The organism is Flavobacterium sp. GQ95 (assembly GCF_059758655.1).
In genome coordinates this window covers 1-115,343 of sequence record NZ_JCAXEB010000005.1, presented here as the reverse complement: position 1 = coordinate 115,343, position 115,343 = coordinate 1, and the positions used below count along the sequence as shown (strand labels likewise).

Below are 115,343 nucleotides of genomic sequence, written 5' to 3'. Positions count from 1 at the left end.
AGGTGATTATAATAAAGCTCTGGATCTCTTCAAAAAATGTCTTGATTACAAAGGAGATCCGGAAATTATTTTAGGAAGTTACATCAATATGGGTGAAATATATTCTGAAATGAAAGACTATGATAATGGAAATTATTACTATAAAAAAGGAAAAATACTTTGCGATAAAACCAATAATAACCAAGGACGAACTGTTATTTTACTTGGTTTGGGTTCCAATTATCAATTACAACATAAATCTGGTGAGGCTTTAAAAATGTATCAGGAAGCGGCATTGATAGCCGAAAAAAACGAATTGAATCAGCTTGAAATAATAGCACGTGGTAATATTGGTGATATTTATATCAATCAAAAAAAATATCCTGAAGCAAAACTTATTTTTTCTGAAGCATTACAAAAGGCGATTCGGTATGGCCTTCTTCAAAATCAAATCTCTTTTTATGATGAACTCAAAAAAATAGCAATTGCTCAGGAAGACTATAAAAATGCTTATGCCTGGTTAGGAAAATCAAACCAAATTAAGGATTCCATTAACAAACTTCAGCAGTCAAAAGAAATTCATGAACTAGAGATAAAATACCAGACATCTCAAAAAGAAAAAGCTATTAAATTCCTGGAATTTGAAAATGAAACCAAAAAACTAGCACTCGAAAATCAGGCTGAAGCCATAAAAAACATGAGCCTTCAGAAAGAAATAACGGAAAAAATAAATGAAAATGCGATTTTGTTTTTCCAGAATTCATCGGATAAAAAACGAAACGAAATCTCACTTCTTAAAAAAGAAAAACAGCTAAAAACACTTGAAATTTCTCAGCAAAAAAGAGCTAAAATATTTATACTAATTGCTTTCTTGTTGATATTATTTCCGACTTCCGGTCTTTTATTTCAATATCGAAAGCGTTTAAAAAGTCAGCGTTTATTAAATCTAAAACAGATAGAAATAAGTACCCAAAAAATAAATGGTATTTTAAAAGAGCAGGAACTCCAACTGATCAAAGCGGCAATAAGCGGCCAGGATAAAGAACGGGAACGTATTTCGCAAGAACTTCATGATAGTATTGGCGGAAATCTGGCAGCGATAAAATTACAACTCAACAGTTTAAATGCATCAAATTTAAACCGAATTAAAAACCTTAACGCACAATTGGATGAAACCTATCAACAGGTTCGGAATTTATCCCATAATCTGATTCCTAAAAAATTTAGCGATCATAAATTCTGTGAAGTTTTAGAATCTTACCTGAATAATATAAGTGATGCCAGCAAATTAGAAATCTCATTTACAACTTATCCTAAAACCAGTATTAATGAGATGAATGAACTGGTGCAAATAGAAACATTTAAAATTGTTCAGGAACTTTTGACCAATACCATCAAACATGCAAAAGCTTCTAAGGCAGAGCTACAATTAAACCTCATCGAAAACTGCTTAAATATTTTATTTGAAGATAACGGAATTGGTTTTGACACCGAAAATTATACCCGTGGAATTGGTTTTATCAATTTAGAAGCCAGAGTAAAAAAATTAAACGGAACATTCTCTTTAGATTCAAAATTAGAAAGAGGTACTATTGCCAATATAGAAGTTCCAACCGTTGTAGTTTCAATTAAAAAAAATACTGTAAAAGGAATTTCGGTAAAAAATCAAATCGATCAGTTGAATAAAAACTTTTAATAAAAAAGTATATTTAAGAAAAATGAAAAGAATTAACCTGCTTATTGCCGATGACCACACGATGTTTTTGCAGGGAATTGTATCGTTACTGGAACAAGAACCTGAAATAAACATTGTTGGAAAAGCAAACAATGGCATCGAGGCACTGAACATCATAAAGACAGAAGTTATCGATTTGATCATCCTTGACATTAGTATGCCGGAAATGGATGGAATTGAACTAAGCAAAATTCTCAAAAAAGAATATCCGGAAATAAAAATTCTTGTCGTAAGTACACACAGTAATGTGAAGATTATCTCGAGATTAATCAGAATTGGTGTGAATGGTTATCTTTTGAAAAATGCTGAAAAATCAGAGTTGCTGCAAGCTATTCATTCTATTATTCAGGGTGATACTTATTTCTCAGAAGAAACAGAAGAAAAATTTTTAGCGAATCGGTTTAAAATTGAAAAACAGGTTTCGACTTTAACCGAATTGAGTTCACGCGAAAAAGAGATATTAGTTTTAATAGCACATGAATACAACACAGCCGAAATTGCCGAAAAAACCTTTATTAGTCTTAATACGGTAAATACACATCGTCGTAATTTATTATCAAAATTGAATGCTAAAAATACAGCGGGGCTGGTAAAGTACGCTGTTGAAAATGGCTTAGTAGATTGATTTTGTTTTGTAAGAAGTCTCTAAATCACCCGTTACAGTGCCGCTTACTGTTTCCCCAAAAACATATGCGGCACCATTATGAGCTTTTTTACTCAGTGGCTCAGAGCTATCCTACTTTCACTTTTGCCATGTTGAGTACATAATTCAAAATTTATATTGAAGTTGGTGTTTGATTACCTTTTTTCAGTATAATGCAAAATTACAATCCTACTTAATATTGCACATCACTATAATTAGTGATTTTTAATTTTGAGCCATTATTTTTTTGTTTCTTCCAAAATCAAATCGGCTATAGCAGCTGTTGCCTGATCAAGAATTTCTTCAGGTGATCCGGTAAATAAAAGTCGTGTAGCAATTTCTTTATCAGGAAATACAATATGAATAAAAATAGTCCCGACAGGTTTTGTCGGGCTTTCACTTCCCCCAGGAGTTGTCAGTCCTGTTAAAGCAACACAAACATCTGATTTAACATGGCGATGAAAATTTTGTGCCATTAATTTGGTTACTATGGCTGATTCTGCAGTGTACTTTTTAATCGTCCCGTGTGGGATGTGCAGCAAATCTTCTTTCATTGAAGAATGATAACAGACCATTCCTCCAATTAAAATTTTTCCTGAATCAATAACGGTAGAAAACTCATAATTAAGTTTTCCTGCTGAAGCACTTTCTACAAAAGTTATAGTCCATTTTTTTTCTATAAGGGCTTTGCAACAACTAGTTACTTTTTTAGAAGCCATAGTATTTCAAAATTTAAATGATACATTTTTTATAAGAACAAATGAGGTTTTCCATCCTCACATTTCACAAACAAATATAAATAGTCATTTTAGTACGCGTTTACATGATTTTTATTGAAAATTATATGATTTGAACTATTAATCAATTCCTTGTTTTTCGCTTCAACTGATAATTATAGAAATAGAATCCAATTTTCTGTAACAATTTCAAACGAACCAAAAGCTAATTTTGTAAAATACAAGCCTTTAAGTAAAAAGCGGAAAATTTATTCCAGGAAAACAATTAAAATTAAAACGTCATGGAAAAGTATAACAACGAAAATTATGGTCCGAAAGACCCGGATTTTATCGATCAGGAAACACTTATTGATACTGATAATTATAAAAAAGAAGAAGATCCATATGAGCAACAGTATCGTGGAGAATTTATAGGAGATGTTAATCATGAGACAAATGATTTTAACCGTAATGAAAACATTCCCAATGAAGAAAGAATCATTAATGAAGATGGTTTAATTACCAATGATGAAGAAAAGGATAATGAGTACATTCCGGACGATGTCGATGATCATAGCCAGCCCGAAGACGAGGAAGAGCATATAGATGACGACACCAAGGATATGGACGATTTCGAGGCAGAACATTTTCCTGAAACGCATCCGAGAGAATAAAAAAACATCTGTTTATGGATCTTTTAACCCAAATTATTTGGCTTTTTGTTTTAGCAGTTCCAATTGCGTGTATCAGTTGGACAGTAACACATGAAGAAATATTTCGGGAACCTCGCGAATGGTGTGTCAGACATTCTAAAAATGACAGGACATTATTGTCAAGAAAGGTGTTTTATCTTTTTACGTGTGAATATTGTTTTAGCCATTATGTCACAATTGCCTGTTTATTCTTTACAGACTATAAACTTTTGTTAAATGACTGGCGTGGCTACATTTTGGCAGGATTCTCGCTGGTTTTTGTAGCAAATGTCTATATGAGTCTTTTAGCTTTATTAAGACAAGCCATTAAAAAAGAAAAAGTAGAGATTGAAAAAATCGAGATTGAAACAGACAATGAAAAAATCTCATCATAAAATACAAAAAAGTTCAAACAAATAAATTAGTATAATCATGGAAAATTTAAATTTTATAGACCCTCTATTGCACGGAATCACACCAAATCCAGCATCGAAACTTTCAGTTAAGAATTTAGTTTGTGCCGGAATCAGTTCACTTGTTATTGGTGCTGTACTAAAAAAAGTGGGTCACAATAAAACTGCAGCAATTGTTGGAGGTCTTGCTCTGCCATTATTAGCTTCTGCCTGCTACAAACATCTGGAAAAATCTTCAAAAGCAAAAAGAGAAGCTACTGAAAGTAGTGGTATCGAGTATAATCATTAAAATTTTGTTTCGGGCTTCAGGTTTTAATACTGGACGTGATTCTAAAAACGAAAAAACTAAATAAAAAATTAGCCACGAAAATTCATGAGTTTCTACAGTTCTGTAGAAGATTCCTGAAGGCGTGGCTATTTTTTTGTTTCAAGTTTCAAGTTATTCGAACCGAATATTAGCAGACTAAAAAAATGGCCGCAAATTCGTGAATTCGTGGCCATTTTTTTTTACGTTCGCAAAGAACCTGAAACCTAGAAACAAAATTCTACGCTATATTAATATTTCCCTCAACCCAGTTTAAGGCTTTATTAAATTCTAATTTTTTGAATCCGTGAAATTCTCCCGGAACGACATAACTAAATCCGTTGGTAAAAGAAATAATATCTTCTGAATCGGTAATTATAGCGGCTCTGTTCCATTTTCCAAGATGTTTTAATCCAAGTAATGCATCTTCAAGCCAGGCACCAGCTGTGAAATTTTCTATGTCTGTATCTAAAACTAATAAAAAATTAATTTCGTTTATCTGCTTAACTAAATGTTCAACTGCCGGAACAACTACACTTAAAAAATCTTCTTTTGTTACTTCTGCCAATGCTCTAAAAGCCACTATATTATCTGTTGTGTCTATTTGATGTATCATGATGTTATATTTTGAATTATTATTAATTTATCAGTAGTTTTTTAATGCTTTTCACAGTCTATGCAAAATGTTATCAAAAATACCACTAGTATACTATTCAAATATTATATCATTGCATTCCATTTTTATAAAATAACTATCTTTTTAGAGTTGCTAAGTTGCTAAGATTCTGAGTGGCTAAGATTAAAAATTAAACAAAAACTTAGAAACTCAGAATCTTAGCAACTTAGCAACTCTAAATAAAAGACAAATGCAACTCTTAAGAGTTGCATTTGTCTTTTATTTAGAAATTTTTGACTTATCAATTTCATCAATAAATGGAATTGAATCCTGAATTTCACCTCTTATGGTTACTTGCAGATATTGCTCTAACTGAACAAATTTGGCAGCATTTCGTCCGCCAACTGCTTTTTTGACCTTGCTGAATGTTTTAGATAATAGTTTATCCGTATCAGCAATATTTTTCAAATTAGTTTCAGTTAATTCTGCTGCTTTTGCATCATCAAGATTTTCGTAATTATCTGCATAATCTTTTATTAATTGCATTTTCTTTTGTCCCAATGCCTTACGTTGGGTTTCATATTCATCATAAATGGTTTGAAACGCTGATGCCTGAGGTTCAGTTAAGTTCATGTATTGTTTTACTAAATCTGCTTTAGATTTACCATAAATACTTTGAATGACAGCGACATCATCAGCAAGACTGGAATCAGTTTGTGCATATCCGCCCGCAGTAAAGCTTAAGATTAGCAATAAAAATATTTTTTTCATAATTTTATTTTTAAGATTGAAATTCTATTTAAGATCTACTTTTTTTATTTACTGAAGTCGTAGCTTAAAGAAGCTCCAAGTCCAAACTGAAATGTTGATGCATAATCAGTAACTCCTACAGGGCCCCAATAATAGTCCCAATAATAATCATATCCCACAGCTGCCGACATAGATTGCAAATAAGCATGGAAATTAATTGATAATGGTGAATTGGTTTTAACTTTCACACCAGCTTTAATTTCCCAGGCAAAATAAGTTCCGCTTCCACTTTGAGGTGTTTCAAGAATAGCAATACCCGCTCCAGCACCTAAAAATGGCAGTGCTTTCGAAGCACTTGAACCGAAATAATACGTATAATCTGCTAATATATAATTGATAGCACCTTTATCATTTCCGGCATTAACCTGAGTTCCAGGAGGATAATTACCATTAACAGTTAAGGGAATAGTTGTGTATAACGGCATATGCGTATCAAATCTGTTATATTTTAATTCAATTGATTGGTTGTCGATGAAGAAATACTCCAATCCTGCACCATATTCAAAACCATCTTCCACGCGTGCGTATGAAGAATCAAATTCTACTTTGTCCGAAAAGGTATAACCTCCGTACAAGTTAAGCAAAAATGCTCCTGAACTTTGTGCCGACATTGCCAGCGAAAAGAAAAAAACAACGAATAATAAATGATACTTTTTCATGATTTCTAATTTTTATTTGATTAATAATTGACTTAATTTTTTAATTCTATTTTTTTGTTTCTATTGTTACTTTATCCAATTTTCCGTTAAAATGTGCTGATGTTCCATAATCGACAACAGGAGTTCCATCATCTGTGCCTACGTCAGCAAGATCATCCACAGAGAAAATTCCGGGCTGTGTTTTTGCCAATTTTCCTTCAGCTACTTTACTTCCGTCAACAGTAATAGTTCCCGTTCCTCCTTTCCCCGGACCTCCACCATTATATTTAAAATCGTAAACGATAGTATGTTTTCCTGGTTTTAAGGCTTTTTCTGACTGAACATTATACGATTCTAATCCAAGATAATTATAAGCGAATGCAGGTTTTCCTTCTTTTAGATAAAATGAAAATCCGCCAAATCTTCCTCCCTGACAAACCATTACGCCGTTTGCCTTTTCTTTAATTTCAACTTCGCTGGTAATAGTGTAGGAAGTATTTCGGGTACTAATAAAAACATCGACTCCCATACCTTTCATTCCTTCGCCATAAGTCACTTTGGTTCTCTCTCCCATTACATCGGGACGCCCTACAGATTTTGCATCAGTTCGTTCAAGCAAACGGTCATCAATTGGCAAAACATGATATTTTTCGGCATCTTTCATAAATAGGGACTGAAGTTCTTTGAGTTTTTCAGGATTTTTTGAAGCAAGATTGTTACTCAAAGAAAAATCATCATTAGAGTTGTATAAATCCCAGATATCCTCTTTTAGAGAAGTGGTTGGTTTTTGTTTCCACGCTGGTCTGTGAATTGTTCTGGCATACCAACCGTCATGATAAATTGCTCTGTTTCCAAACATCTCAAAGTATTGAGTCGTATGGCGTTCTTTTACTTTGGCATCATTAAAAGAATATATCATACTAGTACCTTCAATCGGATCTTGTTTGATGCCGTTAACCTCATTTGGTGCCGGAATTTTACAGGCTTCAAAAACTGTTGGAGCAATATCAATGACGTGTGTGAACTGAGAACGGATTTCTCCTTTAGCTTTTATTCCTGCTGGCCATCTGATAATCATTCCGTTTCGTGTTCCCCCAAAATCTGATGCCACTTGTTTGGTATAAGAAAATGGTGAATCCATAGCTACAGCCCAACCTGCGGCGTAGTGCGGATAAGTTTTGGGGCTACCCCACTCGTCATAATGTTTGATCATATCCTGAACTGTTTCAGGAACTCCGTTAAAATAGGTCATTTCATTAAACAAGCCGTTCATCGTCCCTTCAGCGCTGGCTCCATTATCACCAACGATGTAAATAAAGATGGTATTATCCAGTACGCCAAGATCTGCAATAGCATCATAAAGACGGCCAATTTCATGATCTGTATGTTCCCCAAATCCAGCATAAGTTTCCATTTGATGTGCAAACATTTTTTTTTCATCTCCGGAAAGTGTGCTCCAGTCTTTTATGTCGGTTGGTTTTGGACCCAATTTGGTATCTTGAGGTACAATTCCAAGTTTCTTTTGACGTTCCAATGTTTCTTCACGAACTTTATCCCATCCCTGATCAAATTTCCCTTTGTATTTATCGATATATTCCTTTGGTGCGTGATGTGGTGCGTGCGTAGCACCAGTAGCAAAATAAATCATGAAAGGTTTATCAGGAGTCAAAGCCTGTTGAAAACGTACCCAGCTTATCGCCTGGTTGGTCATATCAGTAGTAAAATGGTAATTAGGATCTTTTGGAATTTCAACCTGAGCAGTTCCATCATAAACTAATGGTGCCCATTGATTGGTTTCTCCTCCAATAAATCCATAAAATTTATCAAATCCGGAATGTGTTGGCCAGCGATCTAAGGAGCCTGAAACAGAGATTTCCCAAGGCGGTGTTTCATGATATTTTCCGAATGCTCCGGTACTATAACCATTTTGTCTTAGTACTTCTGCCATTGGTGTTATACTTTGCGGCCTCACACCATTATTTCCGGGAAAAGCAGTAGCTGTTTCCATAATCGAACCAGCATTATTACTATGATGATTATAACCTGTCAGTAAAGCAACGCGTGTAGGCGAGCAAAGCGCCGTGGTATGAAAACGATTGTAACTCAATCCTTCCTTTCCTACTTTATCTAAAACTGGCATATTTACAGGACCTCCAAAACGGCTTGATGCTCCAAAACCCATATCGTCAATTAAAATAATAACGACATTTGGTGCTCCTTTTGGTGCTTTTACTTCCCAGCGTGCAGGTGCTTTAGCATCTCTTGCATCAAGCTCCTTATAGTTTTGTCTAGACGGTTCTTTTATAGGCAGTGATGTCCTGTCAAGATTTTGAGCAAAAATTTTCTGCGAAAAAATACTGGTTGCCAGTAAAACAACCAATATAAAAAGTAGTCTTATTTTCATGTTTTTCTTTTGTTTTTTTTGCAAATTAGATCTGGAGAAATGGGGAGCAAATTATCCTGAATTGCGATACGCAGGCTGTTTTTTTTTCCTTATATACGGATGATTAGTCAGTATACATAAAACAACAACATGTTATAATCTTTCGAATGTCAAATAAATATTGCATTTTCTTAAAATTACCCCAAAGCTAAATAGAATTAAAAATAAATATCTGAAGTATTGGGCTTTAATGGTTTCATTTTATAATTTGAAACCAATAAATTGAATAAAAACTTCGCAAGAAATTTCCTTTAGTAATCCTGATTTTTTATAAAAAAACAAAAGCCTGTCTTTCTGGGACAGGCTTTTTGTAAAAAAATAAATAAAAATAAACTAACACAAAACTAATTGTATCCTTGATTTTGTTTGAATTCTTTAGTCACATCAATTGTTGATTGTGGAATTGGGAATACTCTTCTGAAAGGCTGTGAAGCCGTTTTTGCAGTCCCTGGTAAATCAAATTTTCCAAAACGGATCATTTGTGGTCTTCTGTACAATTCCCAGTACAATTCGAAACCTATTTCATTATACAATTGTATTGCATCTAAAGATGTTAAAGCTTTTCCGGGAGCACTTGCATATAAAGACTCTCTTTTTCTACTGGTACGCAATTTATTCAAATCATCCATCGCTAATCCTGTACTTCCTTTTCTGAAATAAGCTTCTGCTCTCATCGTATAAATTCCACCTAAACGAAACAACGGAATATCAACATTACTGTTGCCATTTCCTCCTTCCGGATCAAATTCATATTTAAAAACACGAGCTCCCTGATTGATTTCGTTTTGAGCAAAAACAGCCTGAGCAGGATTTTTGAAAGTTAATGATGGCGTAAAATCCATTCTGGTAGTCGTACTTTTCTCCATATATAAAGGAGAAACTTTAATACGGTTCCCAACCATTTCTAAAGATCCTGAAGGCAATAATATTGGACCATATTGAAGTCCGGCCTGAATTCCTCTATTAAAATGGAACCAAGGTAAATTAGCACTTTTAGGTACGATATCTGTTGCAGGAACACTTACATCGGTACCATCATTCATAAACCATGTACCATCTGCGTATTGGTAATGTTGTTGAAATCTCGGGTCATCGTGATTTCCATCCCAGGTAGCATAAAATTCAGGAGTAATACAAGATGCGTTTGTTCCTCTGTTTGCTGCAGATGTTCTCTGGTTACGCTCCATAGACATATAAGCGAAACTGTTAGAACCATTACGGATGTAATCTATCTTTTGAGAAATAGCAAAAATAAGTTCCTTTCCGTTCTCGTTGTCTCTTGCAAAGTTTTTGAAATAATCGCTTTCTAAACTGTATTTCCCGGAATTGATTAACAATGAAGTGTAATAAATAACACGATCCATATCAGTTCCTCCTCCGCTTACCGCAGGTTCACTAAAATTAAAGCTTGAATTTGCATTAAAACGATCTTTAAAAACGGCACGGTTCAAATACATAGTAGCTAAAAAACCATATGCTGCTTCTTTTGTAAAACGCCCATGATGTGTTTGTTGTTCTCCCATAGAAGCCAAATCAGGAATCAAAGCTTCAACATCTGTAATTAACTGATCGATTTGAGTATCGGCTTTTAAAATTTGCAAAGGCGCATTCGGGTTCATTGGATCTCTGTATGGCGTTTGTCCGTACAAATCTAAAGTTGTGTACAAATAATACGCTAAAAGTGCTTTGGCTTCAGCTGAAAACAATTTTTTCTCCGGAATAGAACTTTCTTCAATCGACTGAATTGCTGTTAAAGAACGTGTAATTCCGTTAGTCAGTTTGTTCCAGTTATCACCTACAACGGCATTATCAGATTTCCATGTAAATTCATGCATGTCTCTCCATTTTCCACCATCTCCCCAGTCACTTCCACGAGTTGGCAAAATAGCCTCATCTGTAGTGTATTCCTGTAAAGAAAAAATGCATCCGTGATCTGTAAAAGTTCCGTCTCCCAGTCTATCGTAAGCGGCAGCAAGTGCACCAGCAGGATTAGAAGCATTATTTCCTAAAACCTCATCCAAAACAACTTCGTTAAGATCAGTACAGCTGGCAAACAACCAGATGAAAGAGAACAATGCGATTAATTTTATATTAAAAATTTTATTTGTCTTCATAATAATTATAATTTTAAAGTTGCTCCAAAACTGAACGTTCTGGAAGTTGGATAACTAGCGTAATCAATACCAATAGACTGATTTCCTCCGTTTGATTTTGGACTGTTGATTAAAGGATCATAACCAGAATAATTCGTAATCGTGATTAAGTTTTGTCCTGTAACATAAAGTGTCAATCCGTTGATCCAGTTCATTCCTTTTAAATCAAAATTGTAACCAACGCGAGCCGTATTCAATCTGATAAAATCTGATTTTTCTAAGAAAAGTGTAGATAAAATTGGAGAGTTTGTAGCATTTGCACCCGACTCATAATAACCTGTAGCAACGTTTCTGTCAGAAGCTAAGTTGTTTATGTTCAAAGCGTTTAATCCTGTGTTATTCAACAAATAACCTCCGGTTTGACCAATGATTGAGAACGAGAACGTAAAGTTTTTGTATCTCATATCACTATTAAATCCGTAGTAGAAAGTTGGTAATGCTCCTTCGATGATTACTCTGTCGCTGTTATCAATTTTTCCGTCTCCGTTTTGATCTTTAAAAACATTAGCTCCGTTTGCATCAAAACCAGTATGTTGTAACAAATAGAAAGATCCTGCAGCATAACCGCTTTTGTAAATATTAGCATTAACTCCGGATTGTCCTGGTCCTGAAATAGTTCCTGAATAGATTTCTGAAACTGGCAGATCTTCAATTTTATTATTTAAAGTTGCTCCGTTCATATCGATATTCCATGAGAAGTCTTTTTTATCAATTAGTTTAGATCCTAACATAAACTCAAAACCTTTATTGATGATTTTTCCATCGATATTCGTCCAGATTGTAGTTGTTGGACTCAATGCCTGAGAAGGAATATTCAAAATGGCATCTGTTGTAGTTTTGTTGAAATAATCTAAAGTTCCGTAGAATTTATCATTCCAAAAACTAAAATCTAAACCAGCATTATATTGCGTTACAACTTCCCATTTTAAATCTGGGTTTGGTGTTCTGTTTACAGAAACTCCGTTTACCAAATTCAAATCGTTGTACAAATAATATCCGTCAGCACCTGCCAATGAATAACTTGCCTGAGTGATTTTATTCTCTACTTCCTGATTTCCAGTTTGTCCCCAGCTTAATCTTAATTTTAAGTTGCTAACAGCCGAAGCATTTTCTAAGAATTTTTCTTTAGAGATATTCCACCCCAAAGCAGCTGAAGGAAAATAGCCGTATTTATTATTATCACCAAAACGAGTCGAACCGTCTGCTCTCATCGAAGCTGTTAAAAGATATTTTTCGTTGAAAGTATAATTCACCCTTCCAAAATAAGACTGTAACTCATTTTCCTGTGCATAACCAGAAACTCCTGATTGTGTTCCTGCAAAACCAGGATTAATAGCTGGTGGTACACCAACTCCCTGATTTGTAATTCCGTCAATGCTGAAACTTGTTCCTGATCTTTCAAACTTCTGATAAGAAAATCCGCCTAAAGCTTCTAATTTATGTTTGTCTGACAATAAATTGTATGTCAAATAATGCTCGATCAAAGAGTTCTTTGAATCTAAATTGTTCTGAACATATTTCCCTTTAGGGTTCAAATCCGTTAAGTTTGGGAAAATTGTTGTGTTTCTTTCCGCTGCAGAACGATCAAAACCAATGTTTACTTTATATTCCAATCCGTCTACAATTCGCAATGACGCTTCAAAATTGGCCAAAACTCTTAATGTACGCGTTTGGTCATCATAAATACTTAATAAATAAGCTGGATTATAATGTGCATTCATGTTAAAGTTGGTATACTTTCCGTTGGCATCAAAAACAGATCTTGTTGGATTTGCCATTAAAGTATGAACGATTAACTGTCCGTTTGAACCTCCGTCATCACTTGTCGGAACTCCATCATCTTTGGTTTCACTCGCTGTAAGATTCATTTTTACCTTCAAGCGTTTGTTATCCAAAAATGATTCAGCAGCGTTGATTCTACCTGACATACGTTTAAAATTACTATTTCTGATAATTCCTTCCTGATTCATTTGCGCTACAGAAGCATAATAATTTCCTGTTTCTGTTTGTTTAGAAAAAGCCAATGAATTGTTTGTTGTAACAGCTGTTCTGAAAATTACATCCTGCCAGTCTGTATTTCCTCCATGGTCAAAAGCCGGGTCTTTAATCGCTTTTCTGTATTGATCAGCATTCAAAACATCCAATTTATTAGCCATAGTCGCAATTCCTGTATAAGAATCAAAAGTTAAAGTTCCTTCTCCTTTTGATCCTTTTTTAGTTGTAACCAAAACAACTCCGTTAGATCCTCTTGCTCCGTAAATTGCTGAAGCCGATGCATCTTTTAAAACTGTAATCGATTCGATATCACTATTGTTCAAAAAGTTCAATGGATTTTTAGCCTGTGAGCTTCCAAAACCAACATTACTTGCACCAGGGCTAACATCATCATTTGATAATGGTATACCATCAACTACAAACAAAGGTGTACTTCCGCTTCTGATAGAACCAACTCCACGAATCGTAACATTTACTCCCGCTCCCGGCTCACCGCTTGTGCTTACCACACGAACACCGGCTACTTTTCCTTGTAATAATTGGTCTGGAGAAATAGCGATACCTTGTTTAAAGTTGGCAGCTTCTAATTGTGTAACGGCTCCGGTAACATCTTTTTTAGATTGTTTTCCGTAACCCACAATTAAAACCTCGTTTAACTCAGCAGCATTTGGTTCCAATTGAATCGTCATAAAACCATTTTGTGCAGCTACGGTTTTTGTTTTATAACCTAAATAAGAGATTTCGATTGTTTTTCCTTCTCCAACCGTGATTTCAAATTCACCATCAAAGTTTGAAACTGTTGAATTTGATGAACTCGTTTCCATAATAGTTGCACCAGGAATTGGCACTTTGTTTTCATCAACAATTTTTCCTTTTACTTTAATTCTGTCAACCGCTTTGTGTGTTGTCGTTTTTGGAGCTTCTGTTTTCTGAATTAAAACTAATTTTCCATTAATGTTATAATTGAAATTAGCTTTTTTAGAAAGGTCACTTAAAATTAAAGAAACAGATTCGTTTGTATAATTTACTGTATAAACCGTATTATCAGAGATAATAGCTTGTCCGTAACTAAATTTATAATCCGTTTGCTGGCTTAATTTTGAAAAAATAGAAACTAGTGTAGCTTTTTCTATTTTATTTTTTATATTTGATTTTTCAGGAAAATTAGTTGTACTGTAACCATTTTGAATGGCCAGTAACGCCATTACTAAAAAGACAATTCTCTTTAGATTTAAATAGGAAAGTTTAAAATACATGATTTAAGTTATTGGTTTTTTATCGATACTTACTTATTAATCGCAGTTGTTCTCAGCAACTGCTTTTTTGTTTTTTAATCCACTTTTACTATTTCGTCATAAACTTTAAATTTTAGGTTTGTGATATAATTTATTTGTTCTAAAACATTCTCTAATGATGCGTCCTTCTTAATGAACACCGTCAACGGCGTTGCTAATACTTTTTCATTATCATATTGAAATGAAACTCCGTACTTATATTGTAAAATCGTGATAACATGCTTAAGAGTTGTCTGATTTAGCGTAACATCAGTGTTATACCAATTAACCAAAAATGATTTGTTAGCCAGTTGTTTGGTCAGTTTTTGAGATTCAAACAAAGCTTCTTCATTCGGAACCAAATCAACACTGTGCCCTTTTGAAGTAACATTTACTTTTCCGGTTACGACAATCACTTCGCATTTTGATTTTGATAACTGAATGTGGAAAGAAGTCCCAACCACTCTTGTTTTAATTTCGCCTGAAGTAATGATAAAAGGATGTTTTTTGTCTTTGGCCACTTCAAAAAATGCATTTCCTTTTAATAGCGAAACCTGTCTTTCATTTCCCTGAAATTTTTCAGGATATTGAAATATAGAATTTGCTGCCAGATAAATTTTCGAGCCATCATTTAATTGGATAGATTTGGGGGTATCTAAAGTTTTAAATGTTAAGCGCTTTTCAACTGAAAAACCTGGTTTGAAAAAGAATCCCAAACCAACAAGAAAAAGAATACTGGCAGCGGCCATGTATTTTAAATAAGGATTGAAGCTTCTCTTCTTTCCTATTCTAAGTTGAATTCCTTCATATATATGTTGCGAAACTTCAGCGGGATTTCCCATTTCAACTTCATTCCATTTTGAATTTTGATATTGGTCAAAAGCAAAATCATTTAATAGATTTTCTTCTGCTATTGAAGTTTTATTTCGTGAACTTTTATCTATAAGATGTTCTAAACTATGTTTAATTCTTTTTATCATACTACTTATTATTACAAGTAAGTACCAGAATCATAAAATCGTACTATTGAGAAATATTATGAAAACATCAACTGAAAGTTATCTTAAAACTTTTGATGCAAAATAACGTATGGAGCCAGCCAGGCCAAGTCTTTTAAGCCTTCACGAAGTTGTTTTAACGCAGATGAAATTTGATTTTTAACCGTTTGTTTCGAAATACCAAGCTCATCAGCAATCATATCGATTGACATATCCTGAAATTTATACATCAACAAAACTTCTTTACGCTTCTCCGGAAGTTTATCTAATAAAGAATAAAGTGAATCCATTAATTCAGGATCGATTGAAGCGAAATTATCAATAATATAATCTTCAAACTGATCTTCCAGAATGGTCTTGTCAAACCTGTTATTTTGATAATGTTTGAAAACCTGATTTTTTACAGCGCGAAATAAATAAGGTTCAATCGCATTAATATTCAGATCATCTTTTCGTTCCCACAAATCAATAAAAACATCCTGAACGATGTTCTGCGCCAAGTCTTTATCCTGAGTCATCGTATACGAAAACGCGTTGAGCTTTTTCCAGTATTCGGTATACGTTTGTTCAAAAATTTCAGGAGTATTCATAGCTGCATTTGGTAGTATTTGTTGATGTAAATTAATAAAATCTTATACCAAAGTTTTTTGTCTGAAGGTTAACTTTAAATTAAATAATGAATTCTTTTGCTGTATAAATACTACTATTTTAAAGCAAAAATGACAATCGGTTTGCTATTTCTTTTTCTTAATCTAACATGAAATTCAAAATTTTCTATTAATTTAGTTATGGATAAAAAAGTATTCTCTTTTGATGCGTCCCCTAATCTGGAAACACTTTTTATACCTTACATCATGAAACAAATTCTCTTCACCTTATTTCTTGCCGGCGCTATAAACAACAGCGTTCAGGCACAAAATGACAATCTAAAAATCAATCAAATTCAGGTAATTGGTTCTCATAACAGTTACCGTCAGGCGATTGAAACTGATCTATACAATATCATTCAGGCCAAAGACACAAGCCGTTCCTTAAAAGGTCTGCAATACACTCATATTTCCATTACCGACCAGTTAAATAAAGGTTTAAGAAATCTTGAAATTGATGTTCAGGGTGATGCTAAAGGCGGAAAATATGCACATCCAAAAGGTTTAGACATCACAAAATCTGAAAAACCTTATGACCCGAATGGAGAAATGAAAAAACCGGGTTTTAAAGTTTTTCATATGATCGATATCGATTTTAGAACATCCTGTTATACGCTTCAAAATTGCCTTGCAGAATTAAAAAAATGGTCTGATGCCAATCCCGATCACGTTCCGGTTTTTATTACTTTGGAGCCAAAAGATGACGATAGCCACTTAGGTACAAAAGCAGAGAAATTTACACCTGAATTATTTGACGCTTTAGACAAGGAACTTAGAAAAGGTTTAGGAGATAAAGTAATCACGCCAGACATGGTTCGTGGAAAATATAAAACACTTGAAGAAGCAGTTTTGAACAACAATTGGCCAACACTGAAAAAAGCAAAAGGTAAATTCTTGTTTATTTTGGATAACAACGGAGCAAAAAGAGATTTGTATGCTTTGAATCATCCTTCACTTAAAGGGCGTGCCGTTTTCATCAATGCTGAACCTGGAAAACCGGAAGCAGCAACTTTATTCAGAAATAATTCTGAAGATCCTCAAATTGCAGATTTAGTTAAAAAAGGCTATATCATCAGAACCAGAGCTGATTCAGATACTAAGGAAGCTCGTAAAAATGATTATTCACACTTCGAAGCTGCTAAAAAATCAGGCGCACAAATTATAACGACCGATTATTATTTGCCAAGTACGTTTTTTAATTCTCCTTATCAGGTTAAATATGATGATGGGACTTATGTGAGAGTTGATCCGGTTAATGGAACAAACTAAAGTATTGTGGATAATGGCCCGCGGATGACACGGATTTAGGCGGATTTTTTTTAATCATAACAAACACAAAGTATGTCATTGCGAGGAACGAAGCAACCGCACTAACAAGAATACGCAAAGTTTGACATAACAAATGAAATGTGGTTGCTTCGTTCCTCGCAATGACATAAAATGAGAATAAAAAAACCAGCGCAAATTCGCCTAAATCCGTGTCATCCGTGTGCCATTCTCATTTCTATTTAGCAATAATCTCCCCAGTTTTCAAATCAACAGTAAAATGATCTGCCGGGACTTCGTGCATGAATTTATTGAAGATGATCAAAAACAATCGCATCTGGTTTTGCAGCGGTTTTTCTTTTAAAGTATCGGCTGCATGATTTTCAAAAAACAACTGAGACAAGATTTTATACTGTTTCGCTCTTGCAGTTCCAACATCGGCTAAAGCCAATTCATCGGCACTTCTAAAACGATAAAAATCAACCAGTAAATCATAGCCAGTCCAGTTAAAATCTTCTTTTTTGAGTTTGTTTTCCTTTAAATATTGAGCCGATTTTACTTTTGCTTCCTCCCATTCTTTCTGAAATCTTTCTTTGTTTTTCAAAACTTTATCAAAATCACTATCCGATTGGACGCTTGCTAAAACCAATAAATCCTGCGCAGAAAGTTTCAGGAAAAAATCTTTAAAATTGGATGGCCAATCGTCTGATAAAAAACGCAAACGAACTAGTTCCTTCAAATGGAAATCGGTAAAATCATGATAGTTTTTGGTTTTCAGAATATTGATATTCCAAATATCTTTTGTCTGCTGAGTTTGCAGAAACTGATATTCCATTTTATACAAATCAAAAAGTTCATCGTAACGCGGAACATTATCAATTGTGATGGTTTGAATATCAACTACATTCTCTTTTTTAATCGTCAATAATTTATAAGCGGGAATGTAAGCAGCCAAAGACGGCGTTTGAATATTCACCAAAGTATTGCCTTTTTCCGTTGTGCGAATTCCGGTATCATTGATGTGCATATGTCCTCCAAAGTGAATTTTCAATCCGGCATCAGCAAAAGTCTTGGCAACTTCTTCCACCGGAACTCTGTTCAACTGCCATTTGTTTGGTCCAAGCAGTGCTTTTATTTCCGCGGAAGCGTCATCATTAAAATCAATCATCGGAAAATGACTGAAAGCGATTAAAGTTTTGCCTTGTTTTTTGGCTTCCGCTGAAATATCCTGAACCCATTTTATAAGATGTTTTTTATTCGACAGCACATTATTATAACCTGTACTCGCTTCTGAATAATTCTTAGGATCTTTTGGATCGCCATCATTTTTCTTCGGGATATAAACGTTCCCATCAATCGCCATTAACCAAAGTCCATCGATTGGTTCAACGACATAACTCACATCCGGAACTTCATAACCCGGCGTTACATTATAAACTCGGTTTGGCAATAAAGCAGCTTCAGAAGCTTTTTCAAAACTATAATTTTGGCTGTTATAAGTAGAAAACGGTGTTGCCCAGAATTTGTATTTTTTATTCGGATAAAAACCAAAATCTTTTAATCCGTCTGTGATTCCTAAATAACCCATTTTGGCAATATCGGCTGTTACAATTACAGGCTGTTCGGTACTTAAATTGGGCTTATAAAGGCCGTCTTTGCTATAAATGGGCTGGCTTTTTCCGTCTTTTCCAAGAAAATCTTCCTTACCGGAATCTTGTGCAAAAGGTCCAACGGGATCGTGATTTCCTGTTGTAATAAAAAACTCTATATTATATTTTTTGCTGTATTGCTCTAAAATTTTTTCTAAACCACGAACGTGAATAGGCTGACCGTCATCAGTATAATCTCCGGGAAGTGCTACGTATTTTATTTTTCGTTTTGCGATATCTTCCAAAGCGGCTATAAACGCGAAATAATTTTCATTGAAAATTCGGGTCGAATGCAATTGCGAGGCCATCGTTCGCAGTAAAACATATTGACCGGTTTTCGGATTTAAAACTCCTTTATAATCATTATCTGAAAAGCTTCCGAATAAATCCTGTAGATGCACATCAGATAAAAAAGCGATTTGAGTGCCGTTAAGATTCTTAGGGTTTTGGGCTGAAATAGTAACATTGAAAAAAATAAAAAACAATATGAAAAATCTGTTTTTATTTAGAATAATATATTTAAAATTCATCGATTAAGTTTTATAAATGGGGATCTGCAATTTTATAGATTAATAGGTGAAAAGTCTTTAACTTATTGTTATCGAATAATAATTTTTAGTGCTTAATTATTTAACCGCAGGGTTCGCTAAGATTTTACGCAATGTTCGCAAAGCTTTGTCAATCCCAGCTTTGCGAACTTTTGCGTTTGTAAACACAATCAAAATAAAATCCTTGCCCCCTTTGCAGTAAAAAAACTTAGCGGCTAAATTTTATTGACAAAGCTTTGCGAACTTTTGACATTTGTAAGCACAATCAAAATCAAATCCTCGCGAACTTTGCGGTAAAAAACCTCTGCGGTTAAATTTTTCATTAAATTTATATCAGTAATTCGGATAAATTATGGAAACAAAAGACGGAAAATTAGCTATCTACGCCCAAACCAGAAAAGAATGGCGCAACTGGCTGCAGCAAAATTCTCAAACAGAGAAATCAGTCTGGTTGATTTTATACCACAAAAAAAGTAAAGTCGAAAGCATCAATTTAAATGATGCAACTGAAGAAGCTTTGTGTTTTGGCTGGATCGATAGTTTGTGTAAAAAACGGGATTTTGAAAGTTTCTATCTGACTTTTACACCCAGAAATCCGAAGAAAAGTAAATGGAGCCAGCCTAATAAAGACCGAGTAGCAAAAATGATCGAACAGGGTTTAATGACCGAACATGGACAGCTTATGATTGATCTGGCAAAAGAAAATGGAAAATGGGAATCAATATAAAAACGCAATTCTATGCGCATTCAAACCAGACAGGTTTTAAAAGCCTGTCGGATTTACAAACGCAAAAGCAACTATTTGATCAATTACGTCATGAAAAAATTATACCATAATAAAAAGGCTGTCATTTCTGACAGCCTTCACTACATTAAAACCTTAAAATTAATGTATCTAAATCATTATGGCGAATGATTAGGATTATTTTTTAATGAAACGCTTAATCGTCTTCTCTCCATCCTTCTCAAAAACAACTAAATAAATTCCCTGTCTCAAATTCGAAACATTCAAACTATTGTCATTTATTTTTTGAGATAAAACTATATTTCCTGTTTGAGAATCAACAACATTCAGATTTCCTCCCGAAACATCTTTTGTAAAGAATAACGTTTCTGAAACCGGATTTGGGTATACATTAAATACAACATCAGTTGGCTTTTCTTCTTCAATAATAGATGAAGTTTCGCGGGTTATGGCAGCTGCACCAATTTTGGTAATTTTAATCCAGTTGATGTTCATACCCGTATTTTGAATGTAGATTCCAAAATTGTACGTTCCGGCATTCACACTTACAGTTTGCGAAACCGTTTGCCAGTTTTGCCAGCCTCCTGTATTAGGTATATCAACATTTCCTAAAATAATAGTTCCTCCATTTAAATCAGATGATAATCTGCCACCCGTTACTTCACTTGCTACTCTGTATTCAATTAAATAAGAACCAGTCGTTGGAAAATTGATGTTATTGTACGCAATCCAATCGCCTGTTTCGGTGTAACCAACGTTTGATCCTCCTCCGGTATCTGTTGTCACTTCTACCTGAATTCCACTCATAGCAGAATAATCTTCGGCCTGAATTAAAGTTGAAGTTTGGGCAGTTGTGGTGGAGATTAATTTCCATTGTCCGCAAGTCTGTCCATTATCCTGCCATTGTTGTACATTTGCACCGTTTGTCGTGCTAGCTCCTGCAACTTCAACCAGTTTACCGCTGTGTCTGGCAATAATCTTATAAAATCCATCACCAGCTGCAAATAAAATAAATTGTTGATTGGTGGTTCCGTTGTACGGATATTGTTCCACATTGGCTCCATTATCTTTATTATAATTATTTACATCTAATGACAGACCGCTATGATTGGCAATAATTTTATATAGACCATCGCCTAAATGGGTGAAAGTATATTTTTGGTTGTTTCCTGTATTGACAGTTCCCTGTGCCACATTGGCTCCGTTTGCTAAACTGGCATTCCATACATCCATATTTAAGCCACTGTTTCTGTTTTGCAAATAGAAAGTCTGATTTCCTAAAGTGGTGACTCCATTGGCTAGAATTCGAATCGAACTTACTTTATCATTCCACGTTGTATTTAAACACGAATTATCAGAATTAATTACAGTCGAAGCTCCGGTAAAATTATCATCCTGATATAAAATCGCCTGAAAACCCTGTGTAATTTTAAGTGACGAAATATCATCATTTAAGATTCCCAAAGAGTTTAAACGTGCAAGATTATAATCACCAATTGTCAATCCGCCCGAAAATCCGGTGTAATTGCAATCTTTGTAAGCCGTAATTACATCAGTTGAAGGGGCTATATTTCCTCCCGGTGGAATCGTTCCGGTTATCGAATAACTTCCGATAGAACCATAAGCCGAATATCCACCGTAACCGGCACTTCCTGCTCCGTTGCCGTCAACACCGACAAAATATTTTCCGGCAGGCAAATTCACATTCATAGAAGCGTTCAAAGCAAACGGATCTGAATTCCAATAGGTTCCCATTTCTGCTCCGGCCGAATTATACAATCGGAGCAAAAGATGCAGGTTTCCGTCTCTTGAAACCGTATTGGCATTTATAGAGACATTTCCACCACCAGTTGTAAACGTAAAGAAGTCATAATCTGCTTCACTTGAAATAATTCCGTTTTTCTGATTAATTGCGCCGCTTGCATTATAGTCTAAAGTGGCTGCAGAAGCAATAGTATTTCCGTAATCATCGCCTCTGTATCCCACTCCGAATTTAGCACTTGCGATAGTGGCAACATCATCTTGTTTGTTATTGGAATAGTCATATTCTCCTTTACTCCATTGTACAACAGGCCTGTAATAACCCGCTCCCATAATAGGTGCCCAAGAAGTATTGTTTATCCCGACAAAATAATCCTCTTTGGGAGTCGTACGGCCATCATGACCCAGATCGAAAGTATGACCAACTTCATGCGCTGAGGCATCTCCACCCGATTTACCCGAAGTAATAAATACCCAACAAGGTACATCATTGTCCCAATTGAAAGAACCAATATAAGCGACACCTCCTGCTCCCGGAGCTGCAGTATTGGTTGGAGTTACCACCACGCGCATTCTTCTGTTTCTTGGATACGAATTAAAAACGGCTTCACTTGTCGTAACGTTTAAATTAAAAGGTCGGTAATCTTCTGAAACTACTTCCCAATGTTGTTGTACATCGGCATCACTCATTCCGGATGGCGCTGCGTTGATAGCATTTCCGTTATTCCACAGATTTCCTGCCGGCATATTATAACCGTCAAAATCCAACATCACACAACCTGCTGCGCCCGGTAAACTTTGTAAGTTCAATAAAGCGGGTGCAATTGCAGCAGCAACAGCAGTTTTATTGGTTGTTTTTTTAGTGTTTTCAGGGATATCATCAAAATTGATACAAACGATCGTATTGATATCCACTTTAGAAACATAAGCATATCCCTGAGCGTCTGAATAATATTTGAAGGCTTCTTTGGTTTTCTTTAAAATAATATGGCCTTCCAGTTTTTTCTCTATCACTTTGACAAAAAAAGAAGATTCGGGAACGTCTTTGATTTCTCCAATCAGGAATTCGCTAGACGCATTTGATTCTTTATAATTGATTTTTCCTTTAAAGTTTTTTGAATTTTCGACCTGAAGCAAAATGGTCTTTTCTATACCTTTTGAGGTTGTACTAGTGACCAGTTCCTGCTTTAAAGTATTCATAAAAGTTTTGGTTGAACCTAAAGAAGTCTGTGCAATTGCAAAACTGCTAAAAGCCAGAAATAGAAATAAGCTTAACCGAAATTTGTAATTGGTTTTCATATGTAAGGTAGGATTTGGGGGTTAAAAGGATTGCAATCTTATTTGCCTAAATTTAACCGCAAAGGGCGCTAAGATTTACGCAAGGTTCGCAAAGTGTTTATTGATAAAACTTTGCGAACTTTGTGTTTTCTGAGCGCAAACTAAGAAAAAAATCTTTGTGAACTTTGCGGTTAATGAATTGAAGTGATTTAACCGCAAAGGGCGCTAAGATTTACGCAAGGTTTGCAAAGTGTTTATTGACAAAGCTTTGCGAACTTTGTGTTTTCTGAGCGCTAACTAAGACAAAAATCTTTGCGAACTTTGCGGTTAAGATCTATTTTTTAATAAAACGTCTCACTGTTTTTATTCCGTCTTTCTCAACTAAAACCAGATATATTCCTGATTTTAAACCCGAAACATCAAGACTGTTGTTACTGATTTTTTGTACCGAAACTGTATCACCTCCCTGAGAATTAATAACACTCACATTGGCACCAGAAACTTCAGCAGTAAAGAAAATAGTGCTTTCTGTAGGGTTTGGATAAATAGTCAGACTTTCGATTTTTTCTTCAGTAGCGGTATCTGTTAAAGCTGATTTTGCTGCCAAACCTGAAGCCGCTTTTGTAATTCTAAACCAGTTTAAATTCACACCTGAACTCTGAATATAGATTCCGAAGTTATACGTTCCGGCATTTACATTCACCGTTTGAGTGATGGTCTGCCAGTTTTGCCATCCTCCTGTATTAGGGACATTTACAGCACCAAGCTGAATTGTTCCTGCACTTAAATCTGATGATAATCTGGCTCCGGAAACAGCACTTGCTACTCTGTATTCAATTACATAATTACCAGAAGTTGGAAAATTGATATTGTAATACGCCATCCAATCACCTGTATCTGCGTAACCTACGTTTAGACCTCCTCCAGTATCTGTAGTACCTTCAGTTTGAACACCACTCATTGTGGAATAATTTTCTGCCTGAATTAAAGTTCCGCCCGTTGGTGGCTGGCTTCCCGTAATAACCTGATTTACGGCTGTTAATAGTGATTTAGAACCAACCGCATCCTGAGATAATTCCCAAATCATAACACCACCTGCATTTTGAATCGCAAAAGTTGTTTTTGCTTTGATGGTTGGAATTCCGTTATAATAAATAGTATTTCCGACCTGATCAACATTTTCTGCTCCGGGATATTGTGCTACGATATTAGCATAAGAAATTCCCTGATTGGCTGAAGCTCCAAAACCATATCCGTAAAAAGGTAATCCAATAATGGCTTTACTGGCTGGTAATCCTCTTCCTGTCCAGTAATTAAACTGATTAACCGCCATACTGTATGGAGAATGCTGTCCCGGACTTCCCGGTTGCCAAGGTCCTGTTGCATCATACGCCATGATATTAATCCAGTCATAAGCTGCAAAAGTAGATGCAGGTACATTGGCGCCACCATATCCTTCTGAAAGTGCTGCTGAAATCAATTTGCCATTGGCATGCAATTTATTCGCCAAAGCAATTACAAATCCGCCGTAATCGCTATTAATTGCCGGGCCTTCAAGATCTACATCGATTCCATCAAAATTATGAGCTACAACGTAATCATATAATTTTTGAATAAAAGCAGTTCTGTTTGCCGGTGTAATCAGATTAAAATAATTGTCACGAATGGCACCGCCTTCAGAAACTGAACCTCCTCCAAGAGAAACAAAAACCTTAATATTTTGTGCATGTGCAGCATTAATAATGGAGTTACTTCCTGAATTGAAAGTCAGATATCCATTGGCATCCGGATTTTCAAACGCAATATTAATGTGCGTTAATTTACTGTACTGAATAGTGCTTGAAAAAGCATTCAAATCGATCCAGTTGGGAATGTAAGCTATAACTTTTTTTTGGGCAATTGCTAAATTAAAAACACCCAATGCCAAAATGATCATCCATTTTAGCTGCATTGTTTTGTAATTGTTTTTCATAGTAATTTGTTTTAATAGATTAAGGGATTAATAAATGAAACTTTAGATTTTAGTCCCGGGACTTCGGGATAGATTTTAGATGGAATTTGATATCTGACTACTTGATACCAAATTCCACTTACTTCATTTAAATTTCAGGGCAAATAAATCTGAGATTTGAAATCGAAGTCTAAAATCTGTTTTTAAAACTATTTTTTTATAAAGCGCTTGATCGTCTGTTTGCCTTCCTTTTCAAAAACAATCAAATAGATGCCTTTTCTTAATTGCGAAACATCGATACCATTATTATTGCCTTTTTGAGTTGAAACAACTGCTCCGGTTTGTGAATCCACTATTTTTATGTTTTCTCCTGAAATATCTGTTGTAACAAAAAGTGTATTTTCAACCGGACTTGGATAAACATTTAAAACTGTTTCGGCTGGAGTTTCTTCTTCAACTGGAGCTAAAGCCGTTTTAGCAGCTAAACCAGCACCAACTTTTGTAATTTTTATCCAGTTGATGTTCATTCCGGTATTCTGAATGTAGATTCCGAAATTGTAGGTTCCGGCATTCACATTTACTGTTTGGGAAACCGTTTGCCAGTTTTGCCATCCTCCTGTATTTGGAATATCAACAGAACCCAAAACAATAGTTCCGCCATTTAAGTCAGATGATAATTTTCCTCCTGCAACAGCACTAGCCACTCTGTATTCGATTAAATAAGAACCGGTAGTTGGGAAATTTATGCTGTTATAAGCTATCCAGTCACCCGTTTCAGTATAACCTACATTCGAACCTCCTCCTGAATCTGTGGTAGCTTCCACCTGAATTCCGCTCATGGCAGAATAATCTTCAGCCTGAATTAAAACAGAGGTTTGTGAGGTTGTGGCCGGAACTAATTTCCATTGTGCGCAAGTCTGACCGTTATCCTGCCATTGCTGAACATTGGCACCATTGGTTGTGCTTGCACCTGCAACTTCTATCAATTTGCCACTGTGTCTGGCTACGATTTTATAAAAGCCATCGCCAGTAGCAACCAATATAAATTGCTGATTTGGAGTAGCATTGTATGGATATTGCTCTACATTGGCACCATTATCTTTATTAAAGTTATTTACGTCTAAAGATTGTCCGCTGTGGTTGGCGATAATTTTATACATACCGTTACCCAAATGCGTAAATGTAAATTTTTGATTATTTCCTGTATTTACCGTTCCTTGTGCAACATTCGCTCCGTTAGCTAAACTTGCATTCCAGACATCCATATTCAAATTACTGTTTCTGTTTTGTAAAAAGAAAGTCTGATTTCCTAAAGTAGTCGTTCCGTTAGCAAGAATTCTGATAGAAGTTACTTTGTCATTCCACGTTGTATTCAGACAAGAATTATCAGCATTAATTACGGTCGAAGTTCCGCTAAAATTATCATCCTGATACAAAATCGCCTGAAAACCTTTTGCGACTTTCAACGAAGAAATATCATCATTTAAAACACCCAAAGTATTCAAACGCGCCAGATTATAATCACCAATAGTCAATCCGCCAGAAAATCCGGTGTAATTACAATCTTTATAAACCGTAATCACATCTGTTGTAGCCGGTACTGAAGGAACTGATCCTGCATATCCTCCAAAAACAGCAATTACTTTTGTAGGTTGTGGAGAATGAAGCGATGGCGATTGATCTGCCACATCATCATAAGCAAATCCGTACGCCAGATTATCAACGCTAATGCCTGGCAAATGCCAAAATTTAGAATAATGATTCGTTGGATTTACCTGATAGAATTTTGAAGCATCGTACCAGTTTTGCTGTCCCGGATTGGCAGTAGTTGTATTTACAACATGTCTGTTAATAGCAGCCGTTAATTGTGCCTGAATCACAAGATCTAAATCTCCATCGACCAATCTTCTGTCCAGAACTCCTTTTCCTTCAAGCGCTTCCTGAGTCGAAGGTCGGTTTTGTACACGACCCGTACGGCCTGTAAAACCTCCCGATTGTCCAACCATTTCCAGTTGTTCTCCAATCACTCTTCCTTTAAAGACCCCGGCATCTCCGGCATAAAAAATTAAATCTTCATTTTTATATTTGTTCCAAATGGCATCAATATAAGATTTTAGGTAATTCGCCTGAGGTCCTACAGAAGTTCCTCCAGTTCCATCTGCGAAAGCAGGCGTTTTTGATGGCGCGGTGATTTCTCCCGTTGCATCATTAACGCAGCCCTGAAATTCTGATGGCACATTGGCTTTAAAAGCCGCCACAATATCAGCGTGTTTTTTTAATTCACCGACTCTTTTTTGATAGCCGTTTGCTCCAAACAACTCCAATCCCATCGGATATTTATACGAATCAACTCTTGAAGGATTTCCGAAGAAACCGTATTGATTATTAGTCAATTCGATAATTTCATACAAAATTCCCTGATTCGGATCGGTTGCATTCAAAGGATTCGGAGAAGTATAACCTGAAGGCGCACCACTTGCTCCAAAAAAGTAAAAATACAGCTGTTGTCCTTTGGCAATAAAAACTCTACAGCCTGCAATTTGTGGCAGCGTAAAAGTCTTATTCGGAATCTCACTCAACTTGGTAAAACAATTAGCATATTTTGAATTTTGTCCCGGACCGGTATTCCCTCCAATTGTTGGTCCTGTAACCGTATTATAAGACGAACTCATTGGTAAAACCTGACTCGTTTTGGCATTTACCCAAACGTGATTTCCGGTAGTGTAATCAATACCTACAATAGCGACATACAATTCGTTGTCGTTAAAGGTGGAGGTATTGCTAATGGTAAACGGTATAGGTCCCTGACCATACGTAAAATTCGATAGTAATGCGAACAGCATTACGGCAACAAAGGTTTTTAGTAATTTAAAATTTCTCATTCTTCATTCATTTTTAGTTAATAAATTGGTTTTTAATTAATTAGTAATAATGAGAAAATATTTATGCGTAAAAGCCGGGTGTAACTATTTAGGATCATTACACCCAGCCTGTTTTAATTATTGCTTGATCAGTTTTTTAGACCAGCTTTTTTGATCCGATTTGAAATTCAGAATATAAATTCCTCTTTTTAATTGGCTAATGTCAATCTGACTTTCATTCACATCATCATCCAGTTTTTTATCTAGCAGCAATGTTCCTGAATCACTGTGAATTGTGATTACTTTATTGTCTAATTTTTCAGGTATTGAAAGTTGGATATAATTGGTTGCCGGGTTTGGATACATCACAAATTCTGTTGCCGTCACCTGAGTATCTTCGATAATAATTGCAGCTTTTTTCGCTGTGGAAGCAGATCCGTAAGCTTCAATTTCGAATAGCGAATATCCGTATGGAGTCAAGGCTTTTGTGTTGCATAAAATTCGGATATATCTTCCTGTTCCGCTTACTGCCAAATCATCTGTTCCTCCATCGCTGGCGGTTTGTGTGTTTATGGTTTCATTTTCTGTGAAAACATTATCTGTAGAAAGCTGTATTTTATATTGAGTTGCAAAAGCGGCTTCCCATTTTAAGACTACTCGATTGATGTTGTAATTGCTTCCCAGATCCACATAAATCCATTCGCTTGTATTAGCAAAACTGCTCGCCCAACGTGTTCCTGCATCTCCGTCTGTAGCTTTCGCCGAAGAATAAGTAGCATTTTCTTCTGTAGAAGCTGTAGTTGTTTTTGCTAAAGCTAAATTGGTATTGGTTGGAACACTAATATTTCGAACAATAACATCACTGAAAACTCCTGTTGTCAAAGTTCCATTTGCATGGGATGTTACAGCCATACCTACATAAATAGTACTTGCCATGGCAATCGTTCTTGGCGTACCAAGTTGTGTCCAGGTTGTTCCGTTATCTGAAGTGTAAGAAGTAAATACATTTCCAGCTCTTACGATACGAATCCATTTTGGAGCCGTACCAGCCGCTACCGTAGCAGTTGTGATTCCCGAAACAGCATCTCTTGACAAAAACTCTACACCTGCCGCTGCACTTACGTCGGTCATGGCATGTTTAGAAGTTGATGTAAGCGTTTCACGGAACATTACTCCGGCTTTTGCGTATGTATTGGTGTTGGTTAATGAATTTACTTTGGCGATAATTTCAGCATCGCCTGTAATCGGTTGGTTTACAAATTGAAATTGATCACTTGTTTCCCAAATATCATTTCCTGAACCTTTGATAGTAAAAGTTCCGCTGGCGTGAGTCGCTTCTCCGGGCGGAGTTACGGCACCTAAATCGGTACTCACCCACGGCGCTGGCAAAGTTGCCGGTGGATTTTCTGTAGAAACTAAATTTAAAGCTCTAAGATTATCAAAATAATAGGTATTTCCTGAGCTTGTTCCCGGTTCTAACAAGAAAACAAAACGATTTACTTCGCTGTCTAATGTCGATGCATCTGGCGAACTTGCATACGTAAAAGTAACCGTGTGCCAGGCATTACTTTGTTTTACAACACCCTGATAAATACTATGTCTTCCGGCAGGATAATTGGACGGAATCGAAGCGTTGCTTTCTGCCTGCCAGGAAATTATAGATCCAACCGGTGCAGAAGTATACACATCCATCGCAAACTTTTTGGTTCCGCCTTTGAAATCTCCGATGTTTGTTAAAGTGGTATTGAACGAGAAGTTATCATACAATTCCGTTGCTTTTCTAACATATTTTCCAACGTTTGAAGACGTGTTAATTCCGCTTGCGTTTGGATTTGCCGTGTTTGGCGTATAAGTTCCGATAGCATCTCTAAACGTAATATTGTGTGTGTTTTGGTAATCTTCATAAACTACTCCTGGCGTAAAAGTATCCGGAAGTTTGGTAGAACCAATTCTGATGTTATCAAAATAATAGGTATCACTGGTATAAGAACCTGAGTTGGCTAAAATAACCATTTGGTTAATGGCTAAATTTGAAGTTCCTGCATCCGGACTTGAATTATAATAAAAAGTCAGTGTTTCCCATTGATTTTGTTTGGTGGTAATCGCAACATAGTTACTGTTTCGTCCTGTTGGAAAATTTGCAGGAAGCGATGTCGCACTATTTTCTAAATTCAAACTCACAACGGTTCCAATTGGTGCCGAAGTATACACATCAATCATAATTTTATTGGTCTGATTTTTCAGTAAACCTGCATCTTCAATGGTACTTTGTGTGTTGAAGAAAAGTACGTCATATTGCTCGGTTACATTTCGAACATATCTCGCCACATTTGCTGATGAGTTAACCGAATTTGCTCCCGGATTTGCTACTACTGAATAAGTTCCGGTTGTAGTTCCTTTGATAATTTTATTAATACCGTCATAGTTTTGCAAAACATCAGTTGCAATAATTGGTTTTTCGGGTGCTGCTTTTGTGAGCAGATTATCGAAATAATAGGTTGCGCCCGAATTCGAATTCGATTCAAAAAGAAATACCACATTATTGATCGTCAAGGCACTTGTATTTGGGTCGATGACTTTTTCAAATTCAAATTCAATGGTTTCCCATTTGTTTTGTACCGTTGTCGTGGCTTTGTAACCGCTATGTCTTCCTAACGGAAAATTGGTTGCCGTTGTCACCAGACTATTTTCCAGTTGCATAGAAATCTTTGTACCAACAGGTGCTGAAGTATAAATATCAAAAGAAAGTTTTTTTCTTCCGTATACATAATCGTTTGCATTGCTGATCACTATATTTTTAATATTCAAAACATCATACAATTCAGAGGCATTACGAACATATCTCCCTACTGAAGCAGAAGTATTAATTCCAGTAGCTGATGGATTTGCAACAGCTTCTGTCAAAACACCCGTTTTGTTTCCGTATACGATATTTCGGTTCGATTGAAAATCTTCATGGATTTTCTCTACCGGCAGAGGAGCTTCTGTTGTAATGGCTAATTTATAAGTATTAGCAGCACAGCCCGAAACTGTTGTAGCTACAGCAACATCTCCCCCAGTTGTTCCCCAGTTAACGGTAATGGTGTTTGTCCCTTGTCCTGAAGTAATTGTCGCTCCCGCAGGAACTGTCCAGTTGTACGTTCCACCTGCGATTGCATTTATAGAATAGGTTTTACCGGTTTCATTATGATACACTTTTGCATCACCCAAAACACCATACGAAAAACTTCCGCTGTAAACGCGAACGTAATCCACTTGTAATTTTGCTGGAAAATCAGCCGGAATTGGCTCCACTCCTACACCGTTTACACTTGTATAAGGCGTTCCTAAACTACCAACAGCCAGATTTAAAATGATATAAAACTGCTGATCGTTAAATGGCCATCCGCCGTTTACAGTTGTATTTGGTGTAGCGGTATGAAATAAATTTCCATCAATAAACCATTTGATGATATTGGGTCCCCATTCTACAGCATAAACGTGAAATTCAGTCGACAAATCAGTTGGCGATGAATAACTTCTGCCTGTATAATGATATCCTCCTCCGTCGTAATGAATGGTTCCATCAATAGATTTTGGATTTCTGTGCTTGGCTTCCATGATGTCAATTTCACCTGTAAAAGGCCAATTGGCTGTACCGGCAGGTAACATCCAGAAGGCAGGCCACGCTCCCATTCCGGAAGATAATTTCATACGGGCTTCAATTCTTCCGTATTTAACGGCATATTTCCCTTCCGTTGTCAGTTTTGCAGAGGAATATGGCTGTTGCGGGAATGATGCATTTGGTTCGTACTTCGCCTGAATATTTAGATAACTGTTTGTCCCTTCCTTTACAATCGTCGCCTGATTAGGATCGTAACGCTGTGCCTCCGCATTTCCAAATCCGCAAAGCGAAGGACAGCCGTTTCCGGAAATACTTTGCCATTTGGTTAAATCTACAGTTGTTCCGTTAAATTCATCAGACCAAATTAAAGTGTTGCATTGGGCATGAAGTTTTAGAAAAGGTGTAAGAAAAAATAGTATCAAGATGATACACCTTTTTAAAAAATAATAATTGCTTCCCGGTGGTCGGCCGAAAAAAGAGTCTTTTTGTTTCATTATTTGTAGTTTTTTTTTAGTAAAGCTTATTAACACAATAAATCTTCTATTTTTTGAAAAACAGATACATATTGTATTAATAAGATGACAATATTAACAAATAAACTACCCACAATGTTAATTTTTGGCTACGGTTTGACTACGGTGTTTATAAAAAAATGTAATAAACAGCTTTCAAAAAACGTAAAACTACTTAGGAATTTACTGATAGGAAAAACTTGCTTGTGCCCTGAGTTTAAACAGATCTGGCATGGATTTTATTTGTAAGAATTTACGAAAAATTAAAAATTGAGAATTAAAAATTAAAAATCTCCTAGATCTGCGTGAAAAAATATAACTAGATAAAAAATCTGCTTAAATCTTTTTAAAATCTGCGTGAAAAAATTAAACACATAGAAACATAGTTTTCATATATTAAAAAAGCATTTCACTTGCATCAAAACACATAGCTATGTGTGAGAAACTAGTTTCTTTTAACTTGCTTTTTTGTTAATTACTAACTATAAAATCTATGTTCCTATGTGTTTAAATAAATTTTACGAATGACACATCTAAAAATTAAGAATAAACTCTGTAATGTTAGCATCTGACGGAAGTTGCAATTTCTTGCGAATACGGTAACGGGTATCTTCAACGCCTCTTACGGAGATTCCTAAAAGTGGGGCGATTTCTTTGGTGTTGAAATTCATTCTCAGATAAGCACACAATCTCATATCTCGAGGCGTCAGTTCCGGGAAGCTTGTTTTCAATCTTTGCATAAAATTATCATGAAGCTGATTGAAGATTTCTTCAAACTCATTCCAATGCTGATCACCTTGCAATTCGTGATCGATGATTCGGTTTATTTTAGTTAACAAACTGAAATTAGTATTGGAATCATTTTTCTTATCAATCTGACCAATAAGCTCTTTAATCGAAAGCAGAATTTTATTTAAATGGATAAGATTCACCGTATTCGAAGCCACTTTTGCATTTTTAAGATTGATAGTAGCTTCGAGGTTATCACGCATTATGGCCATATTTTCCTGTTCCAGGGTTAATTTCTGTTCATTTAATTCGGCACGATTTCTTAAAAGTTCTTTTTCCTGATTCAGTATTAATTGTTGACGATCGCGTTCTGCCAGATTTTTTTGGTATTTGATAATGGCATAAATCAAAACCCCAAAAAGGACCAAATACAAAATATAAGCCCACGTGGTTCTGTACCATGGGGATAAAACTTCGAATTTAAAAACTGCTTCTTCACTTACAACATCATAAATATTTTTTGCTCTTACGTGAAAAACATATTCATTTTCAGGCAAATTCGTATATTCTTTTTCTGTCTGAAGGCTCCATTCTGACCATTTGGGTTCAAAACCTTCCAGCCAATATTCGTATTTCGTTGCATCGGCTTCATCATAACAAAGTGAGGCAAACGAAAAATGCAGGGCGTTATTCGAATAGGCTAAATCGGGGCAAAATACTTTCTCATCTGATTTTATATTTGTCGGAAGTACATCATATCTGCTTGAAAATAATAGACTGTCTTTCGGAAAAATGCATTTAACCTCTGAAATAACCGCTTTATATTTAAACTGATAACTTTTAGTTTTCATCTTATTATAATGAATCAAACCATCCTGAGTTCCAAAAAACACATCACCGCTTGTTGTGGTTTGAATATTTTCGAAACCTGGCACATATAAATATCTTAATTTTCTAAAAGGCAATTCTTCTGCTTCAAAATTTCCTCCTGCTTTTTGACTCAATTTTCCGGTATTTTCTCCAGAAACGTACCAGATATTATTTTGATGATCCTCTTTTAGTAAACGAATATGGCTTTGCATTCCTAGATATTTTCTGAAAATAGGATCCGGTATCATTTTGTTTTGAACGGAATTTTGTTTGTAAACTCCTTTTGTTGTTCCAAAAAGTATTTGGTTATTTATTTTGAAAGTATTCAAAAACAAACTCGACGGAAAACCAGCTTCCTGATTGTAAAACTGAATATTTGAAACGGTATCAAAGGTTTTATTGAATTTTAGTTTGTAAATTCCTTTATAGCCGTGAGCGATCCAGATATTTCCTGCTGCATCCGTTTCAATTACCCGACTGCTTTCTTCAAATCCTTTTATTTTATGTTGAAAGACCCAGGAATTATTTATTTTTTTTAATAAATATAATCCGTTATAACCGCCAACTAATAATAAATCAGCATGATTCGGAACAATCACACCTTGCCAGGCGCCATCTGTTTTGGCTAATAATTGAGCCGAATTGCCTTTTATTTCGAAGATTCCATTTTTTTCAAAAGCCAAAAGCGAATTCCCAAAAACGCCAATATTCCATACATTTTCAGACATTCCGGAAATATGCTGAAAATGTACACTTTTATGCTGATCCTTTTTGTAATCTTCCCAATCCATCCAAAAAGCACCATTGTCTGTGGCTATGTAGAGTTTGTTTTGATAGATTTTACTACAATATATTTTGGTTTCAGAATTTGAAACATCCACTATTTTGGATAAAGGAGATGAGATCTGAATCAATGAAATTCCTTCTTTAAAAGTCACCCACAAATTACCCGCAACATCTACTTTCAGATTGGTAACATATTCATTCTGCAGACCCATTTGTTTATTTATGTGCTGCATCAGATTTCCTGCACTATCCAGAACTATCAATCCCGATTGACGCGTCCCGATTCCGAAATATCCATCAGAAAGTAAAATAGCTGTTGATATTTGGTTTTGTTTAAGTAAAGCATCAACTTTAGTAACAAAAGGTTTTAGTTCGTTTTTTTTGTATGTGAAAAGCCCGCTTTTTTGTGTAAGAAGTACCAAACCGTCTTTTGTATCAAAGATTTTCCTGATCTTCAATCCGATAAATTGCATGCTATCAGGAATGGTAATCAAATCATCATTTTCCAGTTTCAATAAACCTTTGGCATTATCTGAAACATAGATTGCTTTGTTGGTATCAAAAAATTCGTCAAACTTAGCAGCAGATCGTATTACTTTGATTTTGTTTTTCTTATAAATAAAAATCGCTTCATTAGAAAAAAAGATGACTTCATTATTGCGAATAACAGTATGTAAAACATCACCAAAATTTTTGGCCGAAGCGGGAAGTAATTTTACCAGAGAGGTGTATTTATATTGTCCGTTGGGCAACTGCACTGCATAACCAAAATCACCCTGAGCGCCCACATACATTTTATCATTTTTGTCGATGGCAAGAGAGCGAACCATGCTTTTGTTTTCAGGCTGCGTAACGATGCTCCATCGTACGCCATCAAATTGCATGATCCCAAAATGATTCGCAAAAAACATCATGCCTTTTGAATCCTGTACAAGATCACAGTTTTCTGAAGCTGCTTTATACGTTTTCGGATTGTAATTAGTGATAAAGGGGACTCCAATTTTCTTAATTTGGGCATTAATAATTGGAGGTAAAAGAGGTATTGCCAGAACTAAAATTCTAATTATAAATTTCGTCATTTTGTTTCTTTCTGTAGGTTAGTTTTGTGGTGTTTTAGAACCACAATCTAAAAATTAGCTCTTGGGGAAAAGTCAATTTTCAGGCAAAAAGAAATTATTTAATCAAGGCTTTTGTAGTAACAATTTGGCAATTTAAAGCGCTAAAAAAATGAATCTCTATAATCAAATATATAAAAATTTATTTTAGTGTAACAAATTGCATTTTAATTAGATAATTTGAGAATTAGATAATTAGATAATGTGGCAATTAGAAAATTAGATAATTTTTAGCGCAATCTTGTCATCCTGACGGAGGAAGGATCACACACGTAACTCTACAAAGATTGGCGATTTTGATTGAGGAGCTTCTAGTGTGATCCTTCCTCCGGATGACAAACTATCACAACCTAAAACTTTAAACCTGAAACAAAACTATATCCCAAGCAAATCAATTAATTCTTCGTAGGTATGAAAGAGAATCGCTCCTTCATTTTCTAAGTCTTCGTTGTTGTATCCGTTGGCAAAACCGTATACTTTAAACCCGCCGCTAATTCCGGCTTTTACTCCTGCTTTGCTGTCTTCCAGAACAATACAATCTTTAACCTCAAAACCCATTTCTTTTGCAGCAAACAAAAATATTCCCGGTTCTGGTTTCCAGCTTTTTATTTGGTAGGAACTGAATATTTTACCTTCAAATTTGTTTAATAAACCTGCTACTTCTAAATTTAATCTGATTTTTTCAACGGGACCACTCGAAGCTACACAGTACGGAATTTTTAATTTTTCAATAAATTCGAGAACACCTTCCATGGGTTTGACTTGTGTTTTGAAAGCTTCAAAGCTTTTTTCCCGGTATTCATTCTCAAAACTATCCGGAAGTTTTTTATCGATTGCAGTTTCTATATGCTGAAAGCATTCTTTTAAATTACGACCATTAAAATCGCGATACGCATCTTCAATTTTCATTTCAAAACCATGTTCTGCCGCCATCGAAAGCAGAATGCCATTCCCTATTTTTTCTGTATCTACAAGAACGCCATCACAATCGAAAATAATACCCTTAACTTCCATACTTTATTATTACATTTTTAATTATCCTATTGACAGGAAATGTAAATTACAAAATTATTTTTATAAAGTTACCGGGATTTAAAGTGAAGTTGAAATTTTTGAAATAATCTGAATTATAAAATCAGCCTGAGCAGGATTAATTTTTTTCAGGGCTTCTGCAGTTTGAAACCATTCTGCTTTATCAATTTCAGGAAAGCTTTTCATACTTCCTGATTTTGGCGGCCATTCCATTTCGAATTCATTACTTTTTACCAAAGTAACATCAATATCAAATTCTACGGCCCAGGCAAAAACTGTTTTTCCTGATTTAAGTTTAACCGATTCGAGTGCGATAAAATCACCATCCACATCAAAACCGGTTTCCTCCTGAAACTCGCGTCTTGCAGCATCAAGCGGATCTTCATCAGGTGTAAATTCACCTTTAGGAATAGACCAGCTTTCCAAATCCTTATTTTTCCAGAAGGGCCCACCGGGATGCACCAATAAAAAATAAATAGTGCAATCTATAAACTTATAGAGTAATATGCCAGCGCTTTGTTTCATAGTAATGGTATTGATTTCTAGTTATAAAGATACTATTTTAGAAGAAATTTCTCTATTTAAAATATTTTAATAATCAGCTTCCTGTACATATTTGCCCTCATTCTGTACTTGTGTTCAAAAATTGATTCGTAAATTTAAACTTTCGTGATGACAAACATAAAACAAGAAAATTAAACTCTATATACTTTGAAAAAACACATTCTATTAACCACAATCCTCGCAAGCAGCTTTGCACTTCACTCGCAAAACAAAACTGTTACGGTTGCCAATGGTCTTTCTGTTGACAGGGAATTTGAAACCGTTGAACTAACAAAAAAGTTACTCAAATTACCTAATTCGGTTAAACTGGAAGAACTTGCCGTGAAAGAAAAAAATACCGATTTATTTCTCGAAAGTCAGACTGTAGATAACGATGGCGACGGAACTATGGACGTATTATTATTTCAGCCGAAGATAAAGGCTTCTTCTCAAAAAGAATTTGAAATTGTTCCGGCAGCCAATACATCAGCATCAAAAAACATCAATTGCTATTCGCGATTTGTTCCCGAAAGAACCGACGATTATGCCTGGGAAAACAATAAAGTAGCTTTTAGAACATACGGTCCGGTGGCTCAAAAAATGGTGGAAGATAAAATCGCCGGCGGAACTCTAACCAGCGGAATTGATGCCTGGCTAAAAAGAGTTGATTATCCTATTATTAATAAATGGTACGAAAAAACCGTTTCCGGAACCGGATCTTATCATAAAGATACTGGTGAAGGTCTGGATAATTTTCAGGTTGGTCCAAGTCGTGGAATTGGCGGAATTGCTGTAAATGTTGATGGAAAATATTATTTTTCGAAGAATTTCATCAGCTGGAAAACCATCACAACGGGTCCAATCAGAACGAGTTTCATTTTAACCTACGCGGATTGGGATGCCAACGGCAAAAAAATAACGGAATCAAAATTGATTAGTCTGGACTACGGAAGTTATTTATCGCGTTTTGAAATTCAAATTAAAGGCACAAAAACAATTGCTGCCGGATTAACACTTCATGATAAAAAAGGAACTATCGGAACCAATATTAAAGAAGGCTGGCTAAGTCATTGGGAACCTATTGATGATTCTGAAATTGGGATGGGTTTAGTTGCTCCAAAAAATACTTTAATCAGTTTTGATAATCATGTTACAGATGAAAAAGATTTAAGTAATTTGTACGGAAACTTAAAAGTAAAAGATAAAAAAGCAGTTTATTTCGCTGGTTTTGGATGGAAAAAAGGAAGCCCGTTTCAGACGAAAGCGGAATGGGAAAAGTACTTGAGTTCTTTTGCTGAGAAGATAAATAACCCACTTGTAGTTAAGGTGACGAAGTAGTTTTTACTCTCATTTTTGTCATCCTGAGGAACGAAGGACTACATTAGAAACTCCGCACAGAGAATCGCCAATTTTTGTCGAATTACAAGTGTGGTCCTTCGTTCCTCAGGATGACAAGATTGGGTTATTTTCTAGCCGGAAAATAATTCTCTTTCAGAATAATTTCCAATGGAATATAATGCGTCTTTTCAACTGATTCCTGAAGTACCAATTTCTTGTACAAATGATTAACTGCCATATAACCCTGTTCTTCTGGTCTTTGGTTAATCAAAAAATCGATAATTCCTTTGTTTAGGTATTCGATATTTTCTTTCAATAAATCGTAACCAATAATTCGGACGCCCTTAATATTGTTTTGTTCCAGAAATCTCGCTAAAATATAAGCTCTTGAATTGGGTACAAAAACACTGTTTATTCCTGAAAACATTTCCAGACATAACTGGTCAATTCCTGAATCTTTGATGGTAACTTCCGAAAATTTAAAATTGGTCAATTCGTGATGGTCTTTAAAAAAAGAATAAAAGCCATCAATACGTTGTAAATAGACTGAGGTACTTTCTATTTCACGGGTAATCTTAAAAATTAAAACGTGTCTTTCTTTATCTACTGCAAAACTAATTAGTCTTCCGGCCAAGTAGCCGCTCTGAAAAGCATCCTGACCAACATACGCATGTTCTTCATCACTTGAAATATTCGAATCGATCATTACAACCGGAATATTTTTCTTCTCGTATTCATTCAAAAAACGAACCGATTCTTCATAAAAAATAGGTGCAAACAATAATCCGTCACATTCAAAATCCAAAACTTTTTCGGTTGATTCCTTAAAAGAAGTGGCGTTAAAATCATAGAAAAAATAGTCTAACACAACACCAAATTTTCCAAATTCGACAGCCGCCCTTTCTATTCCTGTTACCTGACTTTTCCAATATTCAATGTTTTCATATTTAGGTAAGAAAACTGCAAAACGGAATTTCTTATTTAAAGCCAGATTGCTTGCCAGAATATTTCTTTTATAACCGTATTGTTCGATAATAGCATTTACTTTATCTACATTTTCTTGTGCCACCTGACCACGATTATGGATGATTCTGTCAACAGTTCCGGGTGAAACATTAGCTAATTCTGCTATTTTTTTTATTGTTATGATATTCTTACTTTTTAAGTTAAAACGATTTTGAAACCACGTAAATTTAATTTTTTTAAGTAAAGATAAGTTGTTTTACTTAACTTTTTCTATACATTTGTAAAAGCCCGTGTGCGTACACGTAAAATTACATAATTTACATACAAAACAATAATTTGTTTGCATTTTAAAATAATATCTCCGTAAAAAAACCAAATAGAAAATTTAAAATATGATTATAGATGTTTTAAGTAATGCCGCAAAATATTGTGGTTTACATCCAAATTTCAAAAAAGCATTTGATTATTTGAGTCAAAATGATTTGCTAAATCTTGAAGATGGTTCGTTTGAAATTGCCGAAGGTTTAAAAGTAATCGTGATTTCAGGAGAAGGAACAACCAGAGAAGAAAGTATTAAAGGTTTTGAATGTCATGATCAAAATATTGACATTCAGATTTCGTTAAAAGGTCCTGAAACTTTTGCGTGGAAACCAAGAGAAAAATGTGTGAATCCAAATGGAGAATATAGTGACGAAAGAGATGTTCGTTTCTTCCACGACAAACCGGATATGTTTTTTGAATTGCAGGAAGGACAATTTGCAATTTTATTCCCAACAGATGTTCACGCTGCCATGATTGGTGAAGGAACATTGAAAAAAATTGTAATTAAAGTCAAACTCTAAAAGAGAAATTCCAATATTCTAAATTCCAAATCCCAACTTTTAAACCTTGAAATAATAAACATAGATCTTTTCTAGGTTTGGAATTTAAAATTTGGAATTTATTATAAAAACTAAACCTGAAATTTAAGCTTATAAGTGCTTAAAAAAATTATAACTCATATAAATAAAACATGAATTCAGTATTTAATCTTGAAGGAAAAATTGCTCTTATTACCGGTGGTGCTGGTGTATTGGGAAGCAACTTTGCAAACGTTTTGGCTAAACAAGGCGTAATCGTCGGAATTGTGTCTCAATCGATTGAAAAAGCCAATAAAACTGTAGCGGCCATAGAAAGCAATGGCGGAAAAGCTTTTGCTGTACAAGCCAATGTTTTAAACAAAGAAGAACTGGAAAAAGCAAAAGATTTAATTGTAGAAAAATACGGTCGTCTTGATATTTTGATCAATGCTGCAGGAGGAAATATGCCGGGAGCCACTATACAACCTGATCAGGCTATTTACGATATGAAAACAAACGATTTACAGCAAGTAGTCGATTTGAATATCATTGGAACTATGCTTCCGTCGCAGGTTTTTTCTGAACTTTTTGCAAAACAAAAAGAAGGAAATATTATCAATATTTCATCAACATCGGCACAAAGACCTTTAACCCGAGTGGCTGGATATTCGGCAGCAAAAGCGGCAATTGATAATTTTACCAAATGGATGTCAGTTGAACTGGCTTCAAAATATGGAGAAGGAATTCGTGTCAATGCTATTTCTCCGGGTTTTTTCATTGGAGAACAAAACAGAGCTTTATTGTTAACTCCGGAAGGAAAATTAACACCAAGAGGTGAAAAAATTATTGACCACACTCCTATGGGAAGATTTGGAAAACCGGAAGATATTGACGGTGCACTTATATTTTTATGCAGCGACATGTCCAAATTTGTAACGGGAACCATTATAGTAGTAGACGGTGGATTTGCCGCTACCAGTATTTAAAAAATCATAATTAAAACATACCTACAAGGTTTTTAAAACCTTGCAGGAGAAAAACGAATAAAAATGGAACAAACATTAAGATGGTTCGGACCAAACGATCCGGTTTCTTTACAAGATATTAAACAAACCGGCGCTACCGGAATTGTTACAGCATTACACCATATTCCGAACGGACAAGTATGGGAAATTGAAGAAATTATTAAACGAAAAGTGGAGATTGAGCATGAAAACGGCGACCCTAAAAAAGGTGCTTCCGGATTGACATGGTCAGTTGTAGAAAGTATTCCGGTTCACGAAGACATCAAAAAACAAACAGGAAATTATCTTCAATACATTGAAAATTATAAAGAAAGTATTCTAAACCTGGCATTATGTGGTATAAAATGCATTTGTTACAATTTCATGCCGGTGCTGGATTGGTCAAGAACGGATTTATCTTATGAAGTGGAAGACGGTTCAAAAGCCTTGCGTTTTGATATTAATGCTTTTGCGGCTTTCGAATTGTTTATTTTGAAAAGACCGGGAGCTGAAAAAGAATACTCGTCGATACAAATTGAAAAAGCGACAAAATACTTTCACGCCATGACTGATGAAGATAAGGTAAAATTGCAGCAAAATATATTAGCAGGACTTCCGGGTGCTGAAGAAGCCTATTCCGTGGAAGATTTTCTGATAACTTTAAGCGCTTACAATCATATTGACAGAGAAGCTTTAAAGAAAAATCTTTTCTTCTTTTTGAAACAAATCATTCCGGTTGCTGAGAGTAAAGGCGTTTTAATGGCGATTCACCCAGATGATCCTCCCTACCCGATTTTAGGTTTACCAAGAGTCGTAAGTACAGAAGAAGATTTGATCGAATTAATGAATGCTGCTCCGTCTAAATCAAACGGATTTACGATGTGTACAGGTTCATACGGCGTTCGTGCTGATAATGATTTACCGGGAATCGTAAGACGTCACGGCGATAAAATGAACTTTATTCATTTAAGAAGTACGCAACGAGATGAAGAAGGAAGTTTCTACGAAGCCAATCATCTTGAAGGCGATGTTGATATGTACGAAGTTGTAAAAGCAATTATCGAAGTCGAAAAAAGAAATAACAGCCAATTGCCAATGCGTCCGGATCACGGACACCAGATGCTCGATGATTTGAAGAAAAAGACAAATCCGGGTTATTCTGCCATCGGGCGTTTGAGAGGTTTAGCCGAATTACGCGGGCTTGAAATGGGGATTAAAAGAACTGTCTAAGTTTTTTGCCACGAAGGTACTAAGACACGAAGTTTTTTTAAAAGCCACAGATTAAAGAATTAAAATGATTATTTCACGCAGATTTTGCAGATTAGAGCAGATTTAAAAATAATAATCTGCGTTCATCTGCTTAAATCTTTTTCAAATCTGCGTGAAAACAAAAACTTTGCGTCCTAGCGCCTTTGTGGCAAATAGCAGACCAAAACTAACTAACCAAAATAACCACAAAACCATGAAGCGTCAAACCCTTATTATTTGTTGCAGTCTTTTTGTAAATAGTATTTTAATGGCGCAACAAACACCTAAAATACTTACCGATTCAAAGACAAATTACTTACCTGATTTCAGTTATGCGGGCTATCATTTCGGCGAAAGTCAAATTCCTGAATCAACAGGTAAAATTATAAATGCAACAGATTTTGGCGTTAAAGCAAATGATGGTTTAGATGACTCCAAAGCTTTATTAAAAGCTATAAAGGCAGCAACTTCCACTGAAGGAAATGTAATTCTTCAATTACCAGCCGGTCGAATTATTCTGAGTGATATTTTATATATTGAAAGAAGTAATTTTGTACTTCGCGGCGCAGGCTCAGGAGAAAACGGAACGGAGATTTATTGCCCAAGACCGATGATGTATCTTAAAGATCCTGAATCACTTGCAGAACTTCGCGAATATTTAACCACTTTTGATAAAAGACAGCGTGAAACTGAAAATAATATCGATTTGCCTTTTTCGCAATATGCCTGGTCTGGTGGTTTTATCTGGACGCAGGTTCCGAATGAACGTGTAAAATCTTATTTAGATAAATATGAACCGACTCCAAATGTTTTAGCGAAAGTAAGTTCAGGAAATATGGGCGAACATATCATTACTGTTTCTGAAGTAAAAGGATTGAAAGTCGGTGATATTGTCGAACTTCAATTATTCAATAAGGACGGAGAAAATGGCGAAATTATTGCCGATCTGTACAAAGGCGCCAAAGTAAAACCAGGTTCTCATCATTGGAAATTCCCAAAATTGCCAATCGTCCGACAACAAGTTGAAATTACTAAAATTTCAAACTCAAAAATTACCATTAAAACACCATTGACCATTGCAATAAAACCAAGTTATCAGGCGCAATTGGTGGAATGGAAACATTTAAACGAAGTGGGTATCGAACATATTCGCTTTACTTTTCCTGATATTCCGAGAGTGGCGCATCATGTTGAACCTGGAAATAATGCTATATTTTTAACCCGTCTTTTTAATAGCTGGGTTAAAGATATTGTTATTACAAATTCAGACAGCGGGATTCTGGCCGAGGAAGATTCCAATGTTACGATTCAGGATATTGTAACCGATGGACCACATATGGCACATTATACCGTAACTTTAGGCGGTGTACATAATATTTTAGTAAAGAATCTTAAAATTTATAATAAAACAGTTCATCCAGTGAGCTTCAATACGTTTGCTACAAAAAATGTATATCAGAATTGTGAAATTTTTGCTGAACCATTATTAGATCAGCATTCAGGAGCAAATCACCAGAATTTATTTGACCATATTACAGTTCATATTAATCCGGATAAAAACAATAGTTATCTCTTGTTTGGCGGTGGCGGCGCTGATTATTGGAAACCCTCACACGGGCCTTTCAGTACATTTTGGAATCTGAATATTCAGGTTGAAAAACCAGTTGATAGTGCAAAACCGATTTTATTATACGGTACGAAAGATGGTCCATTCGCAAGAATTATTGGCGTGAACGGCAATGCTAAATTTGAAGTAAAATACGAACCAGACGCTTATATTGAATTTCTAAATACACCGCTGGATAAAATTCCGTCGTTGTATGATTATCAATTGCAAAGGCGGTTAAAAAAATAATCTCGCAAAGTCGCAGAGTCGCAAAGTTTTTTTTATAAACAGAACTTTTTAAGTCTCTCTGCTTTGCCAAAAATTATAACGTCAAAATCTTTCTGAAAATTTTGAACTTTGACAAAGAAAAGAAACTTAAAAAACTAAAGCTTTGCGACTCTGCGACTTTGCGAGATTAAAAAAAACCTTTGAACCTCTGTACCTTAAAAAAAATCACCATGAAATACAAAATAGCTTTTCTGGTTTTACTATTTATTTCCGGGAACATATTCTCCCAAAATAAATATCGTCTCAAAAATATTTCTACAACTGACGGGCTTTCACAGAGTTCTGTCATTGCCATTCATCAGGATAAATTTGGGCAAATGTGGTTTGGTACACGTGACGGTCTGAATAAATATGACGGTAGCCGATTTACGATTTTTAGAAATGATATTTCAGATAAATCTTCTATCAGTAACAATGATATTTTGGCTATTGAAGAAGACAATTCAGGAAAGATTTGGGTTGGGACATATAACGGATTGAATTGTTATAACCCTGTTACCAATACTTTCACAAGATATCTGCATACCAAAAACAATCATTCCATAAGCGGAAACGCGATTTGGAGTATCAAAGAAATTGGCGACGAAATGTGGTTTGGAACTTCGAAAGGTTTGACTATCTATAATAAGAAAACGGGACAATTTACTTCTACATTTCATTCTGATACCGACAATACAACGCTTCCGAGCAATAATATTCTGAGTATTTTAAAAACCAAAAAAGGTCAAATCTGGATTGGAACGACAAAAGGTTTGTGTGTTTTGACGAGTAGAAAAAATGGAAAATTTTATTTTAAAAATCACCCTTTAAATGCTACTGATTTATTGACAGTACAGGCGCTTGCTGAAGATCGTGACAATAACATCTGGGTTGGAACTAAAAACAAGGGACTCCTGAAATTTAATCCTGCTACAAATAAATATATTTCTTTTTTATCTGCTGAAAAGCATCGTGAACTCAACACCGATATCCGCGCTTTGACTATTGACAAAGAAGGCTCTTTATGGATTGGTGCTTATGACGGAATTTATATTTTGGGTCAGGATAAAAGCATTGAAAAAATAAATAACAGCAACAATAACAACGGAATTGATAAAGTAAAATCGGTTTTTTTGGATAAAAAAGGGTCGGTTTGGATTGGCTGTTACTATAAAGGAGTTAATATTTGGGATGTTTCGAATGTGAACTTTTCAAATTACAATCAGAATTCAAAAAAGATTCCGATGAGCTTTGATGTGGTGAGTTCCATCATTTCGGATAAAAATAAAAACGTCTACTTTGGAACTGAAGGCGGTGGAATCACAATTTACAACGCCACTACCGGAGCTACGAGCTACATCAACAGCAAAAGTGGCCAAACAACCAAAAACGATATTAAATCGATGTGTCTTGCAGAGGATAATATTTTATGGATGGGTACTTTCTCCAAAGGAATCTCGGCTTATAACACTGTTTCTAAAAGGATTGAAGACAACCGAATTTCATCTGAATTGAATACTTTATTAATAGATACAGGCGTTTACTCCATCAAAACAGAAGGAAACGGCATATTGTGGATTGGTACTTTTAGCAAAGGATTGATTCGGTACAATACCATTTCTAAAACTTTTCAAATTATTGGAAACGATAATACAAAACCAAACTTTTTAACCAATAATATCGTCAGAACAATTTTAGTTGACAAACAAAAGAGACTTTGGGTGGGAACTCAAAACGGGTTAAATCTTATAGGACTTCAAAATTTTCAGCCCAATAAATACGCCATAAAACATTTCTTTTTTGACGCTGCAGCTCTCGCCGGTGATGATATTTTGACGTTGTTTCAGGATTCTCAAAATAAAATTTGGGTGGGAACAAAAGCAAAAGGATTGCATTATTTTGACGGAAAGAAATTCAACAAAATAAACCTTAAAATAGGAAATACAATTATTACATCAATACACTCTATTTTAGAAGATGATGATAAAAACCTATGGATCAGTACCAATCAGGGAATTATAAAATACAGTACCACCCGAAAAACAATTGTGATTTACGATCAAAAAGACGGTTTGGCGAGCAATGAATTCAATGACAATTCGGCCTTAAAATTGGGTGACAATAAATTTTATTTCGGAAGTCCTTCCGGTGCTACTTATTTTGACGCCAGAAAAATTTCCTTAAATCAATATGTGCCTCAGGTTTTAATTACTGATTTGAAAATAAAAAATGAAACGATTAATCCTCAGGATTCAACAGAAATTTTAGAGAAAAGCATCGGTTATACCAAAAACATCACCTTGGATTATGACAAGGCGAATTTCTCCATCAATTTTGCGATTCCGAATTATATACGATCAAAAAACAACCAATACAGTTACCGCTTAACAGGACTGGAAAATACCTGGACCATTACTAAAAACACAGAAGCCATTTATGCGATTCAGAATCCGGGAACGTATGTTTTTGAAGTACGTGGTGCTAACAATGATGGTGTTTGGAATAAAGTTCCCACTACCCTGACGGTTGTTGTAAAACCAGCTCCATGGCGCAGTATCTGGGCATTCTTGTTGTACGGAATTATAATTGGTTCAGCCTTATACGGTTTGATCTGGATTATGAAATCGAAAGCCCGATTGAAACAAAAACTGGAATTAGAGTATTTAGAAACCAAACGTATTGAAGAAAACAACAGGGCAAAGCTGGATTTCTTCACTAATATCTCGCACGAATTCAGAACACCTTTGACTTTGATTTTAGGGCCGTTACAACAGATTTTATCCAATTATAACGGAACGAATGAAATGTACAAAAAGTTGTTGGTTATTGAAGGAAGTGCCAATCATCTTTTAAGCCTGATTAATCGTTTGATGGATTTCAGGAAACTAGAAAACGATCAGGTTAAACTAGAATCGGCCAATGGAAATATTGTAAAATTCACCAAAGAAATCTTTTTATCTTTTATAGAATATGCGAAAGACGGCGGCTACGATTATACGTTTGAAGCTTCTGAAGAAGAAATTCTGGTGTATTATGATCGCTATAAACTAGAACGCGTTTTTTATAATTTGATTTCGAATGCGTTTCGTTATACGCCAAAAGGCGGAACTATCAACATCAAAATCAATCACGATCACGAAAACTTATTTATTGCAGTAGAAGATTCAGGAGCTGGAATTGCCGAGGAACATATTGACAAAATTTTCGATTTGTTTTTTGAGGTTCCGCTGCACAACAATGTTCAGAAAAACTATAATAAAGGAACAGGAATTGGTTTATCAATTGTAAAAAACATTGTCAAACTTCACAAAGGAAATATTGATGTAACCAACAAAGAAACTGGTGGCGTTGTTTTTAAAGTAACGCTTCCTTTAGGCCGTGCACATCTTTCAGACGATGAAATAATTCAGGATTTTAAAATTAGTGATGACATTGTTCAATACACGAATCAACTGGAAACTGCAGAAGTAACAGAACCGGAAGATATCGAAGACTTTGTTGTAAGTGCTGAAAAACAAACTATTCTGCTAGTCGAAGATCATAAGGTTTTACGAACTTTCATGAAAAACCTACTCAAAAAAGAATATAATATTATCGAAGCTGAAAACGGCAAAATTGCTTTTGAAAAAGCATTGCAATTTGTTCCGAATCTAATCATTAGCGACGTTATTATGCCAGAAATGGTTGGAACAGAACTTTGTTCGAAAATTAAAGAAAACCTAAAAACGAGTCATATTCCGGTCATATTATTGACTTCCAGATCGTCATTAGTTTATAAATTCGAAGGACTCGAAAGTGGTGCCGATGATTATATCAGTAAACCTTTCAATTTAATGGAATTCACACTTCGCGTTAAAAACCTTTTGAATTCAACTGAAAGGCTAAAAAACAAATTCGCCAGCGAAGACAATTTTGTACCGTCAGAAATTACGGTTTCTTCTTTGGATGAAGAACTATTAAAAAAGGCATTCAAAATTGTCGAAGAAAACATTTCGAATGAACAATTTGATATTCCGTTTTTCTGTTCTGAATTAGGTGTGAGCCGAACCATGTTATTCTTAAAAATTAAAGCATGGACAAACTATACACCAAACGAATTTATTCACGAAATACGATTAAAACGTGCCGCTCAATTATTGGAACAAAACAAACTTAATGTTTCTGAAGTGAGTTATAAAGTTGGCTTTAATAATCCGAAATACTTCAGCAAATGCTTCCAGAAAAAGTACGGAGAGACTCCGTCACAATTTGCTGACAAATTTTCAAAACCTATGTCGGTAATTTAAAAAAACCACTGTTTTCAAGGCTTAAAAAAGGGTATCTGTATTTTTAGATACCCTTTTTTGTATTTCTATATCGTTTTCGCAACCTACATTTGCCTTATGAAAATCAAGAAAACAAAATTCTTATTGCTGCAAATTCTCTTCATGCTGCTAATAATCGGAATGAGTCTATTGCTTTTTTATTTTATCTAACATTAACCTTAAAACCGAAAAATGAATGTTTACAAACCAAAAAATTAAATCGCTTAAATGGTGTTTTCTGGTACTCTTCTTACTAGTCAATATCGTGATGAATGCACAGGAAAGAAAAGTCACCGGAAAAGTTACTTCCAGCGAAGATTTACTTGGGCTTCCTGGTGCTAATGTTTATATCAAAGGATCTTCTGTTGGAGCATCTGCTGACATGGATGGAAACTATACAGTAATAGTTTCAGAAAAAAATGCTGTTTTGGTTTTCAATTATGTAGGATACCAAACTGTAGAAGTTCCGTTGGGAAATAAAACAGTAGTAAATGTGAGCTTAAAAGCAGATACCAAAAATCTTGACGAAGTTGTCGTTGTAGGTTACGGTACTCGTAAAAAGAGCGACATTACAGGTTCTGTATCATCGGTAACGGCAAAAGAGCTAACAGCCTATCCTTTATTAAATGCAGAAATGGCTTTACAAGGTCGTGCTGCAGGGGTTTCAGTACAATCAAATAATGGTGGCGAGCCAGGTGCTCCGGTAAAAATCAGGGTTCGTGGTGGAACATCGATCAATGCGAGTGGAGATGCTCTTATTGTGGTAGATGGTTTTGCAGGCGCTTCTATGCCGGCTCCTCAGGATATTGCTTCTATTGAGATTTTAAAAGATGCATCGGCTACGGCTATTTACGGATCAAGAGGTTCAAACGGAGTTATCATGGTGACTACTAAAAAAGGAAAACCAGGTGCACCGGTTATTGAATTCAGCAATTCGACTTCGACGCAATCGGTAAACAACCAATTAGATTTATTAAATGGAGATCAGTTTGTAGCTTACAGAAAAAGTTTTACTACACATACTTCTGGAGGTGCTAACACAGACTGGCAGGATGTTATTTATCGTGACGGAATGATTTCGAATTCGCAATTATCATTTTCTGGCGGGTCAGACAAAATCAGATATTATGTTTCCGGGAATTATTACAACCAAAATGGAGTTGTAATCAATTCAGGAATTGATAAATACACGATTGTAAGTAATCTTGAAGCTGATTTGAGCGACAAGTTTAAAGTGGGGTTAAATTTATTTACCAGCAAACAAAACAAAGACGGAATTATCAGCCAGACTGGAGCCGGAGGAACTGGTGCTGCGGGTGTAATTGCTTCAGCGTACAGATTTATGCCAGACAAAGGAATTTACAATGCTGATGGCTCTTATACGTCTACAGCTCCAATTGGAGATGATATTGACAATCCATACGCAACGGCTATGGAAAATATTCTGGAGGTAATCAATATTACCAACAGAAGTAATTTCTTCGCATCGTATCAGATTACCAAAGATTTAAATTTCAAAACTACGTTAGGATTAACAGAATCTAATTCTCAAACCGGAAGATATATTCCTTCTACTTTAATTGCTGGAAAAAATATCAAAGGGGAAGCTTCTGTAAACAACACAAGATTTTCTTCTTTCTTAACAGAGAATTATTTGACATATAAAAGAGAAATTATCCAAAAAGGAATCTTAACGGTTCTTGGAGGTTATTCGTATCAAAAAAATACAAATGAAAATTCGTCTGCCGCTTCAAGAGGATTTTTAACGAATACCAATTCTTATCATAATTTAGGTGCGGGAACTGTGTTCTTAAAACCTGAATCAGGTTTGTCTGAGACCGAATTAATTTCTGCTTTCGGAAGGTTAAATTTTGATTACGATGACAAATACTTATTCACGTTCACAGCACGTCGTGACGGTTCATCCAGTTTCAGTAAAAACTACAAATACGGAACTTTCCCTTCTGGAGCAGTGGGCTGGAATATTGCTAAAGAAAATTTCTTAAAAGACAACAAAACAGTTTCAAACCTTAAATTGAGAGCGAGTTACGGAGCAACCGGAAACCCATCAATTGGCGCCTACTCTACTTTATCAAGATTTTCAGAAATTTATGATGTGAGTGGTGATGTAATTGTAAATGCGGTTCAGCTGACTTCTTTGGATAATCCGAACTTAAAGTGGGAAACTTCATATCAACAGGATTATGGAATTGATTTAGGTTTATTTGATAACAGAATCAGTCTTACGGCAGATTATTACAAAACGATTACCAAAGATTTGTTGTTCAACAGACCATTGCCTGGAATTTCAGGAATTGCTTCTCAGCTTCAAAATGTTGGAGAATTAGAAAATAAAGGTTGGGAATTGGGTATCAATACTAAAAACTTTATTGGAGCTGACTTTACATGGTCAACGAACTTTAATATCTCTTCAAACAAGAATAAAGTGTTGAAATTGGCTGATAATAAGGATTTATTGATCAACTCTGCTCCTGGGCATTTCCTTGCAACAGAATCTCAAATTTTGAGAGTTGGTGAGCCGGTTGGTTCTTTCTTCGGATTTATTTATGATGGCGTTATTCAACAAGGAGAAACAGTACTTCCGGGGAATTTTGAAACGGCTCCAGGAGGTGAAAAATTCAGAGATGTAAATGGTGACGGAAAACTGGATTCAAGTGATAAAACAATTATCGGAAATCCAAACCCTGATTTCATCTTCGGTCTGAACAATGATTTTACTTATAAAAATCTTGATTTGAATATCTTTTTCCAGGGTTCAGAAGGAAACCAAATCTTAAATTATACTTTAATGGAATTGGCTTCAGGAAACAACAATGCAACTACAGAAGTTTTAGATGCCTGGACACCAACAAATACGGATACAAATGTTCCTGCAAATGCAGCAAGAACCAAAAGAATCACTTCAAGATTTGTTTATGATGCAAGTTACATCCGTTTGAAAAACGTTTCTATTGGATATAGTTTAGATGATAAAGTGGTTTCGAAAATGGGATTGAGCAAAGTTCGTTTTTACGTTAGTGCACAAAACCTTTGGACCATTACAGATTATCCGGGTTCAGATCCTGAGGTAAATTACCTAAATGACACTAACGCCAGAAGTAATACCAACTTAGGATTGGATTATGGAAGTTATCCAAACGTGAAAACATTCACTTTCGGTTTCAATTTAAAATTTTAATAGAATCATATTATGAAAAAATATATAACCTTATTTTTCTTCGGAATATTCGCTTTTGGCTGCTCTGATCTTGAAGAAAAGCCGGTAGGAATCATTCGCCCTGAAAACTTTTTTAACAATACAGACGACTTACAAGCAGCTGTAAACGGAGCTTTTGCCAACATTGCCCACAATAATTACTGGGGAAGAGAATTTACGATTGCTTTGATGTTGCGCGATGACATGTCTGATATTGGTGACAGAACCACTCAGGCCGCACGTATCGATGTAAATGATATGACGATGAATGATACCAACGCATTGGTAGCTAACTTTTGGCCACAATCGTATATCATTATTACAGCAGCCAATCAGGCGATTGAAGGTGCTAAAAAAACGCCTGGAGATCCTGCAAAAGTAAATGCCATTGTGGCTCAGGCTTATTTTGCAAGAGCTTTTACTTACTATCATTTGGTTCGAATTTTTGGAGATATCCCATACGTTGATTTTGTTGTGAATGACGTTGCTCAGGTTAATTCGTTAGGAAAAACCAAAGAAGCGGAAGTTTATGCTAAAATCATTTCTGATTTAGAATTTGCAAAACAATGGTTAGAAGACAAACCAAAAGTAAAAGCGGTTCCCGGAAAAGGTACAGCTGCAGGTTATTTGGCTTCTGTTTATTTGACTTTAGGAAACTATCAAAAAGCGTATGATGAAGCTAAATATGTGATTAACAATGAAGCTAAATTTGGTTTAGGTCTTGATGCTGATTTTCAGGATTTATTTAATGCTACAAAAACAGCTGCATTAAAAGAACCTTTGTTTACAATTGATTTTAATAACTTAGTATCAGGAAATTACGGTCAGGATTATACAGCCTTTTTTACAGGTTCGTTAAAAGACGACAGTTACAGCTACGGACAAGGATTTTCTGTTGCAGTTCCTTCTTTAAAAGTATTTAACGACTGGGATCAGAGAGATTACAGAAGAGCGGTAAGTTTTGATACTATTATCAGAAAGAAAACCGGACCAGGCGGAGCTTTGCAGGTTTTTCCTTCAAGTGATAACGAAAAAGCACCACGTCCGCATATTGCCAAATATTACCGTTTTCCGGGAAAAGCAGGTGCTAACGGAAGAACTTCGCAGCACAATTATATCACAATGCGTTATGCGGAAGTTTTGTTAACTGCTGCTGAGGCCTTAAACGAAATTACTCCGGGAACTACAGAAGCAGATGGTTATGTAAACCGAGTGCGAGCAAGAGCAAGAAATAAAGCAGGTAAATTAGTTTCTTTCCCTGCCAATGTAACCCCGGGACTTTCTAAAGCCGATTTCAAAAAAATGGTTATTGATGAAAGAAGACTGGAACTGGCTTTTGAATATATAAGATGGTATGACATCAAAAGGTTGAAAAACGGACCGGAAGTATTTGGACCAAATGGTTTTGAACCACATGCAAACTTTGATTCAAACAAAGATTATTTATTCCCATTACCAGGAACTGAATTAGCCATAAACCCTAATTTAAAACCGAACAATCCTGGTTATTAAACATTATCAATTAAAAATTTAGAATTAAAAATTAAAAATCTTTGAAAATTGTAATTATGCAAAACTCATGTTGTCATCCTGATGAAGGAAGGATCACAATAGAAAATATACAAAGATTGGCTATATTTTTAATTCTCAATTTTTAATTTAAAACATTTAGATTAATTAGTAAGTATGAATAAATTTAATTCATCAGTCTTAATTCTTGGATTTGCACTACTGGCATCGTGCAAATCCGGGATTAATTCTCAGACCAAAACCACATCAGCTCCGAAAAATCTTCTGGAGAAAAGATATAAAATGCTGCTCGATTATCCGATTGACTCGATGTCAATGCCACGCAGCATGACCATCAAAACCAATACAATTAAAAAAGTTCCGTCAAGAGACTGGACAAGCGGATTCTTTGCCGGAAATTTATGGCAATTGTACCGATTGACAGGTAATGAAGCCTACAAAAATCAGGCAGAAAAATGGACGTCTTTCAGCAAAAAAGAAAGTAAAAATAGTAATTCGCACGACGTTGGATTCAAAGTGTTTTGCAGTTTTGGAGAAGCGCTAAAAGTGGAAAACAAAGAAGAATATAAAGCCGTTATTATTAAAGGTGCCGAAACTTTATGCACTCGTTTTAATGCTAAAGTGGGTGCCATCAGGTCCTGGGATTTCAACAAAGAAATTTGGGATTATCCGGTAATCATTGATAATATGATGAATTTGGAATTACTTTTTGAAGCCTCTAAATTATCCGGAAATAAAAAGTATCAGGATATTGCGATCCAGCATGCCAACACGACTTTAAAAAATCAATTTAGAGCAGACAATAGTTGTTATCACGTTATTGATTATAATCCAACTACTGGAAACGTAAGAAAGAAAACAACACTTCAGGGTTATAATGACGATTCAGTTTGGGCACGCGGACAAGGCTGGGCTGTTTACGGATTTACCATGTCATACAGATACACCAAAGATCCGGCCTATTTAAAACAGGCCGAAGCGACCGCAAATTTTTTCATGACCAATAAAAATTTGCCTGAAGATGGAATTCCGTATTGGGATTTTAAAGATCCTGCTATTCCAAATTCGGCACGTGATGTTTCTGCGGCAACCGTTATGGCTTCTGCTTTATATGAATTGTACAGTTATACTAAAAATAAAAGTTATTTGGCTTTCGCCGATAAAATAATCACATCGATAAATTCCAATAATTATATTTTAAGTGATGCTGTAAAAGCACCTTTTATTCTGGATCATAGCACCGGAAACTGGCCAAAACACGACGAAATCGACGAACCTATAATTTATGCCGATTATTATTTTCTGGAGGCATTATTACGAAAAAAAGCTTTATAATCAATGAAAAACCGACCGCAGCACAATAACACATTTTATACTTTTGCACTTTTTGTTTTTTTTCAAATTTGTCTGAGCAGCAGTTTTGCTCAGACAAAAATGAATATTAATGACAATTGGCTGTATTTAGAAAACCATACTCCTAACCTTTCCGAAGCTCAAAAAGCTACAAACTGGAATAACATAAATCTACCACACAGCTGGAACGCCGAAGATGCGACCGACTTAAATCCGGGATACCGAAGAGATGCGAGCTGGTATCAAAAGAAATTAAATATTTCTCAAATAGATAAAAACCGACGTTATTCTTTATATTTTGAAGGTTCAAATGTGACTACAAAAGTATATCTAAATGGTAAAGAAGCCGGTGGGCATATTGGTGGTTATATTGGATTTACAATTGATATTACCAATTTAATAAAAGAAGGAAATAACGATGTTTTTGTACGCGTGGATAATAGTTATGATATCGAAATAATTCCGTCCCAAAAGAGCGATTTCTTTATTTATGGCGGAATCACAAGAGATGTCTGGCTGTTATCTCAATACAAAAATCATATCGATAATTTAAAAATTACTACTCCGGAAGTTTCTGCTAAAAAGGCCTCCTTACAAATTCTGACTTCAACAGTAAATACTGAAAATGCTAAGGATTTGTCTTTAACAGTGATTCTTAAAAATCCGAAAGGGAAAAAAGTTGCCAGTAAAACAATTCCTGTATCAGATAAAACATCTAATATAACTTTCGAAAACATTAAAAATCCGGAATTGTGGGATACAGATAATCCTAATTTATATTCCGTAACCGCTATTTTATCCGAGAAAAACCAAATCAGAGACAGTGTAAACGAAAAAGTAGGTTTCAGATGGTTTGAGTTTAAAGATCACGGTCCGTTTTACCTGAATGGAAAAAGATTGTTGATTCGTGGTACGCATCGTCATGAAGAACAGGCCGGTGTTGGAGCAGCAATGAGTAATGAACAACATTGGGCCGACATGAAATCTATAAAAAATATGGGTGCTAATTTTGTTCGTCTGGCGCATTATCCACAAGATCCGGAAGTTTATAAAGCTTGTGATGAACTTGGACTTTTGGTTTGGGATGAATTGCCGTGGTGTCGTGGCGGAATTGGCGGCGAACTTTGGCAAACAAACACCAAAAACATGCTGACTGAAATCATCAGTCAAAATTACAATCATCCGAGTATTATAATCTGGTCTCTCGGAAATGAAATGAACTGGCTTCCTGATTTTCCTGACGGAGATAATACAGCCAAAACAAATGCCTTTTTAACTGAATTAAACGATCTCGCGCATAAACTTGATCCAACCAGAAAAACGGCTATCAGAAAGTATTATGAAGGTTCTCAAATTGTAGATGTCTTCTCTCCTTCTATATGGTCTGGCTGGTATTCCGGAAGTTATAAAAGTTACCAAAAAGCGATTGATGTTTACAAAAAAGAATACAAACACTTTATCCACGCCGAATATGGTGGAGACAGTCATGTGGGCCGTCATAGCGAAAATCCGGTTACAGGTGAAAACGTCATAAAAGCCGAAGGTTGGGAAGAAGCTATCGTGCAAACCAAAGTGGCCAATATTGCACAAATTGGCGATTGGAGTGAAAATTATATTGTTGATTTATTCGACTGGCATTTGCATATATCCGAGAATGATCCAACGTTTGTGGGCAATGTACAATGGGCATTTAAGGATTTTGCAACGCCGTTGCGACCTGAAGATGATATTCCCTATATGAATCAAAAAGGTTTGGTAGACAGAAACGGAGTTCCGAAAGATGCTTATTATGTTTTTAAAAGCTATTGGAGTAAAGAACCTTTCACATATATCGAATCACATACCTGGACGGAGCGTCAGGGACCTGAAAATACTCCTAGAATACTGAGCGTTTTCAGTAATTGCGAGAATGTGACTTTATATCACGATGGTAAATCACTTGGTGAAAAATTGAGAAATCTTTCGCTATATCCTGCAAATGGTTTAACTTGGGATGTCAATTTTAAAAAAGGAGATAATATTCTGGTTGCGATCGGTAAAAATAAAGAAGGAAAAACGGTTTCAGATACTTTAAAAGTAAACTATCGTTTCAACAAAAATGATACGGCAACTTCATTACAATTGTCATCCCTAAAATTAAAAAATGGCAATTATATGGTTACGGCAATTGCAATTGACAATAACAATTTACGTTGTCTGGATTATGAAGAAAGTGTTTATTTTCAATGCCTGAAAGGTGGAAAAACGATGAAAAACCAAGGAACACCAACAGGAAGTGAATCCATTAAAATGGCAAATGGAAAAGCATCGATTGAAGTGGTACCGGATGGTTCTGGTTTGCCAATTGAAATGACGGCTTTAAATCAGAGTTTTAAAGGAGAATATTTGAAGATACCGATTGAATAAAAAGCTTACTTAACCGCAAAGTTCGCAAAGTGAAAACGCAAAGTTCGCAAAGTTTAAAAAAAGCTTTGCGAACTTTGCGTAAAACCTTGGCGGCCTTTGCGGTTAAAGAACATCCCTAATTTAAAATACAACTAATATAACTTTACAATGAAAAAACTATTAACCGCAATCCTCTTAACCACAACTATTTTAGGATTTGCACAGAATCAAAACCTAATCTCAAACGTTCCAAACCGAAATACGACTTCATTAAACGGTGTATGGAATTATATTGTTGACCCCTATCAAACGGGCTTTTACAGTTTTCATCTTGATCAATACGACAAGCAGGAAAAACCGGCAAAATCTGCATTCTACAGTAATTATCATGCGGTAAACAAACAAGAATTGGTGGAATATGATTTTGATAAATCACCACAAATTAATATTCCGGGCGATTGGACTTCGCAGGTTCCGGAGCTTAAATATTACGAAGGAAATGTTTGGTTCAAAAAATCTTTCGACTATGATTTGAAAGCAGGAAAACGTCTTTTTGTTTATTTGGGAGCGATCAATTATAAAGCAGATGTTTATTTGAATGGGAAAAAACTTGGAACACATATTGGCGGATTTACACCATTCAATTATGAAGTAACCTCAATTGTAAAACCAAAAGACAATTATTTGGTTATTAAAGTTGATAATACGCGTCATAAAGAAGATGTTCCAACCGTCAATACCGATTGGTGGAATTACGGCGGAATCACGCGTGATGTGACTTTGATTGAAGAAGAGGCTTCATTTGTTGAAGATTATAACATTCAGCTTAAAAAGAATAATGCAGCTTTGATTTCAGGTTTTATAAAAATCAGTAATCCTGATGCTGTGAAGAATACTGTGACCATTACAATTCCGGAATTAAAAATCAATTATAAAGGAAAAGTGGGTGCTGACGGTCTTTTAAACTTCGAAATTCCGGCTAAAAAAATCTCATACTGGTCACCTGAAAATCCAAAGTTATATGATGTAACAATTGATTTTAACGGACAAAAATTAAAGGATAATATCGGTTTCAGAACAATTGAAACCAAAGAAGATAAAATTCTATTGAACGGAAAGCCAATCTTTTTACGTGGTATTTCAATTCACGAAGAGAATGCAAAAGGCGGACGTGCCAATTCTGAAGAAGATGCTTTGCGTTTGTTGAACTGGGCAAAAGAATTGGGTTGTAATTATGTTCGTCTGGCACATTATCCACACAATGAAAACATTATCCGAACGGCTGATAAAATGGGATTAATGGTTTGGGAAGAAATTCCGGTGTACTGGACCGTAGAATTCACAAATAAAGACACTTACAAAAATGCAGAAGATCAATTGACTGCTGCCGTTACCAGAGATAAAAACAGAGCTTCTATCATTATTTGGTCAATGGCCAATGAAACCCCGGTTTCTGACGCCAGAAATACTTTTATCAAAAATTTGGCAGATCATACCAAATCTTTAGACAATACGAGATTGATCAGTGCGGCTTTATTAACGAAAAAAGAAACAATCAATGATGAAATTGGTGAATTTCTGGACATCATTGCCTTCAACCAATATTTAGGCTGGTATGGTGGGAATCTGGAGGATGCTGAAAAAATAACCTGGAAAACCAAATACAACAAACCGGTTATTGTATCTGAATTTGGAGGAGATGCAAAACAAGGTTTACACGGTGAGAAAAATGAGCGTTGGACAGAAGAATATCAAGAATACTTATATATTCAAAATTTGAAGATGATTGAAAAAATACCTCATCTTAGCGGTTTGAGTCCATGGATTTTAGTTGATTTCAGATCACCAAAAAGGCTTCTTCCGGGCGTTCAGGATGGATACAACAGAAAGGGATTAATATCAAATGATGGTGATAAAAAGAAGGCTTTTTATATTATGCAGAATTGGTATGAAAAGAAGAAGAAAGAGCAAAACTAAAATTAAGAAGCATTACCAATTCATTAACAAAAAACAAACTGTAATTATATGATTTTTCTTCATTATTAACTTACTTTGTAGTTATTCTAAAAATTGTAAACCTATGAAAAAATTATGCTTACTGGCAGTTATTTTATTTGCTGCCGTTACAGTTCAGGCTCAAGATGTGGTAAAATTTGCTCCGTTAGATGCAAGTCCGGTTGATATTGTTTATTTCCCAAACAAATCTGTTAAATTCAAAAAAACAGATACTCCTTCGCCATCAATTAAGGTTATTTATGCAAGACCTTCCGCTAAAGGACGTGTTATTTTTGGAGATTTGATTAAGTATGGTGAAGTTTGGCGTGTTGGTGCTAACGAAAATACAGAAATCAAATTCTACAAACCGGCTACAATCAATGGTGTTGCAGTTCCTGCAGGGTCTTACAGTTTGTTTGCCATTCCTGAAAAAGACAAATGGACCATCATTATCAATAAAGAAGTTGATTTATGGGGTGCTTATGCTTATGATGAAAGCAAAGATGTGGTAAGAATTACAGTTCCTGTTAAAACAGTAACTACTCCAATTGAATCATTATCTATAGCTTTTACATCAAAAGATGCGATAACAAATTTGGTTATCGGCTGGGATAAAACAACGGTTGAAGTTCCTATTACGATCAAATAACAAATCGTTATTTTAACGTAAATATCAAAGAGACACTTAATTAAACAATAAGTGTCTCTTTTTTTTGTTTAATATTGAAGTAAATTTAACATTACCAAAAACTAACCAAAAACCACAAAGAATGAAAAGAACATTTTTACTTCTGTTATTTCTATTGTCCATTTTTTCCGGATACTCGCAGCAAAAGTTTAAGATTACGTATGAACAATTAAAAGAATATGAAGGTATTTATGAATATCAAAATAATACTACTTTACAAATAGCAGCGTCGCCAAAAGACACGATTTTATATGCTATTATCAACGAAAGCAAATATGCGCTGAAGCCTTCAGAAAAAGACATCTTCCTCAATATGTCTAAAGAAAAAGTAACCTTCTTAAGAAACAATACTGCTGTTATTACGGGTTATACTTCTGAAGGAAAAACTTTTAATCTCATCAATAAAAAGGTCATTTTTCCCAAAGAAATGTGGTATCCACGACTTAACTCAAAAGATTTTAAATATGTTTATCAACAACCCAAAAAAGATCTTGATGGTTTAGTAACGGGGTCGATCGATAATACCGTGTTGGATAAAGTATTATTGAATGAAATGATGCAAAAAATTGTTGACGGCACGTATCCAAATGTGCATAGCGTTTTAATTATAAAAGATGGAAAACTTGTATTTGAAGAATATTTTTACGAATACAACAAAACGAAGTTGCACGAAATGCGTTCTGCTACAAAAAGCCTGGTTTCTGCACTTACCGGAATTGCGATTGATAAAGGTTTAATTAAAGATGCAAATGAAACAGTACTTTCTTTTTTTCCTGAATACACGCTTAAAAATCTAACAGAAGATAAAAGACAAATTACAATCAAAAACCTTTTAACCAACCAAAGTGGTCTTGATTGTGATGTAAGCAATCCCAAATCAGAAGGAAATGAAACTACCATGAATTATTCAGATGACTGGGTAAAATTTACCTTAGACTTACCAATGGTTGATGTACCAGGCGGAAGAGGAATGTATTGCTCCGGTAATCCGATCACATTGGGGAAAATCGTTGAAAAAGCAACAAAAATGACACTTCCTGATTTTGCAAAAGAAACTCTTTTTAAAGACATTGGTATAAAAAACTTTAAATGGAATTTTAAACCAGATGCATCGAGTGCCGAAACATTCTGTCAAATTTATTTAACTCCGAGAGATATGGCTAAATTTGGCTTGCTTTATCTAAACAAAGGTGTTTGGAATGATAAACAGGTTATTTCTAAAGGATGGATTAACGAATCACTCACAAAACAATCTGTTGTTCAGGGTGTAAATTATGGTTATTTATGGTGGATTAAGTATCTTGAAGTTAACGGAACTAAATATTATGGAAAAGCTGCGCAAGGAAATGGCGGGCAGAAAATTTATATTTGGGAAGACCAAAATATGGTCACTGTTATTACTGGCGGAAACTATAATTCACAATCGCCAAGTGATGAACTAATTCAGAAATATATTTTACCTGCTTTTAAGAAGTAATAATTAGAAAATGAGACAATTAGATTATTGGGTCGTTGGATCTTAGAGAATTATAATAAATGTCTGAAATACTATTATTTATCAATGTTTTAAAATACAAAAGGCTGTCAAAATTGACAGCCTTTCATGAATAAAAAATGGAGTAATAAATAACAAAGTAAAAAACTTTCATTTTTTTTTGCTAGTTGACATATTTTCAGATACATACAAAAAATGTCAGTTTTAAGATTAAAACATGGGAATTATATAACATTTAAATGAAATTATATAAACATTATGTGTTTCACAAATGTATATTTGACACTTATGATGAAGATTTCGGTTTAAAATTGTTCCACACACCTACTAAAAATCGTAATTGAAATCGTAAAAAAGATAACCAAAACCAATTCCAAAATGGTGCAGTATTACAACAACGTAATATAGTTTTATAGAACATAAAGAAACTATATTATGTCCCCCAAATAATAATGTAGTATTCTTCTATTTTCATATACTTCTAAAAAACTTTGATTGCAATAAACTGCATCATTTTTTTTAGCTTAACCTGCTTCAATTAAAATTTTATACTTCCGTAAATCCAAATACATAATGTGGGGATTATATAAGATTTGACAAAAATTATATAAACAGCATTTTTTACCTCCAACTATTTTTGAGTCATGAATTATAATCCTGAGAAAATAATAAAACCAACAACGGAAAAATGATGCAATATCGAAACAAAATATCAGTGCAAAATTTATAACAACAGACAGTAATTAAAAAAACTACCCTTTATATCCCATCAATAATATGTAGCATTTTTTTAATTTGTGTCTTTTAAATCTGGTATTTTAGTTTAGGATGTTTTGCATCATTTTTTTATGATATCAATTCAAAAAGTATTCATTTTACTTTAATTAAAAAATCCCTTTAAGGAAGCCAAGACTTCCTTAAAGGGATTTTTCAAATTTAGAATTAACTATTAAGCTGTCGCTACGTTTGGTTCCAGTATTTTATCCAATGTAATTGGCAAATCACGTACACGTTTTCCGGTGGCGTTAAAAACGGCATTTGCAATTGCAGGTGCCATTCCAACCAAGGCTGTTTCACCAAGACCTTTTGTTCCCATAGGGTTACTGATTGGATCTTTTTTATTGACGAAAAATACTTCCTGCTTTTCAATATCGGCATTTACAGGAACATGATAATCGGCAAAATTATTGTTTATCGGACGGCCAAAACGATGGTCAATTTCTAATGCTTCCATCAATCCCATTCCGATGCCACCTACAGCTCCTCCAAACATTTGTCCCGCAGAAGTTTTCTGACTGATTACTGTTCCAATATCTGCGCAGGAAACTACATGTGCCAATCTGATTTTTCCTAAATTTGGGTTTACCAATACTTTTACAAAATGTACAGAAAATGAATAAATGGAATATTTTTTTGCTTCCTCAGTAGCTTTCGATACATTTTCCACTTCAAAATTTTCCAGCTTATTGGCACTCAACAATGAGGCCAAAGAAACGGTTTTCGAATTGTCTTTTTTAGATGTTATTACACCATTGGCGAAAGCCAAATCAGTAATAGCGGTTCCTTTAAAAGTTGAAGTTTCAACAGCCAAACCAAGTATTTTACTAACCAATAAATTACAGGCATCGTGAACTGCAGAACCTACAGATGAAGTGGTTGCAGATCCTCCCTGAGTTGGGCCTTTTGGAAGTCCGCTTTTTCCCATTTCGATTACTACATTTTCTGTTGGTATTCCGGTAATTTCAGCTCCAATTGCTGTCATCATGGTTGCTGTTCCGGGGCCCATATCATTTACACTGCATTGTAGTACTAAATTTCCATCGGCTAAGAATTTTGCTTTTACAGAAGTTGGACTTCTATAACAGCCAAAAGTTCCGGTTCCCATTCCATAACCTACCAGCCACTCGCCCTCTTTAACCGAGCCTGGTTTATTTTTACGATTTTTCCAGCCTATGCGTTCCATTCCGCCTTCATAACATTCCAGAAGATATTTACTACTCCATGGTTTGTTTTGTTCCAAATCCTTTTCTGCATAATTTAGTTTACGGAATTCAATCGGATCCATATCTAATTTATGCGCCAGTTCGTCCATCGCACTTTCTAAGGCAAAAGAACCAGTCGCTTCACCTGGACCACGCATCCAGATTGGCGTACAGGTATCCAATTTTACAATACGATATCGTGTTGAAACATTATCGCAATTATAAATAAATCGGGACATGTTTACTGTTCCTTCCATAAAATCTTCATAACTTGAAGTCATCGCTACAGCTTCGTGAGTCAGACCAATCAGTTTACCCTCTTTTGTGGCGCCTAAACCCATTTTTTGAATGGTATAAGGTCTAAATCCAACATTGGTAAACATTTGCTCTCTGTGAAGTACTAATTTAACCGGACGGTTTAATTTTTTTGATCCGATAAGTGCTGCTATTTCATAAGGCCAGGTATGCAATCCCATTCCGAAAGCACCACCAAGATATTCCGAATTTACAGAAACATCTTCAGGTGGAATTCCAAACACGCCACCTATACTTCTTCTTGTTCCTTCAACTCCCTGACTTTTGGTATAAACTGTTGGTTTATTTCCATCCCATTTAGCAATAATATTAGCCAATTCCATCGGATTATGAACTTCAGTCGGAATAATATATTCTTCCTCTAAAACAACAGCGGCATTTTTATAATTGTCGCGAACTCCGCGATGATAATCATCACCCTTGTCGGTCTCTACTTTTTTCTCTTTGTCTTTTGCTTTTTGAAGATCTGTGATATGTTCTTCTTTGATATATTCTGCTTTAATTAAACTTGCTGCATATTGCATACGCTCAAAAGTATCAGCAACCACCATCACAATTGGCTGATCGTAATAAAGAATCGTATCGTCTTTGAAAACCTGAAGTGGTTGTCCAAAATTGTGAGGATCTTTTGCTTTCTCGTATCCAGCAGGTTTATCTACATTCAAATGCGAAATGACAGCTAAAACTCCCGGCGCCCATTCGGCTTTTTTGGTATCTATACTTTTGATCCTTCCTTTTGCTATTGTACTTCCAACCAAACATGCGTACACAACACCATCCGTTTTATATTCGGCTGAATAGGTTGCAGAACCCGTTACTTTAGCAAACCCATCTACTCTATTTATATTACTTGTCTTGCTCATAATTCAAATTATTTAGATGATGCTATAGTTAATGCTTCTACAATGGCATTTGGTCCGAGAACTAATTTAAAATCATTATCTCCGTAACCTCTTGCTCCTTTCATAGCCAAATCAGCTGCTTGTCTGAAAATTGTTTCTGAAACTGTTTTCCCTTTTAGAAATTCTTCTGCTTCAATAAGTCGCCATGGTTTATGCGCGACGCCCCCCATTGCAAGTCTTACGTCGTTAATCGTATTATTTTGAATATCTAAGGCTGCAGCAACAGAAATCAGTGCAAAAGCATAACTGCTTCGGTCACGAACTTTTAGATAGTGAACATTTTTAGTAAAGTTATTATTCGGAATTTCAACTGAAGTAATCAATTCCTTATTCTGAAGTGTATTGTCTTTTTCTGGAGTATTTCCCGGAAGGCGGTGAAAATCAGTAAATTTAATTTCTCTTTTCCCTTTTGGGCCTTCCACTAAAACTGTTGCATCAAGCGCAGCCAGCGCCACGCACATATCACTTGGATGAACAGCAATACAACTATCCGATGCACCAAATATAGCGTGCATTCTGTTTGATCCGCCAATAGCACCACAACCGCTTTTTGGAACTCTTTTATTGCAGGGCATATCAGTATTATAAAAATACGAACAACGCGTACGCTGCAACATATTTCCTCCAACTGTTGCCATATGTCTAATTTGCTGAGAGGCTCCGGCACTTAAAGCCATTGCTAGCAAAGGATGTTTTTCTATTATTTCTTTATCTTCGGCAACCTGGCTATTTTTTGCCAAAGCACCAATTGCTGTTTTTCCGGTTAGGAATTCGATCTTTTTTAAATCTAATGCGGTAATGTCAACAAGTTTGTCAGGAGCGACAACGTTCTTTTTCATCAAATCCACAAGATTGGTACCTCCGGCAATAAACATAGCGGAAGATTCTTTACCAATGCTTGTAACAGCCGATTTTGATGATAATGCTTTTATGATTTGAAAGTTTTTCATGATAGCATCCCTCCTTCCTTAACTTCGGTAATGGCATCAACAATATTGTGGTAAGCACCGCAACGACAAATATTACCACTCATATATTCTCTAATTTCTTCTCTGCTATTGGCATGGCCTTCTTTGATGCAGGCAATTCCAGACATGATTTGTCCGGGAGTACAATAGCCACATTGAAAACCATCATTTTTGATGAAAGCTTCCTGCATTGGGTGTAGTTTTTTCCCTTTTGAAAGTCCTTCGATTGTAGTAACCTGAGCATTTTGCTGCATGGATGCTAATGACAAACAAGACAAAATTCTTGTGCCATTAACGTGTACCGTACATGCTCCGCATTGTCCGTGATCACAACCTTTTTTCGTTCCGGTTAAATGTAATTGTTCACGTAGTAAATCCAATAAAGTGGTGCGGGGCTCGACATTGAGATTCTGTTTTACTCCGTTTACTTCAATAGAAAGCGGAACCGTTTCGAGATATCCGGCGATTTTTTCATCCCATTTATTTTCAGAGGCCATCACCAGTGAAGGCGGCGCCAAAGCAAGAGCGGTAAACAATCCCGACTTTTTTAAAAAGTCCCGACGAGATGCATTCGATTCATCTTCTGTCAATTTGTCTTTGGTTGATTTTTTGGCGGCCATACCTGGTATTTTTAAGTTAGAAAAAATCAAAAATGTTATTCCTAACAAATTTAACAATCCTACGCAATAAATACTTATAAAATTCACACAAAAACGTAATTTATTTGGGTAATAAATAAGAGATTGTTTTAAATTACAAAATTGTATTTTTACATCTTTAAGTACTATTTTATGCCTCAATTACGCACTATATATTTAGACAATAATGCGACAACCCGTCTTGATGAACGGGTGCTCGATGCAATGCTTCCTTTTTTTACGGATTTATATGCCAATGCAAGCAGCAGTCATTTAGCCGGACTGGAAATTCAGGAAGCTGTTGAAAATGCTGCCTGGCAAACGGCTGAATTAATTGGTGCCAAAGAAGAAGAAATCATCTTTACTTCCGGTGCAACAGAATCAATTAATTTAGCCATAAAGGGATTGGCAAATGAAAACAAAAAACATATTGTGACTGTAGCAACAGAACACAAAGCTGTTTTGGAAACTTGTCGCTATATGGAAAGTATTGGCTTTGAAGTTACTTACTTACCCGTTGCTTCAGACGGAATTTTAGATGTTAATCTTTTAAACAAAGTAATTACAAATAAAACACTGATTGTCATTGTAATGATAGTTAATAATGAAACAGGAGTCATTCAGAATATTGCTGAAATATCAGCTATTATTCATGCTGAAAATGCACTCTTTTTATGCGACGCCACTCAGGCTGTCGGAAAAATTTCTATTGATGTAAAAAAACTCGGAATTGACCTTCTGGCACTTTCTGCACATAAGTTTTATGGTCCAAAAGGTGTTGGTGCCTTGTACATTTCGGCGGAAGCCAAAATAAAATTGTTGCCATTACTAAACGGTGGAAACCAGCAACGAAAATTAAGAAGCGGGACTTTAAATGTACCTGGTATTATTGGTTTAGGTAAAGCGTCTGAAATTGCTGTTTTAGAAACAGATAAGGATCATAATAGAATTATACTATTGAGAGATCAGCTAGAAAATGGTCTCTTAAAAATTGAAGGGTCATTCTTAAACGGAAATACCCAAAGCCGAATTTACAACACTTCAAATATTTGCTTTCCGGGAGTAAATTCTGAAAAGCTTATTCTGGCTTTGCAAAATATTGCGGTATCAAATGGTTCTTCGTGTTCTTCAGTTACATCGGAACCTTCGCATGTATTAAAAGCTTTAGGTTTAGCTGATGAAGATGCTTTGAGTTCGATACGATTTAGTTTAGGCCGATTTACAACTGCGGAAGAAATTGAGGAGACTATTGAAAGAGTAACGGCTTTGACAAAACAATTGAAAAGATAAATACACATAGCTTTTTTAATCTCGCAAAGACGCAAAGGCGCAAAGTTTTATTTTTAAGCTATTTCTTTGCGAACTTTGCGTAACTCTTGGCGTTCTTTGCGGTAAAATTCAATTTACAATTCAGAAATAAGCTTATTATAATCCTCTTCTGTATCAATGTCGATATTACCTTTTTCAAATAGAACTGAAGCCGTATCTTCTAAAAATTGGCTAATGATTTTTTTGGCTCCTTCCTGCCCTTTTAAATTCAGCAATTCGTTAAAGTATTTTTTATCAAATAAAACCGGTGTTCCTAATGTTTCGGCATAAGAAGAAGCCACAATTCTTTTTCCTGTTTTATGGTATTCATCAATTAAATTTTTAAAAATGGAATGGGAAATAAATGGTTGATCGCAAACGGCAAGAATGCATTTCTCTATTTTAGGAAATAATTGTAATGCTTTATTTAAACCAATATTTATAGATGAAGACATTCCTAATTCCCAATCTTGATTAAAGGCGGTTTTAATTTTAGAAGAATCTATTTCTTTTTCTATTAATTCGTGATTTGCACCTGTTACAACAATAACAACAGCCTCTTTTATTATAGAAACTTCTCTAATTATATGTTGTAAAAGCGTGGCATCTTTATACAGCAACAATTGTTTTGGCTGTCCTAATCTTGAAGAATTTCCTGCTGCTAAAATTATAATACCCGTCATCAGTTCTATTTTTAGATTATTACTTTTGAATCGTGTATTTTTTGTGTTTTATATTTAAGCGAAGCTCCTGTTTTTCCACTCATAACGGCTTTAATTTCTGCTATAATGGATAAGGCAATTTCTTCTGAAGTTTCAGCACCAATATCAAGTCCGATTGGGCCGTAAATACGATTCAATTGTTCTTCACTTAAAGTTATTCCTTCTGAACTTAAATCGTCGAGCATTCGGTTTAATTTTGATTTTGGCCCCAGAATTCCAATGTATTTACAATCAACTTTTAAAAGCAATTTTAATACCGCTAAATCATATTTGTAATCATGGGTCATTAAAACGAAATAAGTCTGCTCATCGACCTGAATATTATCCAGAAATTGTTCTGGTTTTACAACAGAAGTTTGTCTGGCTTCAGGAAAACGTTTTGTTGTAGCATGTGTCGCTCTTCCATCGCAAACTGTAACTTCCCAACCTAATAAGACTCCTGTGTTTACAAGTGGCTGAACATCATTGCCCGCACCTGCAACAACAAGAGCAACAACTGGTTCTATATACTCAATTAAAGCTTCGTTTTCATCCTCGTCTTGTATTTTTTTTATGATGGTTGTCTTGCTTTCAAGTGCTTTTTTCACATCCGGAATAGTGTTTATTGCGATATCGTTACTATGTAAAATATCTGAATCTTTTCGATAAAACAATACTGTTCCTATTTGTGGTGCATTTCTTTTAAGCGAAAAAATAGTTAATATAATTGCCGCTTTTCGTTCGGTTTCTAATTGTTGTAAAAGCTGTATCGGATTATTGATTAAATCATCATTAATATATTCAAAAAGAATATGAACAATTCCGTTGCAACCCAATTGCAGCCCAACTTCACTATCATTTTCATTAGTGGTGTTGTAGGTAATTAATTTATTTTGTTGCTGATGAATTGACAGTAATGCTTTTCGTAAAGCATCGCCTTCTAAACAACCACCACTAATGGCGCCGGTAAGATTTCCATCCTCAGTAACCAACATACGTGCACCGGGTTGGCGATAAGACGAGCCTTCTACTTTTACCACAGTGGCAAGAGCAGTCTTTTTTCCGGCCTTTTTTGCCTCTGAATAGGCTTTTAGAATTTCATTAATTTCCTTCATAGTAATAACGGTTACTAACAAAAGTAGATAATTATTTTTTTGATAAAGATCTAAACCATTAAAAGTATTAACTCAAAGAAGTAGTTTTTAATTGAAATGTGCTTTCTGAGGCTTATATAATGTGTAATGTTCTAATATTCAATTTTATTTTTCTGAAAGATTAATTTATACCATCAACTTTTGTATTTTTATTAAAGCAAAGTTTATTTAATACCTAACTTAAAAATAAATAATATGGGAAAATTTGTAATTACTAAAAGAGGAAACGGCGAATTCCAATTCAATTTAAAAGCAGGAAATGGGCAAACAATTTTAACTAGTGAAGGCTACAGCACAAAAGCGGCCTGCACGAACGGAATCGAGTCTGTGAAAACCAATTCACAAGATGATAGTCGATACGATAAAAAAGAATCCAGCAACGGAAAACCATATTTTAATTTAAAAGCAAGCAACGGTCAAATTATCGGATCAAGCGAGATGTATGAAAGTACATCGGCCAGAGATAACGGAATTGCATCAGTAAAATCAAATGCTCCCGATGCAGCTGTAGATGATCAGACTTCATAAATTATAACAATACAAATTAAAAACGAGGCTCAACACCTCGTTTTTTTATACTATATCTGACCGAATTTTCTTTTATATCGATTTAATTCTTCTTCTGTTTTAATTAAAAGTTTTTCTAATAGCTTTATTTTATCTTCATACAATTCTTTTAAGGCGGCACTATTATCAGAATTAATTAAAATATTTCCATTATTACTATTTCCTTTTACTGTATTTATACTATTAAAATATCTTTCGCTGTCAAAACTAATAATATCTTCTACGCTAACTTCTAAAATCCGGGCTATTTCAACCAATTTAACATAGGTTAAAATAGTTTTTCCCTTTTCAATTTTACTATAACCCGCCTGGGTGACACCAAGTTGATCTGCCATATATTCCTGGGTATAATTTTTTAATTCTCTAATGCTTTTAATTTTATTTTTTATTGAAGTGGCCATAAGTTTTATTTGGGGGACGTGTATAGCTAAATCAGCTGCTACTAAACTTAAGGATTGTAGCTATATTTTGAAAATCTGATAATGCTTCAAATTTAGGTTAATGAAGCAGAATTTATCTATTTGTTTATTTTTTTTCTCGTTGTAATGATAAAACCGTATACGAGAGCAACAATAATAAAAGCCAAATCATAATCAGATATTTCGAGTAATAATCGATTCATTTTAATGCTTTTTTTTGGTTTGATGCAATATTCGATAATATTCATGATTCAGGTACTCATCGATTTGCTTTCCAATTAGCGGGCGGTCCAGAACATCAATTTTAACCTTAATTTCTTTTTGATAAATGTCTTTTACAATCACATAATATTCAAATTCGATCCTGGTGTGTAATCTTAAAATAATTAGGATTGTATAACAGAGCAAAGTTGGTATTACATAATATAAATCCATTAAATCAGTAAAAAGCATGCAGTAATACGCCACAGTCGTAACGGCAATAAAAGCTCCGTTTATAAGAAGATAAGTCTTCTTTTTTTTTAATAAAATAAGCTCTGCAATTTCATTAAAATTGTATTGCCATCGTAGTGATCCATAGTAAAATTGCACCTGATCATGGGTAAGGGAAATGAACATAATAATTAATAGTTTTAAAAATAATAGAATCTATCTTTAAGAAAACCCACAACAAACACTTAATAAAGAGTTAGTTACAGTGTAAAAAAAGCTATTTGAAAATATAAAATGTTACAGCAACACTTCATATCACAATATTACGGAGAATCTCTATTTTTTTTCTTACAAACCATCTTATAGAATATAACCAACAGTTGTAATTAAATCCAAAACATCAATTTTTACTGACATTTCACAAAATACGTTTAACGTTTCACTTATATAATTAAACAAAACTTACAGTATTGTTTTTTATTACAATTATATTCCTACCAATTGAATAAATGCAAAAAGCCATTTCTTTTGACAGAAATGGCTTTTTATATTTTCAGAAAAATGATACTAATAAACTATTTTATTGCATTTATTCCGGTGTGGGTTGGAGTTACCTGCCTGATTGTTCCATCAGCATTAAACTCTAATTTATCGATACAAACTTCCCGGTGAAAACCACCGGCATCTCCCATTTTTATTCCTGTTGGATAAGAAAAACGGTGATACGTAATGTACCATTCGTCTTTATTTGGAATTTGTAAAACCGAATTATGTCCTGTCGCATAAATTCCCTGATCAGGAATTCCCTGGATTACTATATTGTTTTCCGGAATTTCAATTGGACCTAAAGGTGATTTTGACGTTCCGTATCTTACTTTATAATTAGGACTTCTTGTATCGTCTTCACTCCATAAAAAGTAATAAATTCCTTTTCGGTAAATGATATAAGTTCCTTCTCTGAAAGTTTTGTCAACCTGAATTAATTTAGTACTTCCTTCTTTAATCGAAATCATATCAGCATTCAACTCGGCGACAGCCATATAACCATTCCCCCAATACAAATAACTTTTACCTGTTTTAGGATCTGTAAAAACATCCGGATCAATTTCCTGACCGCCTTTTACACCATCGGGTCTTTTATTCACCAAAGCTTTTCCGCTGTCTGTAAAAGGTCCAGTTGGATTATCCGAAGAGGCTACTCCAATTTTTTGAGCCGCTGTGAAATAATAAAAATACTTATATTTTCCTTTTATCTTTTTCTCTACAATACAAGGCGCCCAGGCATTTCTATTTGCCCAGCTAACGTCTTTTCGAAGATCAACTATAATTCCCTCATCTTTCCAGTCAATCAAATTATCTGATGAAAAAGTTTTGAAATAATTCCCGGACCAGCCATCAAAACCATCACTGGTTGGATAGATGTAATACTTTTTTGTTTTGTTTGAGTATAAAATTTCCGGATCGGCGTAATACCCTTCTAAAACCGGATTATTATTTATTTTTGGAAATTTCTCCGGCATTCCCCATTTCGAAATTAATCTTTTCAATTCAGATCGCGTAATAGGTAAAATTGTTCCGTGACGCGGATTAAAATCCATTGAAATATCATTGTCGATTACAGTGAAATTTTCTAAATCCTTACTTTTTGTAAATTGATATTTTCCTTTGGTGTAAACATCATACATTAAAATATAATCATCAGAATTGTTTAGCTTGAAAACACCTGCACCTTCGACAGGATCTTTTGTCTGTTGCAGATAATTGTCGTTTTCTGTCCAGTTTCCGGAAGTCAGATCGGTTGTTGTAGCTACTTTTATTCCCGCTTTTTCGGTTTCTGTTTTATAAAAAAGATGATACACACCATCTTTTTCAATAATATCGCCGTCAATACAGGATCTTTCAGATTTTGGAACAAATAACAATTTTGGAACGCTTTCTAAACCTGTAAAATCTTTATTGGCGTAAGCATAATAAATTTTATCCGGACCACCTGCATGTTGCAAACTAAAGTAAATCAGGTATTTTCCTGCCTTGGTATCATAGATAGTCTGCGGTGCCCAAACTCTTTTCAGATTTTCGTTTCCGGGAAAGGTTGTTTGAATGTTTACAACACTACTTTTCCAGTTTACAAGATCTGTACTTTTTAGCAAAACCATCGCACGATTACTATCCCAGCCTTTCGAAGAAGTCATATCCGTCAAAACCATATAAAATGTTTTGCCATCGTCGCCACGTAAAATATGCGGATCACGAACACCTCCCGTTGAGCTGATTACTTTGCTGTCTAAAACTGGTTTATTATTATTGAGATGATAATAGTGATAACCATCTGCGCTAATGGCAAATCTAACCGCTTCATCTTCAACAGAATTTCCGGTGAAGTAAACAAATAAATAAGCTGTTAAATCCTTTTCTGCAATTATGGGCGGAATTCCTTTTGTAGTATTGTTTTGAGCTTCTAATAAATTAAAAATCATTAAAAATAATACAAGACTAAAATGTGTTTTTCTCATTATTCAATTAATTTTTACGCTGTATTCTTTTTCAAAATTTGATCGGAATAATCTACAGCTATTTTGTTTTTATGCGTATTACAGTGAAAGAATAAGGAAGCAGTTCCTTCGAAAACGCTTCTTTAATTGTTACTTTTTGAATGACTGGTCTTGCTGTTGTATTTGTCGGATTTCCTGAAAGGACTGTATAACTTACATTTTCAGTTGTCGAAAGATCTTTTAAATCAATCGAAGGTGTTACTGAAACCGGAAGAATGTTAACTAACTTTATAATTAGATCACCCGAGGCGTTATCCTGTACCACAGACACACCAAAACGTTTATTAACTTCATTATCAGCATCGGAAAGCTTAACTGTATTTTGCAGATAAACATCTCCTGGATTTTGACCATAAAGCTGCTGTACAAAATAATTGACAGTAGGTTTTACTTCATTTCCTGTAAAATAAATCAAATCAGGATTCCATTGAACATGTTTTTCACGGGCTAATAATGGCGCGTAAGAGGCCATTGAAACTACATCTCCATTGCGTTCTACAGCAGTTAAATATATTGCTTCAGACAAAGCATTATAAAATTTATTCGCACGTGAAGCATATTCTCCTAAATATACTTTTGATTTCGTGCGGTCATAACTATCGTAAAAATCCTGGTTATTAATAAACCAGCCTGGGCTTTGATAATAATGTTCGTCTACAATTGGCAGTTTTAGATCATCAGCAATTGCCCAGCCTTCATTATAATCTGTTCCTTCATTAAATGGACCAACAGTACCAATTACAATTATTTCAGGGTATTTTTGCTGTACTGCTTTTACAATCATTCTATAACGCTCTTCAAAAACATCACTAATAAGATCTTCATTTCCAATACCAATATATTTTAAATTAAAAGGCTTTGGATGACCTGCTTCGGCACGTTTTTTACCCCAAACACTGGCTGTGCTTCCATTTGCATATTCAATTAAATCTAAAACATCCTGAACATACTCGTCCATATCCTGCATTGGAATCCCAAATTGCTGTCCGGCGCCTCCATCAGAAGAATTTTGACAAGGTACACCGGCAGCTAAAACCGGAACTGCCTCTGCTCCCATATCTTCGCAAAACTGAAAATATTCAAAATATCCCAATCCCATCGATTGATGATAACCCCAAATGTTTCGCATTGGAATTCTCACCTCTAAAGGGCCAATGGTATTTTTCCAACGATAAATATTATGCAGTCCGTCGCCATGCGCAACACATCCACCAGGGAAACGAACAAATTTTGGATGCATATCAGCAATTGCTTCGGCTAGATCTAAACGCAGTCCGTTTTTGTGATTTTTGAATGTTTTTTGAGGAAAAAGAGAAACCATGTCAATAGCTGTTTCGCCATTGGTACTAATTTCTAAATGCGCATCTTTAACCTTTTTTGAAGATTTTAAAACTATATTTATTTTCTTCCAAGAATTTGATGGGCTAAATATGGCTTCCGCCAAAGTTTCTCCGCTTGCCGATTTCAAACGAACAATTGCTTTTGAACCTTTTGCAAAAACACTAAAATCATATTTTTCATTAGCTTTCAAAGCAATTCCATCGAAACCAGAGTTGCTGATATTTCCTTTTGAAATTACAGCATAATTAGGATTATTTGAATGAATTGGATTTTGTTTTTCAATTTTAAAATCGCCACTCCAAGCCATTGTCGCGTTCCATTTTTCATCTCTTTCTTTTTTGTCGTGCAAGGCATATTCGAAATCACGGTTTTGAATCAATTCTCCGTACAAACCGCCATCAGCAGCGTAATTGATATCTTCAAAAAATACTCCAGTTAGCATATTGCTGATTTTTTTTGATTGCTGGCTATTAATCGCAATTTGAGCTTTTATGGGTTTTAATCCAGTAAAAAGCAAGCTATCACTTTTTGGAGAAGTATTATCTTGTTTATCTCTAAATTTTGCCGATTCCATATTGCGAATCATATTATCAACCAAACTCCAGTCAACCTGAGTCAGGGTTCCCTGTACAACTTCGCCTTGAATCGTAATTTCGCTTCGCAATTTTAAAGACGCGCCACTGGCATCAAGTACCGAAGGATTGTAATTTTTAAAATCTTTAGTCGCACTGTAATAATTTTTTCCGCTTTCGCTGAAATGAACTAAATATTGACCGTCTTTTTGACTGATCTGTACATTCAAAATAACCGATTTATCTTCGCCTTTGCCAACAAAATTTTTCATTCCCTGAATGTAATTTTGTCTGCCCCAATTCACTAAATCCTTGCTTTCTGAATGCGCAAAAACATTATCTTTTACACTCCAAAAGCAATGAAAAATCCCCGAATTGTCGCGAACCAAAAACGGTTCAGACATGCTTTTTCCTGTTGGTCCCCAGCTTCCAAAATCTGATTTTAAAAAGCTGTACTCAGGACCTATGGCAAACCAATTTTTCTGGTCTGTGCTCCAGGCAAAGTGAAGTCCGTTTCTCCCATTATTTTTTAATGTTGAATAAGCAAATAAATATATTTTATCTGGTTTTTCTTTGGATGATTTTAGCCCAAATGCTGAGAATATAAAAATGATTGCAAAAAGTAGTACTAATGCTAAAAGACTATTTTTTAAAAATCGCATCATTATTTTTTAGCTTTTAATTGATATAAAACTGAAGCATGTGCTTTTAAAACTGTTGAAATTTCTTTTGAAGAAAGTTTCGATTTCTCGCCTGTCCACATATTTAAAGTATCAACATTTCCTGAAATTCCCAAATCAGAAAGATTTACCGAAACAGTTTGGGAAGCCGTATCCGAAATATTAAACAAAGCCAAATAAACACTTCCGTCTTTAGGATTCTTTGAAGTCACTGCAATTTTTCCGTCTTTCTGGAAAAGCTGTTTTACATCGGTACTTTCGTTGTGCATTTTAGCCACATCTTTATTAGTTAATAAGGATAAAGTAAAAGCATCGTTGCTTGGCAAATCTCCACCAAAAAACAAGGGTGATTTAAAAATATTAAAGAAAGTAATTAAGGTATATTGCTCGTCTTTTGTTAAGCGTGTCATTCTGTCTTCGCCACGTTCTCCCCTAACTGAAATACGTCCTAACGGAATCATATCGCAGTCTGGCCAGGTTCCTGGTGCAATATGTGGATACCATTGTTCGCTTACTTTCATTAAATGTGTAATATGGGGCCAGGTATCCCAAACGTCATCAACCATACGCCACATATTGGCATGTTCTTTTACGTGTGGAGCTGCGGTTATAGGAGTTTCTCCCGGAGAAGTACTCAATACAATTTTGCGTCCACATTTGTCAATCGCATTTCTAATCAGGTTGATTTCGCCTTCGTGATAGGGCCTGGATAAATCATCAATTTTGATGAAATCAACTCCCCAACTTGCATAAAGCTCAAATATAGAATCATAATATTCCTGTGCTCCCGGCTTATCAGCAAGAACAGTGTAATTATCCTTTAACCATTCGCATTGCAACGCTGTAGTATAAATTTGATCTGCTGTGATTCCGTTCGCACCTTTAATTGGCATTTTGTCTTCTACTGCTTTTTTCGGGATTCCGCGCATAATATGGATTCCGAATTTTAATCCTTTTTTATGAATATAATCTGCTAAAGGCTTAAATCCTTGTCCGTCTTTTGCTGACGGAAAACGATTTACGGCTGGCAAATATCTTCCATATTGATCGATTACATATCGTGGATCGGTTTGGTTATAACCTCCTGCTTTGTCATTTTCTACAAACCATCTGATATCGACAACGATATATTCCCAACCAAATTTTTTCAGGTTTTTCGCCATATAATCGGTATTAGCTTTAACTTCGTGCTCCTCTACAGTTGGACCATAACAATCCCAGCTGTTCCAACCCATTGGGGGAGTCTGTGCCCATTGTTTGAATTCACCTTTTTTAAAAACTTTTGTCTGGGAATTAGAAGAAACCGATACGAAAACCAACCCTAAAATTAACGGAACTATATTTTTTATTTTCATTTTAATCTTAATAAGTGTTAATAGCACACTTCAAATATAATAAACTTTTAGTCATTTAATACAATTAACCTGTCTGCTAACCAAAATGCTGACAGGTTAATTGGCAATTTAAAAACTAACTACTAATTTAATTTACATTTACAGTAACGTCAACCGGTTTTAACCATTGACTTGTAAACGTAACTTTTATAGGCTGAGATGATTCTCCCGTTGCCTGAATATAAGCCGCAATATGGCCATGAAATACTCGCTGTACATTATCTGTATAATCTGTCATGTCGCTGTTGTTTCCGGCCTCAAGTCCTAATAAAGTTCCAGGACCGCTGATTGTACAAGTAACTTCATTATCTGAAAGCATTACCGGAAGACCGTTTTGATCTTTTAGCTGCACCATAATTTTAGCCACACCTTTGTCTTTTGCAATTGTGATATTAGTATCAGCAATGGCTAATTCAGTTGGTTGTTGTGTTGAATTAATCGTGTATCTGCTTACTTCTTTGTCCTCTTTGTTTAAACCAACCGCTTCTAGTTTTCCAGCAGCAAACGGAATATCCCAATAAATAATTCCTGTTTTTTCATCATATGCTTTTGTTTCACCAACTACTTTTCCGTTTAATTCTAAACGAGCTTTTGCAGCATTTGTATAGCACACAACGCGAATTTTTTCACCTTGACTGTAATTCCAGATTGCCCATGCATCTTTAGAAATATCTTTTTCATTTTTTAAAGGATAAGTTCCGATGTAAGCCATTGGTTTATCAGACCATAAAGATTGGCGAAAATAACCTCTCGGTTTGATAACTCCGGCGAAATCAACTAAACCAGAATAAAATCCTCTTGAAGGCCATCTTCCTGATTCTCCTAAATAATCAATCCCTGTCCAAAGAAATTGTCCAAAAATATGTTTGTTGTTTTTTACAGCAAGCCAGGGCTCCATATCGTGAACGTTTTCACTTCCGTAAATTACCCTGTTTGGGTATTTTTCGTGATCCGATTTATATTTGCTTTCTGTATAATTGTAACCTGTAATATCTAAAGCTCCCGGATATTCAGTTTCGTTAGACATCGCAACACCGGCTAAACCAGCAGTTGTCGGACGGGATTTGTCGTATTTTTTTACGGCTGCAACTAAGCGTTTTGCAATTACTCCAAGACGCATGGCATCTGGTGCATCTTTCTTGAAACCTCCGTAAGCAGCTTGCCCAAAACCATCTTTTCCTTTGTCTAAAACCGGGTGAGAATAAGGATCGTTTGGATAATCTACTTCGTTACCGATACTCCAGGCAAAAACCGAAAGATGGTTTCTGTCACGACGTACAAAATCTTCTAAATCTTTTTCTCCATAATCCGCAAAAATGTCAAACGAACCTTCAAATCCCGGTGTTCCATAATTCCAGCCTTCTAACCATTTACGTTTTGGGAATTCCCATTCGTCATACGCTTCGTTCAATACTAAAATTCCCAATTCATCACACAATTCATAAAAAACCGGCGCTTGCGGATTATGACTTGTACGGATAGCATTTACACCAATTTCTTTTAATGTTTTTAATCTGGTTTCCCAAACTTCGCGGGGTACTGCAGAACCTAAAACTCCGGCATCGTGATGTAAACAAACGCCTTTCATTTTCATCCAGGTTCCGTTTAATGCAAAACCATTATTTGGATCAAAAGTGAACGTTCTAAAACCAGTTTTTGTAACTGTTTGATCGATCTGTTTTCCGTCTTTTAAAACCGTTGTTTTAAGCTGATATAAATTTGGATGCTCTAAATCCCACAATTGTGGATTTTTTACATTCATTTTAGCTGAAACTTTTCCGCTTTTGTTTGCTTCAACATCAATTTTAGCTGATGCTTTGGCTACTGATTTTCCGTCTTTTGAAATTAATTCATTGACAACGGTTAAAGTTGATTTTGCTGAAGATCCATTCTCTACATCAACCTCAACATTCAAAGTTCCTGTTCCTTTTTTTACTTCCGGATACGCGTAAACGCCCCATTGCGCAATATGAACCGGATTTGCATACACTACCCAGACGTTTCTGTAAATTCCTGAACCGGTATACCATCTTGAATCGGCACTTTGACTGTGATCTACACGAACTGAAATTGTGTTTTCTCCTCCGTATTTTACAAACTGAGTGGCATCATAAGCAAAAGAAATATATCCGTTCGGACGTTTTCCTAAAGAATGTCCGTTGATGAAAACTTCGCTTCTGTTGTAAACGCCTTCAAAATACAAATACACTTTTTCTCCTGCTTTGCTCTGCGGAATATTGATTGATTTTCTGTACCAGGCAATTCCACCCGGCAAATAACCTGTACAGCTTGCCAGTGTTGGACTTAGCTGTCCTTTTACGCTCCAGTCGTGAGGTACGTTTACTGACTGCCATTTACTGTCGTCAAAAGTTGTGTTTTTTGCATCTGAAATATCATGAAGATTGAATTTCCAGTTGTCATTAATTTTTTTCGAATCTCCAAACGAAATCTGGCTGAACGCCGAGACGCACGAAAAGAGTAAAACAGGTAATAAGCTCTTTTTTGTAAACATTTTTTTCTAAGTTGCTAAGTTGCTAAGATTCTGAGGTTCTAAGCTTTTTAATTAATTTTCTTTTTTTTCAGGTTTTGGTTTCAAGTTTCGGGTCTCGCACATAACTTGAAACCTGAAACTTGAAACTTCCTTAATATTCTAATTCCCCCACAAACGTTACAACTGATTTTGCCGGGATTTCCAGATTATCAATTTTCTGAATATTGGTTCTTTTTAAATTTGAATTTTCAGAAGTTACATAGGGCATAACTTCATTGTTTTTGATTGTACCTTTAGATAAATCAAACTTGTATTTCTGAGCTGATTTTCCGCAATTTACGGCGACAACAATCAGTTTTTTGTTTGCCGTATCTTTGTAGGCTGTTACCATTACGTCGTTTGCTGCATCGAGTTCATTTTGATTTGGAACATCAATTCTCAACATTCCCGGACGCACAAACAAAGAGTAATTTCCTAAAGCCCAAAGCAGTTTTGAATCGTGAAATTCTCCATCGTTTCTGACATAATCTGGTGCTGTTCCGCCATTGCTTTTTCCATCATCCAGATAAATCAGTCCGTCTTTATAGTCAACACGGGTTATAGAAGTCCACCATTGCCATGAAGCGGCATTGGCTACAGCAATATCATTATGAATTAGACGTGCTACGAATAACGCGGTCTGCATTCCTAAATCTCTGCCTCCGCCTGAACCACCCGGAATTTCAGCTTCACCCGGATTTTCTAAAATACAATATTCAGACTGCCAATACTTTAATCCCGTATTTTGTTTCACATTGGCGGCGATCAATTTACGGCTTAAAACTTGTTTTTCTATTGGCCAGGTTGTAAAATAACTGTGACCTAAAATTACATTTTTAACATTTGGAAGTTTAGCAATGTTTGTTTTTGTTTTTCCGAAGAAATAGTCAATCTGATTGTCACGGTTTTCTCCATTTACATTTTCATATAAATAATTGATTTGTGCGGCTTCAGCAATTACAATTTCGGTGCTCATTTTTTGAGCTTTGAGTTTTTCTGAAAGTGATTTGGTCAAATCATAAATTTCCTGATTGGTTGCCGGTGTTCCTTCCTGACTATTGGTATCGCCACGTTTTGGCATCCACTCCCACTGCGGTTCGTTTATTGGACTTATATAATCGAATTTTATTCCTTCTTTTTTCTCTAATCCCTGAATACTTTGAACTAAGAAATCGGCAAATTTTGGAATTGCACCATCTTTTAGATTCAGTTTATTCTTTTGAGAAGCAAAAGATAATCCGTTATTGGTCATATAAACTGGCGGGCTATTGGTAAAAATCAGGAATTTTTCAACACCTCGTTTTTTAGCAGCCTGCAAAAACCATCTTTGGCCTTCTTGTTTAGAGAAATCATAAGTTCCATCTGCTTGCAAAAAAGATTCGCTTCTTCTCCATTCGTCCGAAACTTTACTCTTTTCGCCTTGTTCTGTACTTCCCGCGCCCAAATTAAATCTCCAGATCGAAAGTCCAATTCCTTTTGGGTTTCCCTGTGCGTCGATTTCTTTGCTAAAAAGTAAATCGGCAATGGCATTCTTTTTCTGTTCCGGCCATTTACCCACAAACTGGCATCTCCAGGCATCAGAACCTCCAAAACCATCCATGGTTTGTACAACATTATCTGTGCTAATAGTTACAGTTCGCTGTCCATAAGACAGCGAACTCATTACCAATAAAAGCGAGATATATATTTTTCTCATTTTCTTATGCTATGTGATTGACACGATCTTGTCATTCCGACGGAGGAGGAATCCCCGCAAGTAACTCCGCAATCTTTGTCGACAATCTTTGTCGAGCTGCTTGCGGAGATTCCTCGTTCCTCGGAATGACATAAATTGCGCTTAAATTCTTTTTTAACCTTTGCAACTTTGAACCTCTGCACCTCTGCACCTTCTTATTTATAAGTTCCCACATAAGTCACAATTGACTTCGCCGGAATTTCAAAATTAGAAGCATCAACAGCGATACCTTTTTTCAGACTTAAAGTTTCAGAAGTCGTGTACGGGGTAAATTTATTGTCGGTTAAAGCTCCTCCTGCAAGGTTTAATTTGTAGGCTTTCGCCGATTTACTAATGTTAACCGCAACAACAACCAATTTCTTTGTTGCTGCATCTTTGTATGCCGTTACCATTACATCATTCACGGAAGTGGCATTATCCACACTCGGAATCTGAACTCTAACCATTCCCGGTTTTACGAAGAAGGAGAAGTTTCCTAAAGCCCAAAGTGTTTTGGAATCTCTAATGTATCCGTCGTTTTTGCAATAATTCGCATCTCCTGCACCTTTACTCGCATTATCATCCACATGAATTAATCCGTCTTTGTAATCGCCACGGCTTATTGCAGTCCACCATTGCCATGACGTAACGCCTCCAACTGCAATATCTGTACTGATAATACGGGCTGTCCAAAGTGCCAGCTGAATTCCTAAATCTCTTCCTGCACCGCCACCGCCTTGTAATTCTGATGTTCCCGGGTTTTCTAAAACACAATATTCTGAAGACCATAAACTAACTGCGCCAACTCCCTGAATTCTTGAAGCCGCTTGTTGTCTTGACGAAACCAATTCGCTCAAAGGCCATGCCTGCCAATAACTGTGTCCGGAAATAGTTTTCTTTACATTAGATAATCCTGTTATTTTTTTAGTAGAATTTGCTCCAAAGAAATAATCAATCTGATTAGATCTGCTTTCTTTTCCTGAAACTGTTTTATATAAAGCATCATAAGCTCCAGCTTCTCCAACAACGATTTGAGCAGTAAGCCCTTTTGACTGTAATTTTGGAGATAATACATTTACAAAACTGTAAATATTAGCATTGGTAGCCGGAGAACCTTCCTGTCCTGAACCGTCCCACTCGTATTGTGGTTCATTAAATGGGCTCACATAATCTATTGTTAAACCGTGTTCTGTTTTTAATTTATCTAATGAATTCACCCAGAAATCAGCCAATTCTGGCATTTTTCCATCTTTCAAATTATAAAATTCTTTGATGCTGGCGTGTGCTTTTCCATTTTGAGTCAAATAAACTGGTGCACTGTTGGTAAAAGCCAATAATTTCTCAACACCACGTTCTTTTGCTGCTTTCATAAACCAAACCTGACCGGCTTGTTTGCTCATGTTGTAGCTAACTCCGTTTGTTGTAAAACATTCTGTACGTCTCCATTCATCTGAAATATCGCTGGCATCTCCTTGTTCTATACTTCCGGCTCCAAGATTAAAACGCCATAATGATAGTCCAATTCCTTTTGGATTTCCGTCAGCATCCAATTCTCTGCTGAAAAGCAAATCGGCCATTTTATTTCTTTTATCAGAAGGCCAGTTTTTTCCAATGAAATTACATTGCCATGCATCAGACGCTCCAAAACTTTCCATTGTTTGGAGATTCATATCCAGATTTACACTTAGTTCTGCAATAGCATTTTCAGAACCTGAATCATCCGATTTTTCAGAGTCGCAACTAACTAACAAAGAGTTAGCGAAAAGTAAGCCTGCACATAGCAAACTTACTTTTTTGTTATTTATAAATCTCATTAGTAACCAGGGTTTTGTTTGATTAATCCACCGCTTAAATCAATTTCTAATTGTGGAATTGGCCATAATAAGTTTTTAGCAGGGTTAAAATTGATTCCCTTATCCTGCGCTTCTCTTAAATTGGTTGTTTCATACGGATCTGTAGAATTCAAATTATATTGAACAAATGTTCCATTTGCTCCCATTAAACCTTCAATTACTCGTTTGCCTGTAGTTGGGTCTTTTTCACGGCGAATGTCAAATAAACGCAAACCTTCAAAAGCCAATTCTAAACGGCGCTCTTTGTAAATTTGTTTTAGCAGCGTCGGACCAGATAAACCTGTTTTTGGATCTAATTTTACACGTGCTCTGATAATGTTAATATCCCCTAAAGCATCTCCTGTTGTATGATAACTTGCTTCTGCTCTTGTTAAATACATTTCAGCCAAACGAATCAATGGTACATTTAATGGCAATTTACCGTCTTTTTGATCTAAAGCACGACGTGTTGCAATTGGAATATAGTATTTACGACAAATACGCCCCGATTTATTGTCATTTAAGCTGAATTTATGTGTTGGATTTAAAACCTCATCTCCGTAAGCTGCTTCTCCCCACTTGGTAATGGTACTTCTACGACGGATAACATCATTTTCAGAAAGATAGGCGTTCTCTAAATCGCTGGTTGGCATACACCAACCCCAACCATCAATAACATCTGCTGCGTCATTACTTGGAAAATTTTTCTTGTCTTCACCCCTTGCTCCCGAGAAAGTAGGAAGCATAGAACCTAAACTTTTATCTTGTACAGATGAAGACTGCGCCTCAAGAATTGACTCTACTCCATTATGATTGTTTACATTCCAGATATTCAGAAAATCTGCTTCAAGAGTGAAAGGTCCTTCGGTAATGACTTTGTTAGAGTATAATTTGGCATCAGCCCATTTTTCCTGAAATAAAGATACACGAGCTAATAAGGCATAAGCTGCCCATTTATTCACTCTACCGCTTCTGTTGACCGGAATGCTTTCTAATTTTGCTGCCGATTCTTTAAGGTCAGCTTCAATTTGTGCATACACTTCAGCAGCCGGACTACGCTGTAATTTCAAATCAGCGGTTCCAAGCGAATTTGTATATAATGGAACATCTCCATAAAGATTTACCAACTCATAGTAGCAATACGCGCGAATAAATAATGATTCTCCCATATATTGATTTTTCTGAGAATCAGAAATTGGCGCTAAGGCCATTTTCTCTAAACCTATATTTGCAGATTGAATCGTATAATAATGAGCCGTATAAATACTATTCATTGATCCCATGTTTTCTGGCGTAATAAGGTATTGTGCAGCAGGTTTGAAAGCCCCGCTGTCCTGTCCTGTATTACCCATCCAGGCATCATCAGTAGCCGATTCATTCGCTAACCTTGGAGCCAGCAAAGTATACCAGTCATTTGACAATAATATTCTATGCGTTAGTTCATTTACATAATTCTCGCATTCTTGTGCCGTTTGAAAGTAGTTCTCTAAAGTTTGAGTTCCTCTTTGTTCTTTTTCGATAAAATCATCGCAGGAAACTGCAATAAGAGAAAAAGCTAGTATTGATAATATGATTTTTTTCATGTTCGTTTATATTAAAATGCTACATTAAGACCCATCAAAATTGTTGGCTGAACCGGATAGTTCCATCCTCCAAAACCAGCTCCTTTAACTCTGTCACCTTTATCCGGATCTCCTCCTGCAACTTCAGGATCAACTCCTGAATAGTTTGTCCATGTCCACAAGTTTTGGCCTGATAATGATAATCTCAATTTATCTAATCCGAATTTGTTGTAAAATGAATATCCTAACTGAAGGTTTTTCATACGAACAAACGAACCGTCTTCGACATATAAAGAAGAGAATTTTGTGTAATTTTCGTTGTTATCATCTTTAGATAAACGAGGAACAGTATTTGAAGTTCCTTCACCATGCCATGCCATTTGCTCTAAGTTGCCTACTTTATTTGATAAGCTAACTCCATTATACAGATCTGAAATGTTTGTATTTACGATATCGTTTCCAATACTTGAATAGAAATTTGCAATTAAATCGAAATTTTTGTAACCAAAATTCAAATTCAGACCAACATTGTAATCAGCCCACGGAGAACCAATTTTTGTTCTGTCTTTATCATCTAATTTTCCGTCTCCGTTCACATCTTTAAAACGAATATCTCCGGCTTTTGCATACGGCTGTAATTTAGTTCCGTGTTCATCAGTATGTGAATTTAACTCCGTTTGGTTTTGGAATAAACCATCAGCAACATACCCGTAGAAATACCCAGGCTCATCTCCCTGAACAGTTAATGTTCTGTTACTTGATCCGTATAATTTTTCACCATCAGCTGATAAATTAAGCATGTCGACATTAACCGTTGTAAAAGTTACATCTACTCCATAAGTAAAGTCTCCTTTTTTATCTTTGTAAGAAACCAGTAAATCAATACCGCTTGATTCCATTGAACCAACATTTGTCCACATTGTAGAATATGCAGGGAATCCGCTATAAGTAGGAAACTGTTTTAAGAATAACATATCTTCCGTTTTCTTTTTATAATATTCTAAAGATCCTGAAAGTTTGTTTTTCCATAATCCAAAATCAATTCCAAAACTTAAATCTTCAACAGTTTCCCATTTAATATCTTTATTAGCCATGGTATCCGGATACGATGTATCTGCAATATTATCTCCAATAGGATAAAAACCTTGCTTGATATTTGATTGATAAACAGCGTCTGGTAAGTTTTGGTTCCCTACTTTACCCCAACCTGCTCTAAATCTTAAATCACTAAGAACATCTTTAGTAGATTCCATAAAACCTTCATTTAAAATTCTCCAGGAAACAGATGCAGATGGAAAGTTTGCCCATTTATTGTTTTCCATGAATTTTGAAGAACCATCACGTCTAAAAGTACCGGTGAAATAGTATTTACCATCGTAATTATATGAAAGACGAGATATGTAAGACATCAAAGAGTTTGACCAGCTGTTACCATCACTTTTACGGTTTTTGGTTGCTGCTTTTAATTCTCGCATTAAATCAGAGTTGTTAGGAATACCTTCTCCGTAACCCCATACCTCGTTACGATTGTACTCTTCCATTGTATTACCAATCATGAAAGACGCGTTGTGTTTTTCAGCAAATGTTTTAGTATAGGTAATAGTATTTTGCCATGTCCAGTCCACATTTGTATTGTTTCTTCTTTCCACACTATTGATTTCTGCTTTTTCATGCGCTGCATCAATCTCAAAATCAGGTTTAAAAATACTTTGTGTTTTATCTCCAACCTCAATAGATCCTTGTGTACGAATTATCAAACCTTTAATTGGCTCATATTGTAAATAACCGTTCGTATTTAAATTATACTGGTCTGTAAAATCATCATATCTTTTTACAGCTGCAATTGGGTTCCAGACATAAGAAGGAGAACGTGCATAAATACTATATTCATTTTCTAATCCGGTTAATTGATTAGCTGGTTTATAAATTGGAGTAATTGGATCAATTCTATCAAAATCAGCCCAGTTATTTGGACCTCCCCATGTTTCATAACGAGGGTTTAAAGTGATTCCTGCAGAGAATTTATCTGTGAATTTAAAATCATTTGCAATTCTCATTGTAATTCTTTCCCATCCTCCTACTTCATAGATAGACTCCGCGTCATAGTAGTTCAAACTAATGGCAAACGTGTGTTTTTCAGAGCCTCCGCTCACTCCTAAAGAAGCATTTGTAACAGGTGCACCTTTTTTAATTCCGGCATTCCACCAGTCTGTCGTTTTTCCTCTGTATTGCGAAGGATTAGGCAAATAATCAGCGTAACCTGAATTATTATTAGCCGTATTCATAATTCTGGCATAGGTTTCACCGTCTGCCATATTATAAGGATTGTTCATGATTTGCATACCCGAACTTGTATCAAAGTTGAATCTTGTTTTTCCAACTTTTCCCTTTTTAGTGGTAATCAAAATAACTCCATTAGAAGCACGAGAACCATAAATGGCACTTGCAGAAGCATCTTTTAAAACCTCCATAGATTCAATTTCATTTGTGCTCAAAAAGTTAATACTGGTTCCCATCGGAATACCATCCACGACATAAAGCGGATCGGTACTTAAATTTAGCGTAGAAATACCACGAATCAAAACTCTTGGCTGAGCACCAGGTCCCCCTTGTCCTGTCACCTGAACGCCGGAAACTTTCCCTTGTAATGATTCGGTAACGTTACCTACTGTCATGGTTTGTAGTTCTTTTCCTTTTATGGAAGAAATAGAACTTGTTACAGTGCTCTTTTTTACCGCGGCGTAACCTACAACTACAATCTCATCTAGTGCCTGGCTTGATTCATCCAGAACAACGTCAAAAGTTGTTTTATCGCCAACCTGAATTGTTTTGTTAGAAAAACCAACAAATGAGAATTCGATTTGAGCATTACTATTGGGTACCGTGATAGAATATTTTCCATCAAAATCTGTTGATGTTGTTGTTGATGTCCCTTTTACTGTCAGATTAACTCCGGGAATTGGCACATTGCCTTTATCCTTAACAGTTCCTTTTACTGTTATTTGCCCAAATGTTGCAACAGTGCACAACATGGTGAAAAATAACCATATAAATTTATATTTCATATTAATATATTTTTTTATTAATGCTAAAACTTAAGTTCTAACAAACTATTTTTTTGTGATAAAGACTCTTTCCAATTCCGTATCCAGTACAACTTTGTATACTCCCGGAGCAGCTGGATATTTTGCATTTCCATTTTCACCAGGTGACATTGTAGCAATACCATTTTTGATTAATCTCCATGACGGACTCCACCATTGACCTGTAAAAGTTGCTTCCATTTGTCCTGTCAGCGTATATTCTCCAAGTAATTGATATGGATTGTTTGGATTATTTGCCAAATGCAGGCCGGTTTGTGTCCAGGCCGTCCATGTATCCCAGTCAGCCCCTTGAATACCGCCTCCGCAAACGCTCACAAAAGGTCTTCTTTGGGCCTCATCATCATGCCATAGTCCGTTAGCTATATTAGCCCAAACTTTGCTTGAAGGTGTATATTTTGTTGCAGTGTAAACCAATGTATTTGGATTTACTTTTATTTTGTAATATCCTTTTGTTGGTAAAATAATTGGAGTTGAAGCTACATCATCTACTAATCCTCCACTTGCATTTAAACCAAAACAATGTGGACCAAAATCAGATTCCTGACCTAAGAAATATACTTCTTTATTGTCTTTGTCAGCATAATATTTAAATTCGAAATCCTGTCCGTTTTTCTCGTGGAAATACATCGGAACCCCAACAGCATCAGTCGTAAGACTTGTACCTCTTGGCTGATCGCATAAGTATATTGCCGGATATTCGTTTGTTGCTACAATATTGATATTTAAAGTTCCAGTGTTTGGAATCGCAAATTTATCTTTAGCTGTAATTGTCAATACATAATTTGCTGCAGTTACAGGCAAAGTATACGTTTTATTGAAAGTATAAGATTGAGGTGAACCCGTTAACTGAACCGTTTCATTAATACCTAAAGCAGCACATTGTATCTGAATATAGTCAATACCTGAATCGTCATTAACAACAAAATTCACAGGCATTTCTTTGCTGGTAGATAATAAAATAACAGCTCCCTCTTTTGGCGCAACCATTGTTATTGCCGGTGCAGCAAATTCTCCATCCAGACGTAAATTGATATCTTCGTCTATGGCATTCCCTGAAACATCTGTGATTGTTAATTTAATTTTGAAAGATTCTGAAGTTCCCCTGTCCGAAGGCACTTCAAAAAAATAGCTTAAATCGTAGGATTCAAGTAATGGGTCACTTGCAAACGTGATCATTTTATCTAAGGATAATTCAGGAATTTGAATTCTCACACTTTTCAGTCCTAAATCGTCAGTAAGTGCAGCTTTAATTTCGAATTTTCTGTTTGGTGCCCCGTAAATTTCCTTTGTTGTCACTACAACTGTAGGATCATCAGAAGAAGGATAACCAGATTCGTTATTTTGACATCCGGTAACAAGGACGGCAAAAAGGGCGAGAAAAAATAAAAATACATTTTTTTTCATTTCTTTAATTTTAAGGTTAGGTTAGTTAGTTTGTTGTTATGCTAAAAAAAATTGTTGTTGAAGATGAGATAAACTCATTTTTGAAGAGAATCTAAATTGTCTTTCCCTTGATAAAGAAATAAGACAATCAAAAGGTAATCGTGTGGTTTTTGTCATTCTAGTAAAGTTTGGTTAATATTCTTTTTTTATTTTTTTCTCTCTAAACGTATTGATGATGCTCAATACAAAAGTTTTTATTTTTTTATTTTTAAACCCGCAATTTTTTAACTGCGGGTCGATAAGTTATGCGTAAAACCAACTCTTACTATCTTACTCTTAAAGAAGGCCAGTTCCTTAAACAGATTTAAAACTTACCAAAAAAATAAACACTTAATTTATTACACAGTAACAACTTAAAACTATTACTATAAGTGCAAAGAAATAAGTATTACAAACTTCTGAGGAGGGGTAAAATGGAAAAATAAGGAGGTCAAAATGGCAATTAACTATTATTTTAGAGTAAAAATTACCAAGTGTGAAAAAATAACAGGAATTTTTTACACAATATACAATTACCATCTTAAACTTATTTTTTTTTACTCCAACGTTTGAGTTCCAATTCCGTTATATCAAACTTTAACTCTAACGCTAAAATTTGTTTTGTAAACAGCTTTTTTTTACCTCTTTTTTATTCCAGTTATTTATATGTGCCTACAAAAGTGACAACGGATTTTGCAGGAATCTTTACTACACTGTTTTTCAAATTTGGTTCTTTTTTTAAGTTAAAAAATTCAGATGTTATATAGGGCGTCCATTCATTATTCTTTAATGAGATGCTTAAATCAAGATTATAGCTTTTCTCATATTCGCTGCAATTGACTGCGACAATTACAATTTTCTTTTTAACTGGATCTTTATAAGCTGTGAACATTATATCCAAATCTGTTTTAAGATCCGATATTTTCAAACGAATCATGCCGGGTCGTACAAAGCGAGAAAAGTTTCCAAATGCCCATAGTAATTTTGAATCGCGATAAAACCCATCATTTTTGCAATACCCATCAATCATACTGCCGCTATTGGAGCCATTGTCAAGATAAATCAGGCCATCTTTAAAATCAGCTCTCGTAATGGCTGTCCACCATTGCCATGATGAAGCATTGGCAACTGCAATATCATTATGAATAAGGCGTGCTGCAAAAAGAGCCGTTTTCATACCCAAATCTCTTTGATGTCCGGATCCTCCCGGAATAATTGAATCTCCAGGTTGTTCCAGAATGCTATACTCCGTTTGCCAATACTTTAAATTTTGCACTTTTTTTACACCAGCGTTTAATTTCTCCCGATAATGGATTTGCTCCTTTACAGGCCAAACCGAAAAATAGCTGTGTCCAGTTATAACCTTCTTTACATTTGGCAATTCTGAAATATTGGTTGCCGGAGAACCAAAAAAGAAATTTATCTGATCATCCCTGTTTTCCTCTTTTACATTCTCATACAAATAATTGATTATAGCTGCTTCGCCCAGAACAATCTCTGTTTTTAAAGATTTTGCTTTTATTTTTTCAGATAATAATTTCGCAAAATCAAATATTTCCTGATTCGTAGCAGGTGTTCCTTCCTGACTTGCCTGGCCATTATTTCCTGCCATCCAATCCCATTGAGGCTCATTTATTGGACTTAAATAGTCAAAAGTAATTCCTTCGTTCTTTTGCAAATTATCAATAGTTTCTACTAAAAAATCGGCATAATTAGGAAGCATTCCTTTTTTGATGTTCATATTTACTTTCTCCGGCGAAAAGGCTTTTCCGTTTAATGTCATTTGAACCGGCGGACTAATGGTAAAGGCTAGAAACTTCTCTACTCCCCGATTTTTAGCCGCTTTTAAAAACCATCGCTGTCCTTCTTGTTTTGTCCAGTCATAAGTTCCGTCGGGATTTTGAAAACACTCGCTTCTGCGCCATTCATCTGTAATATTGCTATTTGATCCTTGTTCCGTACTTCCTGCTCCTAAATAAAACCTCCAAATAGACAAACCAATTCCTTTTGGATTCCCTTCTTTATCCATTTCCTGACTAAAAAGTAAATCGGCAATGGCATTTCTTTTATCTATGGGCCAATTTTTCCCCACCATCTGGCATCGCCATGCATCTGATGCTCCAAAACCATCCATGGTTTGTAATTCCTGATTGATATCAATTTTAATTGAGGTTAAACCCGAAGAACTTTCCGGGATTCCTTTCAATTTTGATGAACAGGAAATAATACCCAACAAACCCATAAAGTATATTCCTGATGTAATTATTTTTAATACTCGCATAATTAAAACTTTGAATCATAAATGATTTCCAATTATTTAAAAAAGAAAACAAACCTATTCACAAAAATTAAGTTACTGCAAGTAGATTTTAGGTTTTTTTTAAAAACCTGAACTAATAAATACTTGTCGCTGCTTCTTTTCCTTTTTCCTGTTGATCTGCTAGTATTGTTTTCAAAACTTCCGGATTTTTAATTTCTTCCGGATTAAATGCTGCACTATTCATATACTTTAATATCGAAATCAACATTTGTTTTGCAGCTGGACGTTTCTCTAAATCAGTATTTAGATCAAAAGAGGCCACTATCAATTTTCCGGATTTGACACTTCCTTCATAAAGCGATGCTAACTTGCGGTTGTTAGCAAAATTGTCTATCATTTCTACAATAGGATTTCCCCCAACAATAGTATCAACAATTAAGGTTGTAGAATTTACATTCAAATCCCACCATTGCCAATCGGTATTCATATCTGTTGGAAAGCTGGCTAAAGCCTGGTGCGCAGGATTGCAAAGAACTCCCATGGTACCTGCCTGTTTTGGAAAATGTACCGGACTCCAAAATACCGGAACAAATTTTCCTTCAATACCTTTTAGTTTTTTCCAATCCGGATTTAATAATACTTTTTTACCTGCTTTAAGCAATTTGTAAGCTTCATCAAGATTTCTGGTATATACTACTTTTCCGTAATCAATAGTTTGTTTTTTAGGATAAATCCATACATTCCATTGATTTTTATAGTTGGTTGCTTTTAGATTTACTTTAATTGTTAATTTGGTTGCTTTGCTAATTTTTTGAAGGCTTTCGTTTATTTCTAAAACTTTATGATTGTATCCAACTGTAATTGTTGCTTTTGTACTTCCCGAAGCAATTACGAAATCTCCATCATAAATACTCCATTCTATTTCCTGGTCTTTTAAACTGCTTTCGCCATAATTACTTACATCCAAAGAAGCTACAAAAGATTCATCATTAGTATAAGTTGCTTTGGCAAAACGCAAAAGCGGTACAACCGGAGCTGAAAACTGCCTAAACTCTCCGGCTGAGATCAAACCTTTACTGTCCCAAAACGCATCCAACAAACCAACCAAAGCAGTTCCCTGACCCGGAAAATCATGTAAATCTAACAATTGAAATCCACTAATTCCGGCTGTTTTTAAGGCTCTTTCTATTTCTTCCTTATAAAGAATTGCGGCTAATTTTCCTGAAGCTTTCGTATAATCTGCCGCTTTATGAATTAAACCTTTGCGTTCTAAATCTTCTTTAACCGATTTAAAATTGATTGGTTCTAAAACTCCGGTATATTTCGAAATTTCATCAATTTTAGGATAAACTGCATATTGTCCTATTTCGTGTGTAATTAAAGGCACCGTCATTCCTTCTACGGAAGTGGCATAATCTTTATTAAATGTTGGCGATTCACTATTAAAAACGCCTTGCCCACGTACCCAGCCTTTTTTTGTCCACTGCGTAATGAAAAAATCATCTTCAGGTTCCGGCCAAACGCCATGTTCTTTTTCAAAAGTAAACGAAGTAGTGGTGTAAAGGTGTCTCGAATCTTTAACTTTTAAACTGTTCATCAATTTTGTCAAAACGGTCATATCGCCTTGTAATTCATTCCCCATTGACCACATACAAAATGAAGGATGATTACCGTATTCATCAATCATATGTTGCGCTTCGGCATATAAAAAATCGGTTACTTTTTGATCTTCTCCAATTTTCAGGCTCCAAACCGGAAGTTCGACTTGTAGATAAAATCCCATTTCGTCTGCTACCTCAAAAGCGGCTTCAGGAGGACACCAGGAGTGAAAACGTAAATGATTTAGTCCCCAGTTTTTAGCCGTTCCAAATACTTTTCTCCAGCCCTCTTTATCCATCGGCGCATGGCCGGTAAGCGGAAAAATATCACATTCTAATGTTCCTCTTAAAAAAACCGGTTGATCGTTGATTGTTAAAACCGATCCTTTTTTTGAAAAACTACGCATTCCAAAATCTACCGCAATCTCTGATTCGTTTTTCTTTGTTTTTAATTCGGCTATTAATTCATATAACTCTGGCGAAAATTCACTCCAAAGTTTTACGTCTTTGCCCATATCGTAATCAACTTCAACTATGGACTGCCCAGCGTTTATTTGGATCTCTTTTTGAAATGTTTCTACAGTACTATTGCTTTTTTTATTTATCGCCCTGATGCTTAAAACTCCCTTTTCTGTTCTTTTTGTATTGTTAGTAAGAGTCAAACTTAATTGTGCTTTTCTTGTGCTGACATCCGGTTTTACCTGCAAATTTGAAACTCTAACGGCAGCAAACGCTTCGATTTCCATTTTGCCAATAATTCCGTTCCAAATGATTTGTGTTTCATTTGTATAAGCATGCGCCATATTATCTACGCTAATGTCAAATTGTTTGCGATTATCAACGCGAATGGTTATACGATGTCTTTTTCCTGCAATCATATATTTTGAAAGATCATAATAATGAGGTGCAATCAGGCTATTTTGACCCGTTTCCAGTTCTTTACCATCAATCCAAACATTGGTTTTCCAGATGACACGTTCCAGTTTTAAAATCAATTCCTTCCCTTTCCACTCCTTCGGAATTGCGATTTCACGAGTGTACCACGCTGCACCCAAATAACTATTTTTTCTGGTCAAATGACTCATTTGAAGTTTTTCTAAACCTGGTCTTAGTTTGTTTGGAACTCCAAGTCCTGCATCATCTGTGGTTCCCGGCAGTTTTATAAGTTGTTTAAAACTCCTATTCTGCCAGCCGTTTTTCAGTCCAATATCAGTACTGTCTAATTGAACTGTCCATTCGCCTGCTATATTTAATACTGTTTTATTTTCAGAATTCCAGGATGACAGAAAAAGTAAAAGCAAAACAGTGGCTATTATATTTTTGATTTGCATTTTATTAAATTTTATAATTAAAATATTGCTATTAATTAGTTGTGATAGTATAGTAAAAACTCGTTGGACATACTTAACAAACATTCTACACCAACGAGCTTGAAAAATGAGTTACTTACGAAACGTTTGTTTATTTATATCCAATTGTTTCACTTTCTCATAATATTGCTCAGATTCGGTTTTATTTCCTAATCCACTATGTCCTAAAGCCATTACATAATAACAATGCACTTGATTTCTAATATTCAGATCATCGTCCCAAATGGCCAGATCCGGCAGCGAAACCGCAAAATAATCTATTTTAGATTTTTCAAACAAATATTTTTCGCCATGCGCCAGCAATTTATTGAAACGGCTTCGGGCCTTATCTTCGTCTCCTAATTCACGCCACGCTAATCCCTGATAAAAAATCTTATCCGGTTGTTGATCGTTATAGAAAAAGGCCTGAACCGGTTCCGGAGATCCAATTGTTGCTTTAACAAAATTGGCATTCGCATTTTCGACATCTCCAAGTCCTTTATAAGCCAAACCTTTATAATAAAACACTTCGTTTTCTTCGGCATTTTTCAGTTTTCCTTCGCCTAAATTGTGTGGATAAAATTCTGTCTCCTGAAGCAATAGTATGGCTTCTGTAAAACGATTTTCTGCTATGGCAATTTTAGCCAATTCTACTCTGCACAATATATATTGTCCGGTAACTTTACCTTCTCCACCTTCCCAGGGATGGAATTTTCGCTGCGAAATCAAATCTCTTGCAACAGCATAATTTTCTACCTGATTGTAAAGCGTGATACGTTCAATACACAAATCATCACGCTCTTCGACTAAATGCGGATATTGATTTAAAACGTTTAATCGTTCTTGTGGCGATTTGCCAATTTTCTTGTAAAGCTGATCCAGTTCCATAAAAATTCTCGAATCAGTATTATCTAAAGCAAATGCTTTTTCTAACATTTCCTGAGCGGCAACTTTATTGTTTGTTTTATTGAAATACGCCAATGCAAGGTTTCTAAGTAAAGTTGGAAATGTATCATCAATACTATATGATAATTCCCAGTATTTAACAGCATCGTCATATTGACGGAATGCATACCAGAAATTCCCCAAATAATAAGGTGCTTTTGCATCCTGAGGATTTAACCGTATAGCATCTTGCAGAATATTTACTTCTTCAATTCGATTTGGAAAACATTTATCAGACGATTGCAAAGCCGCTTTTTTACACCATTCGATTGCGGCAGTTGTATTTCCTTCTAATGAAGAAAAATAACCTAAAGTATAATAAACCATTGGATAAACCTCTTCAATATCTTTTATTGATTCCTGCAATAACTGACTCGCTTCCTGATACAAACCTGCACTGGAAAAGTCAAGCGCATATTCTATATATCCATGCGGCCATTGATGCATTATCGTATTCATCTCTTTCAATACAGCAGGATTTTTTGTTATCAAATACTTCTCGAAACGACATCCCATATTAAAACGATCAATTTTTATAGATTCTTCAATCCACGTTAAAGCTTCTTCATTTCTATTTAATTTTCTTAAAATAGAGGCTTTTAACTGACGTGCTTTATGATTATGCCAATTTCTTATCAATGATGATTCTGCTCTTTCCAAAGCTTCTGTCCAATCTCCTTTTATGCTGTCAATTTGTGCCAGTGCATAAAAAGCGGCATCTTGCCAGGCTGCATTCCATGTTGATTTGAAAAGGAAATTGTAAGCGTCATCCCATTTTCCCTGAAGTTTTAGACAATAACCCAAATTGTAAAGCGGTTCACCATCAATTGGATTTGGATTGCGTTCCGTTAAAACTTCAACTGCAGTTCTAAAATAAGCTTCAGCTTTTTCAAACTGTCCTCTTCTTAGCAGTAATAAACCAACAGCATTATTACATCTAACATCTTTTGAATCCCGGCTTAAAGCCTCAAAATAATAGTCCAAAGGGTTGTAAGTGGCGTGTCTGTATTGTTCTAAATGTAATCCGGTTAAATACAATTGCTCCATTGATGCAATATCTTTTGGATCAAGCGCTGCTTTTGCAGGATCAGGAACGGGTTTTATTTCCGCTTTTTCTTCCTGATACTGAACCAAAATCTTTCCGTCAGCACTATAAACTGTAAAAACTAAATGCTCTGATAAAACATTTCCGATCGAAACTCTTTTTTTATACGGATTTATAGGCGAAATTGTAATTTCATCCTGAAATAAAACTGTATTTTCTTTGTCTTTTAATTCTATTTTCAAATTCTGATAAAGACTCGTGGTATATAAAATCAGATCTGCTTCTGTTCCTTCTACTTCAATATTTATGATGGCATCCCTGGTGGCATTTTTCACGTAACCCACTTCGGCATACGGCATAAAATATTGCACCCAGGACTTCTCTTCGTAAGCTTGCAACCAGGAAAAATCAGGCTGATTGTCTGTAAAAACTCCCGTCATTAATTCAATATACGGACCATCTTTATCTGTTAGATTTCTGTCCCAGGCCAAACCAAAATCACCATTTCCCCAGGTCCATTGCTTTTTACCCGGGGATACATGATGATTGGCAACGTGAAGTAATCCGGCCTGCACATCATCTTCATAACCTCCAACAAAATTATATTTGGACTGCACCGCCATATAAGATGTTGGAACCGGAATATTTTTATATTTCGAAATGTCGACACCCGCAGAATAATCCTGTTTATAGTATTCGCCGGTTGCGATCGGAAATTTTGAGACATCTCTTTTTCCGTGATCAAATACTGCATTCACATCCGGAGGGAAAACCGATTTGTAACCATCATTTACAACCACTGCAGGATTTGCCCACCAAAGAAACGTTTGAGGAAAAGCAGTACGATTGTATATTTTTACTTTAATTTCGATATAAGCTTTGTCAGGATGAAGTGTAAATCCCTGCATTCCTTTGGTTCTAAACATTCGCTCTACTTCATTACACCATACCGTTTTACTGCCATCCTGATTTTCTTCAATACTAAAATCTGTTGGCAAAAAAGTACTCGGACGATGATGTTGCGGCCAGTTAAACTCAATTCCGCCTGAAATCCATGGTCCTGTAAGCCCAACAAGAGCAGGTTTAATTACCTGATTATAATACACAAAATGACGTTGTTTTACTTTGTCATAAGCCATGTGAACGCGTCCTCCCAATTCGGGAAGAATCATGATTTTAATGTATTTATTTTCGATGAATACCGCATGATACGATTTAGCGATCTTTTCATCTGATAATTTTTCTACCACAGGATACGGATATACAGCACCTGAACTTCCCTGGTACACTCGTTTTTCAAGAAATATCGGATTTTTTTCTTCTTCGCCTATTTGATAGGTCGGCAGTAAGATATCTTCTTCCCAAACACGTACAACACCATCTTCATTAACAGTAGATTGAATTAAATATGCTGTTATTTCTTCGTCCTGAAAGTTTTCATTTATTGATTGTCCTGAATGCAAATCTTCTGTAATTAAATTAGGTTGATTTACATCTGAAATTATATTTTCCATCTTATTATATGTTATTTTGTCAATTCATTTTCTATTTCTTCTAAAGATTTTCCTTTCGTTTCCGGCAGATAAATGCGCAAGAAAAGATAACCCAACAGACAAACTATACCATAAAGCCAAAATGTTCCATAAGCTCCCAAACCACTATTCAATAATGGAAATGTATAGGTTAGAATAAAGCAGGCTGTCCAGAGTGAAAAAGTAGAAACTGCCATAGCCATTGCTCGTATTTTTGTTGGAAATATTTCAGATAAAACTACCCAGGTGACAGGTGCAAGTGTCATTGCGTAACATGAAATTGCTGCAATTACCAATGCTAAAACCGCGATACCGGTTACTCCAAAATAATAACAAGTTCCTAATAAGGCGTAAATAAAAGTTAATCCGATTGAACCAAAAAGCATCAGTGTTCTTCGTCCTAATCGGTCCACAAAGTACATTCCCACAAAAGTGAAAATTACGTTCGTTAGACCTGTAATAACAATATTGAATAAGATATCTGACACGCCATAACCTGCAGCAGAAAATATTTCCTGTGCATAATTAAAAATTACGTTAATACCACACCATTGCTGGAAAGCAGCAATGACAATTCCAAGTAAAAGAATTTTAGGCATTTTACCTTCAAAAAGCATTTTATAATTTACATTCTCTTTTACAAGACTAACTCTTGATTTTAATTCTTCTATTTGTTGCGCTGCAAAAATACTTCCGCCAATTTTAGAAAAGATCGATTCTGCTTTGGCATATTTGTATTGACTGGCCAACCATCTTGGACTTTCGGGAATTATTAAGATTAAAGCAAAAAATGCAACTGAAGGAATTGCCCCAGCCCAAAACATATAGCGCCATCCCCACTGCCCGTTCCATGAATTCAAAATATCCTGCCCTTCTATGATGGGATCTGCTATCAACCAATTTGCAATTTGAGCTGCAAGCACACCAATAACAACAGTTAACTGATTAATAGAAACAAATCTGCCTCTTGATTCACTTGGTGCAATTTCTGCGATATACATAGGCGAAAGATTCGATGCAATTCCAATACCAACTCCACCAACAACTCTCCATATAATAAACCACTCGATAGTATTAGCCATACCAGTACCTACTGCTGCAAGTGTAAAAAAGACAGAAGCTACAATCATTAAAGGTTTTCTTCCGTATTGATCAGATAAACCTCCGGAGATCATTACACCTAGCAAACATCCTAAAATAGCACTTCCCATTACCCAGCCCTGCATCGACGGCGAATTTGCAATGTTAAAAAAGACTTCATAAAAAGGCTTTGCACCTCCAATAACAACCCAGTCATACCCAAATAACAAACCGCCCATGGCTGAAACTAGTGCGATGAAAAGCAAATAAGAAGAATTATACTTACTCATATATTTTATATTTAAATTTATTTATCGTTTACAAATATCGCTACTTACATTTCCTTTCAAAATGTAATATCTCAATAAAACATGTATAAAAACAGGATTAATTAAAATAACCTGTCATACTAAAAATAAAAAAACACTTTTTTTATCGTAAATATAATATTTCAGTTAAAAACACATATTAACCACATAAAGATCATACAAAATATCTGACTAAACTCTCCATTATCAGGCAATCTGACCTAATTCTTAAAAATAAGAATACAGAATATGTAAATTACCACGGTTTAGTATAATTTTACATTTGAGACTTTTTTAAAATTACGATAACTTGGTATTTCTAAATATATCATTTCAAAATAATCTATATGGATCAAATAGCAGATGGATTTAAAGGCGAAAGAGCTATAGTTGTACCCTACAGTGTGCGTAATTTTCAATCGGAAAATGAAATTGCAAAAAACTTATTTATTACACATATTGGTTATTATCCCAATGCAAAACATCATTTCAGAAAAAGATCAAAAGGCGCTCTGGAACATATTTTAATTTACTGCGAAAACGGAAAAGGGTTTATCACCTTTGAGAATGAGCAATATTTACTTACTAAAGATCAGGCCTTTATTATTCCCGCACATAAAGCACATAGTTATGAAGCTGAATTATCAAAACCCTGGAGTATTTACTGGCTCCATTTTAAAGGTACCAACAACTCTTTACACACGGCTATTTCGGGAAAAATTATAAATTTAAGCGACACCAGAGTATCTGACCGATTAAATCTTTTTGAAGAGATCTATCAAAATTTAGAAATGGGATTTTATCCTGACAATCTCGAGTACGCAAGCATTTGTTTACAACACTTTTTAGCCAGCATAAAATACACTGATCAGTTTTTAAAAATAAAAACGGCCGACACTGAAGTTTTAGATGTAATACCGATGAGCATCATTTATATGAAAAATAATCTGACAACCAAAATAACGTTGCATGAAATTGCACAATATGCAGGGTATTCGAGCTCATATTTTGGGACTTTATTTTTAGAAAAAACATCATTTACGCCAATGGAATATTACAACCAGTTGAAAATCCAGAAATCGTGTTCTCTTCTGCAATTTAGTACCATGAAGATAAAAGAAATCGCTTATCATTTAGGCTATTACGATCCATTTCACTTTTCAAAATCCTTTAGATTGGTTATGGAAATATCGCCAAGAGAATATCGGTTAAGGTACAAGAGCCCGGTTTAAAAATTAGTTGAAAGACCTAATAAGTTTTGAAAACAGATTAGGGTATTCGCAAAATAAAAGCCTCTTTTTATTTAATAATATTCAAATCAGAATTAAAAGAACTCTTGTACTTTTTGATGTATTCTGAAGGCGTCATTCCAAAGAGTTTCACGAACTGTTGTCTGAAATACTTTGGATCTTCAAAACCAACTTCGGCACTTGCTTGCGCAATATTCATATCTTCTGTTAGCATCAACATTGCCGCTCTTCTAATTCTTAACGAACGAATAAAAGCATTTAAAGTCTGACCTGAAATGATCTTGATTTTGGTATAAAGTGTTCTATGGCTCATTCCCATTTCGAGGGCAAAATTCTTAATCGTAAAATCTTTTTTATGAATATTGGCTTCGACAATATCAATACATTTTTTCAGGATTTCCTGGTATTCAACCGGAACTTTTTGTGAGTTTTCCCTAAGTGTTATGCTGTCTAAGAAATAAGTACGCAAATTGCTTCTGTTCCGCAATAATGACTCCACACGCGCTACGAGTATATCATCATCAAAAGGCTTTGTAATATAATCATCAGCACCATCTGTAATTCCCTGTAAATGTGTTTCCGGATTTTTAGAGGCCGTTAATAAAATAACCGGAATATGAGATAAACTTTCGTTTTCTTTTATTTTTCGGCATAATTCGAGACCATCCATATGTTCCATCGTGATATCGCTGATGACCAGATCAGGCATATGTTTCCTGGTCAGCTTCAATCCCTCTTCTCCATTTTCAGCATTATAAACGATATAATTTTCCGAGAATAATTTGATCAGATAGGCCCTGATTTCTGCATTATCATCTATTATTAAAACCGTACGTTTATCAGTAAGCATGATTTTCTGAAAATCACTTTCTGAAACCGTATTATTTAAAGACTGGTTATTTTCTTCTGAATCATCAATGATAAGTTCATCAAATAACTGACTTCTTTTTGCAACAACATTAGTAATTTCAATATCTTCAAAATGACGGTTTCCTTTCAGGAATGTCAATGTAAAAGTGCTTCCTTTTCCTACTTCACTGCTGCAGCGTACTGTTCCTTTATGTTTGTCTACAAAATATTTCACGATATAAAGCCCAATTCCAAAACCTGTTCCAACGGAAACTTTTGAATTGATCTGTTTGAATTTTTCAAAAATAACATCAATATCCTTCTTTTCAATTCCATCGCCATTATCTGAAATTTCTAAAATGACTTCGTTATCATTTTCAGAAAGTTTCAGGTTAATTTCTCCTCCAAGTGGTGTGTATTTAAAGGCATTTGACATTAAATTAAACAAGGAGATTTCTATTTTTTCATAATCTCCAATAATTTCAATATCATGCTGGGGAATATCAAATTTATAGGTAATATTTTTCTCTTTTGCCTGATTTACGAAGCATTGATATACTTCATTGCAAAGATTATTTACATTTATATTCGATAATCTGAGAGAATCAGCATCATTTTCGGCTTTACGGAAAAGAAGCAACTGATCAACCAGACTCAAAAGCCTGCGGGCATTTCGATGTGCAATAGCCAAATCACTTCCCGAAGAACCGTTTTGAATACTTTCTTTCTGAACTGCTTTTTTCAGTGGATTTATAATCAGCGAAAGCGGCGTTCTAAACTCGTGCGAGATATACGTAAACATCGACGACTGTTTTTCGGCAACTTCCTTTTCTTTTTTGCTTTCCAGTTCAGCAATTTTTACTTTGTATTTTAGTTTTTCTTTATTTTTATGATATTCCAAATAGGCAAAAAGAATCCCTGCCAAAGCTAATAAATACAAAGTATATGCCCACCAGGTTCTATACCATGGCGGTAAAATTTCGATTGTTACAAGGCTTATCTCCTTATTCCATCCGCCTTTAAAATTGGTCGTTTTTACTTTAAAAGTATATTTCCCTTCAGTTAGTCTTGCATAATTTGCTTTTCGGGCCTGACCCACATAATTCCATTGTTCGTCCCAGCCTTCTAAATAATACGCATAATTTATCTTGTCGGCATTGTTATAATCTAAGGCTACAAACTCTAATGATAAAGTTGTTTGATCATAAGGCAGACTAACTTCCTTAATTTTACCCAATTTCCATTCCGATACTACGTCATTTTTATTTTCTTCGATTGGCTGATTATTGACATAAAAATCAGTCAGTAATAAATTATTTTCCTGATTAAAACCTTTAATCGCTTCCGGGAAAAAAATATTGAAACCGTTAATTCCACCAAATAAAAATTCTCCTGTCGATAATTTGATGCCGGCATTAAAACTAAACTGATTGCTTTGAAGCCCGTCATTGACAGAAAAATTACGGAAGGTTTTCATTTTTTTGTCAAATCTGCAAATTCCGTTGTAGGTACTCATCCAGAGATTTCCTTCCTTATCTTCTAATAATCGTAAAACGGTATTTGAAGGCAGACCATCGTCTGTTGTGAATCTTTTAAAAGTACTGGTTTTACGGTCAAACAATACTAGCCCGCCTTCCTGCGTACCCAGCCACAAATTTTTGTCTTTGTCTTCATGAATGCATCGAATAGGATTCCCAAAGGCTTTTTTATTAACTTTTCGGGTATTTTTTTCTATAGAAAACAAAGTACTGTAATTGGCTCCCCAAAGTTTTCCATCACTGGTTTCTATCAAACATTGCAGGTTATTGATTGTGTTATCAAAAAGTACAAAACTATTTTTATCGCGATCATATATATATACAGACCCCTCGTTTGTTGCACTTGCCCAAATATTAGCTTTTGAGTCTTTGTACACAAACCAAATGTTTTTTTCAACTTGTTTTGTATACGGATTGTAACAGGAGAATCGTGTTACTGTATTGTTTTTTTTGTTAATACGATTTACGCCACCTGCCCAGGTAGAAACCCAGATATCGTTATTATTATCGCGTACTATTCCTGTAATAAAAGTACTTGAAAGTGCAATGCCATAATTTACGTAGGTATTATTCTTTCGGTTCCAATATTTTAAACCTGCTCCATCTGTTCCTACCCATAAATTGTTTTTTTCATCTTCACAAAAAGATAAAATAAAATTCTCAGCAGAATTTTTTGCATTGTATCGTATACTTTTGAAATATTTGGGCGTACTGCTCAGCATACTAATTCCGCCACGCAATGAGCCAAACCATTTGTTTCCGGATTTATCTTCGTATAAACTCCAAACCGAATTACTTTTGGCTAATTGATTGTCATTTATGGTATTATAAGCGATTGCTTTTTTATTTATTGCATCGACTTTAAAAATTCCGCAACCGTCTGTAGTAATCCAGATTTCTCTTTTTTTATCCAAAAGAATATCGGTAACACTACATTTGATCGAAAAATAATTATCAGAAAGCAAACCTGATTTGGTATTAAAAAGAAAAAGCCCTTCGTCAGTTCCCAACCAAAGATTTTCATCTGACGATAGTTTCATTGATTTCACTTCCTTAGCAAGTGGAAAAACAACTTTTAAGCGTTTAGTAGTATAACTGTAACTACAGACTCCTACGTTTCTGACGTAAACCCAGCAACTTGCCTTTTTTTTATCGTCCTGAAGTGCAATCGCATCATAATTATTGACTGCAATTTTGTTTTCTAACACGTTTAACGGAATATGTTTTCCAACAAAAGAGCCATTTTCAAAAGTAATTAATCCCAAATTCTGTGATGCGGCCAAGACCAAATTATCAGAAACAGATCTCATTTGATGAATAATGTCTTTTAATACTTTTGGTTTTGAATTTCCTAAAGAAAACTGGACAGGATTAAATGTGGCATTGGTTTTATTATAAACGCAAACTCCATTAGCGCCTCCAACCCAAATATTTTTTTTAGAATCGCCTTCGATGCTATAAATCGTATTAAAGTGTAATGATTTTTTATCGTTGATTCTGTTGCGAAAAACTTTGAAATTATAGCCATCATAACGGTTCAATCCGTCATAAGTTCCAAACCAAAGATAACCGTCGCTGTCCTGAAAAATGGTCGTTACCGAATTATTAGACAAACCATCAGAAATATCAAGAAATTTTATAGGATTATCTTGTGTAAAACCTACAGAAGAAAAACCTATTAAAAAAAGAAGATGTAAAACAAAATATTTCAAAATAATGTTTTTGCTTGGTGTAAAAGGTACAATTATAAGTTAATTTTATAAATATTTCATAAAAATTAGCATATAAAAATTAATATACTTCTTTACTTATAAGATTTTATCCTTCGCCTTTCTTTTTAACACATCTATACCTATAAAAAATAGCGGCAAAAGATTTCCAAAAATCAAAAAATACAAACGAAGAATTTCTGCTTTAGAAAATGAAACTTTTTTATCTAAAAAATCATTCTCAAATAAGGATGGTTTTGGTTTTGTAATTTGAAAAGTATTCTTAATGCCTTAGGATGAGTCTTTCAATTGTTTTCATATTGTAGCAATTTGCATTATTAACTTTTTTCCCTGCGTTTTATTTTCACGCAATAGTGTATGTGCCTTTGTAACGGTAGAAACTTCTAAATTTCCAACTATTTTAATGGCAGGTGGAACGATTATTTTATTCTGCAACAGTAGTCTTAAGTGATTTAATCCTTTTTTGTAATAATCATATCGCTTTTCAAGTCCATACACATAATTGGATATATTTAAGATTGTGGCCCCTTTACTAAAAAGAATTCCAGACGATTCCAGCGTAGAAAGATTAGTCACATCTACATAAACCCCATTTGTTTTTAAAAGCCTGGCTCCAATTTCTGCCGTGCTGTTTCCTACCAGGTCCACAACAAAATCAAAGTTTTTATTTTCATTTAAAGAAAGTGCTGTTTTATAGATTTCTTCTTTTCTATAATTGATGATCCTTTCCGCTTTTACGCCAATATCAAGTAAGGAAGCAATACTATTTTCATTTCCCGCGGTGACTATGATATTCTTATAGCCATTTGCTGTGAATATTTTCACTAGCACACTGCCTACTCCGCCTGCGGCACCCAGAATTAATATCGAATCATACAAATTGGCATTCATACGATTAAAGGACTGTAATGCCGTTAGACCTGATGAGGGAATCGCTGCGGCTTCTTCAAAAGAAATAGTAGAAGGTTTATGTATTGCAATTTCCTCGGGGATACAAATATATTCCGCGTAAGTTCCGTTAGACCCCATACTTCCGGATCCGCAGAAAACAGCATCTCCTACTTTGAAATTGGTAACTTTTGGGCCAATTTCTGATACAATTCCGGAGAACTCACGCCCCAGAATTGAAGAACGTAAATGCTTTCTTTCTGGCCGGTCTTCAGTCATTTGATAATCAATGGGATTAAAACCCGAAGCGATTATTTTTACCTGAATCTGATATGCTTCAGGTTGTGGAATTTCCAGATTTTCTAACCTAAATTCCCGATTTCCCTGTAATACAATTGCTTTCATTTTTATTGTTTTATTATACAAAAGTATTGAGGCTATGTGTTATTTTTGTTATGGGTTAATTCCAGGTAACCGGTTACCAGATAGAAACTAGTATGGCAAAAATTAATGATAACGGCATTATTCGCGAAGCTAACTGCTCTGAAGAGCTTATGGCAATGCGTGATAGTCTGGACGTTTTAGGGGGCAAATGGAAACTGATGATTTTGCGTTTCTTAACCAATAGAACACATCAGGTTATTCACTTTAAGAAAATGCAACGCGAAATTGGTGGTATTTCAGCCAAAATGTTAAGCCAGGAACTTAAGCAATTAGAAACCAATTTACTCGTAAGCAGAACAGAACAAGATACCAAACCTGCTACTGTGGCGTATGCCATTACAGAATATGGAAAATCTGTTCTTCCGGTAACGGAAACTTTAGTAAACTGGGGACTTGCTCACAGGGAAAAAATTATTAAATCTGTTAAGTAAATAATTAAACATTAAGCAGCCACGATATACATTTTCTGAATGAAAAATAGCTCTACAAGCTATTCCTCATTGAGCTGCCTAAATATTTTACTTAGCTTATATCGCAACGCATGGTAGTTAATATTTGCTTAAAACCAGCCTTTTCATAAGCTCTAACTGCTGCTTCGTTTTCAGAGTAAACTTCCAGTCTAACCTCGGTTATTCCTTGAGACAGCACCCATTTTTTAAGATCATTGAGCAATAGATTATTAAACCCATTTCCTCTAAATTCCGGGCTTACATACATGAAACCAAGATATCCGAATAATTCATGGTTTTGATACGGTTTTGCTGATCGGATCTGGGCATATCCACAACCAATAATTTGATGCTTATAGTCGATAACCAGAAGTTCTGTTTTCTCATCAGATATAAAATCTTCTATGTTATAATAGAATATTTTGCCCTCTTTAAGTGTGGGGTCAAATGGTCGTTCTGCCGCAACAAGAAACTGCAGAAATTCTGCGAGTTTGGGTAAATCGGCAGTAGTGGCTTTTCTTATAGCTATATCTTTTGTGTTTACATCCATATTTCAAATATACGAAAAATGCTTTTTGGATAAATTTAAAGCTTTTTATCTAATTCAAAGTAAAGGCAAATGTCTCTGACTTTGCGCCATTTTAAACAAATATAATTTAAAAAAGAAAACTTCCTAAAGCCTCTGACTTTAAAACTAAACTATTCCCTATTTATATCCGAATGTAAATTTGACAATGAATTCCTATTTATCTATAAAAAAGATTATTAGGTATAGCCTTAATTTTAAGCTTATTAATTAAACTAAAACTTTAAATCATGGAAAATTCAAACAACTACAATAGCGAAGATCTTCAAAAATGTCCTTATCACAGTCAGCAAAATAATATTAACAATAATGATGACCGTGAAAATGCTAACACTGGCGATTGGGATGATGAAAGAGATGAAGCAGGAACCAATCCTGACCGCAATGATCCCGACCAATTTGAAGATGGCGGAAATGACAATTCAGGAGGTGCAGGAAGCACTGGAAGCGCGGCTACAAACAGTTAATTTATAAAATTATTATAGGCACGATCTAAAAAGAAATTTATATTCAAAAGACAAAAAATGCGCAAATTCTAAAAGTAAAATTTGCGCATTTTTTTATTCTTTATTGTATTTAATCCATCAAAAAAACAACCAACCCTCTCGCGCCATGTGCACCCAAAACCAAAGACTGTTCAATATCAGCTGTCTTAGAAGGCCCGGCGATAAAAGTTCCGAAACCATATTCCTGATTTCCAATTCTGTCGTAAGCTTGTTGCATTGTTGGAATAAGGTTCTTTTTATTCACTATGATTGCTAAATATTGTGTAATAAAAGGTGCAACACGTTGTCCTAAGATATCATCAGTTACCCAAAGCGCACTATTTTCAGCTACTCCAAAATGTGCTTTTATAATTGTTAATTCCACATTTTGAAGCGAATGCGGATCGTCATTTGTCCAATCTAAAAGGGCAATTTCTGACAGTTCCGGAAGTGTGGTTATAATGCGTTTTTCAAGTGGATAATTATTTTTAATGTAAGCTATTGCTTCACTATAATCAGCCACTTCTATCGGATTCCCTCCAATATTTTTTAATACTGTTTTATACATTTCCAGCACATCAAACTGTTCTGAACCCAAAACCTTAAGATTAGGTAATTCAGCAGTTAGATTCGGCTGACTTTGTTTTATTTTATTTAAAATTTCAGCTTTACTACTCATCTTTTTTCGCTTTAGATTCCCTTGAATTTTTCTTGTACCATTCTCTAAAAGATTCTTCCGGAACAGCTGGCATTTCACGCTGGTCGTACCATTTGTTCATTTTATTATTGACTAATGCCGGAATGTTTTTCATCACAAATCGTCCTGATTTTCCGGCTAAATTAAATACTGTTGGATTTGCTAAAACCGTTGCCATGGTTTTCATTGCAATAGTTTTTGAAGTTGGTGTATGACCTTCTTTTACCAAAACCTGACGCCATTTGTACAACTGATCATGAATATCAATTTTTACCGGACAAACATTCGTGCACGAACCACAAAGGGTGCTTGCAAAAGGTAAATCGGCATTTTTACTCATGTCTAAATTAGGCGCTAAAATCGACCCAATTGGTCCTGCAACCGCATTATGATAACTATGCCCGCCACTACGTCTGTATACCGGACAAGTATTCATACAAGCGCCACAACGAATGCATTTTAAAGAGTTTCTAAAATCGGCTCTTCCTAATTGTGTGCTTCGCCCGTTATCGACAATGACAACATGAATTTCTTTCCCATCTCTTGGCTTTTTAAAATGACTTGAAAAAGTAGTAATTGGTTGTCCTGTAGCACTTCTTGCCAATAATCTTAGGAAAACGCCTAAATGTTTACGTTGTGGAATCAGTTTTTCAAACCCCATACACGCAATATGGACATCAGCTAAATGCGCGCCCATATCAGCATTTCCTTCATTGGTGCAAACTACAAATTCACCAGTTTCAGCAACTGCAAAATTAACTCCGGTTAAAGCCGCTTTTCGGGTTAAGAATGTATCACGAAGCTGACGTCTTGCCGATTCTGTTAAATATTGTGGATCAAAATTTCCTTTTTCGGTACCTAAATGCTCGTGAAAAGTTTCACTTACATCTTCTTTTTTAAGGTGAATGGCAGGCAATACAATATGGCTTGGCGGTTCTTTACGGAGCTGAACAATGTATTCTCCTAAATCAGAATCGATAACTTCGATGCCTTTATCTGCTAAATAATCATTCAGGTGACATTCTTCTGTAAGCATTGATTTTGATTTCACCATTTGCTTTACATCGTGCTTTTGCAAAATCGAATGCACAATTTCATTATGTTCTTTTGCATCGGCAGCCCAATGCACAATGATTCCGTTTTTCTGGGCATTAGCCTCAAAATCGCTCAAATAATCGTGCATATTGGCCAGCACATTATTTTTGATTTGAGAAGCTGTTTCACGAAGCAATTCCCAATCCTGAATTTGATTCGCCGATTTATCACGCTTTTCACGAACAAACCAAAGCGTTTCATCATGCCAGTTTACGCGTTCTACATCTTTATTAAAACGTGTTGCGGCTTCGCTGTGTTCTATTATTTTTTCTGAAGACATCTTATGTTACTTTACTATAAAACTGCTCGTTTTATAATTAATTTTTATTCTCGAAATTCACTACATTTTCATGAATATTCTGATTTCCCTGAACGGCATTTGCATGAACATTCTTCAGAAATATATTTTCTATTGGCAATTCTTTCTGACCTAAAATCCTTGAAATAAACTTCACATCTGTTGCTTTTATATTCTCCAGATATACATTTTTAATCGGTGTCAGTTTGCGCTCAATCGTCGGAACTAAATCACGCCATTGGTATAAAACATCGGTTTCAATTCCCAGAATTCCGGCATCAATTTTACCTGATGTGATATTGGTCATATGAATGTTATTTACGAATCCGCCTCTTCTTTCATTTGTTTTGATGAACAAAAGATGATTTAGTTTTGCGCCATCCACAACAGTGCAATTATCAATAAAAACATTTTCTATTCCGCCTGATAATTCACTTCCGATAGCTACTAACTGATGTCCGTTTTTAACAGTACAATTGCGCATTACAATATTTTTTGAAGGTGTATGCAATCTCCAGGCATCCTGATTGCTTCCCGATTTAATCGCAATAGCATCGTCTCCCTGATCAAAAATACAATTTTCGATTAATACATTCTGGCTCATTTCAGGATCTACTCCATCATTATTATGACCATGAGCATATACTTTCAAATTTCTCAAAACAACATCTTTGGATAAAAAAGGATGAATCGTCCAGAACGGACTGTTGGTAATGGAAACGCCATCCATCAATATATTTTCGCATCGATTGAACTGAATAAACTGCGGGCGAAAATGAGCACTGTCGTTTACCATTTGGCGTTCTTTTAATGGTTTATTGTAAGAAGCCAGATAGTACAATCTTTTCAGGCTTTCCATATGCGCTTTTGGACGCGCAAACCATACTTGCCAAACATCCATTTTGGCTTTTAATTCGCCTTCGCCAGTGATGGCAATATTTTTACATTTATAAGCATAAATTAAGGGAGAATAATTATAGCATTCATATCCTTCCCAGGTTGAACTTACAGCAGGTAAATAATCATTTGGATCTTCTGAAAAAAGCAAAACTGCTCCCTTATTCAGATGCAGGTTTACATTACTTTTAAAATGGATTTTCTTGGTTAGCCATTCGCCTTCGGGAATCACAACGGTTCCTCCACCCGCTTTATTGGCTTTTGCAATCGCTTTATTAATTGCCTCTGAAGTTTTTTCTTTATCGCCCTTTACAGCTCCGAAATCAACAATCGAAAATTCTTCGCATTTGCTAAAATCAGGAATTTTTATGGCCGGCATTTCAAAAGGAGCCTTCACTACAACTTCCTGTAAAGTTACACCAGACTTGTCTTTTTTAAAGGATAAAAAAACAAGCGAAAGTAATAGTGCAAAACAAAGCGTTATTTTTTTCATGATTAGTTTTTAATCTATGTGTATTCTTACGTCAACGTATTCAATATTTCAGCAATATGAATGGTTTTTACATTGCTTTTTTGTCTTTTTAGAATTCCTTCCAAATGCATCAAACAAGACATATCACCTCCCGTAATATAATCTACATTATGATTTTCATGATCTTTTATACGGTCTTGTCCCATTTTTACTGAAACGGCTTCTTCGGTAACACAAAAAGTACCTCCAAATCCACAACACTCATCTTTTCTGGTTAAAGAAACCAAATCAAGTCCCTTTATATTATGTAGTAATTGTTCTGGTTTCGAGAAAAATGGTGCGTTTAATTCAGTCATCTGCGAAAGCTTTAAACCACGTTGTCCATGGCAGCTGACATGCATTCCAACTCTGTAGGGAAAGTTCCCGTCTATATGATCTACTTTTAGTATATCTGTAATAAACTCGGTCAATTCGAAAACTTTTTTACGAATTTCAGTCGCTAATTCCTCGTTCTTTTCGTCGTGTAAATGATCTTTTACATGCAAAACACAACTTCCTGACGGGCAAACGATATAATCAAAACCAGTAAAATTGGCTATAAAATTGGCATCACAGCCTTTGGTTAAATGTTGATAGCCGCTATTTGCCATGGGTTGTCCGCAACAGGTTTGTCCCATCGGAAAATGAACATCGCAGCCTAATTTTTGCAAAAGTTCATAGGTTGCAATACCCACTTTTGGATAAAACTGGTCGACGTAACACGGTATAAAAAGTCCAACTTTCATATTCTTGGTAATTATTCTTAAAACATATAAAAGTAAATATTTATATGAATTAAATGGTTTTTCACGCAGATTCTGCAGATTTATTTTAATCCTTTAATCTGTGGCTATTATGTTATTTCACGCAGATTTATTCTCATTTTTGTCATCCTGAGGAACGAAGGATCACACTAGTAACTCGACAAAGATTGGCGCTCACTGTTGCGGAGCTTCTAATGTGATCCTTCGTTCCTCAGATGACAAACTAGACTTCTTAAGCTGTGACTATTCTTAATGCTTGTAAAACTTCAAATCAATTAAATCGTTCTGGATTGGTTTTGGGTTCCAGTTTTGATGAATTGCCAAAGCAGCTCCCAAAGCACTTGCCTGCGCCATAGATGCGGCATACACTTCTACATCAGGGAAAGCTTCTGCCAGTAAATTCATGAAAATTGAATTTTTGCTGAAACCTCCATCAACAAATATTTTCTTTACCGGACTATTGTGAATCACTAAATTAGTCGAAAAAACCTGTTGTTCAACGAGATCCAGCATCAACTGATGATAGGCGATATCGTAACTTTTGAAAGTATTAAGATCTCTTTTTTGAAATGGACATTCTTTAAGAATATCAAAATCGTATTTCTTTGGATAAACAATCTGGAAATTTAAAGCTCTTAAGTTTGACACGATTTTTTTATCAAAATAAATATCTTTAAACGTATCAAACGGCACATTAAAATGCTCGGCCAGTCTTTTTGCTTGTATCTCATGTTCGTTACCTGAGAATAAACGGGCTGCTTTTACAGGCTTCTCCGTGTATTGCATGTAACACAAACAATCTTTTTTTAACTCTTCAAAAGTTAAAGGTCTATTGTTGAAAGGATTTAGCGAAATACTCCAGGTTCCTGTTGATAATAAAACAAAAGGTTCTGTAAAGTTGATCGTATATGGAATTATGGCAGATGAACTATCGTGCAAGCCTACTCCAACAGCCAAACCATCTTCTTTTTTGATGATATCTTTTCCAAAATGAAGTGGCGGAATCTTGTCGATGATCTCTTCTTTCGTAAGCCATTTGTGATACTTCATCTTTTTAAAATTCCAAAGATTCGTATGGCATCCGATGCTTGTAATATCAGAATAAGCTTCACCGGTTAAAAGAAAACTAAGGTATTGCGGTAAATGCAGACAATATTTAACCTTATCAAAAAGTTCCGGTCTCTCTTCTTTCAGCCTGTAAATCTGCATTCCGGAATTAAGACTTCCTAAAACAGGAGAAGCTGTTTTTACTGCAAAAACCTCTTCTCCTTTATATTTATTATAAAATTCCTTCTTTAATTCCTCCGGATAATCTTTTAGGTAATTATACAAAGGCGTCAAATTTTTGCCCTCTTCATCGATATAGACAAAACTGGCTCCGTAAGTGCTGAAATTTATTGCTTTTAAAACATAGTTTGTCAGATTTCTTATTTCTGCTAAACATTCAAATATCCAGTTTTTGAGTAACTCAATATCCTCGCATGGAAAACCATCTTCATCGACCGTTTCATCGAAATTCACTGATTTTTCCCAAACAATTCTATAATTTTCATCAAATAAAAAAACCTTTTTGTTTGTTTTACCAATATCAAAAATTGCAACTACATTCATTACTTTAATTTTGAGTTGTGAATTATGAATTATGAGTTAAAAAATTATGATTTGATATGAGAGTTTAATGGATAAATAGTCTCATAACTCATAATTCATAACTTATAATTATAATCCTGTTGCCATTGTTTTTAGTCCTCTTTCACCAATCAAATTACTTCTAACAGCAAGACTACGGTATAATGCAACTGGGTTTAATGCCGCTCCAGAACGCAAGCGAGCCTCAGCAACTAATGCGCGAACATCTGTACGGAAAGCATTTTGCAGGATTTCCTGTGCTTTTACAACATCATTTTCTTCCTGAGCAATTTCTAATGCTTTTCTGTCAACAGAAAGTGCCTGTGCATACGCAATCATGATTGCTTCTACAGATTGTAATAAATCTTCCAATGGATCTTTGATATTGTGAGAAGCATCGATCATCCATCCTAAATCTTTAGCATGATTCATTCCTCTTGCATCCATCCCTTCAACCAATTCATTGAAAATCAAAAACAATTGATATGGTTTTAATGCTCCTGCTGTTAAATCGTCGTCTCCGTATTTTGAATCATTAAAGTGAAAACCTCCCAATTTATTATCCATAAGCAAAATCGAAACAATTTGCTCAATGTTTGCATTAGGCAAATGATGTCCTAAATCTACAAGCGTTTTTGCTTTGTCACCTAATTTTTGCACGTATGAATATGATTGTCCCCAATCTGCAACTGTTGTTGAATAAAAGTTTGGTTCAGCGCATTTGTATTCTAAGAATAATTTCCAGTTTGATGGCAATGCATCATAGATTTCTTCTAAACTTTCTAATGTATTTTGGTAAGCTTTACGAAAGTTTAATTGTCCCGGAAAATTAGATCCGTCGGCCAACCAAACTGTTAATGAATCAGAACCTAATTCTATTCCGTGTTTGATAACTTCGATATTATGAGCAATGGCTTGTTTACGAACTGCTTTATTTACGTTTTGTAACGAACCATATCGGTAGGTATGCTCTGCACTTGTCTGATCCTGAAACGTATTCGAGTTCATGGCATCAAACTTTAATCCGTGTTGTGCAGCAAGGGTTTTGATTGCATTATAATCTGTTGGAATATCCCATGGAATATGCAGCGAAATCGCGCCAGAAGCATTGTTTAAAGCATGAAGCAAACCTACATCTTCGATTTTTTCTTCTAAAGAACGTGGTTCACCACCTCCTGCAAAACGCCCAAATCTTGTTCCTCCTGTTCCTAAAGCCCAAGATGGAATTGCGATTTGAAAATCGATTAATTTTTGAATAATTGATTCTGTTTCACCAATTTCAGATGCTGTAAAGGCAAATTTATTTTGGTGTTTTTTTAATAACTCATCATTATGAGATTCTATTTTGTTTGCTCCAATTAACATATTCTTTTTCTTTTAATGGAATTACAATCGATAAATATATACAATCAATTCCTGTTTAACTAACCTATTTTGTGCAATATTGTTTGTTTAATAATTTCTTCATCTAAAAAAAACCTAACGT

The 115,343-nt window shown here is 35.2% G+C and carries 72 protein-coding genes (1 of these 72 running past the window's edge); 25 read left to right on the top strand and 47 right to left on the bottom strand.

The genetic code is table 11. The features are described from left to right. A protein-coding gene (locus AC6CH4_RS11595) for a tetratricopeptide repeat-containing sensor histidine kinase (protein ID WP_498103119.1) crosses the window boundary here: on the top strand, positions 1-1,675 show its 3' portion. Its footprint begins 515 nt before the window's first position; the window shows 1,675 of its 2,190 coding nt (coding positions 516-2,190); its start codon lies off the left edge, out of view; the stop codon is at positions 1,673-1,675. A 22-nt stretch (positions 1,676-1,697) separates the two neighbouring features. Then, a complete protein-coding gene (locus tag AC6CH4_RS11590; protein ID WP_498103117.1) occupies positions 1,698-2,339 on the top strand; it encodes a response regulator in 642 nt (213 codons plus the stop codon). 257 nt (positions 2,340-2,596) lie between these two features. Here AC6CH4_RS11590 and AC6CH4_RS11585 read toward each other — a convergent pair whose 3' ends face one another. Then, positions 2,597-3,076 (bottom strand): CinA family protein, encoded by a 480-nt coding sequence (locus tag AC6CH4_RS11585; protein ID WP_498103115.1) that lies wholly within the window; start codon positions 3,074-3,076, stop codon positions 2,597-2,599. 299 nt (positions 3,077-3,375) lie between these two features. Here AC6CH4_RS11585 and AC6CH4_RS11580 point away from each other — a divergent pair, with 299 nt between their 5' ends. The 3 genes from AC6CH4_RS11580 to AC6CH4_RS11570 are packed head-to-tail and all read left to right on the top strand — an operon-like array spanning position 3,376 to position 4,467. Further along, entirely contained in the window at positions 3,376-3,747 is a 372-nt protein-coding gene (locus AC6CH4_RS11580) for a hypothetical protein (protein WP_498103113.1), read from the top strand. 14 nt (positions 3,748-3,761) lie between these two features. Beyond that, positions 3,762-4,160 (top strand): hypothetical protein, encoded by a 399-nt coding sequence (locus AC6CH4_RS11575; protein ID WP_498103111.1) that lies wholly within the window; start codon positions 3,762-3,764, stop codon positions 4,158-4,160. A 37-nt stretch (positions 4,161-4,197) separates the two neighbouring features. After that, positions 4,198-4,467: a PrgI family protein gene (locus AC6CH4_RS11570; RefSeq protein WP_498103109.1), complete on the top strand. Its 270-nt coding sequence runs from the start codon at positions 4,198-4,200 to the stop codon at positions 4,465-4,467. A 256-nt stretch (positions 4,468-4,723) separates the two neighbouring features. Here the strand turns inward: AC6CH4_RS11570 and AC6CH4_RS11565 are convergent, their stop codons facing one another. The 8 genes from AC6CH4_RS11565 to AC6CH4_RS11530 all read right to left on the bottom strand — a co-directional run bounded on the left by AC6CH4_RS11565 (position 4,724) and on the right by AC6CH4_RS11530 (position 15,999). Further along, complete coding sequence (locus AC6CH4_RS11565; RefSeq protein WP_498103107.1) at positions 4,724-5,098, bottom strand: SpoIIAA family protein; 375 nt, start codon at positions 5,096-5,098, stop codon at positions 4,724-4,726. 279 nt (positions 5,099-5,377) lie between these two features. After that, positions 5,378-5,869, bottom strand: a complete 492-nt coding sequence (locus AC6CH4_RS11560; protein WP_498103105.1) for a hypothetical protein — start codon at positions 5,867-5,869, stop codon at positions 5,378-5,380. A gap of 44 nt (positions 5,870-5,913) precedes the next feature. Continuing rightward, entirely contained in the window at positions 5,914-6,567 is a 654-nt protein-coding gene (locus AC6CH4_RS11555; protein ID WP_498103103.1) for a porin family protein, read from the bottom strand. A 46-nt stretch (positions 6,568-6,613) separates the two neighbouring features. Beyond that, a complete protein-coding gene (locus AC6CH4_RS11550) occupies positions 6,614-8,950 on the bottom strand; it encodes an arylsulfatase (RefSeq protein WP_498103101.1) in 2,337 nt (778 codons plus the stop codon). Positions 8,951-9,333: 383 nt separating this feature from the next. Continuing rightward, positions 9,334-11,103 carry a RagB/SusD family nutrient uptake outer membrane protein gene (locus AC6CH4_RS11545; protein ID WP_498103099.1) on the bottom strand — a complete coding sequence of 590 codons (1,770 nt, stop codon included), beginning with the start codon at positions 11,101-11,103 and terminating at the stop codon, positions 9,334-9,336. 5 nt (positions 11,104-11,108) lie between these two features. Next, on the bottom strand, positions 11,109-14,393 hold the full coding sequence (locus AC6CH4_RS11540; RefSeq protein ID WP_498103097.1) for a SusC/RagA family TonB-linked outer membrane protein: 3,285 nt from the start codon (positions 14,391-14,393) through the stop codon (positions 11,109-11,111). A gap of 74 nt (positions 14,394-14,467) precedes the next feature. Beyond that, on the bottom strand, positions 14,468-15,391 hold the full coding sequence (locus AC6CH4_RS11535; protein ID WP_498103095.1) for a FecR family protein: 924 nt from the start codon (positions 15,389-15,391) through the stop codon (positions 14,468-14,470). Between the two features lie 83 nt (positions 15,392-15,474). Beyond that, positions 15,475-15,999 carry an RNA polymerase sigma-70 factor gene (locus AC6CH4_RS11530; RefSeq protein ID WP_498103093.1) on the bottom strand — a complete coding sequence of 175 codons (525 nt, stop codon included), beginning with the start codon at positions 15,997-15,999 and terminating at the stop codon, positions 15,475-15,477. 264 nt (positions 16,000-16,263) lie between these two features. On the opposite strand from AC6CH4_RS11530, the gene AC6CH4_RS11525 reads away from it, so the two are divergent. Further along, on the top strand, positions 16,264-17,325 hold the full coding sequence (locus tag AC6CH4_RS11525) for a phosphatidylinositol-specific phospholipase C1-like protein (RefSeq protein ID WP_498103403.1): 1,062 nt from the start codon (positions 16,264-16,266) through the stop codon (positions 17,323-17,325). 235 nt (positions 17,326-17,560) lie between these two features. Here AC6CH4_RS11525 and AC6CH4_RS11520 read toward each other — a convergent pair whose 3' ends face one another. Continuing rightward, entirely contained in the window at positions 17,561-19,501 is a 1,941-nt protein-coding gene (locus tag AC6CH4_RS11520; RefSeq protein ID WP_498103091.1) for a metallophosphoesterase, read from the bottom strand. A 370-nt stretch (positions 19,502-19,871) separates the two neighbouring features. Between AC6CH4_RS11520 and AC6CH4_RS11515 the strand changes: the two genes are divergently transcribed. Beyond that, positions 19,872-20,246 (top strand): YdeI/OmpD-associated family protein, encoded by a 375-nt coding sequence (locus tag AC6CH4_RS11515; RefSeq protein WP_498103089.1) that lies wholly within the window; start codon positions 19,872-19,874, stop codon positions 20,244-20,246. Between the two features lie 195 nt (positions 20,247-20,441). Here the strand turns inward: AC6CH4_RS11515 and AC6CH4_RS11510 are convergent, their stop codons facing one another. From AC6CH4_RS11510 to AC6CH4_RS11480, 7 genes are all read right to left on the bottom strand, one after another. Beyond that, positions 20,442-23,324: an RICIN domain-containing protein gene (locus AC6CH4_RS11510; protein WP_498103087.1), complete on the bottom strand. Its 2,883-nt coding sequence runs from the start codon at positions 23,322-23,324 to the stop codon at positions 20,442-20,444. A 313-nt stretch (positions 23,325-23,637) separates the two neighbouring features. Further along, positions 23,638-25,275 (bottom strand): glycosyl hydrolase family 18 protein, encoded by a 1,638-nt coding sequence (locus tag AC6CH4_RS11505; protein ID WP_498103085.1) that lies wholly within the window; start codon positions 25,273-25,275, stop codon positions 23,638-23,640. A gap of 188 nt (positions 25,276-25,463) precedes the next feature. After that, a complete protein-coding gene (locus AC6CH4_RS11500; RefSeq protein WP_498103083.1) occupies positions 25,464-28,136 on the bottom strand; it encodes a beta-1,3-glucanase family protein in 2,673 nt (890 codons plus the stop codon). Positions 28,137-28,253: 117 nt separating this feature from the next. After that, positions 28,254-32,141, bottom strand: coding sequence for a family 16 glycosylhydrolase (locus AC6CH4_RS11495; RefSeq protein WP_498103081.1), 3,888 nt, complete (start codon positions 32,139-32,141; stop codon positions 28,254-28,256). A 623-nt stretch (positions 32,142-32,764) separates the two neighbouring features. Next, positions 32,765-35,695, bottom strand: a complete 2,931-nt coding sequence (locus tag AC6CH4_RS11490) for a triple tyrosine motif-containing protein (RefSeq protein ID WP_498103079.1) — start codon at positions 35,693-35,695, stop codon at positions 32,765-32,767. 411 nt (positions 35,696-36,106) lie between these two features. Continuing rightward, a complete protein-coding gene (locus AC6CH4_RS11485) occupies positions 36,107-36,745 on the bottom strand; it encodes an HAD family hydrolase (RefSeq protein WP_498103077.1) in 639 nt (212 codons plus the stop codon). Between the two features lie 78 nt (positions 36,746-36,823). Beyond that, on the bottom strand, positions 36,824-37,288 hold the full coding sequence (locus AC6CH4_RS11480) for an NUDIX hydrolase (protein ID WP_498103075.1): 465 nt from the start codon (positions 37,286-37,288) through the stop codon (positions 36,824-36,826). A 186-nt stretch (positions 37,289-37,474) separates the two neighbouring features. On the opposite strand from AC6CH4_RS11480, the gene AC6CH4_RS11475 reads away from it, so the two are divergent. After that, entirely contained in the window at positions 37,475-38,644 is a 1,170-nt protein-coding gene (locus AC6CH4_RS11475) for a BT3233 family polysaccharide utilization protein (protein WP_498103073.1), read from the top strand. Between the two features lie 124 nt (positions 38,645-38,768). On the opposite strand, the gene AC6CH4_RS11470 is transcribed toward AC6CH4_RS11475, so the two are convergent. Further along, positions 38,769-39,776, bottom strand: coding sequence for a LacI family DNA-binding transcriptional regulator (locus AC6CH4_RS11470; RefSeq protein ID WP_498103402.1), 1,008 nt, complete (start codon positions 39,774-39,776; stop codon positions 38,769-38,771). A 226-nt stretch (positions 39,777-40,002) separates the two neighbouring features. On the opposite strand from AC6CH4_RS11470, the gene AC6CH4_RS11465 reads away from it, so the two are divergent. The 12 genes from AC6CH4_RS11465 to AC6CH4_RS11410 all read left to right on the top strand — a co-directional run bounded on the left by AC6CH4_RS11465 (position 40,003) and on the right by AC6CH4_RS11410 (position 61,523). Further along, positions 40,003-40,452 (top strand): NanQ anomerase/TabA/YiaL family protein, encoded by a 450-nt coding sequence (locus tag AC6CH4_RS11465; protein ID WP_498103071.1) that lies wholly within the window; start codon positions 40,003-40,005, stop codon positions 40,450-40,452. Between the two features lie 170 nt (positions 40,453-40,622). Beyond that, a complete protein-coding gene (locus AC6CH4_RS11460) occupies positions 40,623-41,435 on the top strand; it encodes an SDR family oxidoreductase (protein WP_498103069.1) in 813 nt (270 codons plus the stop codon). A gap of 63 nt (positions 41,436-41,498) precedes the next feature. Further along, entirely contained in the window at positions 41,499-42,683 is a 1,185-nt protein-coding gene (uxuA, locus tag AC6CH4_RS11455; RefSeq protein ID WP_498103067.1) for a mannonate dehydratase, read from the top strand. A gap of 232 nt (positions 42,684-42,915) precedes the next feature. After that, positions 42,916-44,556: a hypothetical protein gene (locus AC6CH4_RS11450; RefSeq protein WP_498103065.1), complete on the top strand. Its 1,641-nt coding sequence runs from the start codon at positions 42,916-42,918 to the stop codon at positions 44,554-44,556. Between the two features lie 209 nt (positions 44,557-44,765). Continuing rightward, on the top strand, positions 44,766-48,860 hold the full coding sequence (locus AC6CH4_RS11445; RefSeq protein ID WP_498103063.1) for a two-component regulator propeller domain-containing protein: 4,095 nt from the start codon (positions 44,766-44,768) through the stop codon (positions 48,858-48,860). 214 nt (positions 48,861-49,074) lie between these two features. Then, entirely contained in the window at positions 49,075-52,077 is a 3,003-nt protein-coding gene (locus tag AC6CH4_RS11440; RefSeq protein ID WP_498103061.1) for a SusC/RagA family TonB-linked outer membrane protein, read from the top strand. Between the two features lie 12 nt (positions 52,078-52,089). Next, positions 52,090-53,607 (top strand): RagB/SusD family nutrient uptake outer membrane protein, encoded by a 1,518-nt coding sequence (locus AC6CH4_RS11435; protein ID WP_498103059.1) that lies wholly within the window; start codon positions 52,090-52,092, stop codon positions 53,605-53,607. Positions 53,608-53,781: 174 nt separating this feature from the next. Beyond that, positions 53,782-54,960 carry a glycoside hydrolase family 88 protein gene (locus AC6CH4_RS11430; RefSeq protein WP_498103057.1) on the top strand — a complete coding sequence of 393 codons (1,179 nt, stop codon included), beginning with the start codon at positions 53,782-53,784 and terminating at the stop codon, positions 54,958-54,960. Between the two features lie 99 nt (positions 54,961-55,059). After that, positions 55,060-57,384, top strand: coding sequence for a glycoside hydrolase family 2 protein (locus AC6CH4_RS11425; RefSeq protein WP_498103055.1), 2,325 nt, complete (start codon positions 55,060-55,062; stop codon positions 57,382-57,384). A 147-nt stretch (positions 57,385-57,531) separates the two neighbouring features. Continuing rightward, positions 57,532-59,340 (top strand): glycoside hydrolase family 2 protein, encoded by a 1,809-nt coding sequence (locus tag AC6CH4_RS11420; protein WP_498103053.1) that lies wholly within the window; start codon positions 57,532-57,534, stop codon positions 59,338-59,340. 103 nt (positions 59,341-59,443) lie between these two features. Further along, a complete protein-coding gene (locus AC6CH4_RS11415) occupies positions 59,444-60,007 on the top strand; it encodes a DUF2911 domain-containing protein (RefSeq protein ID WP_498103051.1) in 564 nt (187 codons plus the stop codon). Positions 60,008-60,128: 121 nt separating this feature from the next. Next, positions 60,129-61,523, top strand: a complete 1,395-nt coding sequence (locus AC6CH4_RS11410) for a serine hydrolase domain-containing protein (protein ID WP_498103049.1) — start codon at positions 60,129-60,131, stop codon at positions 61,521-61,523. Positions 61,524-62,490: 967 nt separating this feature from the next. Here the strand turns inward: AC6CH4_RS11410 and AC6CH4_RS11405 are convergent. The 3 genes from AC6CH4_RS11405 to AC6CH4_RS11395 are packed head-to-tail and all read right to left on the bottom strand — an operon-like array spanning position 62,491 to position 66,328. Next, the gene (locus AC6CH4_RS11405; RefSeq protein ID WP_498103047.1) at positions 62,491-64,701 is read right to left on the bottom strand and encodes a xanthine dehydrogenase family protein molybdopterin-binding subunit; all 2,211 of its coding nucleotides are present in this window, start codon (positions 64,699-64,701) and stop codon (positions 62,491-62,493) included. Positions 64,702-64,709: 8 nt separating this feature from the next. After that, positions 64,710-65,690, bottom strand: coding sequence for an FAD binding domain-containing protein (locus AC6CH4_RS11400; protein WP_498103045.1), 981 nt, complete (start codon positions 65,688-65,690; stop codon positions 64,710-64,712). Then, a complete protein-coding gene (locus AC6CH4_RS11395; protein WP_498103043.1) occupies positions 65,687-66,328 on the bottom strand; it encodes a (2Fe-2S)-binding protein in 642 nt (213 codons plus the stop codon). The genes AC6CH4_RS11400 and AC6CH4_RS11395 overlap by 4 nt, the downstream gene beginning before the upstream one ends. Positions 66,329-66,499: 171 nt before the next feature. Between AC6CH4_RS11395 and AC6CH4_RS11390 the strand changes: the two genes are divergently transcribed. Further along, positions 66,500-67,636 (top strand): cysteine desulfurase family protein, encoded by a 1,137-nt coding sequence (locus tag AC6CH4_RS11390; RefSeq protein ID WP_498103041.1) that lies wholly within the window; start codon positions 66,500-66,502, stop codon positions 67,634-67,636. 113 nt (positions 67,637-67,749) lie between these two features. Here AC6CH4_RS11390 and AC6CH4_RS11385 read toward each other — a convergent pair whose 3' ends face one another. Further along, on the bottom strand, positions 67,750-68,337 hold the full coding sequence (locus tag AC6CH4_RS11385; RefSeq protein WP_498103039.1) for a nucleotidyltransferase family protein: 588 nt from the start codon (positions 68,335-68,337) through the stop codon (positions 67,750-67,752). Between the two features lie 11 nt (positions 68,338-68,348). Continuing rightward, on the bottom strand, positions 68,349-69,470 hold the full coding sequence (locus tag AC6CH4_RS11380) for an XdhC family protein (protein ID WP_498103037.1): 1,122 nt from the start codon (positions 69,468-69,470) through the stop codon (positions 68,349-68,351). Positions 69,471-69,704: 234 nt separating this feature from the next. Here AC6CH4_RS11380 and AC6CH4_RS11375 point away from each other — a divergent pair, with 234 nt between their 5' ends. Beyond that, positions 69,705-70,037, top strand: coding sequence for a YegP family protein (locus AC6CH4_RS11375; RefSeq protein WP_498103035.1), 333 nt, complete (start codon positions 69,705-69,707; stop codon positions 70,035-70,037). Between the two features lie 50 nt (positions 70,038-70,087). Here the strand turns inward: AC6CH4_RS11375 and AC6CH4_RS11370 are convergent, their stop codons facing one another. The 15 genes from AC6CH4_RS11370 to AC6CH4_RS11300 all read right to left on the bottom strand — a co-directional run bounded on the left by AC6CH4_RS11370 (position 70,088) and on the right by AC6CH4_RS11300 (position 99,729). Further along, positions 70,088-70,477: a helix-turn-helix transcriptional regulator gene (locus AC6CH4_RS11370; RefSeq protein WP_498103033.1), complete on the bottom strand. Its 390-nt coding sequence runs from the start codon at positions 70,475-70,477 to the stop codon at positions 70,088-70,090. Positions 70,478-70,699: 222 nt separating this feature from the next. Continuing rightward, positions 70,700-71,113, bottom strand: coding sequence for a hypothetical protein (locus tag AC6CH4_RS11365; RefSeq protein WP_498103031.1), 414 nt, complete (start codon positions 71,111-71,113; stop codon positions 70,700-70,702). A 389-nt stretch (positions 71,114-71,502) separates the two neighbouring features. Continuing rightward, positions 71,503-73,440: a glycoside hydrolase family 43 protein gene (locus tag AC6CH4_RS11360; protein ID WP_498103029.1), complete on the bottom strand. Its 1,938-nt coding sequence runs from the start codon at positions 73,438-73,440 to the stop codon at positions 71,503-71,505. 58 nt (positions 73,441-73,498) lie between these two features. Continuing rightward, the gene (locus AC6CH4_RS11355) at positions 73,499-76,057 is read right to left on the bottom strand and encodes an alpha-L-arabinofuranosidase family protein (RefSeq protein ID WP_498103027.1); all 2,559 of its coding nucleotides are present in this window, start codon (positions 76,055-76,057) and stop codon (positions 73,499-73,501) included. Further along, a complete protein-coding gene (locus AC6CH4_RS11350; RefSeq protein ID WP_498103025.1) occupies positions 76,057-77,427 on the bottom strand; it encodes a glycoside hydrolase family 27 protein in 1,371 nt (456 codons plus the stop codon). Before AC6CH4_RS11350 ends, AC6CH4_RS11355 begins: the two co-directional genes overlap by 1 nt. A 127-nt stretch (positions 77,428-77,554) precedes the next feature. Then, entirely contained in the window at positions 77,555-79,978 is a 2,424-nt protein-coding gene (locus AC6CH4_RS11345; RefSeq protein WP_498103023.1) for a glycoside hydrolase family 2 TIM barrel-domain containing protein, read from the bottom strand. A 130-nt stretch (positions 79,979-80,108) separates the two neighbouring features. Further along, positions 80,109-81,692, bottom strand: coding sequence for a glycoside hydrolase (locus tag AC6CH4_RS11340; RefSeq protein ID WP_498103021.1), 1,584 nt, complete (start codon positions 81,690-81,692; stop codon positions 80,109-80,111). Between the two features lie 194 nt (positions 81,693-81,886). Continuing rightward, the gene (locus AC6CH4_RS11335) at positions 81,887-83,524 is read right to left on the bottom strand and encodes a glycoside hydrolase (RefSeq protein WP_498103019.1); all 1,638 of its coding nucleotides are present in this window, start codon (positions 83,522-83,524) and stop codon (positions 81,887-81,889) included. Then, a complete protein-coding gene (locus AC6CH4_RS11330; RefSeq protein WP_498103017.1) occupies positions 83,524-85,125 on the bottom strand; it encodes a RagB/SusD family nutrient uptake outer membrane protein in 1,602 nt (533 codons plus the stop codon). Before AC6CH4_RS11330 ends, AC6CH4_RS11335 begins: the two co-directional genes overlap by 1 nt. Before the next feature lie 11 nt (positions 85,126-85,136). Then, positions 85,137-88,169 carry a SusC/RagA family TonB-linked outer membrane protein gene (locus AC6CH4_RS11325; protein WP_498103015.1) on the bottom strand — a complete coding sequence of 1,011 codons (3,033 nt, stop codon included), beginning with the start codon at positions 88,167-88,169 and terminating at the stop codon, positions 85,137-85,139. 45 nt (positions 88,170-88,214) lie between these two features. Continuing rightward, a complete protein-coding gene (locus tag AC6CH4_RS11320; RefSeq protein WP_498103013.1) occupies positions 88,215-89,612 on the bottom strand; it encodes a cadherin repeat domain-containing protein in 1,398 nt (465 codons plus the stop codon). Between the two features lie 676 nt (positions 89,613-90,288). Continuing rightward, on the bottom strand, positions 90,289-91,911 hold the full coding sequence (locus AC6CH4_RS11315) for a glycoside hydrolase (RefSeq protein ID WP_498103011.1): 1,623 nt from the start codon (positions 91,909-91,911) through the stop codon (positions 90,289-90,291). 112 nt (positions 91,912-92,023) lie between these two features. Then, positions 92,024-94,819 carry a DUF8487 domain-containing protein gene (locus AC6CH4_RS11310; RefSeq protein ID WP_498103009.1) on the bottom strand — a complete coding sequence of 932 codons (2,796 nt, stop codon included), beginning with the start codon at positions 94,817-94,819 and terminating at the stop codon, positions 92,024-92,026. 111 nt (positions 94,820-94,930) lie between these two features. Further along, complete coding sequence (locus AC6CH4_RS11305; protein WP_498103007.1) at positions 94,931-98,341, bottom strand: DUF5107 domain-containing protein; 3,411 nt, start codon at positions 98,339-98,341, stop codon at positions 94,931-94,933. An 11-nt stretch (positions 98,342-98,352) separates the two neighbouring features. Continuing rightward, a complete protein-coding gene (locus AC6CH4_RS11300) occupies positions 98,353-99,729 on the bottom strand; it encodes a sugar porter family MFS transporter (protein WP_498103005.1) in 1,377 nt (458 codons plus the stop codon). A 365-nt stretch (positions 99,730-100,094) separates the two neighbouring features. Between AC6CH4_RS11300 and AC6CH4_RS11295 the strand changes: the two genes are divergently transcribed. Further along, positions 100,095-100,979, top strand: a complete 885-nt coding sequence (locus AC6CH4_RS11295) for an AraC family transcriptional regulator (protein ID WP_498103003.1) — start codon at positions 100,095-100,097, stop codon at positions 100,977-100,979. A 67-nt stretch (positions 100,980-101,046) separates the two neighbouring features. Here AC6CH4_RS11295 and AC6CH4_RS11290 read toward each other — a convergent pair whose 3' ends face one another. Together AC6CH4_RS11290 and AC6CH4_RS11285 are read right to left on the bottom strand one after the other, a co-directional pair. Beyond that, the gene (locus AC6CH4_RS11290; protein WP_498103001.1) at positions 101,047-105,096 is read right to left on the bottom strand and encodes a two-component regulator propeller domain-containing protein; all 4,050 of its coding nucleotides are present in this window, start codon (positions 105,094-105,096) and stop codon (positions 101,047-101,049) included. Between the two features lie 312 nt (positions 105,097-105,408). Beyond that, positions 105,409-106,407: a quinone oxidoreductase family protein gene (locus tag AC6CH4_RS11285; protein ID WP_498102999.1), complete on the bottom strand. Its 999-nt coding sequence runs from the start codon at positions 106,405-106,407 to the stop codon at positions 105,409-105,411. 92 nt (positions 106,408-106,499) lie between these two features. On the opposite strand from AC6CH4_RS11285, the gene AC6CH4_RS11280 reads away from it, so the two are divergent. Further along, positions 106,500-106,877: a winged helix-turn-helix transcriptional regulator gene (locus tag AC6CH4_RS11280; RefSeq protein WP_498102997.1), complete on the top strand. Its 378-nt coding sequence runs from the start codon at positions 106,500-106,502 to the stop codon at positions 106,875-106,877. Positions 106,878-106,968: 91 nt separating this feature from the next. Here AC6CH4_RS11280 and AC6CH4_RS11275 read toward each other — a convergent pair whose 3' ends face one another. Then, positions 106,969-107,445, bottom strand: coding sequence for a GNAT family N-acetyltransferase (locus AC6CH4_RS11275; RefSeq protein ID WP_498102995.1), 477 nt, complete (start codon positions 107,443-107,445; stop codon positions 106,969-106,971). A gap of 266 nt (positions 107,446-107,711) precedes the next feature. Between AC6CH4_RS11275 and AC6CH4_RS11270 the strand changes: the two genes are divergently transcribed. Further along, on the top strand, positions 107,712-107,948 hold the full coding sequence (locus AC6CH4_RS11270) for a hypothetical protein (protein ID WP_498102993.1): 237 nt from the start codon (positions 107,712-107,714) through the stop codon (positions 107,946-107,948). Positions 107,949-108,057: 109 nt separating this feature from the next. Here the strand turns inward: AC6CH4_RS11270 and AC6CH4_RS11265 are convergent, their stop codons facing one another. From AC6CH4_RS11265 to AC6CH4_RS11240, 6 genes are all read right to left on the bottom strand, one after another. Then, positions 108,058-108,645 carry a LutC/YkgG family protein gene (locus AC6CH4_RS11265; protein ID WP_498102991.1) on the bottom strand — a complete coding sequence of 196 codons (588 nt, stop codon included), beginning with the start codon at positions 108,643-108,645 and terminating at the stop codon, positions 108,058-108,060. After that, positions 108,638-110,038: a lactate utilization protein B gene (locus AC6CH4_RS11260; RefSeq protein ID WP_498102989.1), complete on the bottom strand. Its 1,401-nt coding sequence runs from the start codon at positions 110,036-110,038 to the stop codon at positions 108,638-108,640. Before AC6CH4_RS11260 ends, AC6CH4_RS11265 begins: the two co-directional genes overlap by 8 nt. A gap of 37 nt (positions 110,039-110,075) precedes the next feature. After that, positions 110,076-111,446, bottom strand: coding sequence for a glycoside hydrolase family 28 protein (locus AC6CH4_RS11255; protein WP_498102987.1), 1,371 nt, complete (start codon positions 111,444-111,446; stop codon positions 110,076-110,078). Positions 111,447-111,472: 26 nt separating this feature from the next. Continuing rightward, positions 111,473-112,210 carry a (Fe-S)-binding protein gene (locus AC6CH4_RS11250; RefSeq protein WP_498102985.1) on the bottom strand — a complete coding sequence of 246 codons (738 nt, stop codon included), beginning with the start codon at positions 112,208-112,210 and terminating at the stop codon, positions 111,473-111,475. Between the two features lie 267 nt (positions 112,211-112,477). Then, positions 112,478-113,839 carry an FGGY-family carbohydrate kinase gene (locus AC6CH4_RS11245; protein WP_498102983.1) on the bottom strand — a complete coding sequence of 454 codons (1,362 nt, stop codon included), beginning with the start codon at positions 113,837-113,839 and terminating at the stop codon, positions 112,478-112,480. Positions 113,840-113,947: 108 nt separating this feature from the next. Next, complete coding sequence (locus AC6CH4_RS11240; RefSeq protein WP_498102981.1) at positions 113,948-115,222, bottom strand: sugar isomerase; 1,275 nt, start codon at positions 115,220-115,222, stop codon at positions 113,948-113,950. Between the last annotated feature and the right edge of the window lie 121 nt (positions 115,223-115,343).

Excerpts from the sequence above, each read along its gene's own strand:
- AC6CH4_RS11365 (WP_498103031.1), bottom strand. The coding sequence starts at position 71,113 with ATGTTCATTTCCCTTACCCATGATCAGGTGCAATTTTACTATGGATCA.
- AC6CH4_RS11335 (WP_498103019.1), bottom strand. The coding sequence starts at position 83,524 with ATGAGATTTATAAATAACAAAAAAGTAAGTTTGCTATGTGCAGGCTTA.
- AC6CH4_RS11370 (WP_498103033.1), bottom strand. The coding sequence starts at position 70,477 with ATGGCCACTTCAATAAAAAATAAAATTAAAAGCATTAGAGAATTAAAA.
- AC6CH4_RS11360 (WP_498103029.1), bottom strand. The coding sequence starts at position 73,440 with ATGAGAAAAACACATTTTAGTCTTGTATTATTTTTAATGATTTTTAAT.
- AC6CH4_RS11440 (WP_498103061.1), top strand. The coding sequence starts at position 49,075 with ATGTTTACAAACCAAAAAATTAAATCGCTTAAATGGTGTTTTCTGGTA.
- AC6CH4_RS11560 (WP_498103105.1), bottom strand. The coding sequence starts at position 5,869 with ATGAAAAAAATATTTTTATTGCTAATCTTAAGCTTTACTGCGGGCGGA.
- AC6CH4_RS11285 (WP_498102999.1), bottom strand. The coding sequence starts at position 106,407 with ATGAAAGCAATTGTATTACAGGGAAATCGGGAATTTAGGTTAGAAAAT.
- AC6CH4_RS11490 (WP_498103079.1), bottom strand. The coding sequence starts at position 35,695 with ATGACGAAATTTATAATTAGAATTTTAGTTCTGGCAATACCTCTTTTA.
- AC6CH4_RS11530 (WP_498103093.1), bottom strand. The coding sequence starts at position 15,999 with ATGAATACTCCTGAAATTTTTGAACAAACGTATACCGAATACTGGAAA.
- AC6CH4_RS11320 (WP_498103013.1), bottom strand. The coding sequence starts at position 89,612 with ATGAAAAAAAATGTATTTTTATTTTTTCTCGCCCTTTTTGCCGTCCTT.
- AC6CH4_RS11325 (WP_498103015.1), bottom strand. The coding sequence starts at position 88,169 with ATGAAATATAAATTTATATGGTTATTTTTCACCATGTTGTGCACTGTT.
- AC6CH4_RS11450 (WP_498103065.1), top strand. The coding sequence starts at position 42,916 with ATGAAGCGTCAAACCCTTATTATTTGTTGCAGTCTTTTTGTAAATAGT.
- AC6CH4_RS11575 (WP_498103111.1), top strand. The coding sequence starts at position 3,762 with ATGGATCTTTTAACCCAAATTATTTGGCTTTTTGTTTTAGCAGTTCCA.
- AC6CH4_RS11390 (WP_498103041.1), top strand. The coding sequence starts at position 66,500 with ATGCCTCAATTACGCACTATATATTTAGACAATAATGCGACAACCCGT.
- AC6CH4_RS11340 (WP_498103021.1), bottom strand. The coding sequence starts at position 81,692 with ATGAGAAAAATATATATCTCGCTTTTATTGGTAATGAGTTCGCTGTCT.
- AC6CH4_RS11585 (WP_498103115.1), bottom strand. The coding sequence starts at position 3,076 with ATGGCTTCTAAAAAAGTAACTAGTTGTTGCAAAGCCCTTATAGAAAAA.
- AC6CH4_RS11250 (WP_498102985.1), bottom strand. The coding sequence starts at position 112,210 with ATGAAAGTTGGACTTTTTATACCGTGTTACGTCGACCAGTTTTATCCA.
- AC6CH4_RS11540 (WP_498103097.1), bottom strand. The coding sequence starts at position 14,393 with ATGTATTTTAAACTTTCCTATTTAAATCTAAAGAGAATTGTCTTTTTA.
- AC6CH4_RS11330 (WP_498103017.1), bottom strand. The coding sequence starts at position 85,125 with ATGAAAAAAATCATATTATCAATACTAGCTTTTTCTCTTATTGCAGTT.
- AC6CH4_RS11565 (WP_498103107.1), bottom strand. The coding sequence starts at position 5,098 with ATGATACATCAAATAGACACAACAGATAATATAGTGGCTTTTAGAGCA.
- AC6CH4_RS11310 (WP_498103009.1), bottom strand. The coding sequence starts at position 94,819 with ATGCAAATCAAAAATATAATAGCCACTGTTTTGCTTTTACTTTTTCTG.
- AC6CH4_RS11460 (WP_498103069.1), top strand. The coding sequence starts at position 40,623 with ATGAATTCAGTATTTAATCTTGAAGGAAAAATTGCTCTTATTACCGGT.
- AC6CH4_RS11400 (WP_498103045.1), bottom strand. The coding sequence starts at position 65,690 with ATGAAAAACTTTCAAATCATAAAAGCATTATCATCAAAATCGGCTGTT.
- AC6CH4_RS11415 (WP_498103051.1), top strand. The coding sequence starts at position 59,444 with ATGAAAAAATTATGCTTACTGGCAGTTATTTTATTTGCTGCCGTTACA.
- AC6CH4_RS11410 (WP_498103049.1), top strand. The coding sequence starts at position 60,129 with ATGAAAAGAACATTTTTACTTCTGTTATTTCTATTGTCCATTTTTTCC.
- AC6CH4_RS11405 (WP_498103047.1), bottom strand. The coding sequence starts at position 64,701 with ATGAGCAAGACAAGTAATATAAATAGAGTAGATGGGTTTGCTAAAGTA.
- AC6CH4_RS11445 (WP_498103063.1), top strand. The coding sequence starts at position 44,766 with ATGAAATACAAAATAGCTTTTCTGGTTTTACTATTTATTTCCGGGAAC.
- AC6CH4_RS11300 (WP_498103005.1), bottom strand. The coding sequence starts at position 99,729 with ATGAGTAAGTATAATTCTTCTTATTTGCTTTTCATCGCACTAGTTTCA.
- AC6CH4_RS11520 (WP_498103091.1), bottom strand. The coding sequence starts at position 19,501 with ATGAATTTTAAATATATTATTCTAAATAAAAACAGATTTTTCATATTG.
- AC6CH4_RS11425 (WP_498103055.1), top strand. The coding sequence starts at position 55,060 with ATGAATATTAATGACAATTGGCTGTATTTAGAAAACCATACTCCTAAC.
- AC6CH4_RS11485 (WP_498103077.1), bottom strand. The coding sequence starts at position 36,745 with ATGGAAGTTAAGGGTATTATTTTCGATTGTGATGGCGTTCTTGTAGAT.
- AC6CH4_RS11385 (WP_498103039.1), bottom strand. The coding sequence starts at position 68,337 with ATGACGGGTATTATAATTTTAGCAGCAGGAAATTCTTCAAGATTAGGA.
- AC6CH4_RS11570 (WP_498103109.1), top strand. The coding sequence starts at position 4,198 with ATGGAAAATTTAAATTTTATAGACCCTCTATTGCACGGAATCACACCA.
- AC6CH4_RS11275 (WP_498102995.1), bottom strand. The coding sequence starts at position 107,445 with ATGGATGTAAACACAAAAGATATAGCTATAAGAAAAGCCACTACTGCC.
- AC6CH4_RS11480 (WP_498103075.1), bottom strand. The coding sequence starts at position 37,288 with ATGAAACAAAGCGCTGGCATATTACTCTATAAGTTTATAGATTGCACT.
- AC6CH4_RS11345 (WP_498103023.1), bottom strand. The coding sequence starts at position 79,978 with ATGTTTACAAAAAAGAGCTTATTACCTGTTTTACTCTTTTCGTGCGTC.
- AC6CH4_RS11270 (WP_498102993.1), top strand. The coding sequence starts at position 107,712 with ATGGAAAATTCAAACAACTACAATAGCGAAGATCTTCAAAAATGTCCT.
- AC6CH4_RS11500 (WP_498103083.1), bottom strand. The coding sequence starts at position 28,136 with ATGAGAAATTTTAAATTACTAAAAACCTTTGTTGCCGTAATGCTGTTC.
- AC6CH4_RS11305 (WP_498103007.1), bottom strand. The coding sequence starts at position 98,341 with ATGGAAAATATAATTTCAGATGTAAATCAACCTAATTTAATTACAGAA.
- AC6CH4_RS11255 (WP_498102987.1), bottom strand. The coding sequence starts at position 111,446 with ATGAAAAAAATAACGCTTTGTTTTGCACTATTACTTTCGCTTGTTTTT.
- AC6CH4_RS11315 (WP_498103011.1), bottom strand. The coding sequence starts at position 91,911 with ATGCGAGTATTAAAAATAATTACATCAGGAATATACTTTATGGGTTTG.
- AC6CH4_RS11505 (WP_498103085.1), bottom strand. The coding sequence starts at position 25,275 with ATGAAAAACAATTACAAAACAATGCAGCTAAAATGGATGATCATTTTG.
- uxuA (WP_498103067.1), top strand. The coding sequence starts at position 41,499 with ATGGAACAAACATTAAGATGGTTCGGACCAAACGATCCGGTTTCTTTA.
- AC6CH4_RS11515 (WP_498103089.1), top strand. The coding sequence starts at position 19,872 with ATGGAAACAAAAGACGGAAAATTAGCTATCTACGCCCAAACCAGAAAA.
- AC6CH4_RS11580 (WP_498103113.1), top strand. The coding sequence starts at position 3,376 with ATGGAAAAGTATAACAACGAAAATTATGGTCCGAAAGACCCGGATTTT.
- AC6CH4_RS11260 (WP_498102989.1), bottom strand. The coding sequence starts at position 110,038 with ATGTCTTCAGAAAAAATAATAGAACACAGCGAAGCCGCAACACGTTTT.
- AC6CH4_RS11395 (WP_498103043.1), bottom strand. The coding sequence starts at position 66,328 with ATGGCCGCCAAAAAATCAACCAAAGACAAATTGACAGAAGATGAATCG.
- AC6CH4_RS11535 (WP_498103095.1), bottom strand. The coding sequence starts at position 15,391 with ATGATAAAAAGAATTAAACATAGTTTAGAACATCTTATAGATAAAAGT.
- AC6CH4_RS11380 (WP_498103037.1), bottom strand. The coding sequence starts at position 69,470 with ATGAAGGAAATTAATGAAATTCTAAAAGCCTATTCAGAGGCAAAAAAG.
- AC6CH4_RS11355 (WP_498103027.1), bottom strand. The coding sequence starts at position 76,057 with ATGATGCGATTTTTAAAAAATAGTCTTTTAGCATTAGTACTACTTTTT.
- AC6CH4_RS11295 (WP_498103003.1), top strand. The coding sequence starts at position 100,095 with ATGGATCAAATAGCAGATGGATTTAAAGGCGAAAGAGCTATAGTTGTA.
- AC6CH4_RS11350 (WP_498103025.1), bottom strand. The coding sequence starts at position 77,427 with ATGAAAATAAAAAATATAGTTCCGTTAATTTTAGGGTTGGTTTTCGTA.
- AC6CH4_RS11280 (WP_498102997.1), top strand. The coding sequence starts at position 106,500 with ATGGCAAAAATTAATGATAACGGCATTATTCGCGAAGCTAACTGCTCT.
- AC6CH4_RS11265 (WP_498102991.1), bottom strand. The coding sequence starts at position 108,645 with ATGAGTAGTAAAGCTGAAATTTTAAATAAAATAAAACAAAGTCAGCCG.
- AC6CH4_RS11555 (WP_498103103.1), bottom strand. The coding sequence starts at position 6,567 with ATGAAAAAGTATCATTTATTATTCGTTGTTTTTTTCTTTTCGCTGGCA.
- AC6CH4_RS11510 (WP_498103087.1), bottom strand. The coding sequence starts at position 23,324 with ATGAAAACCAATTACAAATTTCGGTTAAGCTTATTTCTATTTCTGGCT.
- AC6CH4_RS11545 (WP_498103099.1), bottom strand. The coding sequence starts at position 11,103 with ATGAAGACAAATAAAATTTTTAATATAAAATTAATCGCATTGTTCTCT.
- AC6CH4_RS11525 (WP_498103403.1), top strand. The coding sequence starts at position 16,264 with ATGAAACAAATTCTCTTCACCTTATTTCTTGCCGGCGCTATAAACAAC.
- AC6CH4_RS11435 (WP_498103059.1), top strand. The coding sequence starts at position 52,090 with ATGAAAAAATATATAACCTTATTTTTCTTCGGAATATTCGCTTTTGGC.
- AC6CH4_RS11550 (WP_498103101.1), bottom strand. The coding sequence starts at position 8,950 with ATGAAAATAAGACTACTTTTTATATTGGTTGTTTTACTGGCAACCAGT.
- AC6CH4_RS11430 (WP_498103057.1), top strand. The coding sequence starts at position 53,782 with ATGAATAAATTTAATTCATCAGTCTTAATTCTTGGATTTGCACTACTG.
- AC6CH4_RS11590 (WP_498103117.1), top strand. The coding sequence starts at position 1,698 with ATGAAAAGAATTAACCTGCTTATTGCCGATGACCACACGATGTTTTTG.
- AC6CH4_RS11245 (WP_498102983.1), bottom strand. The coding sequence starts at position 113,839 with ATGAATGTAGTTGCAATTTTTGATATTGGTAAAACAAACAAAAAGGTT.
- AC6CH4_RS11465 (WP_498103071.1), top strand. The coding sequence starts at position 40,003 with ATGATTATAGATGTTTTAAGTAATGCCGCAAAATATTGTGGTTTACAT.
- AC6CH4_RS11240 (WP_498102981.1), bottom strand. The coding sequence starts at position 115,222 with ATGTTAATTGGAGCAAACAAAATAGAATCTCATAATGATGAGTTATTA.
- AC6CH4_RS11420 (WP_498103053.1), top strand. The coding sequence starts at position 57,532 with ATGAAAAAACTATTAACCGCAATCCTCTTAACCACAACTATTTTAGGA.
- AC6CH4_RS11375 (WP_498103035.1), top strand. The coding sequence starts at position 69,705 with ATGGGAAAATTTGTAATTACTAAAAGAGGAAACGGCGAATTCCAATTC.